Here is a 114,148-nt window from a genome sequence, read left to right as displayed (position 1 = left end):
GCGCTTGAGCACGGTCGCCTGAGGCGTGAAGAGCAACTGAAGGTAGAAGGTCTCCCACTGACTTTGGTGATTGGCCAAGACCACCACCGGCTCGTCCGACGGGATATTCTCAAGCCCGCTGACCTCGATCTCGACACCGTTAAGCCGCCGCAGCAACCACATAGTCGCTTGCGTCCAGCGGTTGACGAAGCGATAACGTTGCTCGAAGGTCTGAAATGGCGCTACAGCGACACTGGCGAGACTGTGAAAAACCCCCATCAGGTTGTAGAGCACGAAAAAGAGGATGCTCCGAAGCCTGATACCGACGCCGATCGGGCGCCCGACACGAACATCCCGGCCGGATGCTTCTGTTCGCTCGGCACTCGGCACCTGCCGCGGTGCAAGATCGGCGTCGGGAAGATCTCTTTCGGTCATGCGCTGTCCCATCACTGGTTGCAGATGGTCTCGGCACGGAACAGGGGAGCGAGCTCAGCCCCGGCCAAGCGGCCGCAGATGCAGAAAACAGCTCGCCTCCGAACAGCCTCGCGTCGAGCGCCGACCGGAGCAACATCCCGGCTCGATCGAGCAACGATCGAGCCGGCAGGATTCCGCTTTGAGAATTCGAGTACCGCGATTAGCATAAGGATACCATGGACATCTCAGACGCCGACCGCATCAAGTCCCGCGAGATCCCCTTCCAGGAGATCCATCCGGATCCGCATCAGGCCGCGACCGCCGCACGGTTCCTGAAGGATGTGGACGGCATCCTCGAAACCGACCCCGTCGCACCGATCCTCCTCAGGGTCACCTACGACGTGCTCGTCACCCGCCTCCAAGAGATCGAAGAGGCACTGACAGAGCTGGGTCTCCACATCGACAACCGCTTGATTTACCGAGTCAGGCGTGCGCTCTACTACTACACCGAAGACACCTTCCGCGCCAACTGCGGGTGTCCGAACGGCGAGAGCAACTGCACCAAGAAGGTCTTCGCCAAGCGCTACGAGCTGATCGAGCACGGATGTCGGGACGATCGGCCGGAGCACTGGCGGAGGTATTTGTAGCCTCCGAATGACCGACGCCGAGCTCCTGCGCTACAGCCGCCAAATCCTGCTGCCCGATTTCGGGATCGAGGGTCAGGAGCGGCTTCGGGCATCCAGCGTCCTGGTGGTCGGACTCGGCGGACTCGGCTCGCCGGTGGCCATGTATCTCGCCGCGGCCGGTGTCGGGCGGCTGGTGCTGGCGGATTTCGACGCGGTGGATCTGTCCAACCTCCAGCGCCAGATCATCCACACGACCGCTCATATCGGACGGCCCAAGGCGGAGTCGGCCCGCATCGCGCTCGCCGCGCTCAATCCGGACGTGGATCTGGTCACCGTCAAGCGCAGCCTCGTCGACGAGACGCTGCCGGACATCGTCGCCGACGTGGACCTGGTGCTCGACTGCTGCGACAACTTCCAGACGCGGTTTGCCGTGAACGCGGCCTGTGTGGCTGCCGGTATCCCGCTGGTCAGCGGCGCGGCGATCCGTCTCGAGGGACAGGTCACGGCCTTCTCCGGCCAGCCCGGCGGCCCCTGTTACCAGTGTCTCTATCCGCGTGACGGCGGCATCGACGAGACCTGCTCGACCAACGGCGTCTTGGCCCCGGTGGTCGGCATCATCGGCAGTATTCAAGCGACCGAGGCAATCAAGATCCTGACCGGACTGGGCGAGCCGTTGTTCGGGCGCCTCTTGCTGCTGGATGCGGCGCTCATGCAGTGGCGGAGCCTGCGCTTGCCTTCCGATCCGCAATGCCCGATCTGTTCGGTCACGCGCGCCTGAAAAGAGGCCGATGATTCGCCATCCACGGCATGAATCAGCACGCAAAGCGAAACAGGGTCTCCGCCGCGATACATTTGCAGCCGCCCAGGCGACTGAACACCGGCGGCACATCCATCTGCATCGGGGCGCATCATCGCGGACAGGCGCACCCGGTCCTTTCAAAACGAGCAGTCGAATAGGGCACCCGTCTCATGCGCTTCGAAATCAGCCCGGATCAAATCAAAAAGGCCAACATCCCACACGAATTATTTCTGACCAACCTGATCGCCAACCACATCCTGCTCGCGGTCGCGATGGGCGGCTTGGCCGGAAGCTTCCCCTGGGTCATGGCCATCATCCCGGCCATCTCCTTCAGCATCCTCGGCTTCACGCTATGGCGTGCCAAGCACGGCATCGGGCGCGACTCCTGGTATGTCATGTGTCACTGGCAGGTCTGCGCGAAACGAAGCCGGATCTTTCTGGTGATGCTCGGTCTGCTTCTGACCGCCGTCGTGCTCGGCTGGGTCGGATACACCTACGGCGGGATGATGAAGGAGGCGGTCTGGGCGCTCGTGATCGGCGTCGGGATACTGCCCGTGATGGCCACGGTCCTCGTCCTGATCATCGTCGAGTCCGATGCCCTCTATCACGCCAATCAGGCCAAGCTACCCGATTGGGTGGTCGCGCGCTTCCCGAACGCGGACGCGAGAGTCATCGAGGACGAGCCTCATCTCACCCATCCCGCACCTTGAGACTCGAATCCGATCTCGGCAGATCACTCGATCCGACCGAGATCAAGCGCCCATAGCGAAAGCATAGTCGAGCACCAACCCGACGAAGATCGCCATCCCGAAGTAGTTGTTGTTCAGGAATGCCTTGAAGCAAGGCGCCGGCGCCCGCTCTCGAATCAACACCTGTTGATAGAGCGCCAACGCCCCGGCGACGGCCAAACCGCCGAAGAAGAAGAACCCGCGCTCGGCCAGCAGCCCGATCCAGACCAACAGGCCCAGCATCAGAAGCTGCAGGAGCCCGATAACCAAACGATCGTGCTCGCCGAAGAGGATCGCGGTCGACTTGACGCCGATCTTCAGATCATCCTCGCGATCAACCATGGCGTACTGGGTATCGTAGATCAGCGCCCAGATCAGGGTCGCGACGAACAAAAGCCAGGCGTACCCCGGAATGCCGCCGGTCACGGCCGTGAAGGCCATCGGAATCGCCCACCCGAAGGCCGCCCCGAGAAACAGCTGAGGCACATGGGTGAAGCGCTTCATGAAGGGGTAGACCAGGGTGAGCAGGGCCGCGACCACCGACAGGGCCACCGTCTGCCAGTTCATGAAGAGCACCAGCCCGAATGCGACGAGAGACAGGATCACGAAGACCGCCACCGCCTCTTGCGGAGAGACCGCGCCGGTCGCCAACGGCCGTTCACGGGTGCGCGCGACATGCCCGTCGAAGTCGCGATCCGCAAAATCGTTGATCGCGCATCCGGCCGAGCGCATCAACACGACCCCGAGCACGAAGACCGTGACCACCTGCCAGGGCGGCTGACCGTCCCCGGCCAGCCATAAGGCCCAAAGCGCCGGCCACATCAGAAGAAAGATGCCGATCGGCCGATGCAGACGCACCAGCAACACATAGGCATGCAGACGTTCGCGCCAGGACAGCGCACGCCGGCTGCCGGTCTTGACCTCGGGAAAGCTCATATCGCCAATCGTCATCCGGGCTGATGTGAAGATCGAAAATTGCGACGGATTATCTCACAGGCACAGACGCAGGAAGACGCGCGGTTTAGAATCCGCAAGCCGTGATGCCGCGCAGTCCGGTTCGCCGGCGGTACACCAACGCGTTTAATCCCCCAACCCGAACACGAGGGATCCATCCCGTGCGCCATTCATTGATCCTGCTCTTGGGCATCGCTGCGCTCTTGCCCGGTGCGAAACTCGCCGCGGAGACCACCGGCGCGGTGCGGATCTTCACCATCCCCGGAGACGCGCAGTTGTTTGTCGACGGCGAGCGCAAAGGCACTTCGCCCAGCACGGCCAAAGAGACCTTCCTGATCCATCTCGCCCCGGGCGAGTACCGCATCGAGGCCCGCCGAGACGGATTCGACCCGGCCGAGCAGGAGGTCTTCGTCGCCGCCGGAACGGAGCAAACCCTGCAGCTCAGCCTCGCCCCGGAAATCGCCATGGTCTCGATTCCCGCCGGCTGCTTCCTGATGGGAAGTCCGCCCGACGAGCCCGAGCGCGACGCCGACGAGGGCCCCCAACGCGAGGTCTGTGTCGCCGCCTTCGAGATCGGTCAGCGCGAGGTCACCTTCGCCGACTGGGATGCCTGCGTACTCGACCAGGGCTGCACCACGAATCCGTCCGACGAGGGCTGGGGTCGCGGCGACTACCCGGTGATCAACGTCTCCTGGGACGACATCCAAGAGTATCTGCGCTGGCTGAATCGCTTCACCGGCAAGGGCTACCGACTGCCCACCGAGGCGGAATGGGAGTACGCAGCGCGCGCTGGCACCACGACGCCCTTCAGCACCGGTGCCTGTATCAGCACCGATCAGGCGAACTACGACGGAACCTTCGAATACGCCGGCTGCGGTCGCCCGACCGACGTCAATCTCGGCCGCACGGCACCCACCGGCAGCTACCCACCCAATCCTTGGGGTCTGCTCGACATGCACGGCAATGTCAACGAGTTGACCGCGGATTGCTGGAACGCCGGTTTCGAAGGTGCGCCCGCCGACGGCAGCGCCTGGCTTGAAGGGGATTGCGCAAAACGGGTCATGCGCAGCGGCTCATGGTACGGCTATGCCGGCTACATGCGCTCGGCCTACCGCTGCCGCGTCGGACCCGGATTCAACCATCGCAGCATCGGGTTTCGCATCGCGCGCTCGCCGGGGTCCTGAGGCTGATCCGGAACTCGTGAAACCTTCAGTCGCTCGTGATACCCGCTCCGCGGTGTCACGCATGCCTCTGGCGCTCTGCGCCACGTGCCACGATGGCCGGTGCAAGCAAGCCGATTGTGATTGCGACTCGGACAACGACAACGAGAACCGTGGCAAAGATATCCTCTCGTTGAGTTGGGTGACTTAGGCGAATTCCGGGAACTGAACACCTCGATGAACCGGTAGGATGGGTAGAGCGTCAGCGAAACCCATCCTCCAGACCGCCGCGTTGCCGGGTTTCGCTCCGATGCGCTTGGCGCGGGCTGGATGGGTTTCGCTTCGCTCTACCCATCCTACGTGTTTCGGTTGTTTTTGAATCGCTCTTAACGCCCGTTCAGTGGCCGCTTAGAACGTCGAAATACCCCTTCAGCACCAGCCCCGCCAAGATCAGGCCAATGATGATCATCCAGCCGGTGACCTTGCGCCCGGCGTGACGCGCCCGCTCGGTCGGCGGCTTGATCAGATACTTCTCGAGCTCGCCGCTCGCCTCGAGTCGCTCGTACTCGAGCGCATGCTCGTGCTTGAACTCGTCCAGAGGCACAGCGCCGGTTGCCATCACGATGTCCATCGGCCACTTCTCGGGCCGGAAATGGACGTTGAAATAATGCACCGTGAAGAGGAAGACCGCGGCCAGGATCGCCTCCTCGGCATGCACGATGGTCGCGATGTTGAAGACCCAACCGGGCAGAAAGGACGCCGTCACGGTAGGGAACCAGAGCATCAGACCGCTCAGACCGATGATCATCATGCCCCAGAAGGGTGCCCAATAATCGAACTTCTCCCAATAGGACCAGCGGTCGAACTTCGGCCGTGGGGCCATTCCGAAGAACCACTTGAACATGGCCCCGATGTCGCGGATGTCCTGCCAATTGGGCACCATCGATGTCGGACCGAACCAACGGAAGCCCTTGCCTGCCCGCGCGATATTGACGACCACGACAATCAGGTGCCCGAAGAAGACGGCCGCGAAGGTAACGGCGGCCACCCGGTGGATCACGGCGGCCACCTTGGGACCGCCGAGCAGATTCATGACGTACTGGGCCCACGCCTGCTCGGCGAAGAGCACGGCCGTGCCGGTCAGGACCAAGGTCATGACGGCGATGGCCAACACGCCGTGCGCCAGCCGCCAGCCGCCGCTGAAGCGTCTGAAATAGACCTGCGGCGGATTGTCGGGATCGACGCGATAGCCCTTGCCCTCCTTGCGCTCCCGCCATTCGCGATAGATCCACAGGAGCATGTGGGTCCAGAAGAAGAGGAAGACTGCGATGATCAGGACTTCCATGAAGCGGGCGGCAATCCACATCTCCGGGTAGTTCTCGAAGTCGTTGGCGTCGCCGTGGGCGTGAAAGCCGAGGAATCCCTCGGGCGCGCCCTCGTGGCACTGGCGGCAGGTCTCCAGCCGATTGTTCGGGTGCACCTTCGACGCCGGGTCGTCCACATCCATGATCCCGTGGCTGCCGTGACAGTCGTAGCACTTGGCGGTGTGCGTATAGCCCAGACGCACCACCTGGCCGTGATAGGACTTTTCGTAGGTCTCGACCTGCTTCTGGTGGCAGCTCCCGCAATTCTCGGTGATGGTGAGCTTGACCTTGGTCCGGTCGGGCGAGTCGATGTTGTGCGGGGTGTGACAGTCCGAGCAGATGGCGGAGCCGGCGTTCTGTTTCTCGATGACGGCGGTTCCGTGGACGGATTTCGCGTAGTGGTCCTTCTGCTCTTCGTGACAGCGACCGCAGACCTCGTGAATCCGGCTGCGATGCTCGGCGCGCGCCGCGCTGCCGACGGTTCCGATGTTGTGGCCGTCGTGACAGTCGTAGCAGGTGGCGTTGGTCTTGGACTGGTCCAGCAGATTGGGCCGGGCGTGCACCGAGGCCATGTAGCCGTCGATCTGAGACAGCACCACGTCCAGCCGCCGGTATTCCGGGTCCGTACTGCCGTATTGAAGCTCGGCCGTCTTGAGATGGCAGGCCACGCAGCCGATGCTCTTGGGCAGCGGGATCTCGTGGATCGCCTTCTTCACCGTGTTGTGGCAGCCGACACAGGGTTGCTTGCCGTGCACGCTGTGCTCGAAACGCTCGCGATCCACATAGATGTTGATCACGGTCCCGTCTTCGCGCTCGGAGGTCTTCTCGTCCTCGTCGTTGTGGCACTTGAGGCAGCGTGCGTTCGGGATCGAGGGTAGATCCAACGCCTCGGCGAGGGTCGGCGGCTTTTCGGCCGGAGGCATAGCCGCGCCGCCCGCGTCGTCGCTCGCCGCCCGGGCGAGCCCCGCGGCGAGCAGCAGACCACATGCGAGCAACGCCGGAAACCAAGGGTGGCGGAAGCGCAATCTAGGGGACATCGATGTCCTCGCCCAAACAGGTTGAGACCAAGTAACCGCGGCACGCGAATACGCTGCGGGGCTCCTGCTGCGGGGCGCGATGCTGCATTGGCCCGGTCGATACCGCCCGGATGGGGAATCGACAGGCGCGTTTATACCATCGCCTACGCCGCTCCGACAGGGGCGGACGCCATCGGACGTCTCGTGCCCGATCGGCAACCGCCATCGATTCCGAAGGAAGCCGTCGACCGCATCGCATTCCCGGCATGATTCGGCGTCGACCAGTCCCCCGCCCGAGATGCTCCGCTGTACAATCCGGGCCATCGCGACTTGCACCATTCGGCCGTCCGACAGCGCCCCCGGAGCACCATGACCGACCCTACACCCGTCACGTTGCCGAAGCCCCGACAGGTTGGAACCTGCATCGCTCGGAGCTCGGACATGGCCGGCCTGCCCCGCAGCCAGCTTACTTCCACGCCGAATCCCCGCCGCCCCGCATCCCGGACGAGGATGTCGGCGCCTACCCCCGTGCCCCAAGGAGAGGCATCGCCAATGACGACGACGCATTCAAGAACACCCGGCCGACGCACCGGCTCGTGGCTCGACTCGGCGCGGCCGCCGCTGACCGCCGCGCTGCTGACCCTGACGGTCGGGTCGCCGGTCCACGCAGCGGACAAACCGGCTGCGGGTGCGGACGAGACCCCGCCCCCGCCCGCCGTCGTGGTCGCCGCCGTGGAAACCCAACTGGTAGACCACCACGGCCGCTTCATCGGGACCATCCAGGCGATCCAACAGGTCAGCGTCCAGGCGCGGGTCGAGGGGTTCTTGGACGAGGTCGCCTTCGACCAGGGTTCGCTGATCAAGACCGGACAGCTCCTCTACCAGATCGAGCAGGCCCCGTTCCAGGCCCAGCTCGACGCGGCCAACGCCGAGCTGGCCTCGGCCGTCGCCGAAGTCGCCAAGTCGGAAGCGGACCTGCTGGACGCGCAGGCCCAGTTCGATCGCTTCTCGGCGCTGGTGAAGAAGGGCGACACATCCCAGTCCGAGTTCGATCGGTCGCGGGCTCAGCGCGACATGGCCAAGGCGAACGTGGACAAGGCCAAGGCCGCCGTGCTTCAGGCCCAAGCCGACATCAAGACCGCCCAGATCAACCTCGGTTACACGACCATCGCAAGCCCCATCGACGGGCGCATCGGCGCGACCAACTACACCATCGGCAATCTCGTCGGGCCGAACAGCAAGGTTCTCTCCACCGTGGTGCAGCTCGACCCGATCCGCGCCGTCTTCTCGATCCCGAGTGCCGACTTCGTGCGCGTTACGGAGGCGGCCGGCACCCCGGGCGAGAACTTTCAAAACTACGTACCCGAGCTGATCCTCCCGACCGGCGCGACCTATGCGCAACCAGGCAAGATCGCCTTCGTCGACAACCAGATCAACGCCAGCACCGGCTCGATCGCCATCTATGCGGACTTCCCCAACCCGGAAGGCGTGCTGCTGCCGGGCCAGTTCATCACGGCGCTCATCCACACCGCCGAGCAGAAGCGCCAGCCCGTGATTCCGGCCGGGGCGGTCATCCAGACCAAGGACGGCAAACAGGTCTATGTCGTGGGTCCGGACAATCGGGTGGCCTTGCGTTCCATCAAGACGGGCAGTCAGATGGGGACCGATTTCGTCGTCGACTCCGGATTGAAGGAAGGCGAGATCGTCGTCGTCTCGGGAATTCAGAAAATCAAGCCCGGGATGGTGGTGACGCCGACCCAAGCGGCTGCGCCCGAAGAGGCGGAGGACACCAAAGCCGACGGCACAAGCGACGCCCCGTCCGAGAAGACACCCCCGGCGCCCGCGAGCGAGACCGGCGCGGCCAAGTCCGAGACGACAGGGCCTGCGACGACAGATCCCGAGACGACAGAAAAAGACACAGCGGATCAGACCACACCCCAAACTGCGCCGAAGCCGGGGAGCTGACCATGATCTCCAAGGTCTTCGTCGATCGGCCACGCCTCGCCGCAGTGGTCTCGACCATCATCGTGGTGGCCGGACTCCTGTCGATCTCCAACATCCCGGTTTCTCAGTATCCGAACATCGTCCCGCCGGTGGTGCAGGTCACGGCCAGCTACCCGGGTGCGGACGCCCAGACCATCGCCGACACGGTCGGCAGCCCGATCGAGCAGCAGGTCAACGGCGTCGAAGGCATGATCTACATGTCCTCGACCGCTTCCTCCGCGGGCACCTACAACCTGACGGTGACCTTCGAGGTGGGCACCGACCCGAACATCGCTCAGGTCAACACCCAAAACCGGGTCTCTCAGGCCCTCGCCCAGTTGCCCCAAGAGGTGCAGGCGCTGGGCATCACGGTCCAGGCCGAGTCCACCAACCTGCTGCTCTTCATCAACGTCTATTCACCGGACGGCAGCAAGGACCCGATCTTCCTGTCCAACTTCACCACCATCAATATCCAGAACGAGGTCGCGCGCATCCCCGGCGTCGGCGAGGCCAGTCTCTTCGGCCCGCTCAACTATTCCATGCGCATCTGGCTCGAGCCAGAGCTGATGTCCGCGCTCGGGATCGCCCCGAGCGACGTCATCGACGCCATTCAGGCTCAGAACCTTCAGGCTGCACTCGGACAGATCGGCGGCCCACCCATCGCCAACGATCAGGTGCTCCAATACGCCATCGTGACCGAAGGCCAGTTGGTCCAGCCGAGCGAGTTCGAGCAGATCGTCGTGCGTACGGGAGAGGACGGGGCCATCGTGCGCATCAAGGACATCGCCCGAGTCGAGCTGGGCGCTGAATCCTACAACCAGATCTCCTTCCTGAACGGCAAGCCGGCTGCGGCCATCGGCATCTATCAATCGCCGCAGGCCAACGCGCTGGATGTCGCCGAGGCGGTCCGCGCCGAGCTCGAAACACTCAAGACCCGTTTCCCCGCCGGTGTCGAGGCCGAGGTCATCTACGACTCGACCCTCTTCGTGAAGGCGTCGATTCAGGAGATCGTCTTCACCTTGGGCATTACCTCGGTAATCGTGCTCCTGGTCGTCTTCATTTTTCTGCAGGACCTGCGCGCGACCATCGTCCCGGCGCTGACCATCCCGGTATCCCTGATCGGTGTCTTCGTCGTCCTGCTCGCGGCCGGGTTCTCGGCCAACACCATCAGTCTCTTCGCGGTGGTCCTGGCGATCGGTCTGGTCGTGGACGACGCCATCGTGGTGGTGGAGAACGTCCAACGCATCATGCTCGAGGAGGGGCTGGATCGGCGGGCCGCCAGCCTCAAGGCAATGGAGCAGGTGACCGGACCCATCATCTCCACGACCCTGGTGCTCTTTGCGATCTTCGCTCCGGTCGCCTTCCTGCCCGGCATCTCGGGGGAGATGTTCCGCCAGTTTGCGCTGACGATCTCGGCGGCGGTGGCCATCTCCGCACTGAACGCGCTGACGCTCTCCCCGGTCCTCTGCTCGCTCTTTCTGCGCAAACCAAAGGAGGCCAAACGTGGCCCCTTCGCCTGGTTCAACGCGGGCTTCGACAAGACCCGCAACGGCTACGTGAGCATCGTCCGCATCTTCGCCCGACGCGCGGCGATCGCGGGCCTGCTGATCGTCGTCATCGGGATCGCGGCGGTGCTGCTCCTCGGCCGCTTGCCGACCGGGTTCATCCCCAACGAAGACCAGGGCGTGCTCTTCGTCGATGTGAGCCTGCCCAGCGGCTCCGCCTTGCCGCGCACCACGGATGTGCTCACCCAAGTCCAGGAGATCGCCTCGCGTACGCCCGGTGTTGCCAACGTCATGACGGTCTCGGGCTTCAGCATGCTCACCAGCGCGCCCTCGTCCAACAGCGGCATGGGCGTCATCGTCCTCGACCCCTGGGACCAACGCACCACCCCCGAGCTGCGGATAAAAGGTCTCCTTGAAAACCTCCAGGGGCAGATGAGCGCCATCCCCGAGGCCACGGTGTTCCTCTTCCCGCCGCCGCCCATCCCCGGGCTCGGCCAGGCCAGCGGCTTCACCATGCAGCTCGAGGCCCTCGGCGGTCAGTCACCGACAGAGCTGACCCAAACGTTGCAGGGTCTGATCGCCACGGCCCAGCAGGATCCGCGCATCGGCAGGGCCTATTCGTCATTCAGCGCCGACGTCCCGCAGCTCTACCTGGAGCTCGACCGCACCAAGGCGCAGTACCTGGACGTGCCGGTCTCCGATGTCTTCAACACACTGCAGGCCACCTTCGGCAGCACGTACGTCAACAACTTCACCTATCTGGGACAGACCTACCAGGTCAACGTCCAGGCCGACCAAGACGCCCGCATGACGGTGGACGATCTCGCGGGCGCCTATGTCCGCTCGGCCAGCGGGGCCATGGTCCCCGTCGGCACCCTGGCGACCATCCGCGAGGAGCTGGGGACGGATCTGGTCTTCCGCTACAACGAGTTCCTCACGGCGATGATCAGCGGCAGCCCGGCCCCCGGACACTCGGCGGGCGACGCCATGGCCGCCATGCAGGAGGCCGCCAAAAAGGCCCTTCCCGACGGCTACGGCTTCGAATGGACCGCCCTGTCCCTGCAGGAGTCACAACAGAGCGCCGGCGGAGAGATCGCCGTCTTCGGCTTGGCCGTCCTCTTCGGGTATCTGTTCCTGGTCGCCCTCTACGAGAGCTGGTCCATCCCCTTCGCCGTCTTGACCTCGGTGACCGTCGCCATCCTGGGTGCCGCTGTCACCCTTTGGCTCGCCGGACTCGACAACGACCTCTACACCCAGATCGGGTTGGTCCTCTTGATCGGCCTCGCCGGCAAGAACGCCATCCTCATCGTGGAGTTCGCCAAGGAGCAGCGCGAGGGCGGCAAGAGCCTGCTGGACGCGGCCCTCATCGCCGCGCACATGCGTTTCCGTGCCGTGCTCATGACCGCGCTCGCCTTCATCATCGGCCTCATGCCGCTGGTGCTCGCGACCGGCGCCGGCGCCAACGCCCGCATCCATCTGGGCTCCACCGTGCTCGGCGGCATGCTCTTCGCCGTGATCTTCGGCATCCTGCTGATCCCGGCGCTCTACGTCATGTTCCAGTGGCTCGGCGAGAAAGGGGGGGCCTGGCTACAGTCGAAACCCGAGGATGCGGACGAAGACGCCGGCGTGCAGACGACGGCCGAGGCCAAGGCCACCGAGGCGGGCGGATAGGCGGTCGCCCCGTCGCCGACTGATCCATCGTCGGCGACGGGCTCAAGGCGGGCGTGTCGCGATTGTCGGGAGGATTCCGGATCGAAGGACGTGAACTGCCGGATCTCTTGCAGCACAGCAGAGATGTCGAGAACGTTCGTTGTCGTTGTCGTAATCGACCATCGATACGATTACGACAACGAAAATAATCTCGGACCGTCTCGGAATCGCTGCACCGCTCCACTAGGATGGTACACTTGATCAAGTTTTTGAACAGGTCTGATGCCATGAAAGTCGTCACCTACTCCCATGCGCGCAACGCCCTAAAATCCGTGCTGGATGATGTCGTTCGGGATGCGGACGTGACCATTATCAGCCGTCGAGATGCCGAGGGCGATGCCGTAGTGATGTCCCTCGACCACTACAACAGCCTGGTGGAGACCCTGCATCTTCTCTCGACACCCGCCAACGCCGAGGCCCTGGCCCGCGCGATTCGGCAGGATCAGGCGGGCGAGGCCCAGCCGCGAACCTTACTCGACGCGCACTGCGGTTGATCGTGCGCGGGATCCGCTTCGTCCCCGACGCTTGGGATGCTTACCTCTATTGGCAGCATCAAGACCGAAAAACGCTGAAACGGATCAATGCCCTGATTACGGACGCCGCTCGCGAGCCGTTCGCCGGGATCGGCAAGCCCGAGCCCCTGCGCGGCAATCTGTCGGGCTACTATTGGTCGCGTCGCATCGACGACACCCATCGCCTGGCCTACCGCGCGACCGACACCGAGCTGGTCATTATCGCCTGTCGTTTTCATTACGACGGCTGATCCAAACCGGCATCGGACCTTAAGCCCGCCCCCCATCACGCTGCCGTAGCTCCAACACAAGCTGCCGCCCCGACCGCGTCAGCCGATACCCCTGCTTGCGGCTCGTCGGTGTCTCCGGACGCGTCAGCTCAAGCCATCTACCGACAACCGCAGGGTGCAGATAGTCGTAAAGAAAGGTCGGCCGATGCGACAACCTAATGAGCGCCATCAGCGACTTGGCCGAGTAATCGCCCTCGCCCATCCGCGCCACCAGGTTCAGAACTTGTTCGCCAGCTTGTTCGGTGCCTTGTTCGGTAGCTTGTTCGGTCGAGGACATCAATGCCTCCCGAATCACCCCCAGCACGAACTCGACGAAGAGGGTCGACGCACCCTCGGCGTTGCTCTCGGCCAGCGCTCGGTAGTAGTCCTGCTGATGCGCATGAATGATGCTCTCCACCGGCAGATCGGCGAACAACGGATTCCACCGGCTCAAGATCAGGGTCCGCCACAAGCGGCGTATCCCTTTGTGTCAAGTTGCCTCCAAAGCCGCGGCGCATTGGCCTTCTCTGCGGTATCGTGCGAAAAATGCCTACGACGTTTTGCCAGGCTGGAATTCAATCGAGTGTTGCAACATCGCCGTGGCCTCGCTGCGAGTGGAAATGCCCGATGGTATGCGCCCGCCGGTGGCTCGAAAATCGCCGACGGCGTCACGACGTTCATCACCTTTCCGTTTATTCGGGAGGCAGCTCGCGGCGCTTTCCTGTTTATACCAAAAAAAACCTCACGAAGCTCGGGAGGTTCCAAATTACGATACTCAAGAACCCATAGACGACGCAAACTATCCACATCGCAACTAACAACGTGATCCTACGCTTCTGCAGGAGTCGGAGAAAGCTCTCTCTTCTCTCCTTTCTTGAAGTATAGTTCTGCAAGACCTCTAGCCAACTTTCGCTTTCGGCGTAAGAAAGCTTCGCATCCCGCCAATTCGCGACTATCTGAAGCGCGCATGACAAGACCAAATATCCCGCAAGGAATTTAAGCAGAAGCGAGAGTTCTTCGCTGCCTAACAGGGTCATTAGATTCTTTTGATCAAACTTCCCGATAAACGAAAAACCAATAAAGAACAATACACCCAAGATGTCACGCGTAAGCGACGCCACTAGGTCGCGAACTTTCGCCGCGTATAAATCCGCTTGCGACTTCATATCCTTCATTAGTTCCCGCATCTCTTTATAGTATGCGTCTTTGCGCTCAAGAATAACAAAGGCGTAACTATCGCGAGCTTGCCGCAGCGCTTCCGTAAGGTTGTTTGCCAAACTTGCAAGAAATGTATCGCCTGGATCGCTGTCAATGGAAAGCCGATCCATTATTAGGCGCAGCCGTGTCTCCGGTCGCTCTTCATAGACCCAGATAACAGCTTCAACAAGTGATTTTAGCGTTATACATGTAACATTCTCCATAGGCTGCGCTAATGAAAGCGAAATATGTTTTGCTCCGCGCAATGCAATTTTGTACTCGCCGCCCACAAACCTAAGTTCTTGCACAAGACATGCGGAAAGAACTAGCGCACTTATCCTCATAAGAGGAACTAAGACAGCGCAATCACGAACGCCCCAGGTAAGAGCGAAACCGTCAGGGCAGATCCGCAAAGAACTATCTGTTGTGCTTAAATGAATTAATCTCTGAACGTCTAAAGAACTCGGAATACTGTACAGGGAGAGGGCGGGCGCAATGGCTTCGAGGGGCAGCACCCAAAGGTATGGCCCTCCAATTCCTTCTGTTAGGCCATGTACCCTTATTGTAGTTGGGCGACAGAAATCTGGCTCGGCCCCTGAAGGGTGTGCGAACGGATCGAGCGTAGCCCACCATTCGTGGAAACCCTCGAGAGAAAAAAACAGTACGGTATCTTCATCATTTCTGGCACGGAGCTTGGCGGCAAGAGGGGTCTTCGCGAGCACGATTCTCCATGTTCCGCCGTCCTCCAAAGCGTCAGTCAAATCGTCGCGGACAACCGAGACCTCGTCAATCAATACGACAGGACCATCTACACCGAGAGCTACGGCGGCGTCGATAACACGAGTGATACGTAACCCAATTTCTGGAACTCGCGAATGACCCTCCAAAGTGATGCGACGGGCTTCCTCAATAACTGCTGATGCAAAAACTGCTAGGTCATTAACAGATTCCAGCAGGTCCTTAAGGGTTTTCATCGAAACTAGCCCTTTATCTCAAGCCGATTGGTCTCAATCTGGATAAGCCTACGACTTCCGGAGAGCTCTTTCACGGTAATACCAGCAACTTCCGGGGAGCCCTCATAGGCTATAGTAACCCCTTCCGCAGTAACGTATACCTGCTTCCTCTCTTTACTCTTTAGGGATCCTGGTTGTGGTCTAAATAATTGCCCTGAAACCCCTGCCTCAGAAAGCCACTCGCGGAGACACGCAACAAGCAGCGCCTTCCTTTCATCATTGGTATCGCGTATAACAGCGTCAAGATAGGAGTCAGTATCAAAAGCGTCGTGATCGCTTAAATAATTAAGAGATCGGCCTGCGATCGTATTTGCGTCTTCCCCAGGCGCCAATTGCTCGAACGAAAGCGCCTTGGCCCACTTACGAACAGTAGCGTGCGCCTTTCTTGTTAGCGTAGAGTCCTCTTGGCGCTCCCTGATTCCAAGAAAATTTCGGAAGTAGTCACTCAGACCAGTCCTCGTGACTCGGTCAAATGCCAGCACGTCCCAAACAAACTGATCAGCCACGTCGATGAGCGCACTTTTCTGAATCGCAGACTTAGTCTCGTTCAGGGAGTTCTCGATTTCTTCTACCACCGCGACACGCCGCCCCTGCTGCTCCGTATAGCTATATGAGAAAGACGGCCGCTTATCCATTTTTACCAAAAATACCAGCCTTCTCCAATCGTTCGGCGCAACAAGATACTTGACGACAGAAACGACAAAGACGCCAGCAGCCATTTGCCCTTGGTGGCGTTCGGAGAAATCGGCCGCGATATGACGCGATAACTCGACGAATTGCGCGGACGAACCAACAATCTGCTCACACTTCTCTTTTAGGTGAACAGAATCAGGCTTAAATACATATTGGGTCCCCTCGGCTATATCACGCAATCGATCTAAAAAGAAGGATTTCTGCTTGGATTGCAACTGGACTTCATCCAAGAAGATCACTGAACTAGCGTCCGTTGCATTAGGCTCAATGATATGAAAAATAAACTCCTCAATCTCAAGACCTTCTCGCTGCGAATGATTCAACACTCCCTCAATAGGTGACGTCATATTTATTTTTCCGCATGCGCAATTTCATATAGACCGTTGCGTTAAATGGAAACTAAGGCAAGGACAGCATGATCATCACCGCAATCACGACTGCAACCACCCGTGAGCGCTTTGATTATTATCCAAGCATACCCCCACTCAAACCGTCTAAGCATCTGGTACAAGCCCGCCTGAAATTTCCCGCCTTCCTCATGCCACCAGCTTCATGACGACGCCGCTGAGTAGATTTCGGTGCCGTGGTCGGGGTTACCGCAATCGACCCCGAAACCCACGTCGGTGAGTTCATGCACGAGCGCTCGGCGCAGATCCTCGCGGGCATATTCCGCCCTGGACGCTGCGACGGATAAATGCGCGGGCGCGTGATCCAAGCCGACCACGTAGAGCCAGGTGATGGTAGTGTGAGGTCCGGGGATCGCGGTCCGAGGTGCACTCCCGAGAAGCGGTCATGATCGGGGAGGCGACGCAGCCGAACGGTTTGAGCCCGTTGTCCCGGCCTTCGTTACCGTTGCCTGGGGCACGATGAAGGGCCGGGTTCGGATTGAGTGGCCGCAGTGGTGTCGTTGTTGGGTCCATTGCAGCTCCATCCACTCTTGAACAGGCGCCTGCTCGGCTTGGATCCTTCGGCATTGTGCCAAACTTCGTCGTCGGGTGCAGTCAATTGGCGCGGTCCGGAACGCCGGTTGGATCATGGGGTGCGGCATGCACATTGCGTCTAGCCGCGCTCAGTTCCCGTGAGGCGATCGGCGGGCGGCGCCGACCTGACGGACGCCGAGTCGACTGCAAGTCGCCGATCCCGGGGTTGGGAGGCGAACTGCGTTCGGACACGATTTGTAAACACGGGTTCGGCGCCTTACACTCGCCCCATGCGCCACCCCATCGATCCCAAAGTCGACTGCGTCTTCAAGGCCCTGCTCGGCTCGGAGGACAACCGCGCCCTGTTGATCCACTTTCTCAACGCTGTGCTGGTCGACGATCTGCCCGATCCGATCACAGAGGTGGAGATCCTCAATCCCTACAACGAGCGCGAGACCTTTTCCGACAAGCTCACCATCGTCGACGTCAAGGCCCGCGACGCGACGCGGCGACTGTTCCAGATCGAGATCCAGTTGCTGGTCTTCGCGGATCTCGCCTCGCGCATCCTCTACGGCTGGGCCGATCTTTACAGCCAACAGCTGCAGAGCGGACAGGACCATCGCGAGCTCAAACCCACGTATGCGATCTGGATTCTCGACCAATCGCTGCGTCGGGATGATTCCGCCTATGCGCGCCGCTACCGCATGCGCGACGATCGGGGCTACGATCTGATCGACCACGGCGGCATCTGGGTCTTGGAGCTGAACAAATTTGCGGCTGCACAGGTCGAAACCGAGCGTGAACGTTGGCTAAAATTCTTCAAGGAAGCCGAGCGCTTCGATGAGGCCACGCTGCCCGACTGGATGCACACCGCTGAGATGAGGCAAGCCATGAGTACCTTGAACGCCTTCTCCGAGAAAGAGCGCGAGTATCACGCCTATCAGGCGCGTCAGGAGTTCCTGCGTCAGCAGCGCGGGATCCAACGTGAGCTCCACGAGGCACGGGCCGCCGAGGAAGCGGAACGACAGGCTAAAGAAGCCGAGCGACGGGCCAAGGAAGCCGCACTCCAAGCCAAGGAAGCCGCCCTCGCCGAGGTCGAACGCCTTAGGGCTCTGCTGAAACAAAAGGGTGCCTAGCATTCAACCTCGACGTCAGGCCTTCGTTCCGCGCCGTAGACGAGGGCGAACCCGATGCCGACGGTTTCCGCCACCGCTCTTCCATTATGCACCGCGGTTTCTGGAAGCAGGATGCACATCACGTTACCAGGTCGTCACACCCGGAATAGCAGGAGAGTTTCAGCGGCAGCACGGCGATTCCGGATGGCGTGCTTGGCGCTCTCCCAGTCTGTGAACTGGTCGTTTCCTTGCGTGACCGCGGATTCACTCAGCGCCAGGCGGTCTGCGCGCACGCGATGTCGCCGCGAGTGTCGCCGCCGATCATGTCGGATGCGGCGCCCTCGCACCTCTGGGGTCGGCCGAACATGCGTTCAGTGATTCGGCGCCTCGGTGCCGCGGCGAGAGCCGGCGATCGGATATGATCGCGACGGCACCGGCGGCATCCGGGTCTTGGAGCTGAACGAACCAGGCCTCTCATGGGTCGAAATTCGGCGCCAACCTTAGCCAACCATCCGGCGAACCTCGGCCGCCAACCGGCGTCTCGCCTGTCCCCCGGAGGAGCATACGATGTCCGATCAACCCGTCGCCGTTGTGACCGGCGCCAATCGCGGCCTGGGCCTGGAGACCAGCCGTCGGCTGGCGGCTTTGGGCTACACCGTCATCCTGACCGCCCGGCGTGAGCCGGAAGGTCGCGCCTCCGCGCAGGTCCTGGCGGATGCCGGTCACGCTGTCCGCTTCCAGCCTCTGGACGTGACCGACGAGGCGTCGATTCAGGCCCTTGCCGAGACCGTTCGCGGCATCGGCCGGCTGGACGTCTTGGTCAACAACGCCGGAATCGTCCCCGACCCCAAGCCCGGAACAGAGGAGGCCAGCGTCTTTCGGGCGGACCTGGAGACGGTGCGCCGCGGCATGGAGACCAACGCACTGGGGCCGCTGCGACTCTGCCAGGTCTTGATCCCCTTGATGAATGGCCGAGGTCGCGTGGTCAATGTCTCCTCCGGCATGGGCCAGCTCGACGAGATGAACGGCTGCTGCCCGGGCTATCGGCTCTCCAAGGTTTCGCTCAACGCGCTCACCCGAATCTTCGCCGATGAGTTGCGCGAAACTGGAGTCAAGGTCAACTCTGTCTGCCCGGGCTGGGTCCGTACGAATCTGGGCGGCGAACGGGCGCCATTGTCGGTGGAGGAAGGCGCGGAGGGCATCGTCTGGGCAGCGACGCTCCCGGATGATGGGCCGAGCGGCGGCTTTTTCCGACACGGAGAGCCGATCCCCTGGTAGCCCGGGTTCGGCGAACTGGGTGGTCGGCGACCCGAGCAATCCAGAAGAGGCCGCCATCGCCGCACTGGTCAAGCTCCTCTGAGGCCCTGCGAAAGACGCGTCCCCTAATGCGCAGCACAGGGCGGCACCTCGCCCTGCTCCAGACCGAGGGCGATGGCGAGATACCGGAGCTGACGGTCCAAGCCGCCCTGTTCGTTTTGCAGGGTGTTGTCCATGCCCTCGCGGACCTCTTGTGACAGCGACCAGCCGAGAGGCGGCTCCACATATCGGCTTTCCATTGCCGCGATGGTCTCGGCATCGGCGGCTCCCAGAGCGGCAAGCCGTGCCCGCAGCACGGAGGCGAGCGGGACCTCGATGACCGTCCCGCCGATGCTCTCGACCAGATTCGCGGCGGTAACTTCGGCCAGGTTTCCACGCGCTGCGCGCGTCTGAAGAAGCGCTTGGGCGGGCGCCGTGACCTCGCTGACGGTTGAGTTGAAGCGCTCTCCGCTCGGGAGCTGGTCGACACTGCCGTCGCGTCGGCAGAGATTCGGTGCGGTCGTGTCGTTGTCGATGATGATCAGAATCGGCTTCAGAGCGACGCCGTTCTTCACCAACAGGGTGATGAGATCGGTCATCGACGCAGCGCCCGAGTTCTCGAAGTAGCCGCCATCGACGAGACGCAGGGCTTCGCCGTCCTCGACATGGACCGTGCCGGCGGGGCTGACGTAGGTAAAGCGGGCGCTGGCGCCCGCGGCGGCACTGGTGCGAATGTCGACGAGACCGTAGCGCGGCTCCAGCAGATCGATCACCTGTGGAAGTCCGTCGACGCGCAGGTTCGAGAAGACACCACGTTGGCCGGTCTCGACGATGGTCGTATTCAGCAGCAGGCTCGGCAGAGCTGCTGCCTCGGGTCCGGAGTAAAGGCCCTGGAACGGGCCCTTGAAGAGCGCCCTCGCCTCGCCGTCGAAGGCCGACTCCCAGGAGCGTTCGAGAAAACGTTGGCGATCCGCAAGCCCGATCGGCACGGGCAGAAACCGCTGCACCAGGTCCGGAAACAGCATCCCGGCGACGACCGGCGACAGAAAGTCGTGGCCGAGCACCTCGCGCACCTGATCGAGCAGAGCATCCGCCTGCCCGTTTTCCAGCCCGGCCCGCTTCAGAGCGACATAGGTCGCCGCACCGAGGCTGCCGCCGGAGACCCCGCTGACCGCAAAGAGCCGTTCCCTGAAGGGCGCGGCGAATTTCTGCTCGAGATAGGCCAGCGTCGAGGCAGTCCAATAGGCCGCACTGATGCCGCCGCCCGAGGTCGCGACCAGCACGACCGACTCAGGTGCGACGGCATTCCCGGCGCGGCCCTGTTGCCAGGCCGCGAGCTGCTCGACGGGCGTGGGCCGCTGGGCCGCGATGTCCGCGCCGTCGCCGACGCGCACCGCGTGATTGTCGTTCCAGATGCCGGACACCAGGGCCAACAGCAGCACCGCGAGTGTGAGCGGCGGCGCACCGTTGGACATCGGCAGATAGGTCAAAACACCGGTGCCGAACAGGCTGATCCCGACCACGCCGAGCACGGCGATCGCGGGTGCTCCCAGCAGTTGAGGCAGCAGAACCGGCGCGATCACGAAGAGCGGAACCAGCGTAAAAGCGGCGATCAGCAAGGCGCGCCCGCGGCGCCGATGCTCCGTCGGGACGGCGTTGCGCAGGTCCAGGATCATGTCGTCCCGTTCCACGCCGAAGATCGGCCTGCGCGCCACGTAGAAAAGCAACAACGCAAAACCCATCCCGAGGTAGAGCCAGCCGAGCAGGGTCTCGCTGCTCGGCGCCGCGGAGCCGATCTGCAGAAAGGTCCAGCCGATCGCGAGCGGCACCAGACTGCCGACGACGCGCGGCCACCAGCGTCGCCCGAAGGCCGCGGACTTGGGGTCCAGCGGATAGGCGGGATACTCGACACCCAGCGTGAGCCGGGATGTGTACCAGAGCGACAGGGAGCCGATCAGCGTGCCGATCAGAAACACGAGGTTCCAAAGAAAGTCGAGATCGGCGAGCGCGAAACCGCGCTCGGCCGAGATGCGCAGCAGATCCCGCCCCTGGGAGGTGAATGCGAACAAGATCACCAAAACCGCGCTCCCGGCGATGTTGTAGGCGATCAACCAAGGCACCCGCAGCAGCGAGTCCCAGATGAATTTGCGCACCGGCGAGTCCCAGTAGAACCTGATCCGCCGTACCAGCCTGCCGTCGTTCGCTCCCGGATCGCTCATGGCTGTCCTCCCGCGCATCGGGGTCAGTAGACACTCCGAGTATAGTGCGCGCGGGAGGAGGAGCCAGGCCCTCGTGCCCTACTGAAACCGATCATCCGACCGATGGTCGGAGACGGCCGAGGCGACCTTCTCGAACCAGCCGGCGCGCACGTCGCTCGGCGTATCGAACGCCGGCACATACGGCTTGATGTCCAGGAGCGGGGTTCCGTCGAGAATATCCACGTTCGTGATGTACAGCAGACCGTCCTCGATCTTGTCCAGTCGCACGACGGACAAGCCGATCGAATTCGGGCGTTTGGGTGCTCGGGTCGCGAACAGCCCGCGCGGCTCTCGATCCAGGAACGGCACGGGTTGCAGATCGAACCCGCGGCTGTGGTGGAAGTGATAGAGCAGGATCAGGTGCGAGAAGCCGTCGAGATCCTTCAGGCCCTCTCGGAATGCCTCGAGCACCTCGATCGTGCCCTGGACGCCGAGCGCACCGGTCGGTTGAATCGGCATGTCGGTGGGCTGCCCGAACGGGGAGTGGATGGTGCCGATCGGGCTGTATTCGATGTTCATCGGTCCTCGGTGACGATGGCGTCGCGGCAGATCAACTCACCGCCGGGGTCTGGTGGATGAAGGCCGAGTCGGTCAGCTGCCGCAACAGGAAATCAGCCACGTCGGCACGGCTGATGCGCCCGCCCTTGATCGACCGGTCGCGCCCGAAGCGGTAGGCGCCGGTGCGGGGACCATCGGTCAATCCGCCCGGACGCACGATGGTCCAGTCCAGCCCGCTCGCCTTGATGAGCCGTTCCTGTTCCTCTTTGGCCATCATGATGGGTTTCAGCGTCAGATCCATGATGACGCGGAACGCCCAATTGATCTGCTCGCGACTGTCTCCGACGCCCAGCGAGGTCACCGCAACGAGCCGGCGCACCCCGGTTTCGCGCATCGCATCCAAGATCACGCCCGTACCGAGCGCCTCGATCGGGTCCCGGCTCCCGTGCGAGCCGAGAACGCAGATCACGGCGTCGGCACCTTGGATGCAGCGGGTTGCCGCAGTCTGATCCAAGACATCCCCGACGACCAAGGTCAACCCTGTTTGCTCCGCAAGCTTCGAGGGATCCCGCACCAGCGCCGAGACGGTGTAACCCTGCGCGAGTGCCTGATCCAAAACGTGGCGCCCGGTTCCCCCGGTCGCGCCGAAAAGGGCGATATGCATTGGGTGCTCCTCATAAAGACCGGCAGTCGATCGGCCGTCAGGTTACACCCCACAGCCAGGCCGCACCACGCACGCCGGATGAATCGCCATGCCGCGCCGGCAGTAGCCGGGTGGCGACCTGATCGGAGAAGATGTACGCCGTCCAGAGATCCGGGACGTGTCGATAGAGCCGATCGAGCTTCGAGAGTCCGCCGCCCAGCACGATCACATCCGGGTCGAGAAGATTGACGACGACCGCGAGCGCTCGGGCCAGACGCGCCTCGTAGCGTCGGAGGCTGGCCTCGCACGCGGGGTCACCTGCGAGGGCACGTGCGGCGATCATCGCTGCATCCGCTGTCCCGCCGTGACGTCGCGCATGATCGGCCGCAAGCCCCGGACCCGAGAGATAGGTTTCGACGCAACCGGCGCGGCCGCAGTAACAGGGCGGCAGGGGTCGGTCGTCCGCATCCGGCAGAGGTAGCGGCGAATGACCCCACTCTCCCGCGATCGCGTTGGCGCCGACGAGCAGTCGGCCGTGCACCACGACACCGCCGCCGACCCCGGTCCCGAGGATCACACCGAAGACGGTCTCCGCACCGGCCCCCGCGCCGTCGACCGCCTCCGACATGGCGAAACAGTTGGCGTCGTTGGCCAAACGCACCGGCCGGTCGAGCGCGGCCTCGAGGTCGTTCTGCAAGGGCTTGCCGTTCAGGCAGGTCGAGTTGGCGTTGCGCAGACATCCGGTGAGGCGCGACATCGAGCCCGGGGTGCCGACGCCCACGCTGGCGCGCCTGCCGATGGTCCCTTCAGCATCATGCACCAGGGCTGCAACCGTGCGAACCGTCGCGGCATAGTCGCCCTGCGGCGTCGCCACCCGCCGTCGCAGCAGCTCGCGCCCGTCGGCATCCAGCGCGACGATCTCGATCTTGGTCCCGCCGAGGTCGATGCCGATCCGAGTCATAACGTCTGGAAGACCTGGAAGACGCGCGCAAGGCGATGAATGAACCCACCATTCCATGGGAAACGATCAAGGCCGAACTGGGCTTGTGATGACCTATCGGATCGAGGTCAAACGCAGCGCGCCAAGGCCCTGCTGGCGCTGCCCCAAGCTTACCGAGCGCGCATCGGCGCAGCGATCGATGCCCTGGCCAGCGACCCACGCATGCCGGGAACCCGCAAGCCGGAGGGAGGCAACCGCCTGTATCGGCTGCGCATTGGCGACTATCGCGTGTGGCGCAAAAACGAACGGCCTAGACGCGAAACGCCTAAGCCGTTGTTTATTATGGTGCGCCCTGCGCGACTCGAACGCGCGACCACCTGATTAAAAGTCAGATGCTCTACCAACTGAGCTAAGGGCGCGAAAGCAGAGCAGTATAATGCGGCGCGCGGTCTTTTTGAAGGGTTACGTCGCGCGCCCGTGGAAGCGAGTGTCGTCGCAGCCGTGCGCCTCCCCGATGTGGCTCGGTGTCGCTCAGCGCAACTCTTGTCCGATCCGCTCCAGACGGCTTTTGGCGAGGCGCGCCTCCGTGCTGTTGGGGTAGCGTTTGACGACGTCCTCGAGCACGGCGCGCGCTTGGTCGAGCTGCTTCTGCTCGTATTGGATGTAGCCGATCTTCAGCATTGCACCGGGCACCTTCGGGCTGTCGGGGCTCAGTTGGACCAGGCGATCGAGCTCGGCCAAGGCGGCCGGGTAGTTGCGCTGGACATAGTAGGTCTCGCCGAGCCAGTAGCGGGCGTTGTCGGTGAACTGGCCCTGCGGATAACGCCGGAGCAGGTCGTTGAAGCCGGCTTGGGCCTCGTCGTACTTGCGTTCTTTGAGCAGCTCGAAGGCGGCGGCATAGGCGTCCCGCTCGCTGCCGCCGGTCGTCTCGGGCGAGGGCAAAGAGGGAATGCCGGCGGCACCAGTCGACGAGGGAATGGGCGCACCGATGGAGGGCGGCGGCTCGGGCGTCCCCGCGGGGGCGTCGAGATCGCTTCCGCCGACGTCGATGGAGCCGGTGCCGAGGCCACCGTTCAGATCGCCAGGCGCGGCAGGACCCAAGGGATCGCCGCGATCGGCGCCGAGCCGAGAGTCGATATCGAGAAATTGATCGCGTTGCTGGCGCTGCAGCTTTTGGATCTCGAACTGCTGCATCTCGACCAACCCGCGCAGCTCCTGCATCTCCATCTGCAGCTGCTGCATCTGAAGCAGCATATCGGAGCCGGCCTGATTCTCGAGGATGCGCTCCATGCGGGCAAGCCGCGCCTCGAGGGCGGGGTCTGCAAAGGTCGTCGCCGGGATGGCCGCAGCGATCAGAGCCGCAGCAAGAATCAGGACAATCGGTCGGATACCCATCGAGTGCACTCCTAAACCCTGCTCCGGCGACAACCGAAACCTTCGCGCTCGACAGTCAACCACCGACCCAAAGCGCCAAGAAAAGCAGATTAAATGAAATTCTTAGAAGACTTGAATCGCGTCAACGCCAACACCCGCAGACACGCGCCGAAATCCGATCCCACCGAAAAAGCCCGCAGGTCGCACCGGACGCGATTCAACCCGATTCAATACTGGATCACAACACGCCGGTTCAACCGCCACGCCTGCTCGCTATGACCCGGATTGGCCGCGCGTTCTTCGCCGTAGCTCAGCGTGGACAACTGGTTCGGCGACACCCCGTCGGCGATCATGAGGCGTCGCACCGACTCGGCACGTTGATCGCCCAGCGCGAGGTTGTACTCGCGCGTCCCGCGCTCGTCGGTGTTGCCTTCGAGTTTGGCCTTGACCCCTGCGTTGGTGCCCAGATAACGCGCGTGGGTACGCAGCACCGGGAGATATTCGGGCTTGATCTCGGCGGTGTCATAGTCGAAATAGATGGTTCGCTGATACAGAGGGTTACCGGGATCTTCCCAAGGCCCGGCATAGACCGGGCGGGTGCTTTCCAGCGGAGCCGTGGTCGTCGGCGGAGCAGAGAGGACCGGCGATGTGACCGGCTCGGTCTGCTGCTTCGGCGCACTGGAGCACCCTGCGACAAAGACAGCCGAGAGGAGTATCAGGGTTCGAGGGGCACGGAACCGACCGGCGACGCGAGAGGTCTTCGCACTGCCGGGCCGGGATGCGCCCTTCGTCGAGGATCGGATGATGGTTTCCACGCTGGGCTCCTGGCGTTAATTCAAGAAGGGAGACCAGGCGGGCTCGCGGACCTCGCCGGAATCCTGCGACAGGCGCTGGTTGCCGCCGCCGTCGATCGAGGCCGCGGCCAGCACGCCGCGGCCGCCGTGGATGGTCGCGTAAATTACCATGCTGCCGTTCGGTGCGAAACTCGGTGACTCGTCCAGGCTGCCGTTGCTCAGCAGACGCATAAAGCCGCGATCCAGGTCGACCAGCCCGATGCGGAACATGCCGTTGACCCGCGTTACCAGGACGATGGAGCGCCCGTCCGGCGCGTAGGAGGCGCGCGCATTGTAGTCGCCCTCGGAGCTGATCCGCTGGGCAGGCCCGCCGCCCGAGCCCATCCGGTAGATCTGCGGACTGCCGCCCCGATCGGAGGTAAAGATGATCTGTTGACCGTCCGGCGACCAGGAGGGCTCGGTGTCGATGGCGAAATGCTCGGTGAGACGCACCAGCTCGCGACTCGTGAGATCCAGCACATAGATGTCGGGATTGCCGTCCTTGGAGAGCGTCATCGCGAGCTTGCGCCCGTCGGGCGAGAAGGCCGGCGAGCCGTTGATGCCGGGATGGCTCGCGACCAGCTCGCGGCGCCCGCTGGCCAGTTCCTGGACATAAATAGCCGCGCGCTTGTTCTCGAAGGACACATAGGCGACGCGGCGTCCGTCGGGTGACCAGGCCGGCGACATGATGGGCTCGCCGGAGGAGACGATGGTCTGGGGGTTGTAGCCGTCGGCGTCCGCGACGCGCAAGGTCACGGCCTGGCCCTCGCCCTGGCCGGTAGCGGTGACATAAGCAATCCGGGTCGCCGCCACGCCGCGCTGGCCGGTGAGCTTCTGATAGATGATGTCGGAGATGCGGTGCGCCGTGTTGCGCATGCCTGCCTTGGTGGAGACGAGTGTGGTGCTGGCGAGCTGGTCGCCGCGGAAGGCGTCGTAGAGGATGAAGCTGACCCGGTAACCGCTGCCGTCGGGCTCGACGCGGCCGATGACCAGGTTGTTCATGCCGAGCAGGGTCCAGTCGCGCAGATCCACGTCCTCGTGTCGGGCCGGCATGTCGAGCATGTCGCGTGTCGGCATCGCACGAAACCGACCGGTGCGCGCGAGATCCGCGCTGATGACCGCGGCGATGTCCACCGGCGGGATCAACCCGTCGCTCACGCCGAAGGGGACGACGGCGATCGGTTGGGCTGCCTCGACACCGCCGGTGACCTCGATGTTCAGACGCGCCTGCGCCGGCTCGGCCCCGAATCCGAGCCCGAATCCGAAAAGGACGACTGCAAAGGCCATGAGGATCGAGGGTCGGCGCTGGTGTCGGGGCATAGGGGTCTGTCCTGGCTAGGGCCTGAAGGTAAAGTTGAACTCGCGAAAGCGCTCGAACACGGGCCCGGACGGCACGGGCAGTGGCGATGCCTGATTGATCGCAGCGACCACGGACTGATCGAAGGCGGTATTGCCGCTGCTCTGGACCACGCGCACGCTGTTCGGCACCACATCGCCGCCCGGGATGAGCCGCACCGAGACGACCGTTGCGAGATCACGACCGGTCGCCGGCGGCCGGACCCAAAACTGACGGACCCGATCTCGGATGACGGGGACGTAGCGATCGGCCTCGCGCGCGAGTTGCTCCGAAGCCAAGGAGGACAGCATGTCGTCCTCACGCGCGCGCTGGGCCTCTTCCGCGGCGAGCCTGCGCTGGGCATCCTCCTCGGCCATCCGCCTGGCCTCCTGCTCGATGCTCTCCTGAGCAAGCTCCTCGACGAGACGCCGCTCCTCGATCTCGGCCATCAGGCGGGCCTCCTCTTCGAGCTGCCGCTGGCGCTCGAGGGCGGCCTGTGAGTCGGCTTGGCGCTGCGCCTCCGCGCGACGCTCGATCTCGGCACGACGCTCGGCCTCGGCCCTCGCGCGGCGTTCGTCTTCGGCGCGGACCGCCTCGGATCGGCGTTGCGCCTCGGCCCGGGCCGCAGCCTCCGCGGCCAGACGCTTCTCTTCGGCCAGACGCTCCGCCTCGGCCTTGGCGGCTGCGGCCTCGGCGGCCAGACGCTCGGCCTCGGCGCGTCGTGCAGCCTCTGCACGTCGTTCGGCTTCCGCGCGTTGCTCGGCCTCGGCCCTCGCAGCGGCCTCCTCGGCCTCTCGTTCGGCCTGCGCTCGGCGCTGGGCCTCGGCCATGCGCGCGATCTCCAGCTGACGGCGCGCTTCGGCCTCGACTGCAGCCGCTTCGGCCTCCGCTGCCAGGCGCTCGGCTTCGGCGGCAGCGCGAGCGGCCTCCGCAAGACGTTGCTCCTCCTCGCGTTCGGCGTCGGCCTTACGCTCCGCCTCGGCCGCTTCGGCCACTTCGGCCTCGAGACGCTCGGTTTCGAGCCGAGCGGCCTCGGCCGCGCTCAGGTCTTCAAGCGTCGCCGCATCCGGCGGCTCCTGCGCTTCCGGGCTGATCTGCGTGCCGACCTCGGGACTGACCTCCGGACCGGCCGGGCGCCGCGCCTGCTCGGCCTGAAACTCCGCGACCATCGCCTCGAGCGCGGCATCGCTCACGATGGTCGCCTGCACCACGCGCGGCTTGCTCCCGGCCTCCGTGATCGGCCGCTCGAGCTTGACGCCCACAAAGAAGAGCAGGGCGAAAAAGACATGCAGAGCCAACGACCAATAAAAGGCCCTCGGGTTCTGCCTCAGGATCTGCCACATGTCGGAGCTCGTGCCGCCGCGTCAGCGCTCGCGGCGCTCCGGCGGCACCGTCACCAGACCGACTTCGGGCGCTCCTGCGGCTTGAGCCACGACCATCGCACGAACGACACGCCCGTAGTCGACCCGATGGTCAGCACGCACCAGGATTGGCGTTTCGGGCGTGTATTCGAGCACGACACGGATGCGGTCGAACAGGATCTGCTCGCTGGCCGGGGCGTTCTTCTCATCTCCGATATCGATGTAATAGTCACCGAACTCATCGACCGTGATGATCAGCGACTCGGTCGTCGGACTCGGGATCCCGCCCGCCTTCTCCTGCGGCAACGCCACCTTCACACCCTGCGTAATCAGGGGCGCCGTCACCATGAAGATGACGAGCAGCACCAGCATGACGTCGATGTAGGGCACGACATTGATCTCGGCCATCGGCCGGCGGCGCTGTCTGGAACGGGTGCGCTTGAGCATCTGCGGGAGTCCTCGAACGCTCAGCTGCGGCCTTGGCGTTGCAGGAGGGTCGAGAATTCTTCCATGAACTCCTCGTAGCGGCTGTTGAGGCGCTCGACCTGATAGGAATAGCGGTTGTAGGCGATGACGGCGGGGATGGCCGCGAAGAGACCGATGGCGGTAGCGACCAGGGCCTCCGAGATGCCCGGCGCGACGAGCGCGAGGGTAGCCTGCTCGACATTTCCGAGTGCATGGAAGGCATGCATGATGCCCCAGACGGTGCCGAAGAGCCCGATGTAGGGGCTGGTCGAGCCGACCGTCGCCAGGAAGGTGAGGCTGGTCTCCAGACGGTCCATCTCGCGGCTGAGTGCGACGCGCATCGAGCGCTCGCTGCCCTGCAACACCGCCATCAGGTCATTGCCCTCGATCTTGCGCAAGCGTACGTATTCCTTGAAGCCAGCGCGGAAGATGGACGGCAGACCATGCTCGCCCTTGCGGTTCTCGCTCAGATCCTTGTAAAGCGCGCTGAGATCGCCGCCCGACCAGAAGCGCTCCTCGAAGGCGTTCGCACTCTTGCGCGCGCTCGAGAGCACGCGCCCGCGGTCCAGGATCATCGTCCAGGAGGTCACGGAGGCGATCACCAGCACCAGCAGAACCAACTGGACCACCAAGCTGGCCTGCAGGATCAGGTTGAACAAGGACAGATCGGACGTCATGACAGGGGCTCCGCTGGACCGCTCGCGAACGGCAACAACTCGGACAAGAGATCGCCGGGCAGACGCGCCGGGCGCAGGGTGTCGGCATGCAGGCAGGCGATCTTCACGGCGCCTCGGCAGCAGCAGGAAGCGTCGCTGTCGCGCATCACCTGCTGGTCGAACTCCAGACTCGCACCGCCCGCCCGCACCAATCTGGAGGTGACGCTCAAGCAGTCATCCAGCCGTGCGGGCGCCAGATAATCGATGGTCACGCGGCGCACGGCAAAGAGGATCCCGCGACGCTCGCGCAAGACATCCTGCTCGTAGCCGACGGCACGCAGCCATTCGGTGCGCGCCCGTTCCATGAACTTGAGATAGTTGGCGTAGAAGACCACACCGCCCGCGTCCGTATCTTCGTAATAGACACGCACCGGCCAGGTGAAGGTCGACAACCGGGGATCGCTCGCTGTCGGCACGGTGCGGACCGCATGTTTGGGATTGACTCAAACCGCGGGAGTGTACCGGAAAGCACCTGCTCGGGCACCCTACGTCGAAGATGGGCGTCGAAGGGTAGGCGTCGAACGGCGCCTTGCAGGCAACCGAACATTCCGCATCGACGCAAGGTTGGTTGTGCCCCGGGTGTTCAGCACAACCTCCCGGATGTCAGACAATGCCGGTTTTCGCGACCCGACAGACGGTCGCCGGCGCTCAACCTCCGACAAGGACATCGACATGACCCGTTTCTCGTTCCTGAAGGGCCACCGCGGCGAATATCTCGTCGTGCTGCAATTCGTGCTTTTCTTTGTCTTTATCTTCACCCCTGCCTGGAATCCGCTCGCGACCCCGGCGCTGATTGATACCCTCGCGCCCTTACGCTGGCCGGCGTTGATCGCTTTTTGGGCGGTCGCCCTCGTCCTCGGCGGATTCGGCTCGGTCCATATCCGGAAGTATCTGACGCCCCTGCCCTATCCGGTGGATCACAGCCAGTTAGTCAAGCACGGCGTCTACGCTTGGGTTCGCCATCCGCTCTACAGCAGCCAGCTCTTCGCGGCCGCAGGCTGGGTGCTCTTCACGCTCAGCATCCCGCACCTTGCGCTCCTGGCCGTCGGCTTCTTCTTCTTCGACTACAAGGCCAGCAAGGAAGAAAGCTGGCTGACGGAACGCCATCCGGAGTATGTGGAGTATGCGAGGGGGGTGAAGAAGCTCATTCCCTGGCTCTACTAAGACTAAACCGCGCCCGAGCTTTTCTGCGTGCTCGTCGGCCGGGGTCGGTCTTGGATGGATCCAAGACCGTTTGAGTCGACGCGGCTTAGGAAATTAAGAGATTTTTTGTTTTTCATTTCTTTAAACCGCGCCAGGTATGAGCCCGTTCGTCGTCGTGAGGGTGGTCCGCCGGCAAGATCTTGCATGTCACAAAAGGCGCTGTTTAAAGTGGTTTAAATCGGTTTCTGGGCTGTGGAGAGCACATAGTCCAGACCTCCGTAAACGCTCTCGGCGCTCATGGCGAGTGCGAGTCGAGCGGGGAGTCGGGTTGCGGGGTGGAGTCGGTCGAGCGTTTCGGGATGTCTCGACAGATAGTCGTGCAGGGGGGTGTAGACGAGATCGCGGATGGAGGCGACCTCGACATCGCCGAAACCGCAGGCTTCGAGCTTCTCCACGTAGATGTCGCGCGTGTAGACATTTTCGGCGGGGATCGCGAACTTGCTCGCGACCAGCCTCCAGGACCAGCGCTGTTTGAGGCGGGTACGCCAGTCGTCGGACAACGGCATGGGGATGATGTCGGCCGTGACCAATCGGCCGCCGGGGCGCAGGACGCGAAAGGCCTCCTCGAAGAAGCGTTCGCGGGTCTTGAAGTGGAATGCACACTCGAGGGCGACGACGGTGTCGACCGAATTCGACGGCAGGGGCATCTCCGTCGCCGAGCCTTCGCGCAGGTCGATGCGCTCTTCGAGACCGAGATCCGCAATCCGCCCGCGTGCGACGGCCACCTGTGAGGCGGTGATGTTCAGTCCCTGGATGTGATCGGGTCGGTAGGTCTGAAGCCAATAGAGATCCTGGTCGCCGAAGCCGAAGCCGACGTCCAGCACCCGGTCGCCGGGCCTCATCGCCGCGCGCTCTGCAACCAAGGCGGCCAGTGCCTGGCAGGCCTCGTCCAGCGTCTGCTCGCCGGCCCAGTAGCCCAGGTTGAGATAGAGACCCTTCTCGGTGGCCACGTCGGTCGACAAGAGGTCGTAGACACGGGTAACGTCCCACGACCTGAAGGGGTTGTAGAGCCAGTCGAGATAGGCGAGATGCCTTCGAAACGGCCGGGCTGTCGACATGGAGGATGACCTGCTGGTGGGTGGGGTTCGCCGGGCGGCGGTGCTTGTACCGAGCGCGAGCGAGGCGCAAGGTTCGGCACTCGGCGTGGCTGCCGGCGTTGTGCTTCCTATCGTCAGCACAACCTACGGACTCAAGACATCGGCAAGGGATTCGGTCGGCGGCTCGCACTGTGTGCCGCGGCAGCGGTAGATGCGCGGGCGCTCGCCGGGCACCATGGCGGCGAGCGTTCCGGGGAGATGGCTCTCCTCGGCGGGAATGCCCAGCACAAAACGACGCGGTCGGTAGCCGCGCTGGGCCTCTCGGCGCCAGGCGTCGAGACGTTCGTCGCCGGCGCGGATGACCAGGGTCTCGGGCGGGTCGAGCCACTCGTCGAGCGCGAACAAGAGCGTCGCGTGGGCATAGGGCATGCGGCCGATCGACTCGGCCGCCAGCTTCAGGGTCCGTTCGGCCGCGGCGAGATAGCGCGGCTCGCCGACGAGATGGCCGAGGCGCTGGAGCTCCATGGCAGCGATGCCGTTGCCCGACGGGACGGCCTCGTCGCCGAGCGGTTTGGTGCGGTGGATCAGGGTCTCGTGATCGCGGCCGGTGAACCAGAAGCCGCCGTCGATCGGGTCCTCGAACTGGTCCAGGAGCACCTCGGCCAGCGCGAGTGCAAAGTCGAGATCCGCCCGCGACCAGCGCGTCTGCAAGAGCTCAAGCAGGGCATCGAGCAGGTCGGCATAGTCGTCGAGATAGGCGTTGAGGTGGGCGGTGCCGTCCTTGTAGGTCGCGAGCAGTCGACCCTCGCGCCAGAGTGTGCCGCGGATGAAGGCGAGGGCCTGCTCGGCGGACTCCAGATAATCGGGCCGATCGAAGGTGCGCGCGGCACGCGCCATGCCCTTGATCATGAGCGCGTTCCAAGCGGTCAGGACCTTCTCGTCCCGGCCGGGGCGAACGCGGCGCTCGCGCGTCACATAGAGGGTTGCGCGGGCGGCTGCGAGCAGGGCCTGCACCCGCGCCGGCTCCAGGCCGAGGTCGCCGGCGACGGCCTCCGGGGTACGGTAACCGTGCAGATGCCAGCGCCCTTCGAAGTTGGCCGGGCGGTCCAGACCGTAAACGGCGGCGAAGGGGGCAAATTCGGCGGGGGCGAGCAGGGCCTGGATCTCGTCGCGATTCCAGACATAGAAGCTGCCTTCCTCCCCCTCGCTGTCGGCGTCCAGGCTGGACCAATAGCCGCCCTCCGGCGACTGCATCTCGCGCAACACCCAGTCCGCGGTCATGACGGCCGCATCCCGAAACAGCGGATCCTCAGTCACGGAGAAGGCATCGCAGCAGAGTGCGAGGAGCGGACCGTTGTCGTAGAGCATCTTCTCGAAGTGCGGGATCATCCAGCGCGTATCGACCGAATAGCGATAGAAGCCCCCGCCGAGCTGGTCCGTCAGTCCGCCGCGCACCATGCGCTCCAGCGTCCAAACGGCCTTCTCGAGTGCCGACCGATCGGGAGCGCCGGCCTGGGAAGCGTCGGTCGCGTGACGGAGCAGAAGCTCCAGATTGGTCGGATGCGGAAACTTGGGCGCATCGCCGAATCCGCCGTGCTCGGGATCGAAGCTCTCGTCGAGCTGTTGCAGGGCCGCATCGATCACCGAGCGTTCAGGCAGCGCATCCGAGGCGCGCGGCTCCAGCTCGGCAAGGGCCGCCATCAGGCTTTCGTTTTGCGACTCGATCGCCGTCTTTTGCTCGCGGTAGGCCCGCTCGATGCCCTGCATGAGCTGCTTGAATGCCGGAAGGCCGTGACGCGGCTCGCGCGGGAAATAGGTCCCGGCGAAGAAGGGTCTCTGATCGGCCGGCATCAGAAACACCGTGAGCGGCCAACCGCCGGGGCGTCGCGCGAGCAGCTGGTGTGCGGTCTGATAGATCTTGTCGAGGTCGGGTCGCTCTTCCCGGTCGACCTTGATGTTGACGAAGAGCCGGTTCATCAGCTCCGCTGTACCGGGGTCCTCGAAAGATTCGTGGGCCATCACGTGGCACCAGTGGCACGCCGAATAGCCGATCGAGAGCAGGATCGGCCGATCCGTCTCGCGCGCCAGGGCAAGCGCCTCCTCGCACCAAGGCCACCAGTCCACGGGGTTGTGTGCGTGCTGACGGAGATAGGGGCTGGTGGTCGCGGCCAGACGGTTGGCATGGCCGGTCGGGGACGGATGGACGTTCGACATGGCTGATCCTCCGGGCGTGGGGCGCGACTGATGGCCGGACTCCGTTCGCTTTTGGCTTTTGGCTTTTGGCTGTTGGCTGTCAGCTGGCTCGAAATCAGCGCCGTTGGTTGTACCGAGCCGTGCGAGGCAAAACCGCAACCAACCGTCGGCGCAACTTGTGTCTCCTATCGTCAGCACAGACGACGGCTGATAGCTGATAGCTGGCGGCTCCTAAGAACTTGCGTCCACCCGAATCCCTTTCCATCCCCGACCGAACTTGCCCGGTTCTGATAGTCTGTCACCGCGCAAGACGACGAGCGCCCAGACACCACAGGACACCCGATCATGAAGACCCAACCCCTCATCCTGAGCAAAGACCAGGAACGCCGCCTCATCGCCGGACACTGCTGGATCTACAGCAACGAGGTCGATACCAAGGCCACGCCGCTGAAGGATTTCCAGCCCGGTCAGCCGGTCGCGATCCGCAGCGATCACGATCGCTGGATCGGCCACGGCTATGCCAATCCGCATTCGTTGATTTGCGCGCGCGTGGTGAGCCGCGATCCGACACAGCCGCTGAGCCCGACCCTGTGGCTCAAACGCATCCACGACGCCCTGGCGCTGCGCGAGCGGCTTTACACGCGGCCTTTCTATCGGCTGATCTTCGGGGAAAGCGACGGGATGCCGGGGCTGGTCGTCGACCGCTACGGCGATCTGCTCGCCGTGCAGATCACCACCGCCGGGATGGAACGGGTGCAGGGCGAGATCCTGGCGGCACTCGAGCAGGTGCTGCGCCCCAAGGCGATCGTGCTGCGCAACGACACCTCGGTGCGCGAGATGGAGGGCCTGACTCAGGGTGTCGAGGTCATCCTGGGCTCGCCCGAGGACACCCTGCCCCTGATCGAGAACGATCTGGAGTTTCTCGTCTCGCCCTTGACCGGCCAGAAGACCGGCTGGTTCTTCGATCAAGCTGAGAATCGCACCCGACTGGCACGCTACGGTGTCGGCCGGCGCGTCCTGGATGTCTGCAGCTATATCGGTGCCTGGGGTCTGCGCGCCGCGGCATTGGGCGCCGAGCAGGTCGTCTGCGTCGATAGCTCGCTGCCGGCGCTCGAGCGGGTCGCCGAAAATGCGGCGCGCAACCGGCTGGCGGAACGCGTCCAAGGCCGACACGGCGACGCCTTCGAGGTGCTGCGCGCCCTGCGCGAGGAGGACGCCCGTTTCGACACCGTGCTCCTCGACCCACCCGCCTTCATCAAGCGACGCAAGGACGAAAAGGACGGGATGCAGGCGTATCTGCGGCTCAATCGACTCGGGATGGAGCTCTTGGAGCCGGGCGGCCTGCTGGTGACCTCCTCGTGCTCCTTCCACATGGGTCGCGACGTCTTCGTGCGGACCGTCCAGCAGGCGGCACGCCGCGCCGGTCGCACCCTGCAGCTCTTGGAGACCGGACAGCAGGGGCCGGACCATCCGGTGCATCCCGCGATCCCGGAGACCGCCTATCTCAAGACGCTCTTTTTCCGCGTCCTTCCCGAGTTCTGATCGGCGACCCCGGGGCTCGGCTCGGGATTTTCAGATCGAAAAATCGCCAAACAAGATGGCGTTTTGTCATGCGGTTACCTACACTTTCGCGTGTTGCTGATGAGCACGGCCGACGCCGTGGCGCCCTTCCAGAAACCGGATCCGACCCATGCACACCGACGCGAAAGACCCCATGACCGCCATTGCCGGACACCCTACCCGCCGACCCGAGCACCGCGGCCGTGCCGGGCAATACCTGCTGGCGACACTGGCAGTTGCAGGGTTACTCGGGCTCGCAGGCTGCGGCAGCCCACCGAAGACGACGGCGGTTGCGCCGAGTCACGCCGACAAGGTCGTCGTCAAAAAATCGCAACGCAAGCTGGAGCTGCACAACAATGGACGGGTGATCCGCGAGTACCGGATCGCGCTCGGCGGATCACCGGACGGTCACAAGTTTCGCGAGGGCGACGAGCGCACCCCGATCGGCGACTATCTGCTCAACTGGCGCAACCCGAACAGCAACTACTATAAATCGATCCACATCTCCTATCCGAACGAGCGCGACAAGCTCGTCAGTCGCTCGCTCGGTTATTCCAACCCCGGCGGGATGATCATGATTCACGGTCTTCCGAACTATATCCAGTCCGAGGCGCTGCGCCGGCAATACGCCAATCGCGATTGGACACAGGGCTGCATCGCGGTACAGAACCACGAGATCGACGAGATCTGGTCGATGGTGCGCGACGGCACGCCGATCAAGATCCTGCCTTAAACCGCGCCCGGCGCGGTATGGGATGTTTTTGGATCGGATCGGCCCCGGCAGACTCGACGACTGTTGGAGCTGGCGCGGTTTAAAGTTCTAAAAAATATAAACTTTTAAACCGCGCCTCCACCACGGGCGGTGACGTCCCAAGGCCGAATACAACACGAAAACGACGCATGTCGCTCTGGACGCGGTTTAATTCAGGAACGATTCGAAAAACCGAAAGACGTAGTAGAGCGCCAGCGAAACCCATCCAGCCCGCGCCAAGGGCATCGGACCGAAACCCGGCATCCCGGCGACGCGGCGGTTTGGAGGATGGGTTTCGCTGGCGCTCCGGGGGTGCCGGGACCGGGGTGTTGGAGCTTTTCGGATGGGTTTCGCTGGCGCTCTACCCATCCTACCCCCGCCGCACTCAGATGCGTCCCTGCACCGTATCCGGCAAGACGATATTCAACTCCAAGACCTCGTGACTGTCCTCCTGCTCGTATTTGACGGAGACGGCATTCATGTCGACCTCCACGTACTTGCGGATGACCTCGAGGATCTCCTGCTGCAGCTTGGGGAGATAAGAGGGACGGCCACGCTGCGTGCGATCGTGGGCCACCAGGATCTGCAGCCGCTCCTTGGCTACACTTGCGGAGCCCTTCGGACGCGAGGAGCGGAAGTAGTCGAGTAAGCCCATAGGTCAGCCTCTGAAAAAGCGCTTCAGGAAGCCCTTCTTCTCCACTTGGAGAAAACGGTGCGGCACCTCGTCGCCCAGATAGCGAGCAACCGTATCGGAATACGCCTTGCCGGCATCGCTCTCCCGATCGAGGACCACGGGGACTCCTGAGTTGGATGCAGTCAGGACGGATTTCGACTCCGGAATGACGCCGATCAAGGTCAGCGACAGGATCTCCTGCACGTCGTCCACACTCAACATCTCGCCCTTCTCGACCCGCGCCGGATCGTAGCGGGTGAGCAGCAGAAACTCGCGGATCGGCTCCTCGTTGGACTCGGCCCGGCGCGACTTGCTCGACAGGATCCCCAGCATGCGGTCGGAGTCCCGCACCGAGGAGACCTCGGGATTGGTCACCACGATGGCATCGTCGGCATAGTACATGGCCATGGTGGCACCGTGCTCGATGCCGGCCGGCGAGTCGCAGACAATGAAGTCGTAGCCGTGGGCCAGCTCCTCGAGCACGCGCCCGACACCCTCCTTGGTCAGCGCATCCTTGTCGCGGGTCTGAGAGGCCGGCAGCACATAGAGGTTGTCGCAACGCTTGTCGCGGATCAGGGCCTGGTTGAGGTTGGCCTCCTGATTGATGACATTGACGAAATCGTAGACGACACGGCGCTCGCAACCCATGATGAGATCAAGGTTGCGCAGGCCCACATCGAAGTCGATGACAACCGTGCGATGACCGCGTTGCGCCAGTCCCATAGCCAACGCGGCGGACGTGGTCGTTTTGCCGACCCCGCCCTTGCCCGAGGTGATCACAATAATTCTCGCCAAAGTAGCCGCCTCCAAAATGGGATGGTCCGTCGCCCAACCCTGCGTCGGGTCAAAGTTTTTCGATTCTCAGGATCTTCTGGTCCAAATAGATCTGGACCGGCACGCCGCGCAGCTCGATCGGGATGTTCTCGCTCACCCGGTAATGCCCGGCCACCGAGACCAGCTCGGCTTGGAGATCTTGGCAAAAGATCCGCGCGTCCGTGTTGCCCTTCATGCCGGCCAGCGCACGACCGCGCAATGGACCGTAGACATGGATGTTGCCGTCGGCCATCAGCTCCGCGCCCGAGCTCACCGCGGCGATGATGGACAGATCCCCGCCGGCGGCGTAGACGCGTTGCCCCGAGCGCACCGGGCGTGTGACCAAGGTGAAGGCCGCACCGGCTCCTGCACGAGGGTTTGCCGCGTGCTCGCCCTGCTGAACCGACGGCGCGGCCCCGGCGGGGGCACTCGGCGCGGGCTCCTCCGGCGCGGCGCTGCGCTCGGTGCGGGACGCACGGGTCTCGTGCTCGCCGAGGATCGCCAGCTCCATCGCCTCCGCGGCCTCGTTCTGGGCCTTGTTGCCGCCGCGCACGCCGAAGGGAATCATGCCGTAGCCGCGCAGCAGACCGACCAAGAGCGGAAACTCGACCTTGGCGCCGCCCTCGGGAAAGGCGCTCAGATCGATGACCACCGGCGTATTGCGAAAAAACTCCGGCGCCTGCTCGACCCGGGCACCCAGCTCGGCGGCAACCGCCTCGATATCGGCCTCGAGCAGACGAATGATCGGCAGGGTGAAACCGGCCGCCTTAAGCTCGAAGACGGCGGGGCGATCCCCGACAGACGTGCGTTGATACCCTGCCATGTTGCTGCTTTCGGGGCAAACGCCCGTCGATCTCCGCTGGAAATGAATCAAAAGGTTGCCGTTCGTCGACGACGTTCGGGTCCGGGTCCTAGTGCAGCTCGGCCGATGTATCGAGACCGTTCGTTGTCGTCATCGACTATCGATACGACTACGATCACGACAACGATCTCGGACGTTCTCGGAATCTCTGCTCTGCCCCGGTAGCCGTGACGCAAGGTGCCCTGCAACCACCCTCAGCCGGGCGGCCACTGCATGGGGCGCCCGCCCAGGATGTGCAGGTGCAGGTGGTACACCGTCTGCCCGGCCGCCGCGTTGCAGTTGATCAAGGTCCGGTAGCCGCCGGCGGCGATCCCCTCCTGCTCGGCAATCTTGGCCGCGGCCAGGAAGAGCTTGCCGATCAGCTCGGCATCCTCGGGCTGCACCGCGTTCAGGGTCGGAATCGGCTTGCGCGGGATCACCAGGATATGGGTCGGCGCTTGCGGGTGAAGGTCTCGGAAGGCGACCAGGTCCTCGTCTTCATAGACGATGTCGGCCGAGACTTCGCCGGCGGCGATCTTGCCGAAAATGGTATCAGACATCGTTGCGCTCCGCTCCGTTAAGAGGCCATTGGTGTCAGAGTCGGCGCCGACCGTTGAAGGCCAACGCCAGCGTTCCGCCGTCCAGATATTCAAGCTCTCCGCCCAGCGGGACACCGTGGGCGATGCGGGTCGCGCTCACCCCGTGCCGATCGGCGGACTCGGCAATAAAATGTGCCGTCGCACTCCCCTCGACGGTCGGACTGATGGCGAGGATGACCTCGCGCACCTCCCCGCCCGAAAGACGCGCGTCGAGCAGGTCCAGGCCCAGCTCCTCCGGGCCGATCCCGTCGAGCGGCGAGAGCCGCCCGCCGAGCACGAAATAGAGTCCGCGAAAGTCCGTCGCCTGCTCGATCGCCAGGATCTCGGACGGCTGCTCGACCACGCACAAGAGCCCGCCGTCGCGATGCGGGTTGGTGCAGAGCGCACACAGGTCCTGCTCGGTCAGGGTCCGGCAGCGGCAACAGCGACGGATCCGCGTCATGGCATCGGCCATGATCCGCGCCAGACGCGCCCCGCCCTCGCGATCGCGCTCGAGCAGATGGAAGGCGATGCGCTGCGCCGACTTGGGCCCGACGCCGGGCAGGCACCGCAAGGCATCGATCAACTGACCGAGAAGCGGGCGCTCGGACACGGCGACGAACCGCGCCTAGAAGGGCAGCTTCATCCCGGGCGGCAAGGGCAACCCGGCGGTCAGCTCGGCCATGTTCTCCTTCGCCTTCTCGGCCACGCGCTGGCTTGCACCGTTCACCGCCGCGGTAATCAGATCTTCGAGCATCTCCTTGTCGTCGCCCATCACACCGGGGTCGATTTCTACCCGACTGACCTGATAGCGGCCGTTCATGGTCACCTTGACCATGCCGCCGCCGGACTCGCCGACGACCTCTTCCAAGGCGAGCCGCTCTTGAGCCAGCTTCATGTCTTCCTGCATCTTCTGCGCTTGTTTGAGCAGGTTGCCGATTCCACCTTTCATCATACATTGTCGCGGGAAACCCCGGCCGGAGGGCCGAGGCGGGATAGCGCACGGCGCCGAACGCCGTCCATCTCCCGCATCCTCTCTTCTCGGTTGGCTATCTCTTTGGAAGAATCAGTCGCAGTGCGACCCCAGTCCATCCGAATCTCAGAACGGAGACTCGGGACAACGGAAACGCCCGGCGAGCCGGTTCCGAACCCGCCCGCCGGTCTTCAATCGGCCGGCTCGATACTCCCGGCGATCCAGCTCGCGTCGAGCTCGTCCTGCATCGCGCGCGCGATCGGGTCCTCCTCCATCGCGGAAACCGCCGCCTGGCGACGCTCGCCGGTCTCGCGCTCGCGTCGCTGAGCCAGGGTCTCGCGCTGCGGCCGGGCGACCTGGATGTCGAGCTTCACCTCCGTCCCCATGGTCTTTTCCAGGGCGGCTTGCAGACGCGACTCCGCACCCGCGGAGCGCAGATGCTCTGCGGCCGGGTCCAAGCCGAGCGAGAGTCGCCCGTCGGACCAGCCCTTGAGATCGCAATGATGGGCGATCTGGCTCGCGATCCCGCCCAAATCCAAACGATCGACAAGTTGGAGCCATTCCGCGTGCGAGGTGAGCACGACCGTACCCGCGGCACCCGCCATCTCGGCCGGCGCGCGCGTCGCGGATCCGGGATGATGCGCCGGCGCAGGCTCGGCGACGCGCGGCTCGGCAACCGGCCTGAGCACCGAGACCGGCGAGGACGCTGGCGAGGACACCGGCGAGCCGACCGCACCGCCGTCGGACTCGGCTGGGCGCGTCGCACCGCCGGTCGCGGCCTCGCGAAGGGTCAGGGGGCGCGGCGGTGCACGCGGCGGCTCGTCGCGATTCGAGCCCGGTCGAAACGCCAGGGCACGCAGCAGAACCATCTCGAAGCCGGCACGCGGATCGGGGGCGAGCGGCAGGTCGCCTTGCCCGGTCAAAGCCACTTGATAATAAAGCTGAAGATCCTCGGCCGGGAGCCGATCCGCCAACGCCTTCAGGCGCACGGCATCCGGATCGTCCGGGGCCAGCGTCTCGGGTACCTGCTGAAGCAGTGCCAAACGATGCAGCAGCGCGATCAGCTCGCGCAGCAGCTCTTCGAAATCCGGCGTCAGCGAGGCCACGCGCTCGACCTCGGCCAAGACACGCGCCCCGTCGCCCGCCGCCAACGCATCCAAAAGGTCGAGGATCACATCGCCCGGCTGGGTCCCGAGCATGGTGCGCACACCCGACTCCTCGACCCGTCCGCCGCCGAAGGCGATCGCCTGATCGAGCAGACTCAAGCCGTCGCGCATGCTGCCGTCGGCCCCGCGGGCCAGCAAGGGCAGCGCAGAGGCTTGAAACGCGAGACCCTCGGCCTCCAGGACATGCTGGAGCCGGGCGCGGATCTCCTCGGGCAAGAGACGTCGCAGATTCAACTGCAGACAGCGCGAGAGCACGGTCACCGGGACCTTCTGCGGGTCGGTGGTCGCGAGCAGGAACTTCACATGCGGCGGCGGCTCCTCCAAGGTCTTCAACAGGGCGTTGAAGCTGTGGTTGGAGAACATGTGCACCTCGTCGATCAAATAGACCTTGTAACGTGCACGGGCCGGGGCATAGGGGACATTGTCCAGAAGCTCGCGGGTCTGATCGACCTTGGTCCGCGAGGCGGCATCCACCTCGATGAGATCCACGAAACGACCGCCGTCGATCTCGCGACAGGACGAGCAGACCCCGCAGGGGCGCGAGTTCACGCCCTCCTCGCAGTTCAGCGCCTTGGCGAGGATGCGTGCGAGCGTGGTCTTACCGACACCGCGGGTGCCGGTAAAGAGATAGGCATGATGAAGCTGGTCGCGATCGAGCGCATTGGAGAGCGCGCGGACCACATGCGATTGTCCGACCAGATCATCAAAGCTCTTGGGGCGCCATTTGCGGGCGAGCACCTGGTAGGACATGCGTGATTCGAGCGGACGGTTTCCGTGTGGGGGGCAGATGCCGACGTGAATGGGGACGGGCATCCGGTGCCCGGGCTTGCCCGCGGCCACCGCGTCGTCCGTCCGGCCTTGGATCGCGCGACCTCGACCGCCCGTCTTCATCGGGGGCGGCGGCCGACGCCAGCCACACCCCGGCACACGCTTCAACCGCTGCGGCTGCTCCCTTCCGGGCCTGACCGGGTTCACGGTTTCGCGTTGCGAGGGGACCGGCGCAAGCCACCATGACATCCGATCCGAGAGCAAGCCCCGGATCGACGCGCAAGGTTAACAAAGCCCGAGATCGAAAACAAACGCCCGATGCCCGACTCGGGCAGCTCGAAGCAGGTTGCTTCATCGTGGATCCAGGCGTTCTCCGGACATCCGATCCACACCGGACGTCGGGCCGCCCTGGCGCCGCGCAACCCACTGCTGCTTCCAGAAGCGATATTTTTCCGGATACCAGCCGGGCGTCATCAGCCGCCGCGGCAGATTGGGTAGACGTCGGGCTTGGCGCAGCGCATCCCAACGCAAGGAGAACAGCCGATCCAGGCGCGGGGAGTCGAGCCGCCGCCAGAAGCGCATCTCCGCGCGGGAAGCCGCCGCCGTCGGCTTTACGCCCGCCGGCAGCGGCTGACCGAACAGCTCCCGCGCGGCAAGCAGATGGGCACCCATCGCATCCGCCAATCCCCGGCGCTTGAGCTCCGCCATGAGTCCGGGCCAATCGACATCGGCCGCCGCCGGCAAGGCGCGTAAGCGCGCGAACTCAAGCAGTTGACGCAGGGAGCGTCGGTCGGTCCAGAAGGCCTGATCCTGGACCTGATGATGAAGCGCATTGTGCAGCAGCCGGTCGGCCGGGGTCGGAATCCGGATCCGCAAGCCATCCCAGTCATGGGTTTCGGCCCGGGCGAGCACAGCGCACAAGGGCAGCGCCTCCTTCTGAGGCTTGCCGCTGAACAGATCGTAGTGCAGTTCGACGTAGCCGTCCCCGGACGGATGGATGAGCGGCGGCAGATGATGCCCGGTCGTGACGGACCAGCACACGGACTCGACATTGGGCGCCAGATAATGATGGTAGCCCGCGGACCGGAGCGCCGCGCTCCCGCGGTCGACCTGATCGGCCGGCACGCCCAGATCCAGATCGCTCAGAACCCGCGCAAAAGCCAGCGGGTACTGATCCGGCAGCAGGGCGATGGCGCCCTTGAGCAGGACAGGGACGATGTCGGCCTGATTCAGGATCGACAGGGTCTCGCGCAACACGTGAAGCAGCCGGCGGTTGCGGTCGTCATTACGCTCATGAAGGTAGGCGAGTGCGTCGCGGACGTCCTCCGGCATCGGCTCGAGCGCATCCCGGAGCAGTTGTCCGGCATACAGGCTCGGGGCGACCAGCTGGACCGTAGCCAAACCATAGAGCGCCCGCCAATCGTCGATCGGGCCGGCGACCGGCCGATCCGGGCCCGCGACATCGGGGGCAAGCAGGGCTGCCAGCGTCCGCCAGCGGCGGCCGGGCGCAGAGCTCACGGCCGCGCACCCGCCGTTGTCCGCAGGCACGCGGCAACCTGCTGCAGCCCGATGGCCAGGTTCGGATAGGTCAGGGCGAAGGCCGGCAGGGTCTCGATCCAACGGGCCAAGGCATCCACTTTCTCCTGCGTGAGGTCGCGGATCACGGCTTCGGCATTGATGATCCCTTCCAGCGCCTGGACCGGGGACAGCGGCGCCACCCGGGCGGCCTCCTCCGGGGCATACCGCGGAAAGAGCAGACGAACCGGGCGCACGGGCCGGGTGACGACGGGGCCACGGGGAGGCACGAAACGCACCCGTTGGCCGAAACGCTCCAGCACCGGCGCCTGCTCCAGGTCCGGCCGGCAGGTCGCGAGCACCGGCCAGCTGCCGGGCTTCAGACAGAGCGGCAGCCCCAGACCCAGCAGGTCACCGCTGCGGATCACCGGCACCACGTCGTCGTTCAATAGACCAAAGCCTTCGGCATTCAGCGCCGCCGCAAGCGTGGTCTTGCCCGACCCGCCGGGCGCGATCAGCAGCAGCCCCCGCCCGTCCGGCGCGACCAGACCGGCGCCGTGCAGCACGATCAGACGCTCGGCGGTCCGGCAGCCCAGAGTGGCCAGGGCGGTGACAGTCGCGACGAGTGCCGCGTCGAGCCCCTGACCGCACTCGACGGTGTCGCCGTCGCGCGCGAGCAGCCAGTCATCGACCGTGCCATGCAGAGACAGATCATGATCCACCCGCACGGGCTCTCCCTGCTCCGGCTCCGGCTCCGACGCTGGCTCCGGCTCCGGCGACAGCATCCGGGCGAGGCGCCGGCGGATCGCCGCCGCCTCGCACCTCAGCCCGATCCGGCGATCGGCCAGCCAGAGCGCCCGGGCGCCTTGCTCAAGCGGGCGCGGCCGGGGCGCGGGCCAGACCGGCTCGGCCGGTGTGCCGAAACGCCAGTCCGCGGGGGTGTCGGCGCCGACGTCGAGCAGTCCGGCGCGCCGCCAGTCGGCCACCAGGGCCGCGACCTGATCGCGCGCCAGCTCCGGCGACAGCGCGAAGCGCTCCACGAGCAATCCGGCCAGCCGCGTCGGCGCCACGCCGGCGGCATGCAGATCCCAAAGCGCGCTCGCGGATGCGTCGAGCAGACACAGCCGCCGATCGCCGGGCCGGGCGAGCAGGCGGCTGTGCCCGAGGGCGGTGGAGAGGATCGTCATTTTGAGCTTGTCGTTTGCGACGCTGCCGTCGCCGCCGCAGTCAGCATGATCGGCGCGGTCCAGGCGACTAGGGAGTTGTCGAGATGGGCGGCGCTGCCCGTGCCGTGGCAACCAGCGTCAGCATGGCCGGCGCGGTCCAGGCGGCCAGGGCGCCGAGGCGGGCGAGCGCGGCGCGGCGCTCGGGGTCGGCCATGTCCGGGGCTTGATCGTCGGTCGCGGTTTGGGGAGAGGTCGGATCGTCGTTTGGGTGCATCGTCGGGCTCTCGTCGGGGTGATATGCATCGCACGTCTGCATGTGGGATAGTTGATCCGCAGACGGCCTCGCGGGCTTTCAATGTGCTCCCTGACTGTATGAACGATCAAATGGCGCCTTCTACCATCCGACGACTGATTTATACCCCTGCCGCATACCGATGATCCGAGATCGCCTGACATCGCGTGCTCCAAGGCGATGAGTCGCCCGACTCTTCCCGCCCTCGATGTCCGCTGGCTCACCGATACGACGACCACCGGGGAGCGCGTCACTGTTCCGGGAAGCGGCGACCTGCAACGGGTGGACTACCCCATTCCGCCCGAGATCGGTCACGGTTGGTGCGATCGCCTGCCCTTGGCGCACGGCATCTCGTTGTTTCAGGGCGTGCATCGGTTTCGGCCCGAGGTGACCGGGCAACGGGTTCCTCTGGGCGAATTTCGCTTCACCTTCCCCGAGCCCACGCTGGTCATCCAAACGATCCAAGGCGGGACCATTTGCCACCAAGAGTCTTATCCCCACGCTGAATTCATCTATCAACCCGGCCACGACTTCTTCCGCCGCGCGGACGCGTTGCAAGTGATTCCGCTGATCGAGGCTTCTGCCGACAGTGCAATGACCGCCCTCATCCTGGCCGAAGACGTTCTGGCTCAACTGATCGGCGAGGAACTGGCGGCGACGCTGATCGCCCGGCTCGGCTTGGAGACGCGGCCGGTCGTCAAGGTGCGTCCCATACCGATTCGCGTCTCCGCCCCGCTGCGGGCGGCGCTCTCGCTGCAGTTGCAGGGAACCTTGCAGCGATTGTTCGCCCAATCCAAGGTTCTGGAGTACCTGTGTCTGCTATCGGCGCAGGTGATCACGCCTGACCTCGCGCCGCCCCGACTCCAGTGCCGGCAGGATCGGATCCGAGAGCTCCACGACTATCTGACGCACTTGGAGGGGCGGTTGCCCAGCCTGGATGACTTGGCGGTGCAATTCAGGATGCCCGCACGGCGACTCAACACGGCCTTCGCCGAGCAATACGGCTTACCGATCTACGCCTTCATCGCCGACTGGCGCCTGAACGAGGCCTATGTGGCGATCCGCGACAGCGAGGTTGCGCTCAAGGTTCTGGCGGACCGATTGGGTTACTCCCATGTCAACCACTTCAGTCGGTCCTTCAAGCGCAAGTTCGGCTATCCGCCGGGCAGTCTGCGGCGCGGACGGCGGGTCGCGAACGACGAGACGGGATCTGAGCCAGACGAGGTGTGACGGGCGACACTGCGATGCCTCCCGGGATCCTCGGCCTGCGAGGTAAACCATGCGCTTCTTCGCGACGCAAGGCCCGGTGTTGCAGAGCAGCTCGCCGGCGCCGCCCTCGAGGCCTTTCTTGCCCGATGGTGCGCCCGCGCGCCTCGGCCCCCGGTGCTGCTGTATGACCCGAATCGACCCGACCGCTCGGGCGTGGCAGACTTGTCGGGTCCGACCCGTGGCCGGGTCCGAGCACCCGACACGGCCGATCCCGATGGCTCGGGATCCGCGCACATCGACCCGCCGAGGCATCCTGATCTCCATGCGTGCTATCGCTCCGCTCATCCTTGTTCTCGGGACGCTCGCCGTCGGCGGCGCCGGCGATCTCGCCGCCGAGACCGACCTCCCTGCGGCCGTACCCTCCGAAGCCGAACCGGATGTCTGGAACCGAACCCTCGAGACGGCCACCGGATGGTGGCAACGCTCGCGCGACTTTGCCGACCGGGCGCTCGCCGATGCCAAAGGACTCTTCGCCGAAGATCGGGATTTCGCCCGCGTCTGGGAGAACGTCGTCCCCACCCTGGATTCGGCGTTGGTACTGGAAGAGCGCCACGGCGAGCTGCCCGAGAGGACCTGGTTCGGGACCGACCAGCGCTCCAATCGCGAGGAGATCAACGCACTGCTCGACACGGCGGTAGAGATCCTCTCGACCTCGCCGATCCAAAACTACCGCGAGCGGATCCGGATCCTCCAAGCCGAGATCGAGAAGGCCCGGGCGGGAATCGCGGACGCCCGTCAGAAACGGATCTCCGCACCTGCAGAGTCCACCCTCAAGAAGACGGTCGCGGATTACGATCGCTCCATCGCGTCGCTGGAGGACGACATCGATCGTCTGAACGGCGAGCTGGCCGCGGTCAAACGGGAGTTCGCGGGCGAGCTGCGCCAAATGGGCATCGACCTGGGCGACGATCAGATCGAGCTGCTGCTCTCGACCGTGGTCGGCGACAACATGGTCGACCTCGGCATCCTGTTCGACAACGTCAAGGCCATCACCGCTCAGCTCGAGGTGCTGGTCGCCCAGAGCGGCGAGGATCTGCAGAGCGCGCGACGCTATTACGGCCTCTATGTCGTCCTGCTGCAGGCGCTCAACCGCATGCACCTGCAGATCGAGGAGGCGATCGGCGAACAGTATGTCCCGCAGATCGACGCCATCATCGCGCGTGCTCAAGAACTCTCCGGCGAGACACGAGCGCTGCAGCGCGAGTCGCCGGGCCGACAGGAGGTGCTCGCGGCCAACCTGGAGGCACAACAGCTGACCGTACAGGCCGCCGAGATCTATCGCCAATATCTCAGGGACCAGGCGGCCCAGGTGAAGCAGGCCAGACGCGAGCTGGAGAAGGATATCGCCGCCGCCTGGAACACCTACGAGACGGTGCGGGTGTCCGGCGAGCTGGTGAGCCTGGTCCGATCGAGCCAGCAGCTTCTCGAAGGACTCATGAATCGCCAGGTCCCGGCACTGCGCCCTTTCGAAAACCTGGAGATGCAACGCGAATTCCAGAAACTCACCGAGCAGCTGCGGAACCGCAGCGCCGGCTGAATCCCGTATCCATCCGCTATCGACGAGACCCCGAACATGAAGATCGCCCGCTTCCTCGATACCCACGGCACCATCCACCTCGGCACACCGATCGACGCCGGGCACGCCCGCCGGCTCGGCGGGCACCTCTACGAGGGCCTGACCGAGACCACCGACGAGATCGCGGTGGCACGCTGGCTGGCGCCGATCGCACCCGTCAACGTCTACGGCATCGGCCTGAACTATCGCGCCCACGCCGAGGAGACCGGGGCCGCCATCCCGGCCAACCCGGTCGTCTTCATGAAGCCCACGACGGCGATCACGGATCCGGGCGAGCCCATCATCCTCCCGAACGCCTGCGAGCACGGCCCGGAGGTCGACTACGAGGCCGAGCTCGCCGTGGTCATCGGTCGCACGGCGCGCGACGTCCCGGTTGCGTCCGCGCTCGATTACGTGTTGGGTTACACCTGCGCCAACGACATCTCCGCACGGCGCTGGCAGAAGGAAGGCGGCGCCGGCCAATGGATTCGCGGCAAGAGCTTCGACGGCTTCTGCCCCTTGGGCCCCGTCCTGGTCACCGCCGACGAGATCCCCGACCCGCAGTCACTGAGCGTCACCTGCACACTCAACGGCGAGCGCGTCCAGACCGGACACACCAGCGACATGATCTTCACCATCGCCGAGCTGATCGCCTTCCTCAGCCGCGACACCACACTTCTGCCCGGCACCCTCATCATCACGGGCACCCCGCCCGGTGTGGGCTTCGCGCGCACCCCGCCGCTGTTCCTGAGCGCGGGCGATCGGGTCAAGGTCGAGATCGAGCGGATCGGGGCGCTGGAGAACCCCGTGGTGCAGGCGATGAAGGGGACGATGTAGGGGCGACTTTAGTCGCCCAGTCCACGCTTACATGGAACCAGGGGGCGACTAAAGTCGCCCCTACAGCGCGTCGTTACGACCACGATCCAGGCCGCCGAGGGGCAGATGACCGAAGACGATATCGCCCTCGGTCCCGTCATCGAGGGCGATCTTGCCGATGCCGTTGCGGCCGTCGCTCGCGCGGATGACGTCGGCCCAACCGTTGCGCCCGTCGTCGCAATAGACGTCGAAGACGGCGTCGGCCGAGCCGGTGAAGGCGTTGTAGCCGCCACGGCAGCCGTTCCGGCCGTTGGAGACACGGAAATCGGCTTTGAAGGGGTTGGAACGGTAGTCGCCGATGTAGACCTCGCCGTCCATGATGACAGCGAAGGGGCCGGAGGTGGAATAGCCAGGGGGCAGCCGACTCGGTTGGCCGCGGTCGATCTCGTCCAGCACCTGGCTCACGCAGGAGGAATAGGACTCCGGATCCAGGTGCGCGCAGAGCCGCCGGCCGTAATCCATCGGCGAAACGCTCGCACCGATCCCGCCAAGATGATTCGGCGGCACGAGTCCGCAGGCCCCGAGCAGGAGCGGCAACAGGGCGACGAGATGGCGTCGGGTCATTAGCGTTCTCCGCGCAAGACGACCGGTAAACATCGCGGGCCGGACGGTCGTGTCGGGACGGCTGTCGCTGCCGGTCGAGCCCGCGTCGATGCCGATCCTTGCCCGATGAGCACCCGGTCAGTTTAGGCCCAATCGCCCCGGCCGGGGAGCGATTTCAAGCCGTCTTCCGGATCCCGGGGAACGGTTCAGTAATAAGTATCACAACCCGACGAGAGGATACCTTTACGACGATTGTCGTTGTCGTTGTCGTTGTCGTAATCGGATTCCGGACGACTACGACAACGATTCGGTGCTCGACTTATTTCTGACACGTTACTGGGTCCGGCGGTCCAGCGATTCGGCAGACGCCGGGCGCGGCGCACGAAACGCGTGCGTCGCACCCTGCACAGCGGAGCGCTTTCGGACTACAGTGGCCGCAACGGCGCGCCCCGGATGCGGCCGCCCCCGATCTCGAATCAACCCGACACGGAGCGACTCAGGGATGCAGACCAGGCCATTCATCCACGGATTCAAGCGCGGCGAGGGGCGGCCCGAGGCGACTCGCGTCGGCGCGCGGCCAAGCGCGCGTCTCCTCGCCCTTGGCCTCTCGAGCCTGCTCCTCGCCGCCCTGCCCTTCGGCTGTGCCCAGTCGCCGAGCTTGCCCGAACAACTCGCCGAGCTCAGCTGTATCGGCGGCTGCCAAGGCGCCAGAGACAAGTGCAACGCCGATGCGCGCTACGACTATCGCCAATGCCAGGCAGGCTACAGCGAGGCGTTCGTCGACTATCGCCGGTGTCTGGCCTCCGCATTCGAGCGCTCCGAGTGCGGTTATCCCTGGTGGTCCTGTGCGGAGAATCTCTACGGCTATTGCGCCAATCGCGCCGCCGAGTGCGAACAAGCTTGCCGCGCACGCAGCGCACCCTAACACCACCCGAATCCAAGCAAAAAACCTAGGATCTGTAGGGGCGACTTAAGTCGCCCCGTTCGGCCGGAGGGCGACTGAAGTCGCCCCTACCCTCTTGCGATGCTTACTCCCGAAAATCGCCTTAAACGCAATCCGGATCCAAGATCACGCCCCGCGGCGCCAGGCCGTTCCGCTCGGCCCATCTTCGAGACCAATGCCCGCCTCGGTCAGCAGCTTGCGCAGCCGATCGGCCTCCGCCCAATCCTTAGCGGCGCGGGCGGCGATACGCGCCTGGATTAAGGTCTCGATCTCCGCGTCCGACAAGCCGCCGTCGTCGGCCCTGCCGCGCAGGTAAAGCTCCGGATCCCCCTGCAGGATGCCGAGAATGCCGCCGAGTCGGCGCAGCACCGCCGCCGGGCCGGCAGCGGCGACTGGATCATCCGCTCGGATGCGATTGACCTCGCGCACCAGATCGAACAGGACCGCAAGCGCCTCGGGCGTATTGAAGTCGTCGTCCATCGCGGCATGAAAGCGCTCGACGAAGGGTGCGGCAACGACGGCATCCACCGCGTCGGACGCGAGGTCCGGCACACCGCGCAAGGCCGTGTAGAGTCGGGTGAGTGCCGCTCGGGCCTGCTCGAGATGCTCGTCGTCGTAGTTCAGCGGGCTTCGGTACTGGCTGGTGAGGATGAAATAGCGCACCTCCTCCGGACGGAAGCGCTGCAGGATCTCGCGTACGGTGAAGAAGTTGCCGAGCGACTTGGACATCTTCTCTTCGTTCACGCGCACGAACCCGTTGTGCATCCAGACGTTCACGAAGGGCTCGCCGGTCGCACCCTCGGACTGAGCGATCTCGTTCTCGTGATGGGGGAACTGCAGATCTGCCCCGCCGCCGTGGATGTCGAAATGATTGCCCAAGGCGCAGGTGCTCATGGCCGAGCACTCGATGTGCCAGCCGGGCCGGCCGAGTCCCCAGGGCGACTCCCAGACCGGCTCGCCCGGCTTGGCGGACTTCCAGAGCGCGAAGTCCAGCGGATCGCGCTTGGCCTCGTCGACCTCCACCCGGGCGCCCGCGCGCAGGTCCTGCGGATCTTTGCCCGAGAGCTTGCCGTAGCCGGGAAAGCGCGCTACCGCGTAGTAGACATCGCCGTTCTCGGCGACATAGGCGAGCCCCTTCTCGATCAGGGTGCCGATCATGGCGAGGATCTCGTCCATGTGCGCCGTTGCGCGCGGCTCGTCGGTCGGCGGCAGGATCCCCAGCGCATCGGAATCCTCGTGCATCGCCCGGATGAAACGCTCGGTCAGCGCCTGCATCGGCTCGCCGGCCTCGGCGGCACGGCGGATGATCTTGTCGTCGATGTCCGTGATGTTGCGGATATAGGTCACCTCGTAGCCCAGCGCACGCAGATAGCGGTAGACCACGTCGAAGACCACCATGACGCGCGCATGGCCGAGATGGCAGTAGTCGTAGACGGTCATCCCGCAGACATACATGCGCACCTTGCCGGGCTCGATCGGCTGAAAGGGGTCTTTCCGGCGGGTGAGGCTATTGTGGATCTGCAACATGGAATGCACTCGCGAGTGGGTAGGTCCGGGCCGCAGCGGCCCTTGGAGCCGAGGTTCCGGCAAGGGCGGCATGGTAGCAAAGCCGGGGATGCGCGCGTGAACCCGCCTTTCCCGGAGCCCGCAAAGCCCGTACCATTATTAAACCGCGCCCAGTGCGGTAAGCGATGTTTTTGGATGGGATCGGCCCCGGCCGACTTGATGACCGATAACGTCGTCGCGGCTTAAGATATTAACAAATATATTATTTTAGACCGCGCCCCCGAAAAAGCTCTGTCTCGCTTGCTCCCGCAATCGCCGTGGCAGACACAGCGCCGATCGAATCCGATCCAAACCCGAGTGCGCCGCCGGCGCGCCAGCAACAGCCAGCGGAGATCCCCGATGATCAAGCTCACCACCACCCTCGGCGACATCCTCGTCGAACTGGATGCCGAGAAGGCGCCCAAGACCTGCGCAAACTTCGAGCAGTATGTCCGCGACGGTCACTACGACGGGACGTTGTTTCACCGCGTCATCGACGGCTTCATGATCCAGGGCGGCGGCATGACGCCGGACTTTGCGCCAAAGCCGACACGCGCTCCGGTCGAGAACGAGGCGAAGAACGGACTGAAGAACCTCAACGGCACCCTCGCCATGGCACGCACCATGGATCCGCACTCGGCGACGTCGCAGTTCTTCATCAATGTCGCCGACAACGGCTTTCTGGATTATCCGGGGCAGGACGGCTGGGGCTACTGTGTCTTCGGACGCGTCGTCGATGGCATGGATGTCGTCAACGCCATCCGCGGCGTGCAGACCGGCACCCGTCACGGGCACCAGGATGTCCCGGTTCAGGATGTCGTCCTCGAGCAGGCCGTCGTCGTCGAGTAACGCCCCGAGCCGGTAGCGTAGGGAAAACCGAATTGAACACCCGAGGCGTCAGCGTCTTCGTCTCCGACCTGCATCTGTCGGCGGATCGACCTGCGACGGTAGACCTTTTCCTCGCCTTCCTGGCCGGGCGCGCCCGCGAGGCGGATCAACTCTACCTCCTCGGCGACATCTTCGACGCCTGGATCGGCGACGACGACAACGGCACGCCCAACGCCGAGGTCAAGGCCGCGCTCGCCGCGGTGACGGCCTCCGGGGTCCGCTGCCATCTGATGCACGGCAACCGCGACTTCCTGATCGGTCGGACCTTCTGCCGCGAGACCGGGTGCCGACTCCTGCGCGACCCGACCCTCGCCCGGTTCGCAGACGAACCCACGCTCCTGATGCACGGCGACCTGCTCTGCACCGACGACGTCGCCTATCAGCGATTTCGCCGCCGCATCCGCAACCCGCTCGTCCAGCGCATCTTCCTCTGGCGATCGCTCGCGGCACGTCGCAAGGTCGCCGCCGACTACCGCAGCAAGAGCGGAGCCGCGACCGCCGAGAAGACCGCGGAGATCATGGACGTCAACCAAGAGACGGTCGCACGCTACCTACGCCGCTACGGCGCCGCGCGCCTGATCCACGGTCACACCCATCGGCCGGGCGATCATCGCGTGCGGCTTGACGGCCGAGAGGCCGTGCGCTCGGTTCTGGCCGAATGGCACCCGGACCACGGCGAGGCGCTGGTCCACGGACCCTCCGGCTGGCACCGAGAGGCCGTGCTGCCTCCAATCGACCGACGCGTAGGGGTCGGGGCGACTGGGGCGACTTTAGTCGCACACACTTAGGCGGTTTCCGGGAAAGGATCTACCGAGTTGTGTTTGGGCGACTGAAGTCGCCCCTACATGCAAGCTCAGAGGGGGTCGGTCAAGGGATCAAGCCCGATCCCGTCGGTCACGCCCTCGTCGACGGCGGCGAAGGAGTAGCCACATTGCTGCGGCGTCAGCTGCTCGGACGCCACCCGTGGGTACTTCCTGCAGCTCGGCGGGCGAATCGCGTAGACCGCGCAGCTGCTCAAACCCTCGTCGTCGAAGCGCAGAAAGGGGCAGGGATAGGGCAGTTTGCAGCAGGCACCGCAGCGGTTGCACGCGCCCGTTCGATCGGGGTCGACCGGCAAGAGCGAAGTAAACAAGCGCTTGGTTTTATTCAGCATCCGAAAGGTTTTCCGAAAAAGTCATCAGTCCGCCGGCCGCATCTGATCCGGTCTGAGGCGCGGTGTGAAATAGCGATCCGCATCGTCCAGGTCGACCGACTCCCCTGCCGCGTCGACCAGCGGCTGCTCGTAGTCCTTCCAGCCGCGCAAGCCCGTCTGCAGCGAAGACACGTCTCCGTAGCCGAGCAGGTTCATCGCGTGGGCGGCCATGATGCTGCGGTATCCGGAGCGGCAGACCACGACGACCTCCCGGTCGCGCGCACGCACCAGATCCGGGACCGTCTCCTCGTAGTCCCATTCACAGGCGGACTCGAGGATACCGCGCGGGACGTTCAGCGACCCGTCGATATGCATGGCCGCGAACTCATCGGGCTCGCGGACATCGACCAACAGCAGATCCGGATTCGCCGCAAGCCGCTCCTCCAAATCCCAGGGCATGATCTCCCTGACATCGCTCAAACAGTCTTTGATGAGCTCTAAAAAGTTCTTCATCGCTTATTCCGCATGATAAACCATCGCTGTTCGCTCCGGACCAGGTGCAGACTCATCCGAGATCGCGGCTCGACCTGCGCTCGCACAGACCGCGCTCGACCGCAATGACGGCCGCCTCCACGCGCGAGTGGACATCGAGCTTGCGCAGGATCGCCTTCACATGGAGCTTGACCGTCCCGTCCGAGATGTTCAGACGTCGGGCGATCGCCTTGTTGCTCTGACCCTCGGCGAGATGGCAGAGGATCTCGTGCTCGCGCGGCGTCAGATCGGCGATCCGACCCTCGGCGGCCGTGCCCGCGGCCTCGCCCTGGACGGCCTTAGCCAAGACGATGGCCAGCTCGGGCGCAACCACCGTGCGGCCTTGGACGATCTCGCTCAGGGCCGCAATCAAGGCATCCGGTTCCATGTCCTTGAGCAGATAACCCTGCGCTCCGCTCTGCAGCGACTCGATCACGTCGCGCTCCTCGGCGCTCGTCGTGAGCATCGCGATCGGCATCGCCGGGTGTGCCGCACGCAACCGGCGGAGCATCTCCAGGCCGTCGAGCTGCGGCATGCGCATGTCCAGCAAGACCACGTCGGGCAGGGTCTCGGCCACCCGCCTCAGACCCATCGAGGTATCGCCCACGGCCGCGACCACCTGAATCCCCCGGCGCTCCAACAACTCCTGGAGCCCGAAACGGAACAGGGCATGATCGTCGATCAGCAGCACGCGCATCAGGCAGCCACCCGTCCTTGGCGCGGGGTGCGCCGATTGCCGTCGAAGATCACCTCCACCCGCGTGCCCTCCCCGGCCTCGCTCTCGATGCGCAGCTCCGCGCCGATCCGCCGCGCACGCTCCTCCATGATGGTCAGGCCGATGTGCTCGCCCGGGTTGGATCCCGCCGCCGGGGTGCTGAACCCGACCCCGTCGTCCTCGATCAACAGCACATGTTGGCCGTTGGACTCCCGAGCCAGCATCACCCTCACGGTGTGCGCGTTCGAATGCTTGCGGATATTGGCCAACGATTCCTGGACAATCCGCAAGATCTGAAGCTCTTCGCTCGCCGAGAGATCGAAGGGACGACAGTCGTTCTGAAAGAGCACGTGTGCGCCCGTCTCCTGACCGAAGCGATGGGTCAGCTTCTCGAGTGCCGGCACCAGACCGCGTCGATCCAAGGGGGCACGGAAGCTCGCCAACAGCTCGCGCAGCTCGGTATGGGCCTCGTCGAGCCCGTTGCGGATGCGGCTCAGATCGTTGCGCGCCTCGAGCGAGATTGCACTCCCGCGCAGCGAATCTGTCAGCATGCGACACTGAAAGCGCAGGCTCGCCAGGGTCTGGGCGAGCGAGTCGTGCAGCTCGTGGGCCAAGGAGTTGCGCTCCTCGACGATTGAAAGCCGCCGGGCCTCCATGTCCGAGCGCTGCTTGGCGATGGCGACACCCAAGTGATGCCCGACCGTCGCGAGCAGGTCGAGAATATCCTCGCGGGCCTTCAAGCCGGGCCGGTCGACGAAGACCGTGTAGACGCCGAGCAGCTCGTCGCGATGCTCCAACGGCACGGTGACCACCTCCATCTCGCTGCTGGCGAACATCCGCCGCCCGTAAACCTTGGAGCAATAGCGAGCGTCGTTCCCGCAGAGGATCTCGCCCGGCGTGAGGACACTCCCGCACAGACACAGATCCACCGGGCCGATATCCTGCTCGCGCACCAGATCGTCGTCCAAACCGATCGCGCCGACCAGGCGCCGCGAGCCGTCGGACATGACCAGACGCACGGTGGCGGCCCGGCCGTTGATCATTTCCTTCAACACACGCAGGAAGCGCAGCAACAGCTCGTCGACACTCTCCGCCTGATGAATCCCGGCGGCCACGTCGTAGAGGATCTTCAGCGAGGCGGTCTTCTGCGCCAGCCGCATGGTCTGGCGCGCGACCCGGTTGTCCATCTCCTCGTAGAGGTCGGTCAGCTCCTCGTTGAGGCTGCGGATGTCGCGCGCCACCCGAGCCAAGACCCCGGCATCGTCCAAGGCATCGCTCGCGCCCGGCTCGCCCTGACAGACGCGCGAAAGCGAGTGCTCCAGGCGCACAAGAGGCAGCAGCAGTTGGCTGCGCAACCGGCTCCAGAAGAGCGCGGCGGCAAGCGAGGCGGCGACGAGCGCCGCCATCGCGAGGGGCGCTGCCCAGCCGAGATGCGGCCGCGCACCCTGCAGGGTCAGCAGAGCAAGCGCCGCGGCGAGCGTCGCCCCGAGCGCGACCAAGGGCACGGCGAGACCGGCCGCGCGCAGGACATCGCGGACCCGCGACGCCTCGACCTCCTCGCCGCGCGCCGCGACGATTCGCGCTTGACTCACGCTCACGGCGACGCCTCCGGGGCCGGCGGCGTCCCGGCGCCCGCGTCCGTCGCGGCGACCGGGTTCGGGACGGGCACCGGTGCATCCGGACCCTCGCGCTGCTGCAGCTCCCACATGGCGGCATAGTGCCCGCCCGTCTCCAAGAGTGCGCGATGCGTGCCCTGCTCGCGGATGCGGCCCTGCTCCAAGACGAGGATGTGATCCGCGTCCACCACCGTGGAGAGACGATGTGCGATCACCAGCGTGGTATGGTTCTCCGCGACCTCTGCGAGCGTCTGCTGAATCGCCTGCTCCGTATGGCTGTCGAGCGAGGAGGTGGCCTCGTCGAAGACCAGGATCCGCGGTTGCTTCAAGATCGCCCGCGCGATCGCGACACGCTGCTTCTCCCCGCCCGAGAGTTTCAGGCCGCGCTCGCCCACCATGGTCTCCCAACCGTCCGGCAGGCTCTCGATAAAGGTCCGGATGTGGGCCATCTCGGCACAGCGCTCGACCTCGGCGCGGGTCGCACCGGGCCGTCCGTAGGCCAGGTTGTAGTAGATGGTGTCGTTGAACAGGACGGTGTCCTGGGGAACGATGCCGATGGCCGCACGCAGGCTCTCCTGCGTGACCTCGCGCAGATCCTGCCCGTCGATCAGGATCCGCCCGGCGGTCACGTCGTAGAAGCGAAACAGCAGGCGCGCCAGGGTCGACTTGCCGGCGCCGCTATGACCGACGACGGCGAGGGTCTGGCCGGGCGCGATCCGAAAATCGACGTCCTGCAGGATCGCCCGTTCGTGCTGGTAGTGAAAGTCGACGTGCTCAAAGCGGATTTCGCCGTCGCGCAGGCGCAACGCCTTGGTGTCCGGGGCGTCCTGGATCTCGGGGCGCCGCTCGAGCAGCTTGAAGACCAGATCCATGTCCGCGAGCGCATACTTGATCTGCCGGTAGACAATCCCGAGAAAGCCCAGCGGGATGAACAGCTGGAGCATGAGCGCGTTGACCAGGACCAGGTCGCCGACGCTCATCTCGCCCTGCACGACACCGTTGGCCGCAAAGGCCATGATCAGGGTGACGCCGATCGCGATGATCGCGCCCTGACCGAAATTCAGCAGCGACATGGAGGTCTGACTCTTGACCGCCATCTCCTCCCACTCCGCGAGGGTGCCGTCGTAGCGCTCGAGCTCCATGCGCTCGTTGCCGAAATATTTGACCGTCTCGTAGTTGATGAGGCTGTCGAAGGCCTGATTATTGGCCTCCGAGTCCAAGCGGTTCATCCGATGGCGATAGTCCATGCGCCATTCGGTGATGGCGAAGGTGAAGGTGAAATAGACCGCCACCGTCCCGAAGACGACCAGCGCGAAGGCCGGGCTGTACTGCTTAAAGAGGATCACCGCCACCAGGGTGAACTCCACCAGCACCGGCAGGACGCTGAAGGCGACATAGTTCAAAATGGTCGAGACCGAACGGGTGCCGCGCTCGAGGTCGCGGCTGATGGCGCCGCTCTGTCGCCCCAGGTGGTAGCGTAGGGAGAGTCGATGCAGGTGGTCGAGCACCTTGGTGGAGAGCCGGCGCATCGCGCGATAGCGCACGCGGGCGAAGACCATGTCGCGCAGCTCGTTGAAGAGCGAGGAGCTGAGCTTGAGCGCCCCGTAGGCGACCAAGAGCGAGATCGGCAGCACCAGCACCTGATGCGGCGTGGCCTCGAAGGCATCCACGATGTCGCGCAGCACCAAGGGGACGCCGACATTGGCTACCTTCGCCGCGATCAGACAGGCCAGCGCCAACATCGCACGCCCGCGGAACTCCCACAGATAGGGCAACATTCCACGGAGATTGTGCCAATCTCGACGGTCGGAGTGGATGCGCTCGGTGGCGGCGATTCGGTTCATGCGAGCCTTTTAAACCGCGCCCGGCGCGGCATTTGGTGTTTTTGTTTGGGATCGGCCCCGGCAGACTCGACGATTGTTGGAGCTGGCGCGGTTTAAGTTCTGAAAAAAATAAGATTTTAAACCGCGTCTCCACCAAGGTCAGTGAAATCCACAAGGCCGAATACAAAATGAAAATGACGCATGTCGCTCCGGAGGCGATTTAAAGGTGTCGCCCGGTCGTTATCCGGTCGGCTCGCCACGGCGAGCCGACCGACCAAACCTGTACAAATGAGGACGCATCATGGCAGATCCCACGATGGACAGCACGGGTTGCAGCATGCACGAGCCCTACGCCTTGCAGGTGCTCGGCGACCAGATGGAGCCCGAGTTCCCCGATCGCTGTGTCGTGATCGTCGAGCCGACGGACAACCGCAAAAACAACAGCTTCGTGTTCGCCGAGGTCGAGGGCGTGCGCTGGTTTCGCAAGTATATTCGCGAGGACAACGGCACCGAGCGCCTCGTCGCCGTCAACCGGATCTATCCCGACATCACGCTCGACGGACTGGAGTGGCACGTCCTGGGCGTGATCATCCAACGCAACATCCGGCGCAAGATCAAACACTACGACTACTCGCAAGAGCCCGAGACCTCGCCGCCGTTGGCCATCACGGATCTGACCGGCCGGTGATGACCGGCAACGCCGTACGCAAGCCGCTCCGAGCCATCGGCCCGCGCGGCACAACCGAACCTTTCCGCCCCCGCCGAGCAGGGCCGCGGATGCCGGTCGTGCTTGCCGTCACACTGGCCGCGGCCCTGATCGCCTGCTCCCCCGGGGACGACCCGCCGTCGGGCGCAAGCCGCGAGAGCGGCGCCGCCGATCACCTGGTGGCCGCGGTCGTCGTGGAGCACGCCGCCACGACAAGCAGCCACGAGCGCCCCGGCTCGCTGCGCCATCGCCGCCAAGTGCGTCTCTTCAGTCAGGAGGAAGGCCGGATCACCTTACTGGACGTCTTCGAGGGCGACATGGTCCGGGAAGGCGAGGTCGTGGTCGCTCTCGAAGACGACCTCCTGCAGGCCGAGCTCGACAAGGCGCGCGCGACGTTGGCCCAGACAGAGCTCGACGTGCGCCGACTCGAAGATCTCGTGAGCAAGCGCGCCGCCTCCGACGCCGAGCTCTCGCAGGCGCGTACCGCCGTCGCCGTCGCCCAAGGCGATGTTCGGATCCTGGAAACCCGGCTGGCCTTCACGCGCATTCCGGCCCCGTTCGACGGCGTCGTGATCGAGCGATTGGTCGAGCCGGGTGATTTCGTCTCGAAGAATACCCACCTTCTGACGGTCGCGGATCCGGAGTCGTTGGTCGCGGAGGTCTATGCCTCCGAGCTCATCCTGCCGCGGATGAAGGTCGGCGACCCGGCGCAATTGCGCATCGATGCCCTCGGCGCGGTCGCGTTCCCGGCCCGGATCCTGCGCATTCATCCGAGTCTCGAGCAGACCAGCCGGCAGGGGATCGTGGAGCTGACGCTTGAGGATCCGCCCGCGGGCGTGAAGGCCGGACAGTTCGTGCGGGTCACCCTCGAGACCGCTGCGGTGGAGCGTCTGCTGATCCCCTTTCGGGCCCTGCGACGCGATCGCGACGGCGAGCTCGTCTGGCTGGTCACGGATCAGGGCCAAGCCTCCCGCCGAAAGGTCAGGAGCGGTCTGCAGATGGCCGACAGCATCGAGATCCTCGAGGGTCTCGCGCCCGGCGATCGGATCATCACACGCGGATTCCTCGGCCTGAGCGAGGACAAAACAGTCAAGGTGGTGCCCGAATGAATCTCGAACACCTCTACACGGCCGTCGAGCTGGTGCGCAACGGCTGCTATCGCGACAACCCTCGCGAGGCAACGCGTCTGCGCACCTACCCGGTCATGCTCGCGAGCGCCGCCGCGCCTGCGGCGAGTCCGACGGAGGCCTATCTGCGCGCGGCCTGTCTCGCCTACGCCTGGATGCCCGAGCGGGTGCGCATCGAGCAGAGCCATCTTGCCTCCGCCGTCGCGGCCTTCGAGGCCGCGCGCGCCTCCCCGCAGACCGCCTCGGATGCCGAGCGCGCAGCCCTTCGCGAGCGCGGCATCGACGCCATCGCCGCCAGCCTAAGCTCGGTCGTCGGCGCCTCGATGGTGCTCCACCTCGCCGCGCCCGGCGTCTTCCCGATCTGGGACGAGCGTATCGAGCGCTTTCGCCTGGACGAAGAGCCGTCGCCCTACCACATGGGCCAGGCCCGGCACTATCTGGCCTTCATGGACGAGATTCGCGGGCTCACCGCTCACCCGCTCTTCCTCACCTTTCACAATGAGTTCTGCACCGCCTACCAGGCACGCCTGCAACGCCTGCGGATCTCGCCCTACCCGCTGACGGAGACCAAGGTCGTGGAAGCCGCGATCACTGAGCTCACGGGCGAGTAAGCGTCGTCTTCAAAAACAAAGCGTACGGATGCGCAAAAGCCGCCAGCCGTAGGTTGGGCAAAGCGCAGCGTGCCCAACCCGCGCCGGCATCACATGGACCGCAGCCGAGGTTGTGTCGAGCCTTGCGAGGGACAACCAACTGTCGGCGCATGTTGTGCCTCCTACCGTCAGCACAACCTACGGGCACGGAATCTTCCGGAAATCCTTATGGCCGCAAACATCTCCACCTGGTCGGTCCGCCACCCCGTCGGGGTCGTCGCGCTGACCCTCGCGGTGATGGTGCTCGGCGGGGTCTCCCTCACCCGGCTGAACATCGATCTGCTGCCGAGCATCATCTACCCGGACATCCAGGTCCGCGTGCTGGACCCGGGCGTCCCCGCAGAGGTCATGGAGAACGAAGTGACCCGCGAGCTCGAGGAGCAGCTCGCGATCACCGAGGGGGTCATCGCCATCCAGTCGCGCACCACCGAGGGGCGCAGCGCGATCGACCTCTCCTTCAGCTACGGCGAGGACATCGACCAGGCCTTGCGCGACGCAAGCTCTCGCCTGGACCGCGCCAAACGCTTCCTGCCGGACACCGACGACCCGCCGATCATCTACAAGCGCGACCCCTTCCAGCTCCCCGTCGCCGAGTATGTGGTCAGCTCGGCCCTGCGCGACCCGGTGGAGCTACGCACCTGGACGGACTACACCCTGGGCCGCTCGCTGGTGACGCTCCCGGGTGTGGCTTCGGTCGAGATCGGCGGCGGACTGGAGCGCGAGGTGCAGGTGGTAGCCAATCAGTTCCGGTTGGCCGGACTGGGGATCGACATCCTGGACCTGGAGACGCGCCTGCGCACCGCCAATCAGGATGTCGCGGCCGGGCGGCTGCGCATGCCGGACGGCGAGATCGGGGGTCGCACCGAAGGTCGCTTCAGGAACGTGCAGGAGATCATCGACCTGCCGCTCAAGCCCGAGGCCGGCGACAACCCGATGGCCCAGATGCGCATCGGCGAGATCGCGCAGGTGATCGACGGCTCGAGCGAGGAGCGTCTGCGCATCCGCCTCGACGACCAGCCGGGGATCAAGCTCGCGATCCAAAAGCAGCCGCTCACCAACACCGTGGCGGTCGTCGACACCGTCGATCGGGAGCTCGCACGACTCAAAGAGCAGGGCCAGCTCCCCGAGGACATCCAGATCCAGCTGGTCGACGACCAGGCGCGCTACATCCGCCACTCGCTCGAGAATGCGGTCAACGCCGCGCTCAGCGGCGCCCTGCTCGCGATGGCGGTGGTCTACATCTTCCTCGGGAGTCTGCGGCGGACCCTGATCATCGGCGCGGCCATCCCGATCGCCGTGCTGGTCACCTTCATCCTCATGGCCGCCAACGGTCTGACCTTCAATATCATGACGCTCGGGGGGCTCGCGCTCGGCATCGGCATGCTGGTGGACAGCACCATCGTGATGCTCGAAAACATTTATCGCCACCAGCGGATGGGGCAAACCACGGTCGTCGCGGCGGATGCCGCGAGCCGCGAGGTCACGGGCGCCATCATCGCCTCGACCTCGACCAACCTGGCCGCCGTCCTGCCGTTCCTCTTTATCGGCGGACTCGTCGGGCTGCTCTTTCAGGAGCTGATCTTCACCATCTCCGCGGCCATCCTGGCATCGATGGTGGTCGCCTTGACCCTGGTCCCTGCGCTCGCGGGCCGGGTACCGGCGGGCCGCGAGGGGATGCTGCGCATCCAGGTCAATCGAGTCATGGAGGCGCTGCAGAACGGCTATGCGCGGCTGCTCGATTGGCTGCTGCGGATCCGCTGGCTGGTCATCCTCGCCTTCGTCGCCGGTCTGGTCTGGACCGCACCCTGGCTCATGGAGGCGAAGCAGGAATTTCTTCCCGCCCTCGACGAGGGCGACGTGCGGGTTACCCTGACCGCGGACGCCGGCATCGACCTCGAGGAGATGGATCGCCTGACCCGCCGGATCGAGGCGCTCGTCGCCGAGCAACCGGAGGTCGAGGCGATTTTCACCACGGTCGGCGGCTTCGTGTTCGGGCGCTCGTCCTTCGAGAGCGCCAATCGCGCCAGCCTTCAGGTCCTGCTCGAGCCGGCGGCGGAGCGCGACGTCGGCAGCAAGGAGTGGATTGCACGGGTCAGCGACCTGATCCGCGCGCTCGAGATCCCGGGCCTGCGGGCCTCGCTCGTCACGCGCGGGATCCGCGGCATCCGTTTCAGCCAAGGCGACGACGACGTCAGTCTGCGCATCGCCGGGGAGAACCTCGACACACTCGCGGAGCTCGCCGATCGGGTCGTCGAGCAGCTCGCCGCCGTGGAGGGTCTGGGCAACGTCCAGCACAGCAGTCAGGACATCACCCGCGAGATCTCCATCCGGCTCGACCCGCAGCGCGCCGCGAGCTTCGGTCTAACCATCGAGGACATCGGTACCGTCCTGCGCTTCGCCTTGGAGGGCCGCATCGTCACCGAGCTGATCGACGGCGACCGCTCGGTCGATCTGCTGCTGCGACTGGATCGGATGGACATCGCCGCGCCGGGCGATCTGGACTCCATCGTGCTCTTCAGCAAGACCGAGCCGCGACGCCCCTTGCGACTCGGCGATGTCGCGACCGTCGAGATCCTGGCCCAGCCCTCGACCATCCTGCGCGACCGCCAGCAACGCACCGTCGAGATCACCGCCTCGGTCGGCGAGACGCTGACGCTGCAAGAGGCGATCGAGTCCGCACTGGCCGCGGCGGCACAGGTGCCGCTCCCCGCAGGCTATCGGCTCTACGAGGCCGGCGGTCTGGAGACACTCAAGCAGGGCCAGGACATGAGCCGGATCCTGCTCGGGCTGGCGCTCTTTCTGGTCTTGGTCGCGATGGCGGTCCAATACGAGTCGGTGCGCAATCCGGTCATCATCCTGATCTCCGTGCCCTTCGCCTTGACCGGCGTGGTGCTCGGCCTGCAATGGACGGAGCTGCCGGTCTCCATGCCGGTCTGGCTCGGGCTCATCATGCTGGCCGGGATCGTGGTCAACAACGCGATCGTGCTGGTGGAGTTCATCGAGCTCGAGCGCCGCGCCGGTCTGGATACGCGCACGGCCATCCTCGAGGCGGCCCGTCTGCGTCTGCGCCCCATCCTCATGACCACGCTCACCACCGTCGTGGGCATGCTCCCGCTCGCCCTCGCCCTCGGGGAGGGCTCGGAGATGCTGCAACCGCTCGCCGTCACCATCGTCGCGGGGCTATCCTTCTCGACTCTGGTCTCGCTCGTGCTGGTGCCCCTGGTCTATCGCGTCCTGGCGGCAGGAACCACGGCGGAGACCGCGACGGACTCGGCGGACCTCGGTTTGAAGGCTTCGCGTTGATAAAGAGCTCCGGATCCTCGCCACTTACGCCTCGGAGCACGACGACACCGATGGATACCAACCTCACCCACCTCGCGCATGCCGACCCCCATCATGCGCTCGAGATCGCCCCACGTGTCTGGTGGGTCGGCCATGTCTTGCCGGACGACGTCTTCCAGTGTCACGTCTATCTCCTCGAGCAGGGCGATCAGTCGGTGCTCTTCGACCCGGGCTCGCGACTCACCTTCGCGGGAACCCTGCGCAAGATCGAAGAGGTCATCCCCTTTACCCACATCCGCTATTTCGTCTGCCACCATCAAGACCCGGACATCGCCGCGGCCATGCCGCTCATCGACGAGCTGACCGATCGCCCGGACGCGGTCTTGGTCACGCACTGGCGCACCCGCGCGCTGCTCAAGCACTACGGGCTGAAGATGCCCTTTTGGCTGGTGGAGGAGCACGACTGGCGTCTGCCGCTGCAAGACCGCGAGCTCGAGTTCATCTTCACGCCCTACGCGCACTTTCCGGGAGCCATTGCGACCTTCGACCCGAGCACGGGCGTGGTCTTCTCGAGCGATCTCTTCGGGGGCTTTACCGAACGGCCGACCCTGATCGCGAAGGACGAGTCGCATTTCGAGGCGCTGCGGCCCTTTCATGAACACTACATGCCCAGTCGCGACATCCTCGACTTCGCGCTGAGCCAGATCGAGCGTCATCCGGTGAAGGTCATCGCCCCGCAGCACGGATCCATCATCCCGGAGCGGCTGGTGCCCTTCATGATCGACAAGCTGCGGCATCTGGACTGCGGCATCTATCTCTTCGCGCGCGAGAACACCGACATCCGCCGTCTGTCGCGTCTGAACGAGACGCTGCGCGAGATCACCCAGACCATGCTCCTGTATCGCGACTTCCGCGACATCGCCGAGCGACTCTTCGAGGTGGTCGCGCGCAGCCTTCCCGTGGAACGCATCGATTACTATGCCAGGCTGGACGACGGCTCGATCCTGACCCTCTCGAACCAAACCCGTTACTCGGGCTTCACCGTCGAGCCGCCCGAGGTGATCAGCTCTATCCTGGGCATGACGCGCGCACAGTGGCTGGTCGCCCATCGTAGCGACCCCGCCATGGCCGACCATCTCCTTTACGACGACGCCTTCTGCGCCCACCCGCAGGACAACTCGGGCCTGGTCGTCACCTTGCCGCTGTTCGCCCCGCAGGACGATCGCATGCAGGCCGCGGCCCTCATCCACCTCGGCGGCGACGCACGGATCGGCCCCGAAGAGACCGATGTCATCGAGCAAATCATGATGCCGCTTCAGGTCGCGCTCGAGCGGGAGGTCATCTATCGCTCCATCGATGCGGAGCGACAAAAGGCCTATCAACGCTCCATCCGCGATTCGCTCACCGGCCTCTTCACGCGCCTCTATATGCTCGACGTGATGGCGCGCCACTGCAGCGTCCACGACCGCAACGACTCGACCCCGATCGCCGCGCTCATGGTCGACGTGGATCACTTCAAGCGGATCAACGACAGCCACGGACATGCCGCGGGCGACGAGGTGCTCAAACAGGTCGCACGGGTTCTACAGGAGAGCATCCGCGAGACCGATATCCCGGTGCGGTTCGGGGGCGAGGAGTTCATCCTCTTCCTCGTCGGCGCCTCGGCCTTCGGGATGCGGGATTATGCCGAGCGCATCCGCTCGGCAATCGAGCGGCATTGCTTCGCGATCGACTCGGACCAACAGCTTGCGGTCACCGTCAGCCTCGGCGCCGCCATGCGCCGTCAATTCGAGCCCCTAGACGAGCTCATCCGCCGAGCCGATGCAGCCCTCTACCGCGCCAAGCAGGCCGGGCGCAATCGCGTCGAGCTGTAGGGGCGAGGTAGGGGCGATGTAGGGGCGACTTTAGTCGCCCATACTTCTCGGTTATTGGCCATCGTACGGGCGACTAAAGTCGCCCCTACCCCGACGTCTCGGTGGCTCAATGGGCGACTTAGGTCGCCCCTACCGGGCAGGCGGCACGGAGGGGTACGCGGGCGGCTCGGCCGACGCGGGCGCCTCCAACAACCCCGCCGGCATCGGAGGCATGGGCGGTACGCCCATCGGGTCGCGCACGTAGGCGGGAAAATCCGGATTGGTCCAGCCGGTCTCGGCCAGCTTGCTCTCGGGCGGACGCAGCCGCGAGGTGTAATCGAGCACGGCCGCCTGGTGAAGCGGCGTGAAGCCGTCGATCTGCTTGACCATCTTGGGGTCGGAGTTTTTGCGGCGACCCGTGCGGATCGCATCGAACTGGCGCATCAGATAGAGATAGTGCTGGCCCGCGATCGCGGGGATGTGCTCCGCCTCGTTGCCCTCCCCGTTCTCGCCGTGACACTTGGAACAGTGCTCCGTGTAGACATCCTTGCCCAAAGGCAAATCCACCCCGGGCCCGACCCCGTTCTCGGGGGTCATGGGAAGCTGCGCCACATAGGCCGCCACATCGGCGACGCTCTGAGGGCCTCCGAGGATGCGCGGAACCGAGAAGGGATACATCAGCGGATTGTCGCGATTGCGCGCCCGAATATCCGCAAGCTGTTTGATGATGACGGTGCGCAGCTGTCCGGCGATCTGGGGATAGGCCCCGTCGGGCGCACCCCAGCCTTCCGGACGATGGCAGACCGCACAGGTCAGATAGACCTTACGCCCGTTCTCGAGATCGGGCGTCAGTGTCATGACCTGCTCGTATTCGAGCCGGGCGGTTTCGGCCGGGCTTTCGGAGGCGGGTTCTTGGGCATAGGCCGCTGTCGAGACGAGGCCCGACAGGGCGATTGACAGGCCGATCGCAAATGCGTGTCGAGACATCTTGACCTCCAAACCAAGACCAAGGCCGGGTTCCGACCGTTGGATGCTCGACGGCGGCGCAATACGGACGATCCGCACGCCACGGGGTCGGCAAACCGGCACGAGCCCGGCATCGGCAGTGAGAAAACGGACCGCGCCACCGCGGCCCGGCAAAGCGATACCCGATCGACGCGGACTCAGAGGCCCTTCAAACCGCCTGTCACGTTGGCCTGGAAGATGGCCTTGTGAACGTCGCCGATGCTGAGCATACCGACCAGCCGCCCCTCGTCCGCAACCGGAATGCGCCGGAAGTTATGGCGCACCATCACGGTCGCCGCGCGCAGGACATGCATCTCCGGATCGACCGTCACCGGATTGGGCGTCATCAGCTCCTCGGTCTTCAGCCCCAGAATCTCGGAGTAGCGCGCCATCTCCTTGTCGAGGTCGACCGAATGCATCCCCTCGGCGATGAGCTTGTCGAGCTTCGGAAACAGGCTGTGCAGCAGATCCCGCTCGGCGATAATACCGACCAGCTTTTCATCGCTGTCGACCACGGGCAGGCCATGAAAGCGATAGAGACACATCAAGGACGCCACCTCGACGATCCGGGTATCGGGATTCACCGAGCGGACCGATCGACTCATCACATCTTTGACTTTCATCTAGGCCATCCTCCGATTGTGTTGTGGTCGGCCGCATTCGCGAGACCGAGGTGCAGATCTCGCGACGACCGTCAGCGCATTATAGACGAGCATCCGCGACGTCCGCTCGTCGCGACCCGGCGACACCCGTAAGCCCGCCCTCGATCCGGGGCGAGCGGTCGTCACTCCCTCGCTCCACCCCCAACTCGCTCCCACGCTCCGCGTGGGAGTGTAGCCCCGACGCTCTGCGTCGCGTGGCCTACCAATCCGTCACCACGTCAAGTAATCCATCCAACCCTTCGTAATTCCGCGCGCTCGAGTAGCGCCAACACAAGGGATCGTCGACATAACCCCGTTTCACCGGGTTATTGTGAATGTACTCGAGCTTCTGCCGCATCATGGTTGCGCCCTCGATCTGCTCCGGGTGCGATCCCTCCTGCCACACTTGGTGCTCCCGATCGCTCTTGTGCCGGTCCCGGCACCAGACTAAGAGAGACAGCGCCGGAGAGTTCCGCTCGCGCATCCGATCGACCATCTGCCGAGCGGTGAATGATTTGAAGCTGCTGATCGAACGCGCGAGCCCGGGTCCACCGGCAATCAGGTGACAGTGGTTCTCCATGATGACGTAACCATGGATCAAGAGACCGCGCTCGCGTTGCAGGAACTGCAGGGAGTTAAGCAAGATCAGTGCGTTGGCGGGTTGAGCGAAGAGCGGCAGCCACTTGACCGCCGTGCACGTGAGAAAGTGCGGAGCGTCTGGTTCGAGGAAACGGTAGCGGTCGCGGCCCATAGCCGGAATGTACACGATATGGTGCGCTTCGACATCCGTGGTTTGGAGTTCACGCTCTGCGTCGCGGCGTGTGGGCGGGCGCACCGCCGGCCGGTCGCGTCGACTTGGCGGCAGGGACGCGGAGCGTCCCGAGGAGGCTCCCACGCGGAGCGTGGGAGCCAGTTCGCTGGGGCCCGAGCGGTCGCGCCCGCGACCCATCGCCCAACTCGCTCCCACGCTCCGCGTGGGAGTGTAGCCCCGACGCTCTGCGTCGCGTGGCCTACCAATCCGCCGCTCGTCGCGACCCGGCGAGCCCCTGCCGACACGCGTCAGCCCGCCTCCGAACCCCCGCCGGGCTTGGCGCGACCGCTTTTATCCACAGGCCACTCACAGCCTGATCCACCGCTTATACACAAGATCTTGTGGTTGACGGATTTCCTAAACAACATATATTGTGTCGATCGCGCAGCGCCCGCTCGGCCGCCCAGGCCACGGACCTTCTACTAGACCTACCCCGCCGTCACACCGCACCCCAGGAGGAGCCATGTCCACCGAGAGCCCGTCGTTGGTCGAATCCACGCCCGCCGAAGACGCCGTCGCCCGCCCCGGACAGCCCGCGAAGCCGAGCCCGAGCCCGGCCCGGCACGGCGACTCGGCTCCCGAGATCACCGCTCACACCCCGGGGAAGGTCCAGGTCATCCGGCGCAACGGCAAGGTCACCCACTTCGACGCCGACAAGATCATGGTCGCCATGACCAAGGCGTTCCTCGCCGTGGAAGGCGGCTCGGCGGCGGCCTCCAGCCGCGTCCACGACCGGGTGCGCGAGCTCGCCGAGCAGGTGACCTCTGCCCTGACGCGGCGCCTACCCGGCGGCGGCACCGTGCATATCGAAGACATTCAGGATCAGGTCGAGCTGGCCTTGATGCGGGCCGGCGAGCACAAGGTCGCGCGCGACTACGTCCTCTACCGCGAGGCCCGCGCCCGCGAGCGCGCCGAACGTGCAGCAGCGAGCACCCCGGCCGAGGCCGCGCACCCGCTCTCCGTGACGCTCCCCGACGGCACCACCCGCCCGTTGGATGTCGCGCGCCTGACCCGTCTGCTCGACGAGGCCTGTCGCGACCTCGACGCCGTGGACGCACAAGCCATCCTGGCCGACACACTGCGCAACCTCTTCGACGGCGTGCGCGAGGCCGACGTCGGACAGGCGCTGGTGATGTCCGCCCGCGCCAGGATCGAGAAGGATCCCCAATACAGCCAGGTCGCCGCCCGGCTGCTGCTCGACGTGCTGCGCCGCGAGGCACTGGGCTTCTTGGGGCTGGCCGTCGGTGTGGAGACCCAGGCCGATCTGGCCGAGCGCTACAGCGACTATCTCGCGGCCTATATCAAGCGCGCCGCCGATCTGGAGCACCTCGACCAGCAGCTCGCCCGCTACGATCTGGCCCGCCTCGGCGCCGCACTCAAGCCCGAGCGCGATCTGCAGTTCACCTATCTCGGCCTGCAGACCCTCTACGACCGCTACTTCATCCACACCGCCGACGGCATCCGCTTCGAGCTGCCCCAGGCCTTCTTCATGCGCGTCGCCATGGGGCTTGCCATCAACGAGATCGACCGCGAGACCCGCGCCATCGAGTTCTACGAGCTGCTCTCGAGCTTCGACTTCATGAGCTCGACCCCGACCCTCTTCAACTCCGGTACGCTGCGCCCCCAGCTCAGCTCCTGCTACCTCACCACCGTCCCGGACGACCTGGACGGCATCTACGGCGCCATCAAGGACAATGCCCTTCTGTCGAAATTCGCCGGGGGCCTGGGCAACGACTGGACCCGCGTGCGCGGCATGGGCGCGCACATCAAGGGGACCAACGGCAAAAGTCAGGGTGTGGTGCCGTTCATGAAGGTTGCGAACGATACCGCCGTAGCTGTGAATCAGGGCGGTAAGCGGCGTGGCGCCGTATGTGGTTACCTCGAAACCTGGCACGTCGACATCGAAGAATTCCTCGACCTGCGCAAGAACACCGGCGACGACCGGCGCCGCACCCACGACATGAACACGGCCAACTGGGTGCCGGATCTCTTCATGAAGCGGGTCGCCGAGGACGGACACTGGACGCTCTTCTCGCCCGACGAGACCCCGGACCTGCACGACCTGACCGGACTGGCGTTCGAGCAGGCCTATGTCGGCTACGAGGAACGTGCCGCACGCGGCGAGCTGCGGGTCAGCAAGCGGATCAAGGCTGTGGATCTCTGGCGCAAGATGCTCGCCATGCTCTTCGAGACCGGACACCCCTGGATCGCCTTCAAGGATCCGTGCAACCTGCGCTACACGAATCAGCATGTCGGGACCGTGCACAGCTCTAACCTCTGCACCGAGATTACCTTGCATACCAATGACTTAGAGATCGCCGTCTGCAATCTCGGCAGTGTGAATCTGGCCGCGCACGTGACCGAGAAGGGGCTCGACACCAAGCGTCTGCGCAAGACGGTCAGCACCGCCATGCGGATGCTCGACAACGTCATCGACTACAACTTCTACAACGTCCCGCAGGCGCGCAACTCCAACCTGCGGCACCGTCCGGTCGGGCTCGGCATCATGGGCTTCCAGGACGCCCTCTATCAGCTACGCATCCCCTACGCGAGCATGGAGGCCGTACAGTTCGCCGATCACAGCATGGAGGCCTTCAGCTATTACGCGATCCGAGCCAGCACGGATCTGGCCGAAGAGCGCGGGCGCTATCAAAGCTTCGAAGGCTCACTCTGGAGCCGCGGGATCCTGCCGGTGGACAGCATCGAGCTGCTCGCGCAGGCGCGCGGCAGCTATCTGCAGATGGACACCGGCACCACATTGGATTGGGACGCCCTGCGCGAGCGGGTGCGCACCGTCGGCATGCGCAACTCCAACTGCATGGCCATCGCGCCGACCGCGACCATCAGCAACATCGTCGGTGTGAGCCAGTCGATCGAGCCGACCTACCAGAACCTCTTCGTCAAATCCAACCTCTCGGGCGAGTTCACGGTCGTCAACCCCTACCTGGTGGTCGATCTGAAGGAACGGGGACTTTGGGATTCGGTGATGGTCAACGATCTCAAATACTACGACGGGTCCATCCAGCAGATCGACCGCATCCCGGAAGATCTCAAGGCGCTCTACGCCACCGCCTTCGAGGTCGACGCCCGCTGGCTGGTGGAGGCCGGCAGCCGCCGTCAGAAATGGCTCGACCAGGCCCAGAGCCTCAACCTCTACATGCGCGAGCCCAGCGGCAAGAAGCTCGACAACCTCTACAAGCTGGCGTGGGTGCGGGGTCTGAAGACGACCTACTATCTACGGTCCATGGGTGCCACCCATGTCGAGAAATCCACGATGGACGACGCAGGGAAGGCCAACCGTCTCAGCGCGGTCGGCGGCAACTATCTCTCGCTCGACAAGGCAAAAGGCAACGGAGCCGCAGCACCGGCCGCCTGCTCGATCCTCGACCCGGAGTGCGAAGCCTGCCAGTAGGGGCGACTTCAGTCGCCCCGTGGTCCCGGACCGACGCTTGTTGGTACTCGCTACTCGCTACTCGCTGCTCGCTCCCACGCTCCGCGTGGGAGTGTAGCCCCGACGCTCCGCGTCGCGACCCCGCAGGCGGGGAAACCGGATCCGATCGAGACGCCCGCGCATTCAAGAAGCGTCGGACGCGGAGCGTCCACACCACACTCCCACGCGGAGCGTGGGAGCGAGCTACAGGCGAATGAATTCGCCCCTACATGGATGATGGAGAAGGTATGACCAGCTCAACGACACTGATCGCACACCACGGCGCCGTCGACGGCGTCACCGGCTCCTGCCATGAGCTGATGCTCGGCGACGGCCGCTCGGTCCTGATCGACTGCGGGCTCTTCCAGGGTGCGGAGACCGCCTCGGACGGCTCCCATGCCGACCGCCCGGGCATCGGCTTCGCGGTCGATCGGATCCAGGCGCTGATCCTGACGCATGTGCACATCGACCACGTCGGGCGCCTGCCACATCTCCTGGCCGCCGGCTTTCGTGGACCTATCCTCTGCAGCCAGGCATCGGCGGAGCTTCTCCCTCTGGTCTTGGAGGACGCCCTGAAGGTCGGCGTCACCCGCGATGCCGCCCTCATCCAGGCCGTCCTGCGCGGGCTGCAGGCACGCCTGGTCCCGCTGCCGTACGGGGAGTGGTACCCCTTGATCACGGGCGATCCCGCACTGCGCATCCGTCTGCAGCAAGCCGGTCACATCCTCGGCTCCGCCTATGTCGAATGCGACCTGACCCGCGCCGGAACCACCACGCGCGTGCTCTTCTCGGGAGACCTCGGGGCACCGCACACCCCGCTGCTGCCGGATCCGACCCCGCCGGAATCCGCCGACATCGTCGTGCTCGAAAGCACCTACGGCGACCGCACCCACGAAGACCGCAGCACAAGGCATCAGCGCCTGCGGGCCATGGTCGAGCACGCCTTCGAAGACGGCGGCACCCTCTTGATCCCGGCCTTCAGCATCGGGCGGACGCAGGAGCTGCTCTACGAGCTGGAAACCTTGGTGCACGAGAACCGCGGCACCGAAGGCGCCGGCAGCAAGTGGCGTTGGGAGGATCTCGCGGTGGTGCTGGATTCACCGCTGGCGGCGGACCTGACCGCCGGCTACCGTCGACTGCGCGCACACTGGGACCGCGAGGCCAAGGCCCGGGTCGCGGCCGGACGCCACCCGCTCGCGTTCGATCGGATGCTCACGGTGGACGATCATGCCGCCCATCTGCGCATGGTCGAGTACCTCGCGCGCGAGCATCGTCCCGCCATCGTGATCGCCGCGAGCGGTATGTGCGCCGGAGGACGGATCGTCAATTACCTCAAGGCCATGCTCGGCGATCCGCGCCACGATGTGCTCTTCGTCGGCTATCAAGCCGCCGGCACACCGGGCCGCGACATCCAACGCTACGGACCCCGCGGCGGCTATGTCGAGCTCGACGGCCGCCGCTACGACATCCGCGCCCGCATCCACACCATCGGCGGCTACTCCGCCCACGCCGACCAACACGATCTGCTCGACTTCATCGGCGCCATGTCACCTCCGCCCCGCGAGGTGATCCTCGTCCACGGCGAGCACGGCGCCAAGACCGCCCTCCGCGAGGCCCTGCTGCAGCGCTTCCCCGGGATCAACGTCCGCATTCCCTGAGCCCAAACCGCCAGGAGGGGCGACTGTAGGGGCGTGTAGGGGCGACTTCAGTCGCCCCGAGACCGACACAACCCGCGAATCCGGATTCCGACGCATGCCGCAGGTATGTATGGGCGACTAAAGTCGCCCATACACGTCCCTAAACGCCCCTGCACGCCCCCTCACAACCCGCACATCAAGACCCCGACCGCACCCGGGCAAGGCATGCCGGGGCATCTTGAGTCGCTCCTGCACCTCGGATTGACATCCCACCAAACGCGTCATACCTTGCGTCATACAATCCCGATGGAGGGGCGAGATGCGAGTCAACGCCAGGCTCGACGATGCACACGCCAGAAAACTCGATGAGCTCTGTCGGCGCACCGGCCGCAGTCGCACCGATGTGCTACGAGCCGCCATTGATCGTTACTACGCACAAGAGGCCGTCGAGCCCCGACGTGCAGCCGACATCCTGCGCCGAAACGCCTTCATTGGCTGCGGCGAGGCCGACCCCGAGCTCTCTCGAGACTACAAAAAACATCTGACCGAGTCCTTGGCCAAGAAGACGGATGATCATCGCTGACACCGGTTTCTGGCTCGCTCTGGCAAACCGTCGCGACCGCTGGCACCAAGCGGCAACCGCGTGGCTGACCCAGTCACCCGAAGGACTGATTACCACCTGGCCGGTGGCCACCGAAACCTGCCATCTCTTGCTGAACCGCGTTGGCGAGCAAGCCCAACAGGCATTTATCCATAGCCTGCGCGACGGTGCCGCGGACCTGTTCGCAATCGACTGCAGCCACCTGCCACGCCTCGCGGAGCTCATGCAGCAGTATTCCGATCTGCCGATGGATCTGGCCGATGCATCGCTTATCGTGCTGGCCGAAGCACTCGGGCACGGCCGCATCCTGTCCACCGACGAACGTGACTTTCACACCTATCGTTGGAAGCGTCACGAACCGTTCGACAATCAGTTAGCGACATCCTCGCCCACCTGAGGACGGCGCTGAGCGCTAGCGAATGCCTGTAGGGGGCGACTTCAGTCGCCCCGAAACCGACACAACCCCCGCGTACTCGCTCCCACGCTCCGCGTGGGAGTGTCGCCGGGACGCTCCGCGTCCCTGCCGCCAGGTCGGCGCGCCGGGCCGCGATGCGCCAGGCGCCGGCGTATGACCGCACCGCCCCTCGACGCAGAGCGTCGGCTCTACGCTCCCACGCGGAGCGTGGGAGCGAGTTGGGGGATGGAGCGTGGGAGCGAGTTGGGGGATGGAGCGCGGGAGCGAGTTGGCCGCCGCCCGACCCACCCCCATCACCCCCGTCGAAAAAACTGCGGCACCTTGGACAGGTTTTTCCACGCCAACGCCCCCGCCCCGCCGATCCCGTTCTCCCGCAAGGCCCGATAATCCTCCCGAGACTTACGCAGGATCCGCGACAGCGACCGGTTGCTCTCGCCCCCCACCCGCATCCGCACCAGCACCTGAGGCAGATACACCACCTGCCCCGTCAGCCGGCTCAGCATCCGCAGCATCAGGTCGTAGTCCCCCGCGATGCGATACCGCCGGTCGAACACCCCGTGCCGCTCGTAGAGCGCACGCCGCAGATACAGCGTCGGGTGCGGCGGCATCCAACCCCGCCGCAGACGCGCCGGGTCATAGGCCCCCGAGCGCCAATGACGCACCACCCGCCCGGTATCGGCCTTGCGCACATACACCAGATCCCCGTACACCGCATCCACCGCCGGATCCGCAAAGGCCGCCGCCACCCGCTCCAGCACCTGCGCGTCGGCATAGACATCGTCGGCGTGCAGAAAGCCCACCACCTCGCCGGTCGCCCGCGCAATGCCCTTGTTCAACGCATCGTAGATCCCCTCGTCCGGCTCGCTCACCAGCACCGCCAGCCCGGCGCGATGCGCGTGCAGCACATCCAGCGTCCCGTCCCGGCTACCGCCGTCGATCAGGAGATGCTCACGCGCGGCATAAGACTGCCCGGACACCGAGGCCAGACAATCACCCACCGTCCCGGCACAGTTCCAGGTTGCCGTAATGACCGAAATCCTCATAAGCGCAGACCAAACTCCGAAGCCCAAAACAAAAAAACCGAGCCTAAGCCCGGTTCAGTCACCTCACACCCCGCGCCGGCAATCATACCGGTTTGATCAAGGCGGGCGTATCGCAAAACAGGATCAACCGCGGTCCTCCAGCACCATCCGGCTGACCGGCGTCCCTTCAGCAGACAACTCGACCGGAGGCGCGAGCTGCGGCTTACCGCCACGCCAGGACAAGGTACCCCCCACGCATTCATCGGGCGCCGGACGCGGAGCGTGTCCACACGGCACTCCCACGCGGAGCGTGGGAGCGAGCTAGATCAGCGCCACAGATGCAGCTGCTCCAAGCGTTGATCCTCAGTCTCTTGGTGCCGGATGTAAGCTCGGATCGTCGCTTCATCCCGGCAGGGGAACTGACTCCGCAGACTCGCTCCCACGCTCCGCGTGGGAGTGTAGCCCCGACGCTCCGCGTCGGACCTCTCAGGCAGGAAATCCGTTTCCGGTCGAGACGCCCACGCATTCATCCGGGCGTCGGACGCGGAGCGTTCACACGGCACTCCCACGCGGAGCGTGGGAGCGAGCTAAAGTCACGCGCAGCACGCGAACGACTTGGCGGAGATTGCCCGAGAGCGCTTGATGTGAGCTCCTGATCCGTTGACCTGATAACTAGAGTTGACACCCCGAGGGTTGCCAACTACAGTTGACAAATGATCGAGTTGATCAAAACGGATGTCTTCGATCGATGGTTGCGGGACCTGCGTGACACACGGGCTCGTGCCAAAGTTGCCGCCCGCATCAAGCGCCTGAGCCTGGGTAGTCCTGGAGACGTCAAGCCCGTAGGCGAAGGCTTATCTGAGATGCGCATTCCATACGGCCCCGGGTATCGCGTCTACTACATCACCAGAGGGCCTATTGTCGTAGTGCTCCTTTGCGGCGGCGACAAGAGCACCCAGTCAAACGACATCGAACAAGCCAAGGCCATTGCCGCGCAATGGAAGGAGCGAACTCATGACCGCCCATAAGGTGACTTTTAGCCACTACGATACCGCCGACTACCTTCAGACAGAGGACGATATTGCCGCTTACCTGGAGGCCGTCATGGAAGAGAATGACCCATCGCTACTGGCCGCCGCGTTGGGCGATATCGCCCGGGCGCGCAATATGAGCCAACTGGCGAAAGAGGTCGGCATGAGCCGCGAGGGCCTCTACAAAGCGCTCTCCGGTGAAGGCAACCCGGCATTTTCCACCATCAGCAAGGTCGTCACCGCGCTGGGACTGCGCCTGACCGTCGAACCACTCGCACGCCCTCACGCCGGCGGCTGACGCAGTCGGCCGCGGCCGGTTGCTCAACAGCGCCTTTATGGGTCAGCTCCTCCCCCGTTAGGAACGAGCCTCATAACTCGCTCCCACTCTCCGCCCACCATCTCGCTCCCACGCTCCGCGTGGGAGTGTAGCCCCGACGCTCCGCGTCGGACCTCTCAGGCAGAGAATCCGGTTCCGATCGAGACGCCCACGCATTCATCGGGCGTCTGACGCGGAACGTCAGCTTCCGCTGGTTCGCTCTCTCAGGACACGGGCTCCATGCGCCAAAGATTCACCTTAGATTTCGGCCGGCTCGGTTCTGCCGGCTTTCAGGTTCAGCAAAATCCGAGCTTCGCGGATCTAACCGGTTGTACTCTGTATATTGATGCGTATCATCACGCGATGCGCTTCACTTGGGACGAGACCAAACGGCTCCATGCGCAAGGCAACCAGCGATGAAACAGACCTCTTCTTCCAAAACGCAGGCTACTTCTGACGACGAGGCTCCGGCACTCAGCCAGGCTGATTTCGATCGAGCACAGCTGCGCGTTGCCGGCAAGGACGTCAGCCGCGCCGAGTGGCAGGCTGCGGTCCGCGCACGTGTGACAAAGCAGCGCATCGACATCATGCTCGACACCCCCATCATCGAGCACTTCAAATCGCTGGCGGGAGAGCGCGGCTATCGAACACTCATCAACGACACCCTGCGCCGCGTGATCGAGACCGGACACCTGGAAGCCGACCTGCGTCAGATCATCCGTGAAGAACTGCGCTCGGCGACTCACGATTAGAGCCGCGCCGAGATCGGGCTGAACCCCAACCCACGGCACTGCCGCGTGCCGTAACCCGACATGCGGCGCCGGCGTCGGGCTACGCTGCGCTAACCCGACTACGGCAAATACCTGCACAGTCTCGGAGCGTGGAAGCGAGCTAAGGGCCTGTAGGGGCGACTTCAGTCGCCCAGTCACCCTGCCTAATCGTTGTCGTTGCCGCTTGCGTTCTGTAACTCGCTCCCACGCTCCGCGTGGGAGTGTAGCCCCGACGCTCCGCGTCGGACCTCTCAGGCAGAGAATCCGGTTCTCTGATCGAGACGCCCACGTATTCATCAAGCGTCGGACGCGGAGCGTCCACACCACACTCCCACGCGGAGCGTGGGAGCGAGCGAGATAGCAGTCAGCCGCGGAGCGCGGGAGCGAGCCAGCAGAGCCCAAAACGATGGATCTATGGATTAAGCGCCATTCTGACGTGGTCTCGCTGGCAGTGATAGACCCCTGTATCGGGATACGGCGGCGTACCGTCCAACAGTCGTGAGGCCGAAGCAAGGTCTCGCTCAGCCTTTGCGATCCAAGCATCAACCACGACGGCTGCGGCGTCAGCCATACAAGACGATCCCACGGGACAGCACGTCGCGATCGAACGACGACGCCACACCGGCCTGACGGTCCGATTCCGTGCGGGTACGCACAACCACATCCACGGGGACATTCACGCCATGCAAGGCATGGTAAGCCCGCCGCGCCAAGCGATAGGACGGCTCCGACTGGTCAGGCACAATCACATACAAGTCCAGGTCGCTGTCGCTGTCGGGTTCTCCCCAGACATAGGAACCAAATAACACGACCCGGACCGGGGCGAGCGCCGTGACGATCCGATCAGTGACTTCCCGGATCTTCCTGTCGTCAATGAGTTGCATCACGAAACCGTCAGAACATACGCCCAGAGCCAAGTCTGCAAACCGATCGACCGAGTGTCAACCACCGGCACAAGCGAGTCCACCTCGCTTTACGCTGAGGCAGGCACTTGAGTGAGCTGAACGCTACCATCTTCGGCCGAAATTCCGGCTTACCGGCCTGTAGTGGCTGTAGGGGCGACTGCAGTCGCCCAGTCACCCATCCGCCTAAGATCCGATCAACAACGGGCAATCGAATGCTGCGCCCACCGGCCTCAACGGCTGCTTTGCCTGACGCTCCGTCTGCGCCTCCAACAGACGCCTAGTCACGTCCTTCGCAATCTCCAATGTCTCCTGAACGGTCCGACCCTGCGCAACCAGACCCTGAATCTCGATTTCAATCGTAGCCAAAGACCTCCATGCCTGGATCGCATCGCGCCGATGACCGGGCCGGAGCGGCGTTCGGTGGATGCGGCGCGGCCGACATCATCGACCAATCGCCAACCGCCAACCGCCGAGTGGCGCCGGCTGACAACCGGGGTAAACCGAGGATCACGTTCAGGCGAAGACATCTCCGGGATTACGCCGTTTGTCCCGCATGGAAGCGCGGCGACCCTAGCGAATCCCGACGAGGAATGCGGCCGGCAGGAGTATGGGAATCCCATGCCAGGGATGCAGATGTGTCAGGTGTGGATCGCTGGAAACGATCAGGTCCACCTCGGCTGTCTCGGCCAGTGCCAGAAACATGTTGTCCTTGGGGTCGACACAATCCGAGACCGTCGTCGTCACCTCCACGACAACGGCCCGAGCGTGAAACCCCGCCGCGAAATCTTCCCGTTGCCGTGACGGCGCGTAGCGATCGAACTTCGGCCGACTCAGCACGGCCACAAGCTCGGCGAGGGTCTCCCGGCTGACGCACACGTCGAAATTGAGCAGGGCCTTCTCCAAGGCCAAGGCCGGGACGGAATCCGGGCGAATCGCGGCGCTCACCAGAACACCCGTGTCCAGGACGATCCGCCTAGCGAAGCTCATGGACGAGTCGATCGATGTCCTCGTCGGTCAGGGCCGCTGCCTCCGGTGAGGCGGCGGTAGCTCGCCGATAGCTTGCATACCATCGCACCGCGTCTTCCCTGCGCCTGCGTACGTCGCCCAGCTCTCTGAGGTCGTGTTCCGAAACCACGTAGGCGACCGGCCGCCCGCGTCGCGTAATCTCGATCGGCTCCCGCTGCGCCCGATCGATCAACTCTCCGAAACGGCTCTGGGCTTCGACCGAAGTCACGACAATCATGCTGCCCCCTAAATGGGTGATATGGCTAGAACGACTACTTTAGTGAGGATTGTCCTTGGCCACAACACCCGGGAGCCGAGACTCAAGCAACCCCCCTCAACAACCCATCAAAATACTCAATCGTCGGCTTCAACCCATCCCGCAACGCCACCCGCGGCTCCCAGCCGAGCTGCGCACGGGCCAAGGCGATGTCCGGTTGCCGCTGCTTGGGGTCATCCTGCGGCAGCGCCTCATGCACCAGTGCCGAGCGCGAGCCGGTCAGCTCGAGGACGGTCTCGGCCAACTCGATCATGGTGAACTCGCCCGGATTGCCGAGGTTGACCGGCCCGGTCAGGTCGTCGGGGCTGTCCATCAGACGAATGAAGCCCTCGATCAGATCGTCGACATAGCAGAAGGAGCGCGTCTGCGTGCCCTCGCCGTAGATGGTGATCGGCTCGTTCCGCAGCGCCTGGACAATAAAGTTCGAGACCACCCGCCCGTCGTTGGGGTGCATCCGCGGCCCGTAGGTGTTGAAGATGCGGGCGACCTTGATGCGCATGCCGTGCTGGCGGCGATAGTCGAAGAAGAGCGTCTCGGCGCAGCGTTTGCCCTCGTCGTAGCAGGAGCGCGGACCGATCGGGTTGACGTGGCCCCAGTAGTGCTCGGGCTGCGGGTGGATGTTCGGGTCGCCGTAGACCTCGCTGGTGGAGGCTTGGAAGATCTTGGCCTTCACGCGCTTGGCCAGGCCGAGCATGTTGATGGCGCCGTGCACGCTGGTCTTGGTGGTCTGCACCGGGTCGAACTGATAGTGGATCGGGGATGCCGGGCAGGCCAGGTTGTAGATCTCGTCGACCTCCACATAGAGCGGGAAGGTGACGTCGTGGCGCATCAGCTCGAAGTACGGGCTTTCGAGCAGATGGGCGATGTTGTCCTTGGTCCCGGTGAAGAAGTTGTCGAGACAGATGACGTCGTGGCCTTCGGCGAGCAGACGCTCGCAGAGGTGGCTGCCGAGGAAGCCGGCACCGCCGGTGACCAGGACGCGTTTGCGCAGTGCGTAGTTCATCGTACCTTCCTTCACCTCAATTGATTGCACGTTGATCAAAGAACCCGGGCGTCATGGCCCCGCCAAACGATGAGCCCATTCCGGCGACCACACGACGCAGAGCATCGGCTTTACGCTCCCTCTCGCGGATGCCGAAAACATCCGAATCGTGTAGCTTCTGACCATGAGCCGCGACCGCTACCGTTTTCTAGAGCCAGACGCTCCGCACTTCCTCACGTGCACGGCGGTCAAATGCTTGCCGCTCTTCGCCAAACCCGCCAACGCACTCATCTTGCTCGACTCCCTGCGGGTTCTTCAACGCGAGCGCGATCTCTTGATCCAAGGCTACGTCATCATGGAAAACCACTGCCACCTGATCGCCGGCGGACCTGGGCTCGCATGTACGATCAGCAGCTTCAAATCCTTACACCGCGCGGCAGATGGTCGACCGGATGCGCGCGCAGAACTCTCCAGCGCTGTCCCTCTTGGTCTGGCATCGGGCCCCGCACAAGCGCGATCTGGAACACCAAGTGTGGCAGGAGGGATCGCACACGGAGCAGATCGCGGACACAACCATGATGCGGCAGAAGCTCGAGTACATCCACAATAACCCGGTGAAACGAGGTTATGTCGATGATCCCTTGTGTTGGCGATACTCCAGCGCACGGAACTACGAGGGGTCGAGGGATTGCTTGACGCGGTGACGGATTGGTAGCCACACGACAGGAGCGCCGAGACGACGCACCTAGCCGGCGGCGATGCAGCGTACCCATACTCGTTCCCTCCGCAACCGGCACTCGTGTCAACTCACTCCCACGCTCCGCGTCGCGACCTCGCAGGCGGAAAACCCGGACCCGGTCGATACGGCGACGCGCGCATCGAGCGTCGGACGCGGAGCGTACACAAGACATTCCCACGCAGAGCGCGGGAGCGAGTTGGATTCCTCGAATTCGACATTGCCCCGACAGGCGACGGGAAAGAACGGCATATCCGATCTAAGGGCGCTGCAGGATCTCCCGCAGCGCTTGCTCGGCGCGTTCGATGGGAACGGCGAATCCGATGCCGACATTGCCTGCGTCGGGGCCGACGAGTGCGGTGGTGATGCCGATCACCTCGCCCGCCATGTTGATCAGCGGACCGCCGGAGTTACCCGGATTGATCGAGGCGTCCGTCTGGATCAAGGGCCCCAACCCGGCCGCCTCGCGGTGGACACGGCCGACCGCGCTGACGATTCCGGATGTCACGCTTTGACCGATCCCGAAGGGGTTGCCGGCGACCATCACGAAGTCTCCGACCTCGAGCCGTTCGGACGTTCCGAGACGCAGCCGCGGCGCCTCGACCGGGACGATCCGCAGCACGGCGATGTCGGCGTCCGCGGCCAGCCCCACCACCTCGGCCGCATGCGCTTGACCGTCCTGCAGGGTCACCAGGATCCGGTCCGTACCGCGCACCAAATGGGCGTTGGTCAGCACCAGGCCACGCGGTCCATCCCAGATTAAGCCGGATCCGGCCCGCTGCCGACGCAGTGTCCGCGAACCGTCGGGCACGGCAACTCCGGAGCGATCCAAAAAGCGGCGCAGATCCGGATCGTCCAGAACGGCATGCCGCGCATCGGCGATGTCCGACACGGAGGTGATCGTCACGACCGCCGGCGTCACCTTGCGCAGCACCGGGGCCATCGAGGGATAAGCAGCCACTTGTCCCGGATGCATCCCCGCCCCCTGACTCGGGGCCATCGACTGACTACAGCCCGCCGCCAACAAGAGGCCGGCCGGCACCGAGATCCAGCGGATCAGGGCGCATCTATCGCGACGCGCCATGGAAGAACCGCTTCAGCAGACCCGACACGCGACCCCCGACACCTATCGAGCCCCCACTCACTTCCTCGTCGGCCAAGGCAGGTGGCGGAACAACCGAGAGCGGATCCGCATTCGAGAGCACCGCGCACGGCCGATCGAGCACCATCCGCTCCGCCTCGGCCGCCCCGACCCAGTGCTCGGCGATCCGCCGTCCGGCACTCAGCACCGGCGGACGATGTCGATCGTCGTGCCCGTCGCTCGCCAGGAGATGCACCAGACCATCCGCCAGAAAGCGCTCGGACCAGCGCCTCGCAACCTTGCCGAAACGCCCGGTCAAGGCATCCGCCGTGAGCTGGATCCACGCGCCTTCGAAGGCGGCATCGGCGAACCAGCCGTAGTGCGCCTCGTCGAGCCAGGTCAGGCGCTCCGGATGGGTGATGATGGGGACATAGCCGGCCGCAAGGACATCCTCCAACAACTGCGCAAACCGCGCGGGCACGACGAAATGCGGCGGCTCGAACAAGAAATAGCGCGAATCGTTGATGCTCGCCATCCGGCCGCCGCGCAGCCCTTGAACCAGCTCGGGCACGATCTGAATATCCGCTCCGTGCGTGATCCGAAGCGACATCCCCGCCTCGCTCAAGTGACGCGACAGCTCGCCGACGCGACGGCAGATGTCCCCTCGCTCGTTCGGAAAAACACCGGGATAAATATGCGGCGTACAGACCGTGTCGGTGATGCCGTCCTCGAGGGCGATACGCGCCATCTCGAGCGACATCCGAAGGGAGCTCGATCCGTCGTCGATCCCGGGAAGCAGGTGGCAATGTACATCGATCATGATCGGTATCGGTTGGGTCCCGCTCGTGTCTGGTCTCGGACAAGATGCTGCCGATCATTCGACCCGCCAAGCCCGACACGGATTCGACAGCGGATCAATCCATGAACGGATTGCGAGGTCGGGGCACGGCCTGCTCTGGATCCCCGAGCTCGACCCGGGGTTCACTCCCCTCCGGTCGGCGCGATGCCAGATTGGCCTCGGCCAAGGTCACCGTCCGACGCGGGCGCTTGCGCAAACGATCGGCCAGCTTGGGCAGCCCCGGAGGGCTGAAGAAAAGCGCCGCCAACATGGCGAAGTAGGCCATATTCGCGGGATTGCGCAGATTGTTGTCCGTCACACTGTGCGCCAGCAGCAGCAACATGGCAATCCCGGCACCGATCTGCAACGAACGATAGCGCGACCACTGCTCCGAGGTCACCAAACGCGCCCATTGCGCGAGATAGAGCACCAGGAAGATCGCCACCAGCGCGAGTCCGAGCAACCCCATCTCGAACAGCGTCTGAAGATAGTCGTTGTGGGCATAATTGATGAACCAGCGCCCCAGCTCGACCGGCTGATAGAGCACGAAGACGTCCGGAAAGGTGCCGGGACCACTGCCGAACGGGAGCAAACGCCCGGCCGCATCGAAGGTCGAAACCGCGATCGGCCAGCGCGCATCGCCCTCCAACTCGGCGACCGAGAAGCGATCCAACACCGGCGCCAGTCCGAGAAAGATCGCCACGCCGACGCCGATCGTGATGAACTGCCCCATCAGGCCGAAGGTTCCAGTCCCGCCGACGCGCCGCGAAAAGAGGATGGTCGTCAGCAAGATGCCCAGCATCGCCATCATGATCCCGGTCCGCGAGCGCGTCACGATGATCCCGATCGCAAACAACACCGCCAGCAAGAGGAAGATCAGACTGGGACGATTCGTTGAATTCAGCACCGCGATCGAGCGCTCGCGCAGCCCGCCGCCGCGGCGACTCTTCTGATAGCGCCCGCCGAAATCGTACAGGAACAGCGCCAACGCGAGCGGCAGCGCCATCTCGATCATGCCTGAGAGATGGTTTCGGTTCACATAGGTCCCCGACGCCCCCGCCCGTGCCAGCAGGTCGACGATCGCGTAGCTCATGCCGCCCGACGTCGCAAACTGAAAGAGCGCGATCAGGACTTGCGCCAGCACGACGGCAAAAAAGAAATAGACCAAACGCGTCTGCATTTGCTCGGAGAGCGCGCGGGTCGCCACATAGACCGCAATCGGCACGATCAGGATCAGCCAGCTCGACTCACTGGCCAGCGGAGAGACCGACAACCGCTGCACCGCCTGCGCCTCGCCCCCGAGCAGGGACTCGGCCTGCAGATAGAGCTCTCGACCGGGCAGCCACTGCGCCACGTCCGCCGGCAGGGGCAGGAGATACAGAAGGGGGACGCCGAACAAAAGGCACAGGAAGACAATCTCCATCCCACGCAGATGAAGGGGCCTGGACCGCCAAGCCGCGACAATCAACAAACCCAGCCCGAGCCACTGCAACACCAGGGTCGCCGTGGGCGCGTAACCCCCGCGCAGCAGGGGCGCGAATGCCACCAAGAGCACCAACCCCAGGAAGAGAAGGCTCGAACCGGTATCCTCCCCGGCCGCCGGATGGGATCCCCGACCGACCGAGTGCACATGCCCACTTGCCCGATGCCGTCGCCGACCCTCCGGTTGTCCATCCTGCTCGATGTCCGATGCTCTCTGCCGTGATGTCCCCATGACCCCATGTTCCGCAATGCCACAAGCCGTAACACACGCGCGCGTATCGGAGGGACCACAGCCACGACCCGAACCACGCCCCTTAAACCACCGTCGACCGCAAGGTCGGCCGATCCGATCTCGGACACCGCGACGTCCCTGCCGGGAGACGCGCTCCGCACCGAATCCTAGCATGACCTCGCCGCCTTCGACCGCGCGCCATGCACGAAACGACGGCACCGTTCAGAGCCCCTCCCCCAGCCCCAGCAAGACCCACGGCCAGTACCAGCTCGCTCCCACGCGGAGCGTGGGAGCCAGTTTCCAACGTGGGAGGCAACTCGGGGATTACTTAGACGCACTACCGCCCCCGTCCAGGGGATGGCCGCGGAGGATGTAAACGCTGCCGCAAGCGCACCCCACCGACCAACGGCTCAATGGGTCAACTCCTGGATCAGTGTCCGTCCGCCATCACGTTTGAACAACGCCCTGATCTGGCCCGTTTGGCTGCGCGCACGTCCGTTGGTGTCGTGATACCCGACATCAAATCGCACCCGGATGCGACACAGATCCTTCCCGACCGACTGAGTGGAGGCCCTCGCGAAGCTTATGGTGCGTCCGCTGGTGCTCGCAAACCAATCGGCGTAGAGCCGCCGGATCGAGGCTCGCCCGGTGGTGCCCCGCTCCCGTGCATCGAGGGTAAAGAGATTGGCCAAACGATCCGCAGAACCGGTCTGATAAGCCTGCCGAAACCGTCCGAGCACGTCGGAAACCCCGGCACACGCATCGGTGTCGACTAAAGCGGGGACCTGAACAGTCTTCGGAGCCGGTGTCGCCTTGGCGATTGTCGGGACGGCCCGCGATTCCGCGGCAGGCACTCGATTCGGTGGCGTCTCGGCAACCGGCAGGTGCCTTAAGGGCTCGTACACAGGCACAGGCTCGGACGGAGGCTGTCGCTCTTGCGCAGGCTTGGGCGAAGTCTCGGACGCGAGAAGAACCTCGAGAGGAAAGAGCGATGCGGGCGGGACCACCACCTCGGGCGCCGGCTCCGGCTCGGCCGCGAGAAGCACCTCGAGGGGAAAGAGCGCCGCGGGCGGGGCGACCATCTCGGGCGCCGGCTCCGCGAAGGGATAAGGCGATTTCAGCGGGCCCGGAGACGGCCCGATCGGCAAGGGCGACGGCGACGGCTCGAGGGCCTGCGCAACCGGCGCCGCGATCGGCTGTGCGACGACCGGAGGGCGAGTCCCGTGCGCCTCGTCGGGCGGATCCTTATCCAGCAGCAGGATCGCCAGAAGGGCCGCACAACCGAGAACCATCGCCTGGATCAAGCGCCGCTGAATCAGCGATGCATCGCGCCGGGCCGGTACGCCCCAAAGCAATTGCGCATGCAAACCACGAGGGGGACGTCCATCCAAATCCTCCACGGGAGACGTCCATGCCGGCGGAACAGGAGACGCCCTGACCGACGGTCGAGACGAGCGAGAACGTGCCCCGCCGCCGGTCCACTCCGCGTCGACACCCGCGTGTCGCTGCATCAACAGCCGATAGGCCCGATTGATGCGCTCGGTGCGCTGGTTCAGATCGGCCGAGCGCGCGGGATGACGGTCCGGATGATAAACCGAGATCAAACGCCGATAGCGTTGCTTGATCACCCCGGGGTCTGTCTCCCCCATGAGCCCCAGAGTCTCCTCCGGGGCCTCCAGTTGCACGCCCAGCAAGCGCTCGTCCAACAGCCTGTAGGCCCGCTCGATCGCCTGCTCACGTGCCAAGCCAGCCGCCAAAAGGGCGTCGTCGAGCGGGCGCGAGGACGGCCTCTCGGGCTGGATCATCCAAGCCAGCACGGCGTCCAGATGCGCCATGACCGGCGCCGCGCAGCCCTCTTCGCAAAGACACGCGGCGATCGCCCGGGCAGCATCCTCGTTCAGCGGCATTGATGTCGAGACGGAATCGGTTCGAGACACAAGCCAGTCCAGCGACCCGATGACGGTGGCCCCTGCATTGGTGGTCGAAGCCACCTCTCAGCAAGACCGTCTTGGTGGTCGAGTTGTCGATGATGTGGTTGAATCGCGACCCATGAGCATCGTCAACGCGCAAACGACACCCCAAGCAGAGGCGTCCCTGAGAGCGCTGCATTCACGGATCACGCGCTTGCTCTTCGCACCGACGCGCGATAACCGGGATGTGTCCGCCGAGACCCTGAGCGACTTCGCCCGGCAGATCTCGGCCTGGATCGCAGACGCCCGCCACGCCTTGACGGTCACCGAGCCGGCGCGCACGGCCGATGCCGATTCAGAATCCGGCCGGAGCGCACAGGCCGATGCCGCCGATCTGCCGGAGAAATCGGCGGCGCCCGCCTTGGCGAAAGACCTGGCCCGCTGCGCCGAAGAATTGACCGATGCCGTCGATCGACTGATTCAAGACCCGTGCGCCCCGGATGCAGCCGGCGCGCTCAAGCACGCCATGGCGCAGGCGCGGATGCGGCTGTCGGACGCACGCACGGAGCCTGCACCATCGGGCGCGGGGACGCCCGAGCAGAGTCGGCGGTTGGATGAGTTCCGGCCGAAGCGCCCGATCACGCCTTGGATCGTCGGCCCGCATGGCGCGGACGACCGACGAGCCGGTCGCACGCCCAACGACACCCGGGGGCAGTTCCCCGCGACGGCAGCCCCGGATATCCCCGCCGGCCCTAAACCCCGCGTCGAGGTGCACCGTCTGGATGCGCACGAACGGGCCTGGTGGGAAAGCCAATTCTCACGCCTGCAACGGCGCGCCGATGCCGCCTGGATGCTCGGGTTGGCGATTCTAGCCGGGCTTGCCGGCCTGGCCTTCTGGGACGCCACCACGGATCGACCGCGTCCCGCTGCGGCCGATCCGCTCGGCATGGTACCCGCTGCCGACATGGCGCCGCCAGCGCCGAACGTCGCGGAAACCGCGCAGACGACGAGCAAGGCGGCTCACCTCGAGCGACGCATGGCCGAAATGGAAGTGGAGATCGTGCGACTTCGCGCCGAGTTGGAAGTGGCACTCGGAGCGCGCTTGGACAGGGCCGCAACGGCGACCGCAGAGGACACGCGGGGGATGGAGGAAGCGGGCGCCGGACAGAGCAGCGGCGCCGTTTCGCCAACCGAGGCCGACCGGGCCGCCGAGGTGTTGCCGACTCGGGACGACGGTCCTGCCGCGGGGGATCGGGGGGAGGATGCAACGTCGCTGAAGCGGCCCGAATCGTCAGACACACGCCTCGGGCCGGCAGAAGACGCGACCCAGGAGACCGGGGCCACGGCCAGCGCGATGATCACGCCGCGCCCGCTCGATCCTTCGGTCGACGTCGGCGTACTTGCAGATGCCGCGCTTGCCCGGAGACACTCGGACGCAACAGCGAGACATGGACTCCGGCCGGTCGTCCTGGAAGAGCCGGCTTACGCCGTCCAACTGGCGTCGCTGCGGGATCCCGCAGCACTCCGGCGTTTTCTCGAGACATCGCCTCTGGCACCGTCACGACTCTTCGTGGAGTCGACAGGGAGCTTCGACGTCGTCCTGCTCGGCTTCTTCAGAGACGCCGCGTCCGCCGGACAAGCGCTCGAAGCCCTACCCGATTCACTCCGCCGGGCGCGCCCCAGGGTGCGACGCCTCGAAGCGAATCAGATCTTCTATCCAGGGTTCACGGAGTAAGTCCTGCACCGATCATTGGATCTCACTGATCGGCGTCGGGCCGTCGCCGGCTCCGCCGTCGTCCCTGGCGTTGGCGATTGCAACAATACCTCCAATCACCGCCGCGGCGCCCAAAACCAGACCCGTTGTCGTCAACCCGGTCGCCGCTGCAGCCCCAGGCAACGACGCACCGGCAGTCGCGCCGCCGGCAGTCGCGCCGCCGGGCGTCGATCCGGATCCAGATCCGGATCCCAGCAAAGCGCCCTCATCATCGTCGCTGGCTGCATCGACACCGACCTGCGCCAACCGGAAACGCACCGCCTCGGTCGCCGCTCCCGTCGTTTCGACAGCCGCCATCTCGGCGATCTCCGGCCGCAGTTGACCGCCGCGTCCGGTCGCGCAGGGGCTGCTTTCGGTGATGTCCAGAACCTCGTCGTCGAGCAGGAAATACTCACAGGTATCGCCGTACCAGATCGCAGCGCGGCCTCCTTCGAGCATCATGACCCGATCACCAAGCTGAATCGTCCGACCCTCGCTGCCCGTCACATAACGGCCGCCCTGCGACACCATCGCCGTTCCGTCGATCGAGACGATGCGCCCCGTCGGCTCCGTCGCCACCACAACCCCGGCAGACAGGATCAGGACAGCTGCCGCAGTCGCTTGCTTCATGAAATGCTCATGTGCCATGTCAATCTCCGTAAGCGCCCGACTCAGAAAAATTCAGAATTCACGCCGCCAGTGAAAACCCAAGAAACTGTAGGATGGGTAGAGCGCCAGCGAAACCCATCCAACCCGCGCCAAAGGCATCAGACCGAAACCCGGCAACGCAGCGGTTTGGAGCCCGCGCCAAGGGCGTGAGAACAAAACCCGGCAACTCGGCAGTTTGGAGGATGGGTTTCGCTGACGCTCTACCCATCCTACGCGCTACGCGCTCATCACGGTGTTCACCTGGTTTCTGAATCATCACGAGGTCAGGTAAGCGCAGCACAACCGCCGCGGACGCGACATGTGTCCCATGTATATCTGAACCGCTCCGCGGATCGCTCGAAACCCCTTACACCCCATGTGCCCCATATAGTAGACACTCGATGAACCCGAGTACAGGCATCCCTATAAATGTAGGTTATGCCGAGACCCGCGAGGCACAACCAAACGCCGCCGGACGTTGTGCTTCCGACCGTCAGCACAGCCGGGAATCACCTGGAGCACCAGACCTGCCCCGCGCACCCGACCCCGAATCAATCCGTCTCCCTCGCATTCCCAGCCTCATCCGACAACACACGCGCTGCCGAACGCGCACGTTCCAGAGGCGAGATGGCATCGATCCGGACGATGACCAAGTCATCGAACCAAAGCGTCCCGTCGATCGCCTCGTCGAGCCGAAGAATGTCGGCGCTGGCCAAACGCACCTCTTGATGTCGACAGGTCTCCGGGATCTCCACCTCGAAGCTGAAGTTCGTCCACTCCTCGTTTCCCAGGATCCGCGTACTCTCGCCAAGCGCACCGGTCTCGGGCGAGCGGCAATTGACGACCCAACGCAGACCGGACTCCGAATAGAGCTTGTCGCTGCGATAACGCCCGGACATCCGATAGGCCCCGGGGGCCAGATACAAGGGCTGATAAAAATGATCGAACCGCGTCCGCGAGAAGCGGAACAGGATCCGCAGCGCCTGCCCCCGCGACCCTTCGACCGGCGCCCGCGAGATGCTCGCGCGGTCGTGCTTGACCACATGCCAGTCGAAACCGAAGCCGGTGAACGGCAGCTCGAAACCACCGTTGAACAGGAGCCCCAACTCCTGTCGCTGAGCGGCAAACAAACTGTTGACCCAGGCCAGATAAGCCGCCTCGAACTCCTCCTCGCGCAGCAATCGCGCAACGTAGCTCGTGCGCTCCTCCGCCGACAGCGGCACGACCCCCGGAGCCCGCCGCATCGCATAGAGCTGCCGGACCAGACCAAGCTCCGACTTACCTTGCGCGGTCTCGACGAAGAACTGCTCCCACCACCCCGGCGGTTGACGAACGAAGTCGTGAAAGGCGGCCATGCCCTCCGGCGTGCTCAGCAACCGGCGAAAGGTCTCGAAGATGCTCCGCGTGCGCGGCGAGCCGGCCTCGATCGCGCGCGACCAGTGCGACAGGGCCAAGTCCAACCGGCCCCGGCTGGCCCAATAGGCCGCGACGTCCTCCTGCACCCGGGCGCTCACCGGCGCCAAGGCGGACGCGGCCGCGACCAACCCCTCCGCGCGCGCCTGATCCTCCTCGGCCACCGCCAATCCACCCAGCGCAAGCAACGGCTGCGCCCGGCTCGGATTCAGCCGATAGGCCTCCGTCAGCAAGGCCCGAGCCGTCTCCGGATCACGTCCCAACAGCGAGAAACCCAGCCGGTAGAGCGCCTCGGGCTGCTCCCGATGCCAATCGAGCACCTGGCGTGCCGCGTCGGCGCCGTTCTCGTCGAGTCCGGCCTCGTAGAGTCGCGCCACCCCGAGCGATCCGACCCGCCAGGCCAGGACCACGCAGATCAGCGTAAACCCGATACGCCAGACCAAACCCCGACCGCGCGACATCGAGCCCCCCGCCTCGGTCGAACCGCTAGACCGGTGGCCGCTCATTGTGATCCTGTCCATAGCCGTAGAGGTACTGGTATTGGTACCGATATCCATAGCCGTATCCATAGCCGTATCCATAGCCACGCCCTCCGGGCTGACCCACCTTTTGCAGCACGACACCGATGATGCGCGCCTGACTGCCGCGCAGACGCTTCAGACTCTCCTTCACCATCGTGCGCGTGTTCTTGGCCGTATTGATCACCAACAGGCTCGCGCCGGCCATGCGCGAGAGCACCAAGGCATCCGCGAGACCGATGACCGGCGGGCCATCGATCAACACATAATCGAAACGCTCGGCCGCCAGCTTGAGCAGATTCATCATCTTGCCGCTGGACAGCAGCTCGACCGGATTCGGCGGCATCGGCCCGCTCGAGATCAAGAAGAGACCATCGACGCTCGTCGCTTGCGCGATCTCCGCAGGGCTGATCTCCGCGGCGAGATAATTGGTCAGACCCACGTCGTTGGGGAGATCGAAGATGCCGTGCAGCGACGGGTTACGCAGATCGCAATCGATGCACAGCACGGTACTGCCGCTCTGGGTGAAGGACGCAGCGACACTGACACAGCTGAAGGACTTGCCCTCGCCCGGAGAGGCGCTGGTAAAGTGCAACACGCGCGGCGCACCCTCCGCGGTCGAGAACATCAGCGAGGTCCGAAGCGAGCGACTGGCCTCGGCCAAGGGTCCCTTCGGGTCATTCGCGACACTCAGGGCGAGGTTGGCCGAGGATTGCACCCCCGTCGAGGTGTCGATAAAGGGTAGGCTTCCGAGCACCGGTCTCCCGGTCTCCTTCTCGACCTCGTCGTTCGACTTGTAGGAGTCGTCGAGATGCTCGAGCAAGAGGATCAACAGCACGCCGAGTACGAGACCCAGGAACGCCGACACCATCAGGTTCTTGTTGAGATCCGGCTTGAAGGGCTTCACCGGTACCGTCGCCAGATCGACGATGCGGATGTTGTCCTGCACGATGCCGGAGACCAGCTCCGCCTCCGTGACCCGCGACAGTAGCCCGTTGTACATCGCTTGAAGCGTGTCGCGCGAGCGGGCCAGTGCGTTGTAATCGACCGTCTCGTCGCGCAGCTTCAAGAGCTCCAACCGAGCCTCTTCGGCGCGATCGGCGAGGAGCTGGCGCTCCTTGAGGCTCGTTTCGTATTCGATGCGGAGACTGCGCGAGATCGAATCGACCTCGGCCGCGATCTGTCCGTCGATGGCCTCGATCTGGCTGCGAAGCTGAACCATTGCCGGATAATCCGGCAGAAACACCTCGAGCTTGCGCTGATATTCATCCAGAAGCTCGCCGCGGCGGGTCTTCAGCGACTGAATGACCTCGCTCCCCAGAAAGTCCGAGCTGCCTTGCGCATCGATCTCGTTCATCGCGCGCATCTTCGCTTCGGCCTGAAAGAGGTTCCGCTCCGCCTCGCCGAGCCGATCGCGCAGTGCCCCGTACTCGCTCTGCGAATATTCGAGCAGGTTGTCCACGTGGACCAGATCCTTGCTGCGCGCATAGGCCGTCAACTGGCGCTCCGCATCCTCGAGCTGAACGCGGGTCCACTCGATCTGCTGCTCGTAAAAGGTCTGGGTCGAGGTGGCGTCATCGCTCCGACGCTCGGTTTGAAAATTGACAAAGGCCTTTGCAACCGCATTCAGCATGGCCGTAATGGCCCGTGGATCACTCCCCTCCATGCTTAATTGAATCAGATTGGTGTCGCGCACCGGGGTGGCCACCAGCGAGCTTCGGATCCGCGCCGCCACGGCGGCCTGATTGGACGCCAAGGGATCGTCCAAAAGACGGTCGCGTTGCTCGTCCAGCGCGGTCGGCTCGACGCGTCCCTGGCGCGCATGCCACCATTGCGTCAACTGTTGTTGCAGCTCGTCGAAGAATGTCGGCTTGGCATCGTCCGTTTTGGTTTCAGGCGCGAGATCCAAGCTCAAGGTCTGCGCGGCACGCTCGGCCAAGACGCTGCTGCGAAGCAGCTCCAGTTGGTCGCCCGTGAAGTTGCGCGCCGATGCAACCGCCGAAAGATCCGTGAAGCCGAACTGATTTCCGGAAGGGGGCGTCGCCTGAACCGTCGCCGTAGCGCGATAGACCGGCGGCTCGCGGACCGTATAGAAGAGCCCGGCGATCAAGGCCAGCAACACGGCGAAGATGAGCAGCCACTTGCGATAGAGCAGGATCGCCAGATAGCGCTTGAGATCCAGACCCTCGCCCTCGTCGCCGAGATCCTGAAACACCGTGCCCCGTGGATAGTCGAGAGCGCCGGGCCCTGGCCCGGCAACCATCGGCCCACCGCCGGGCGGCGGCAATCGCGGATAGGTCGAATTCGAAAAATCGTTCATAAGTCGAGCCGAATCAGCATCACAAATAAGAGCCATCAATGGCCTAAGGCGCTCATCCTCAGAAGGTCACGGTCTTCTGGACATCCACCGGCGAGTATGTCCTCAACACACCCAGCCACGGATCGAAAAAGAGCGCGAGGGCGGACGGCGGCACATAGATCCGATCATTGCCCACCAACAGAGGATCCCTGAGCTTGCCCTCCAAGATCGCCTGATAATCCACGACATAAGCATGCAACTGGGGATTCGGCGTTTGCCGCGTCTCGTCCGTCGCCCGAAAGATCACGACCTGCCGCTTCTTGCCCACAGGCGGAACACCGCCGGAGGAGGCCAGCACCTGCCCCAGCGTCGTCCTTCCGCTGATCTGCAGCGACCCGTTCATCTTACCGGAGAGTGTAATGTTCATGTTCGCCGTCTCCTCGACGTGAACGGAGACACTCGGATTACGCAGATAACGGCTGCCCAGAAGCCGCTCGATCTCGGACTCGGCCTCGTCCGTCGTCAAGCCGTTGACAGAGATGGACCCGACCAACGGCATCGTATAGTAGCCCTGAAAATTCACCCGGCCGGCCGACGACATCTCCTCGACGCCGAAGACATCGACCCGCAACAGATCATAGGGACCGATGCGATAGACCAGATCGTCCAGACTGGGGTCCGGCGGAGGCCCGATCGTCACCGGAACCGTCTCCACATCACCCGGTGCCGTCGGATACTGCTTCGCCGCGTCTCCACTCAACGGATTGCCGCCTGTTGTCCCGGTTTCAGTGACATCGGAGCCAACGCCCCGCGGAACCGGCCCCCCACATCCGCCCAGCAACAAGGTGAGCAGAAAAACGGCCGTCAAGGCCATCGCAATTGCGGCGTTCGTCAGCCCAACGCGGGTGTGATCATCACCAAACCCTCGATGACTTCCGGCATCGAGCGCTCCACGACCCCATCCGCGAAGCCCGAACCGAGACACCTCGGCGGATCCAGCGAAATCGAGCGCCCGCCCATCCCGGGAGCAACGCATCAAGACATGTCGGAAAAACGCAAAGATTCTCAAACAAGACATGTAATCCATCCCCAAACGTGCTCGTCATGCCGTGGCGCGGAAAAAACGACCGGACCCAACGGCCCAAGGTCTTCATGGAAGACGAGAAGGTGGCACAGCATCGACGTCACCCCGAACCCCGTTAGGCTCTTCGACCTCTCGCAGCAATAAACTGGGGCAACTTAGATAGGTTCTTCCAAGCCAAGGAACCGAAGCCGCCAACCGCGTTGGCACGAAGGATACGATAGTCTTCCCGAGATTTTTGCATCAGGTGCTTGAGCGACCGGTTGCTGACCCCCCCGACCCGCATCCGAACCAGCACCTCCGGCACATAGACCACCCGACCGGACAACTGCATCAGCATGCGGAGCATGAGGTCGTAATCCCCGGCAATGCCATAACGAAGGTCGAAGCCACCGAAACGCTCGTACAGCGAGCGGCGCAGATAGAGCGTGGGATGCGGAGGCGCCCAGCCCCAACGCAACCGGCTTCGCCGATACGCCCCGGAGCGCCAGTAACGAACGACACGGAGAGTATCCCCACGAGCGACATACACCAAGTCCCCGTAAACCGCATCCACCCCCGGGTCTAAAAAAGCCGCGGCGACGCGCGTCAAGACATCCGGGTCAGCAAACACATCGTCCGCGTGCAGGAAACCCACCACCTCACCGCTCGCTCGGTCGATCCCCTTGTTCAAACCGTCATAAATGCCCCGATCAGCCTCGCTGACCAACACGGCAAGCCGATGACGATGCGCCTGCAGGATATCCAGGGTCCCGTCCCTGCTTGCCGCATCGATCACGATATGCTCTCGATCCGGATAGGACTGGCTCGCGACCGAGGCCAAACAGTCGCCGACGGTCGCCGCGCAACACCATGTGGTCGTCACGACCGAGATCTTCATTGCACCGATGCCATCCGTGTCGCAGCCAACTCACTATCGTTGATGATTCTCGCACCCTCCAGCCCTGCCCGAACGGCCGATACTCATCTCCCCCGCCGCCAACTCACGCATCTTCAGCACGATCATGTACTCGTAGATCGCCAACAGCCGGCAATAGGTCAGACCAGCGTGTCCGTCCAGAAAACCACGACGCAGGATGTACATATAGAGAAACCGCAACAACGGGCGAAACGGCAGACGGGTCGATAGCACCTTGAGCGCCCGCCGCCGGCGCGTCGGATCCCGCGCAGTGAGCCCGCTCCAGTCAAAGCCACCGCCGTTCTCCGACAATCGCGCTGCCTCCCGTGCCTCGGCACTCGCGTAGCGATTGTGCTTGTCGAACCAATCGGTCAGACCTTTCGAGAAGGAATAGTGCAGATAAGGCTCCCTCAGGGTGCCGATCCGCTCCGGAGCCAGATCCTCCCGCTGCCCATGGCCCACCTGCTTGAAGCGAAACCGATCTCGATGCCCCAACCGCACCTGATAGCTCGGATAGAGCCCGGAGTAACGCAGCCAGCGACCCATGAACATCATCCTCGACGGCACGCGCCAGGCGTCGAACCGCCCGTCCGCAACAGCCGCCTGCAGCTCCGCCTGCAGGGCCGGCGTCACGATCTCGTCCGCATCCAGGTGAAGCACCCACTCATGCTTGAAGGGGATCTGGTCCAGGGCGTAATTGCGCTGCCCGGCGAAATCGTCAAAGGCGCGCCGATAGACGCGGGCTCCCAGCCGTTCCGCCACCGCCACGGTGTCGTCCTGGCTGAAGGAATCGACCACCACGACGTCGTCCGACCAAGCAACGGCCGCAAGGCAAACAGGCAGATTGGCTTGCTCGTTGAGCGTCAGAATGAGGATCGAGATACCCATGTTGTGCGGTCGCCTAAGGATCTTCAGCACCACCCCAATCATCGCCTTCGCCAGTGCCCGCAACCACCCCACCGGCTGGAAGCGCTGACTGCCGGCGGCGAGCAGCAGGCTCGGCACTTTTACCAGCACTCTCCAGCCAGGCCAGAGCGGTCGCAATCACCTTTTCCTGTTGGTCCTCCAGCCCAAGCCACAGCGGCAAGCGCACCAATCGATCTGCAAGGTCGTCCGTTACCGGTAGAGCGCCCCGGGTTCGCCCCACTACCTGGCCTTGGGGTGCGCTGTGCAACGGCACATAGTGGAAGACGCAATTGATGTCTTGCGCCTTCATCGCCTGGATGAACGCAGTGCGGTCGTCCAGGTCGCGCAGCAGCAGGTAGTACATGTGTGCGTTGTGGCCGCAGCCGTCCGGAATCACCGGGCGGCGCACGCGGCCGGCGCGCTCCAGCGGCTCGAAGGCCGCATGATAGCGCTCCCAGATCGCCAGCCGGCGGGCGGTGATGGAATCGGCCTCTTCCATCTGCGCCCAGAGGAAGGCCGCGATAATCTCGCCGGGGAGGTAGGAGGAGCCGATGTCCACCCAGGTGTACTTGTCGACCTGACCGCGGAAGAACTGGCTACGGTTGGTGCCCTTCTCGCGGATGATCTCGGCGCGCTCGGTCAGGGCCGGATCGTTGATCAGCAGCGCCCCGCCCTCGCCGGAGATGATGTTCTTGGTCTCGTGAAAACTCATGGTGCCAAGGTGGCCGATTGAACCGAGAGGCCGGCCTAGATGGCTTGCCATCACGCCCTGCGCCGCGTCCTCGATGACCAGTAGACTGTAACGCTCGGCGAGGTCCATAATCACATCCATCGCGCACCCCACCCCGCCATAATGCACCGGCACGATAACGCGGGTCCGCGGTGTAATAGCCGACTCAATCAGGCGCTCGTCGAGATTCAGCGTATCCGGACGGATATCGACGAACACCGGCACAGCCCCCCGCAGCACAAAGGCATTGGCGGTCGAGACGAAGGTGTAGGACGGCATAATGACTTCGTCGCCCGGCTGGATGTCCGCGAGGATGGCGGCCATCTCGAGCGCAGCGGTGCAGGAGTTGGTCAGTAAGGCTCTGCGGCAACCGGTGCGTTTCTCGAGCCAGCCTTCGCAGCGCTTGGTAAAAGCCCCGTCACCGGCGAGCATGCTGTGAAAATGTGCCTCGGCGATATACCCAAGTTCTTTACCGACCATATAGGGCCTATTAAAGCCGATATAATCACTTTTTTGCATTGGTTCCATGCCGTTAACTTCCTATCTCACCCGCGCGTGAACCTGTGTGCCGGTCGTCGGGAAAACGACGTACCTCAGCAAAAAGAAAAGCACCCCGGCAACGACAAAGATCGCGACGGCTTGAACAAGTTGGTGGGGAAACCCCAATCGATCAAAAAAGACATAAAGTAACGCTATATTTGTTCCATAGCCGATTGCGTGAGCGCCTATGTAGCGAGCCAACGCACTGGAATGATTTCCAGTATATGAAAAAGAGACGCTTGCGTGGCCAAAGTACGCAATCAATGCTCCAATGGGATAGAGCAAGGACACGGTCACTTTCGGATCGACGCCAAGCCAGACGATCCCGAGGTATATCCCATAACCCAACAAATTGCTGAAAATACCGACCAAACCGTAACGGACTAGCCGTGGTACTTCAGGCTGCACTCGCGCCCATGCCCCCCTAATCATCGAGTAATCCGAGTAAATGCAACCGGTCCACTTTGCCGTTTGGATTCTTCGGCAAATTTCGCATGACGAAGAGTTTATTGGGAATCATGTAGGCTGGCAAAAGGTCTCCGACATTTCCGAGGACTGTAGATTCATCTAAAACCTCATGACTGGCAACAAACGCGACCAACTTACCGTACGCAGAGCTGACGCGCTGATACACCACCGCCGCCTGATCAACCAGAGGAACTTTCATGAGCGCATGCTCGATTTCCTCAAGCTCGATGCGATAACCCATATGTTTGATCTGATTGTCCTTCCGCCCCATGAAGTAAAGCTGCCCGGCCTCCTCATGCACCAGATCGCCCGTACGGTACATTCGCTTACCAAAGCGAGCAGGTTCCGAAAGCGTAGAAAAAACCGCTGACGTTCGCTCCGAATCGTTGAAATACCCCGCGGCAACGTTCGGTCCGATAAGAAAGAGCTCGCCAGTCACGGCATCCCTGCCGTCCCTGTCAAGGAGCCGGTAGTCGAAATTCGGGTTCAACATCCCCAGCGTCGGCAGGCCATGAAGATCTTCAAAATCCCGGTCCGTCAGCGTATAGGCGCTGCAGATGCACGTACATTCGGTCGGACCATACACGTTGACAAGTTCCGCCTGACCGGAAAAAAGGCGGTACAGCTTCTGAAGCTCCACCTTCGGATACCCCTCACCGCCGAACACGATGGTCCGAAGATCCAGCAGGCTCTCCGAGGTAAGGGCCTTCATCGTCATCAGGTAAATCAGGAGGGAAGGGACCGAAAACCAAATAGTGCACTTCAGCCGTCCAACATAGGCTGTGAGCGCGTAAGGATCCGACAGGAGCTCGCGACTGATCGGGGTCAGTGCCGCTCCGCAGAACAACCCCACGTAGAAATCGAATACCGAATTATCGAAATACATTGGGCTCAGGTTGGCGAAATTGTCGCGAGCTGTAATGCCAAACCGCGACTGGCCCCAAGCGATGAAATGCAAAACGTTCTGATGAGTGACTGCGACGCCCTTCGGAACGCCCGTCGAGCCGGAGGTGTACATGATGTAAGCAATACAGGACCCGTCGACCTTACGGGCGAGATCCATCTGTACCACCAGATCTGCAGCGTCGACAACCGGCAGCTGCTGTTCGTCAAGAAACGCCAATCGGCAGCCTTGCGTTGAGGCAAGCTCGGTCATGGCAACCGCATAGGCGGGATCATCGAAAAACAAGACCGACGGGCTGCTCACGTCGAGAATACGCGCAGAGCGGGTAAGCGGCGATGCGACATCGATGTTGGCATACGGTATTCCCAACCGAAGCGCGGCAAGCATCAGGGCGTAGGAGAGAACCCGTTTCTCGTGCCCGATAGCAATGACGTCCCCCCGCGACAAACCCATAGCCAAGAGCAATCCCGCTAGGCGCTCAACTAAGCCGCTGACCTCACTAAAGCTGAAATCTCGACCCGCGTAACGCAGCGCCACCTGATCAGCGAAACTCGACGCAACCTCGGAAAACAATAAACCAACATTGTAATGGTGTGTAGTCATGCCGCTAGGAGCCGCGAACCAACCGAGAGAACTTGACCATCAGGGGCCTCAATATCTGAAAACCTTAGAACATCTCCATCTTTCCGGAAAACAATTCCGTTCTCATAAGACAAGCCGACTACGCACTCTGGAAAAAGCTCCATGAAACGACGCATGTAGGGATTATGGAAACGATGTGCCGAGAAGACCCGATAGGAAACACCCTCGACGTCGAATCGGCAGCCCTGGGATCGATTGTTGAAAGCCTTGATCTTTTGCAGCATCAGATCATTACTCTCCCGGAAGGAGATAACTTGATCAGCTGATTTCCTGCTATAGTAGATTGCATCTGAGCCAATCGCCTGCTCACATAAAGGCAAAAACCTCCTCGCAAGTGCGTCGACGAACACCTGCTTCTCTGCAACGAAACTCAGCTGATAAAGCGTCGTCACGTCCAAGTCGTCCGTAAAAGGTATCCTGACCTGGGAAATAATTGGGCCGGTGTCGACCCCACTATCCATAACGTGACAGGTAGCACCAGCATCGCGGCTATACAGAATTGCGCCGATTACAGGATCAACTCCCCTTAAATCCGGAAGAAAAGAAGGATGGATATTGACATACCGCGCAGGGGGGAGATCCGCCACCGGCAAAATATACGGACAACCGTTCGAAATCAAAACATCGAAACAATAATTCCGCAGCAAAGATAGGAGTTCACTCTTATTGTGCACCACCAAATAGTTGTCAATGCCGCGAATCGATTGACGGCGGAAGTCCCGCTCTAAATGGCTGCCCTCAATCACAATAACTAGAGACAACGTGACTTGACTCTCGATCAATTGCTCGAGCACGAAACGCCTGTTCCCAACAAATGCGAAATGATCGGTGATCAAATGACTAACCCCCCATTCACATCGAGAATTACCCCATTGATGAACTCGTTCTCGATCACCGTAGCCACGGCCTGAGCGACTTCTTGAGCCTTGCCGAGTCGCCCGAGCGGAGTGTTCTGCAGAATGTGCTTGATGCTATCAACACTCAAAGCCTGATGTGTGGATTCGGTGCCGATAAAACCCGGTGCTACTGCATTACATCGAATCCCGCAACGACCGAGCTCTTTCGACCAGGTCACGGTCATCGCATTAACACCCGCCTTCGCAGCCGCATAGGCTGTTTGGCCTTCGTTGCCGCAAGCGCTGATTGAGCTGATGTTGACAATCACCCCTTTGGTCCTGAGTAAGACCATCTGTTCAACGACAGCGCACGTCATGATGAACACGGAATCGAGGTTAACCGTCACCGCTTCCCGGAAGCGTCCGTAGTCGTGCATGATTCCTTCCGGCTTCATGATATTCACCAGCGGTTCGTTGTAGATCACGCCGGCATTATTGACCAGCACGTCGATCCGGCCATGCTCCTTGACGACGCTAGCGACAACTGTCCGGGCCTCCTCGGGTTGAGTTACATCCAGGCATTTTCCGAACACGGAAGTCGGCAACGCGTCCAACGCGTCACGGTCCCGGTCAACAACCACGACCGTGGCCCCGTTCGAAAGGAGGTGTTCGGCAATCACCAGGCCCAAACCTTTACCACCCCCGGTCACCAGCGCGACCAAGCCTTCAATCCTCAAGCGCCACCCCCTTCTCCCTCAGCACATCGACGATCCCGGCAACTGACACCATTCGCAAGATATCTGGAATCGTCAACAAGATGTTGTACTCCCTCTCCAGCGTCAATACGAGATCCATCTGCTTTAGGGAGTCCCAACTGCCGACGTCCGCTTTTGTCAGGGCAATGTTGATCTCCTTTTCCTTCAAACGAAACACTTCCGACAGAATGAGTGCAAGACGCTTGTCCATTTCAGACCCCAAAAAACTTCACATAGTCGTCAGCCGAGTAGCGCAACTCCTCCGCCGACCTCGCGAGGTGCACGGTATTCGCCTTGGTATCCTTGGTGATCAATGCGCCACCGCCCACAACATTGAAATCGCCGACGGAGACCTTGTTGACCACCGTCGCGTTAACGCCCAAGAACGTGTTGGCGCCGATGACCGCCTGACCCGAAATAACGGCACCGGAAGCGATCCATGCATTATCGCCGACCTTACAGTGGTGGGCGAGCGTGGCATTGCACCAAACCATGGTATTGGCACCGACCTGAGCATGAGGCTCCACGACTGCGCCGGGCAAGATGATGCTGCCCTCTCCTATCGGATTAACTGAGTAGACACGCGCGTCAGGATGAATGTAGCTCTCCAACGCGTAGCCTTTTGCGCGAAGCCGTTCGAACAGAGAAGCGCGGTCGCGATTCAGATCGTTGTAGCCCATCGCCATAATGATCAAGACCTCACCGGGCGCGAATTCCGATGCCAGTCGGGACAACGGGATGGAAGGCACCTCATCAATATTACCTGCCGCTTCGAACCCGTCGTCTACCGTTGCTGCAACGATCTGATAGCGACTATCTTGTCGCAGATAAAAGAGGAGTATATCCGCAGTTATAGCGTTGCCTGCAAGAATAATCTTTTTCACACGCCCCCCTCCATTACTGCCAAACCGAAACCGGTCTTCCCATAACCATTGCCATTGTATAGCATGTACAAGCTATCTCTGTGGCGAAAAACCCGGGGATAACAAATCATTTCGGAATCCCAGCCGGTATCGGATACATCAATACCTACCTCAGAATCAAGCCGCTTCCACATCAATCCATCATCGGATTCCGCATACCCCATACGATAGGTCTCGACGTTAGATTGCCCCCTAAAAGAATACCACATCCGGAACCCTCCATTATTATTCCGGATGACTGATGGCCGCGATATAGCGTACTCATACTCGTTCAGATAGTCTATACACGTGACCGCTTTTGGGTCCCAGTAAATTCCGTCAGCGGATTGCCTATGCTTAATATTGTAATAATGACGAAAACCCTCTCCGTGCGGCTTCCAGTGGCTGCATGAGACGTACCACATACGCCAAGATGATCCGTCATAAAGCACGGTCGGTGAGGCAGCAAAACAAGGGTCATCGACACCTCGATCCAGTACCGGGCCCGGCAATTTCAAAAACGACTTCCCGTGATCGCTTGAGATTGCTAAACCCGTCGCAGCATCGAAAATAAGCTTATTTTTAACGCTGAATCCTATGGTATAAAGAAATATCTTGCCATCTATATTTACTACATCAGAAGGAATCACACCATTGTCGTCGAAAAATCCGGTGGAACCGATATCAATGATTGGTTTAGTGACGAGACGGCGAATACTTGTTGGGCAGACAAGATCGATTTCCAAAGAAAATATACGCCCCCTTCCTGAATCATCATAAGAACCAAAATAGACCCTATACACATCATCATGTAAATGCAAAGGCACCGGAGTTCTTCCGCCAGTAACCATTATCTCGTTTTGCCCTGTTCCGCAGAATATGTGCCCCAACTTGCACCATTTCATTAGAAATACCTTCCGGATTCCGGCATCAGTAATTAGGGTAGAGATCCTGTAGTTGCAGAAGATCAGCTGTTCTGACAAACAACCCAGAATACGCGTTCCGAGATCCCGTAGTAATCGTTATCGGCAGAACCGAAAGAGAAATTCCGAAACCACCGTGAGAAATACCGACGAACGTCATCTTGATTCGCAAAAGCGTGCAGCCGGTACCCTTCACGGCTTCCGTAGGGGTCATTGTGGATTCGATACGAGCCATCCTCCAGTTCGACCGCATCATTAAAAATATACGACCCACTGTTTGCGACCGATGCGACGAGCCAACCACCCGGTTTTAGCACCCGAGAATACTCTGCCAGGTTGTCGGCAAAAGTCTCGCCATCGTCGCAGTAATAGCAGCAGTGACATGCGAGGATATAATCGAAATAGCCATCATCGAAAGGGATAGCGGTGTTTCGACCAACTCGTAAGTCTGCCGTATAACCAAGTCTCTTGAGCCGATTACCAGTTTGCTCGACAATCCCTTCCGTGATTTCAATTCCCGCGACCCCGAAATCCTGTTCACACAGGAAAACGCTGTTCCTGCCATCTCCGAAGCCGACATCAAGTACCCGGTCACCTGCTCTCGGCTTCTGAAATGATAGGCCCGGATAAGTAGCCAGAAAAGTGCGGACTACGAACTCAGTTGGATAGACCCTGGTTCCGGTGCGCTGTGCATAGAACTGCTCGTACTTGCTATCGATCCCGTGAGCCTGATCGGCCATGAACTTCCCTCACAATGGTAAAAGGACGCTGCTTGGTCTCCGAAAAGACCTTCGAGAGATAGATGCCGATGATGCCCACGAAGGAGATGACCATCCCTCCAAGCACCCAGATGGATACCATGACGGACGTCCACCCATCGACCGGATGCGACAGGAACACTCGAGTGAACGCCAGATGTCCGCTGTAGGCAAGAGAACAGACAAGTATTAAAGCACCGATATAAAAGATGAACCGAAGCGGCACTTCGCTGAAGGAAGTAATGGAGTTCGTAAAATGGGCTAGCTTTTTTGTCAAGCTGTATGTTGTCTTGCTCGTGCCATGCTTATCCACAGTATAGGCGCATTGCTTGAAACCCGTGATAATCCAGAGGAACGAGATGACTACTTCATTCTCACGATGTCTCAATAAAGCATTCACATAACGTCGGGACATCAGGCGTGCAGTGGTAATATTGCGTGGATGTTTGACACTACTCAACAATTCGAGCAAGGTGTAGTAAATCTCTCCACTCCAACGTTCCGTGATACTGCCTTTCCGCGTTCTCTGGACACCATATACGACGTCCGCACGTTCTGCAGCCATGACCTGGTAAAAGTCCGGCAACCACTCCGGTTCTTCCTCCAAGTCGCTGTCGATGAGAAAAATCAAATCACCTTCGGCGAACTCAAGACCGGTCATCATCGCCTTATGATGACCAAAATTCCGTGAAAGATCGACGACCACAACATGTTGGTCTACTTCCGTCAGCTTCCTGGCCCGCTCTAGGCTGTCATCTGGAGAGCCGTCGTTTACCAGTACGATTTCATAGTCGTCACCGGCGAACGCTCTTGCAGCAGCAGTAGCCCGACGATGAAAATCCTCGACGTAAACAGCCGACCGATACAATGTCGCAACTAGGGAGAGCTTCATATGCGACAATTCCTCATGTAACGCGGTGCGGCGCGGCCGCAGTTGAAAAGCAAATCGAGGATGGTAACACCGTGGCTGAACTCCCCCCATAGCTGCCGGTATTCAGGGTAGCCGGCATAGTCGAACCACGTCAGCTTAATCCCCTCGTGTGCGAACACCTGCTCATCGAGATAGTTCTTTGCGGCAGGACCTGAAATATATTCGGTACCGCCGGCCTTTGCGCAGAGGTGGGCCAGTCGCTCGGATTTCCCTTCGATTAGGGTGTAATCCCAGGAATTCGAAATGACCGTTGTGACATGCAAATAAGTACAGATGGCTTCGATGAAGCCCCGATTGAGGTCCGAGAGGTGACTATAGGATCCGGTAAGGTAAAGCGGCTCCAGCCATGATGCAATCTCCGAGAAATGCGGGGCACGACGGTAATTCTGGACAATCGTCCGCCAATGCAAACCGGCCCAACCGGCCCCGTCCAGCTCGGTCTCTCGGATTGTCTGGTGGTATCGCCCTTTGACTTTAACTGGGACAGTCAGCCAACGTAGCCCTTCGGGTGTCTTGATCTGATTCCGGTTGCGCCAATCGCGCCGAGTGTATTGCATATCGTCGTAGAGGATGAACTCGTCCACTGCTGCGATCAGGTCAAAGTATCCCTTCCAGGGGATGTAATTAGACTGGACAATGGCAACTTTCTTCATGGCTTGCGAAACACACCCAGAATCGAGGTCCCGAAAGGGAAACGAATCCAATGCCCGACCGGCGTTTCCGACGCGAACACAAAAGTGAGCCCGGCATTGATCGGTGGACTCGGAATACGATGGCTCTTGATGATCAGTGCCCGCTTCTGGTCCTCGCTCAACCGCATGATGCCGGGTCTTCGCCGAGCGAGGTAGTAAAGCGGACTCAAGAAAAACATAAAATAACGCGCGTCGCAGAGCGCGAGGCCCGCCTGCTCGCCGAGGCGCGCGAAGTCGGCGCGGGTGTAGCGGCGCAGGTGGTGTGCCAGGTCATCGTTGTAGCTCCAGAATTGCCGTAAGGCCGGCGTGGTGACGAACAGCAGTCCTCCAGGCCTGAGCGCATCCCGCGCCTGGCACAGGGCCTCTAGGTCGTCGGGCAGGTGCTCGATCACGTCGAGGAGGAAAGCGACGTCCCAGTGATCGCGCCAGCCGAGATTCATCAGGTCGATCTGATAACGCTCCACCCCCTCGGGCAGTACACTGCCGGCCATGCGCAGCGCGGTGCGCGAGGAGTCGGCCAGCGCGAGCGGCCGATACTGTCCCGGACGCCGGTCGGCGAGGAAGCGCACCCATCCGCCTACCCCCCCCCCGAGGTCCACGGCCGACAACGGGCCGGCACTCACCGGATGATGCCGGTCGAGGGCACGCAGCAGGAAGCGGTGTCGTCCGCGATACCAGAAATGGCGCTCCTGCATGGCCCAGAGGGTGGCGAAGCCGTCTTCGGGGTATTCGTCGTCGCGGTGTTGGACGGGGGTGCTTGGCTCGAGGATACCGTCTTCCGCGCGATGATAGCGAACTGTGTCCTTGACAGGTCTGTCCAACATGTTTGCGATCCGTGACTCAAATCAAAAAAGCGCATCGGCGCCACAGGTGGCTTGCGTTGATGCATTGGACAATGTGACATCGGCCCGGCGCAGGTCGATTGTACTGCCGCCGAACGCGCTCCGCCTGATCTAGTCGACGCTGAAATACCGCCGGCGGATTTTGCGGGCCTCGAGGGCCGTCATCGACGGACGCGCTGCGTCGGAGGCGTCCTTCCTGTATGCACCACGCCGCTGCTTGACCAATGCTTCCGTGGGTTCTTGGCCCGCTGCGCTGATGAGCGCTTCGACCAGTCGACCTTCCTGCGCGTGATAGGCCTCGACTTGCCGGGCGAGTCGGATCACGACGCCGCGGTGCGCAAAGATCAACGCAGCGCCCCCGGTCGCGATGATGGCCGCAAGCACGGTTGCTGCGGCTCCGATGAGTGCCACCTGGATTTCGATTGTCATCGCATTTCATCGCCGTCGGTACGGCGCTCCTTATTTCTCGTCCTCAAACAAAAGATCCCACGCCATCGCGGTGCCGGCTTTGACGGCCTTGCTCACGCGTTTGCCGAGCAGGATGTCGTGATACTTCGGCGGCAAGCCGTGGCCCGGTCGGATGCTGCGCAAGTTACGCGGGGTCAGGGTGTCGCCGGGCTGCATGTCTTCGGCGATGTAGAGCGAACGCCGGAAGCGCCGCGAGGGCAGCTCCGCCTCGGTCGGACCGCATTGGACGGCACCTAGCGCCTGCCAGGCGCGTTCGGTCTCGACGACCAGGGCGGCCATCTCGTGCGGCTCCATGGATCAGGCGCTGTCCACACCGCCGTCGGCGCGGCTGAGGGTGAAGTGCTTTTCGATGACGGTTGCGCCGAAGGCCACGGCGGTGCGGAAACCGGGGACGGACCCTGAGGTATCCCCCTATGCGAGCAGAAAGCGATGCCGGCCGCGATAACAGAAGTGCCGCTCCTGCATCGCCGAGAGGGTCTCGAATCCGCTTTGCTCGTACTCCTCGTCGCGGTACAGGATTGGGATCAAGGGACGGAAGATGTCGTCTTCATCAGCGCTATACTCGATTGTCACTTGATCGGGCCTCTCCGCTATCTCGTATCGACAATGATCATTTCAATTAGACGAGGTTTTTATCTACTTGCGGCATCTCGGTTTGTCGCTATGCACCGAGCAACAAAAGGCCATAGCCCCGCCAACCCAAACAGGGCTACAGCCAGCACGAACGGCCAAGCGACCAATGCATAGCGGTATTCGACATAGCCGACGATCCCTCCAAAATAGAAGGTTCTCAAAAACACAAATGCAGTCCCAATCCAGAGCAAACTTACGTCCCAGCGCGCTGTTGCTGCCGCGTACCCGAGTCTCGCCAACCGCACGATACCGACGACGAACAACATCAATAGCACCAGCTTTAGCACTAAGAATCCACCGGTCAGAGCCTTGCTCAAGGTTCTTGGCAACAGAGCGAAGGCGTTCAGGTAATGCGAGGCATTGTTGAGATTCACCCAAAAGTTAGCGGAACTGTAGAGGCGGTTCCAGAGATAGTAGCTCCACGGATCGCGCTCGATTCGTTCTTTCGCAATGGCACCGAATAAGCGGTCCTCCTCAGGCATCATTAAGCGTCGCGCTTCCACCGCACGCACAACCGACAAGAGCTTTTCGCGTTCGGCGTCATCTGCAAATGCAGCGGCGGGCAGCCTGGCAAACTCGTCCGGGCCGATCATCAAGGGTCCCCAGATGATCTTCTCCTTGGCTGACTGGGGGGCGATCCAGGTCAGGCTCCAAAGCGTCAGACCAGGTGTTGCGTGCTCGAATTCACCGAAGATCCTGACCTCCTGAGCAACCTGCCAGCGGTAAGAGACATTTGCACCAACAATAGCCAGGAAAGGCATCGCTGCCAGAAGACCGTAGAGCACAAAGCTCCGCCAGTTTAGGGCCGGCAAGGCCATCGCCAGACCGATCAGGAGCAGCGCAAAGGCGAAAAGGATCATCTCCGGCCGGGCCAGAAAGGTCAGACTCAGCAAGAGACTCGCCCCGACTAGAGCCAATGGCTTGACCCGGTGCGCTCGCGCGGTGACAAACAGCGCCAGGAGAGCAACACCGGCGAGTAAGAGGCTGGCCGTTAAGGTATCCGGATTCACGCTAACGATAAACGCCGATGTCCAAGGCTGAACACCAAGCAGGAGGGCGGCGACCCAACGGTAACCGCCAGAATGATGGAAGCGCCAAACCACCATGAGAAGCAGTGCAGTGGTAGCGAGATCGAGCCCAAACTGAGCAAGCCGCACCGATAGGGTGATCTCGGGCACCGATTGGCCAAAGCCCAGCAGCGAGGCAACGAACAGAGGATAACCGGGAGGACGGAAGTCGGAGTAGGCAAGATCCGGACGATCCGTCGGGTCCGCCCGTATTGCCGGAAACTGCCCGTGATCGTAGAAGTAAAGGGCCTTACGGGCATAGTCGCCGGCATCGCCGTTCCAGGCTTCCGGTAAGGGAAACAGGAGTAAGAGGAACAACTTGAATGCCATGATGACGAAGAAGACCGTCAGTATCGCTAATGTGTCGCCTCTTATCCGCACCCTGCTTCTCCGGTGAATCTGTCATGGCTGAGCAACCCCGCAGTGAACTTCCCATTTGCGAAAGACACTGCCGATCTACTCGAAGCTACCCTGCGCCGAGTCTGGTAAACGGCAAAGGCTCAAACTCCGAAAGCCCTGGTGGTGTGCTAGCTGGGACTTCGCTGGTAAAGCCTGGCTGCCAAGATTTCTAAAGGTCAATTGGCTACCTGAACATTTGCCGTGAGCGAATGACGCGCGCCGGATTCCCGGCAACGATCGTCCAAGGCGGGACATCCTTCACGACAACCGCTGCCGCTCCGACGATGGCCCCCTCTCCGATCCGTCGCCCCGGCCCCACGAAGGCATCCGCGCAGATCCATGCTTGGGGTCCGACCTCGATCGGCAGCCGCAGCAAGGGCAGCGCGGGATCACGATAATCATGACTTCCCGCGCACAAATGGGCGCGATGAGAGATCGTGGCTCGATCGCCGATACTGACCGACCCCAGATTGTAAATCAGCGCCCATTCGCCGATGCTCGCCTCTGCCCCCATCGTCAGATTCCAAGGTAAATAGATCCGAGCACTGGGATAGACATGCGCACGAGGCCCGATCCGAGCGCCAAACAGGCGCAGTAGAAGCGCGCGCCAACCAAACAGCGGTCGAGGACTGAGACGAAAGAACGGTTGTGCCAAGGACCAGAGCACACGGCCCAGATATTCGCGCCGGCTGTATGGCCGCTGCCTGCGGCAAACATCGATGGAGAGCGTCATGAGCTCGAGCGCATCGATGGAATGCGTTCGAAGCGATTCGACACTCCGGGATAACTCACAATCCGGTTCAGACCATCTCGACCCGTCACCGGCACTCGAGCCAGTGACAACACGAGCCCGACCGAAAGCCCGAGCAAGGTCGCCGCGAATGGATCCGCGAGGATCTGGCCCGAGACGATCAACCCGCTTACGTTGGCGATGAAGAAAGCGAGTAGACCGAGCGCATAGACAGCCACCGGGGATCGCACGCGCAGGTGGGAGCGGGTCACCTGCCACGCGGAGCGCAAAATCATTGCGAGCAGAAATGTCAGTGCGAGCAAACCAGGTGCTCCAAGCTCGACCATCACCCGGCTTGGTCCACTTTCCTGCCACACCCGAGGTCGCGCCACCTGAAGGTGGTGCGAGCCGGGCGTGGCTACCCCCATCCCGCTCCCGAAGAATCCTGCTTGGAGATACGTCTCGATCACCGAGTCAAAACCATGTCTCTGGAACTGCGTCCGGACGTCATCCGGGTTGTCTGTGTAATAGCGGATCTGCTCGCTCTCTTCGCCCATCCAGCCCTGCACGATCCAAAGACTTGCCAGAGGGACCGCAATAAGACCGAATCGTGACAGGATCTTTCGATGCCCTCCCGCCATCAACTGGAGCGCAGTCACGGCAACCAAAAAGGCCGGGATCATGTAGACCATCTTGCGTCGTCCACACAGCAATAACGGGAACACAGCAGCGGCGGCCAGCAGTAACCAGAACCAGCGGGTCGGGCCGCGCGTGGTCATCGCCAGGACAAGTGACAGCATCATCACGGCCGCGGCATGCCAACCCATGACATCCGGGCTGCGATAGAAGCCTGCGATCATCTGGACGATGTATCCGGAACCATGACGAACCCACTCCATATCCAGCGCTTCGGTACCGAGCAGAGGTGAATTCGGCCATAATCCCAGGTACTGAATGGGGCCGCCAATCAACATCACCGAGGTCACGACACAATAGAATCCGAGCAATTGACGTATGGAATCGGTATTCCTGGGAAAATGGTAACCGATCACGATCAACATCAGGATGGTGCCGTAGGAAAAGATGCCCAGAAGAGTGAGCATCCAACTGCCCGGACCATAGGTCGCCGAGATCAAAATAGGCGGAATGCACGCCAGCATGAAAAAGGTCATCGCCTTATCGATGGCAGGGAAACTCCTTGCCACATCCCGCCACCAAGAACGCCGACTTGCGATGAGTGAGACAATCGTCAATACAAGCACCGGGGCCGTGGCCAAAACCAGATAACCGGGGGCGCCAGAAACCAGCTTGCGTACCGGATCCTGAAACGCCGCAAGCGCAACAACAACAAAGAGTCCATAACGCCAGCGGCTCAAGGTGAGCAAGGAGCCGGCGGCCATGACAAAGATCAGGGCATAAAGAGCCATATCGACTAAAGCTCCAAGGCCGAATCGGGCCGTGACCAGAGTACCCGACCGACCGCGCGGCCGACCCACTCCTTGATCACGAAGGCCGCGTTATTGAGCGCACCGGCGCTCGGGATCCACGCGCCCGGCCCCGCTGGCGCCATCGCATGGTCAGCAGCAGCCGGAAGCGCCTGAAGCCCTTGGGCCTCGAAGGCGTCCATCGCACGTCGCATATGAAAGGCCGACGTCACCAGAAGCACGCGCTCGATGCCCTCCTCACGCAGCAAGACCGCGGAGAACTCGGCATTCTGCAGCGTCGTGCGGCTGCGCTCTTCCAGAAGCATCACATCGGGCGGTACACCCATGTCCGACAGGAAAACCTGCATCGCCTGCGCCTCGGAGGTTAGGGCTACTGCGGTGTCGCTACCGCCGCTCAGGACCAGCATCGGCGCTCTGCCGGCCCGGTACAGACGCGCGGCTTGCCATAGACGGTCGGACGAATCGGTGAGGGTCGGAAACGGACGCCGGGCATCCGGGGTACCGATGGCCCCGCCCAGCACCACGATCGCATCCGCGTGCGGCAGCCGTTCAATCGGTATCGCCGGAAACTCGGCTTCCAGGCCAACGCGCGCAGACCCGCTGACGATCGGGAGTGACCAGAAAGTCAACCAGATCCAGCCGATCAGACCCGCCACCAGCGCCGCGCGCTGGCGCCCGAGTGCGAGCAACAACAAGGCCAGCGCCCAGAGTGCCAAGACATGCAGCAAGGGAGACAACCAGACCAGCGTCACGAAAGCCCATCCGTGAGCGAGACGGGTGACGCCTGCACGGAAACGGCGACATCGCTTCGCGCGCCTAGCGCGCCCGCATACCTTGAAGCCGCCGTCATCATGTGTGGTCCTCCTTGCAGAACCGCCGGTCGGCCTCGCAGCGACGATCGGTCGCGAGGTCACGGTCAGACTCATGTTTAAACTGTGTCCAGAGCGAGATGCTCATTGTCGAATGAGTTCGGCGATTGGTGCATCCAGAGCCCTTAGCGGGGGCGCAGTTTAGACTGATATAGTTTTTCACATCTTATACCGCGCCTGTCCCAGCGCTCGGTCGTCACGTGCGACGGGGGATCCCATCGAAAAACATCTCATACCGCTTTGGGCGCGGTTTAAACGGGCACAGGATCCAAGAACTCGATCAACGGCGCCGAGACCCTATCCCAGCGGAAGCGCTCGGCATTTGCCAACGCGCGCTCGGAGTTGATCCGCCAGGTCGGCTCGTCAGTCAGAAGCCCAACCAGCCGCTCCGCCGTCTCATCCAGCGCATCCGGTGGGAGTGCAAAACCGCCGGGGCCAGCCACCTCGGGCGGCGCGCACACATCCGCCACCACCGACGGCGTCCCGAAACACTGTGCCTCGACCGCCGGGATCCCGAAAGACTCGCAACGGCTGAGCAGACAGAAGACGCGAGCCCGACCATAGTGCGCATGCAACTGCTCGGTGGTGACCTTGCCCGTGATCGTCACATGCGCCACAAGTTCCAATCGCGCGATCAGCGCCTCGATCCGAAGTCGATAGCCATCATCGCTCCAGGGCCCCACCAGCGTCAGCGTGGCAGGAACCCCGGCCGCACGTACCCGCGCAAACACCTGCACCACATCCTCGATTGCCTTGTGCGGTGTCATGACCGAGACGGTCAGGATCTCGATCGGGCGCTCGGCAAAATCCTGACGCTCACGGGCGGCGAGAAAAGTTGCATCATCAATGCCGACATAGAGCACACGCCCGTGCGCAGACCGACAACCCGCATCCTCCCGATAGCGCCGCTCCACATAGCCGGAAAGATAAAAGACACCGAGCGCGCGGCGCTGTGCCGCACGATAACCCAACCGCTGCAAGGCCGCCTTGAGCCGGTCGGCTGGCCCCGTGTGAAACTCCGGAAAATAGCACCAGGGATTCTGCGCCAGCACGACCTGCGGCAAACGCACGCCGGGGATCAAGGCGCCGGAGGTCGAAATCACGAGATCCGCACCCAGGCGCGTCAGAAGGCCCTGCATCCGTGTCGCCTGCCAAAGCAACCGGCTGACCCAGCCCGTCCCGATCCCCGCGCATTCCTGCCATGCCACCCCCTCGCCGAGGTCACGTCGCAGGTCCCGATTGCCACGATGATGAAGCACGACAAAGCGATGACGCCCGCCGAGGGCCGCCGCCAGATTCGCCAGATGTCCGAGCAGGACATGCCGGCCCGAGAGATTGGTGATCGGTAGGGCATCGACTGCGATCAACATCTGAAAAGCTCCATCCCTATCAAGTCTTGCCTACTGCAAGCCGCTGGTACAAGGTCACCAAGGCGTGTGCCATTTGACCGGAGCCGAAGCGTTCGAGATTATCCCGCCCCTGCTTCACCAGGCGCGACGCCAGGGCCGGATCATCCAGAATTCGCAAACCAGCCGCCGCGAGCCCTGCGATATCGTCAGGCGGGCAGCGCAGTGCCGCCTCCCCCGTGACCTCGGGCAGCGAACCGGCATCGGAGCACACCACCGGACACCCGAAATGCATCGCCTCAAGGGGCGGCCAACCGAAGCCTTCGTATACGCTAGGGAACAGAAAAAGCACTGCCCGACGATAC

At 63.4% G+C, this 114,148-nt stretch carries 108 protein-coding genes, 1 tRNA gene, 1 other RNA gene and 1 pseudogene (2 of these 111 running past the window's edge); 32 read left to right on the top strand and 79 right to left on the bottom strand.

The features are described from left to right. A protein-coding gene (locus tag BLV04_RS01590) for a lysophospholipid acyltransferase family protein (protein WP_245731654.1) crosses the window boundary here: on the bottom strand, positions 1 to 414 show its 5' portion. 405 nt of this gene lie to the left of the window's left edge; the window shows 414 of its 819 coding nt (coding positions 1-414); its start codon is at positions 412 to 414; its stop codon lies off the left edge, out of view. Between the two features lie 215 nt (positions 415 to 629). On the opposite strand from BLV04_RS01590, the gene BLV04_RS01585 reads away from it, so the two are divergent. From BLV04_RS01585 to BLV04_RS01575, 3 genes are all read left to right on the top strand, one after another. Further along, the gene (locus BLV04_RS01585) at positions 630 to 1,040 is read left to right on the top strand and encodes a hypothetical protein (RefSeq protein ID WP_093027434.1); all 411 of its coding nucleotides are present in this window, start codon (positions 630 to 632) and stop codon (positions 1,038 to 1,040) included. A gap of 7 nt (positions 1,041 to 1,047) precedes the next feature. Continuing rightward, positions 1,048 to 1,797 (top strand): HesA/MoeB/ThiF family protein, encoded by a 750-nt coding sequence (locus tag BLV04_RS01580; RefSeq protein WP_093027432.1) that lies wholly within the window; start codon positions 1,048 to 1,050, stop codon positions 1,795 to 1,797. Between the two features lie 191 nt (positions 1,798 to 1,988). Continuing rightward, positions 1,989 to 2,528: a hypothetical protein gene (locus BLV04_RS01575; protein WP_093027430.1), complete on the top strand. Its 540-nt coding sequence runs from the start codon at positions 1,989 to 1,991 to the stop codon at positions 2,526 to 2,528. A 42-nt stretch (positions 2,529 to 2,570) separates the two neighbouring features. Here the strand turns inward: BLV04_RS01575 and ubiA are convergent, their stop codons facing one another. Beyond that, positions 2,571 to 3,482 (bottom strand): 4-hydroxybenzoate octaprenyltransferase, encoded by a 912-nt coding sequence (gene ubiA / locus BLV04_RS01570; protein WP_093027428.1) that lies wholly within the window; start codon positions 3,480 to 3,482, stop codon positions 2,571 to 2,573. A 179-nt stretch (positions 3,483 to 3,661) separates the two neighbouring features. Here ubiA and BLV04_RS01565 point away from each other — a divergent pair, with 179 nt between their 5' ends. Then, a complete protein-coding gene (locus BLV04_RS01565) occupies positions 3,662 to 4,684 on the top strand; it encodes an SUMF1/EgtB/PvdO family nonheme iron enzyme (RefSeq protein ID WP_093027426.1) in 1,023 nt (340 codons plus the stop codon). Between the two features lie 373 nt (positions 4,685 to 5,057). Here the strand turns inward: BLV04_RS01565 and BLV04_RS01560 are convergent, their stop codons facing one another. Beyond that, a complete protein-coding gene (locus BLV04_RS01560; RefSeq protein WP_093027424.1) occupies positions 5,058 to 7,061 on the bottom strand; it encodes a multiheme c-type cytochrome in 2,004 nt (667 codons plus the stop codon). Positions 7,062 to 7,592: 531 nt separating this feature from the next. Between BLV04_RS01560 and BLV04_RS01555 the strand changes: the two genes are divergently transcribed. The 4 genes from BLV04_RS01555 to BLV04_RS01540 all read left to right on the top strand — a co-directional run bounded on the left by BLV04_RS01555 (position 7,593) and on the right by BLV04_RS01540 (position 13,001). Continuing rightward, positions 7,593 to 9,005 (top strand): efflux RND transporter periplasmic adaptor subunit, encoded by a 1,413-nt coding sequence (locus BLV04_RS01555; RefSeq protein WP_175534445.1) that lies wholly within the window; start codon positions 7,593 to 7,595, stop codon positions 9,003 to 9,005. Positions 9,006 to 9,007: 2 nt separating this feature from the next. Further along, positions 9,008 to 12,199 carry an efflux RND transporter permease subunit gene (locus tag BLV04_RS01550; protein ID WP_093027420.1) on the top strand — a complete coding sequence of 1,064 codons (3,192 nt, stop codon included), beginning with the start codon at positions 9,008 to 9,010 and terminating at the stop codon, positions 12,197 to 12,199. A gap of 266 nt (positions 12,200 to 12,465) precedes the next feature. Continuing rightward, positions 12,466 to 12,732, top strand: a complete 267-nt coding sequence (locus tag BLV04_RS01545; RefSeq protein ID WP_093027859.1) for a type II toxin-antitoxin system Phd/YefM family antitoxin — start codon at positions 12,466 to 12,468, stop codon at positions 12,730 to 12,732. Next, positions 12,729 to 13,001, top strand: coding sequence for a Txe/YoeB family addiction module toxin (locus BLV04_RS01540; RefSeq protein ID WP_443080475.1), 273 nt, complete (start codon positions 12,729 to 12,731; stop codon positions 12,999 to 13,001). The genes BLV04_RS01545 and BLV04_RS01540 overlap by 4 nt, the downstream gene beginning before the upstream one ends. A gap of 19 nt (positions 13,002 to 13,020) precedes the next feature. Here BLV04_RS01540 and BLV04_RS01535 read toward each other — a convergent pair whose 3' ends face one another. The 3 genes from BLV04_RS01535 to BLV04_RS01520 form a co-directional block, all read right to left on the bottom strand. Continuing rightward, the gene (locus tag BLV04_RS01535) at positions 13,021 to 13,473 is read right to left on the bottom strand and encodes a Fic family protein (protein WP_175534444.1); all 453 of its coding nucleotides are present in this window, start codon (positions 13,471 to 13,473) and stop codon (positions 13,021 to 13,023) included. Between the two features lie 271 nt (positions 13,474 to 13,744). Next, entirely contained in the window at positions 13,745 to 15,190 is a 1,446-nt protein-coding gene (locus BLV04_RS24260) for a hypothetical protein (RefSeq protein WP_139191843.1), read from the bottom strand. Positions 15,191 to 15,195: 5 nt separating this feature from the next. Beyond that, the gene (locus BLV04_RS01520) at positions 15,196 to 16,269 is read right to left on the bottom strand and encodes a nucleoid-associated protein (protein WP_093027414.1); all 1,074 of its coding nucleotides are present in this window, start codon (positions 16,267 to 16,269) and stop codon (positions 15,196 to 15,198) included. A gap of 863 nt (positions 16,270 to 17,132) precedes the next feature. On the opposite strand from BLV04_RS01520, the gene BLV04_RS01515 reads away from it, so the two are divergent. Both BLV04_RS01515 and BLV04_RS01510 read left to right on the top strand, forming a co-directional pair. Continuing rightward, positions 17,133 to 17,978 (top strand): Rpn family recombination-promoting nuclease/putative transposase, encoded by an 846-nt coding sequence (locus BLV04_RS01515; protein WP_093027412.1) that lies wholly within the window; start codon positions 17,133 to 17,135, stop codon positions 17,976 to 17,978. Between the two features lie 546 nt (positions 17,979 to 18,524). Then, positions 18,525 to 19,235, top strand: a complete 711-nt coding sequence (locus tag BLV04_RS01510; RefSeq protein ID WP_093027410.1) for an SDR family oxidoreductase — start codon at positions 18,525 to 18,527, stop codon at positions 19,233 to 19,235. 104 nt (positions 19,236 to 19,339) lie between these two features. Here the strand turns inward: BLV04_RS01510 and BLV04_RS01505 are convergent, their stop codons facing one another. The 12 genes from BLV04_RS01505 to ybgC all read right to left on the bottom strand — a co-directional run bounded on the left by BLV04_RS01505 (position 19,340) and on the right by ybgC (position 30,069). Then, on the bottom strand, positions 19,340 to 21,472 hold the full coding sequence (locus BLV04_RS01505) for a hypothetical protein (RefSeq protein ID WP_093027408.1): 2,133 nt from the start codon (positions 21,470 to 21,472) through the stop codon (positions 19,340 to 19,342). Between the two features lie 78 nt (positions 21,473 to 21,550). After that, on the bottom strand, positions 21,551 to 22,030 hold the full coding sequence (gene tsaA / locus BLV04_RS01500; RefSeq protein ID WP_093027406.1) for a tRNA (N6-threonylcarbamoyladenosine(37)-N6)-methyltransferase TrmO: 480 nt from the start codon (positions 22,028 to 22,030) through the stop codon (positions 21,551 to 21,553). A 31-nt stretch (positions 22,031 to 22,061) separates the two neighbouring features. Further along, positions 22,062 to 22,673: an NAD(P)-dependent oxidoreductase gene (locus BLV04_RS01495; protein ID WP_093027404.1), complete on the bottom strand. Its 612-nt coding sequence runs from the start codon at positions 22,671 to 22,673 to the stop codon at positions 22,062 to 22,064. Positions 22,674 to 22,710: 37 nt separating this feature from the next. After that, entirely contained in the window at positions 22,711 to 23,613 is a 903-nt protein-coding gene (locus BLV04_RS01490; RefSeq protein ID WP_093027402.1) for an ROK family protein, read from the bottom strand. A 322-nt stretch (positions 23,614 to 23,935) separates the two neighbouring features. After that, positions 23,936 to 24,011, bottom strand: a tRNA-Lys gene (locus tag BLV04_RS01480). Positions 24,012 to 24,123: 112 nt separating this feature from the next. Continuing rightward, positions 24,124 to 24,987, bottom strand: a complete 864-nt coding sequence (gene ybgF, locus BLV04_RS01475) for a tol-pal system protein YbgF (RefSeq protein ID WP_093027400.1) — start codon at positions 24,985 to 24,987, stop codon at positions 24,124 to 24,126. Positions 24,988 to 25,193: 206 nt separating this feature from the next. Further along, the gene (gene pal, locus BLV04_RS01470) at positions 25,194 to 25,781 is read right to left on the bottom strand and encodes a peptidoglycan-associated lipoprotein Pal (protein ID WP_245731651.1); all 588 of its coding nucleotides are present in this window, start codon (positions 25,779 to 25,781) and stop codon (positions 25,194 to 25,196) included. Between the two features lie 15 nt (positions 25,782 to 25,796). Beyond that, complete coding sequence (gene tolB, locus BLV04_RS01465) at positions 25,797 to 27,119, bottom strand: Tol-Pal system beta propeller repeat protein TolB (RefSeq protein ID WP_093027398.1); 1,323 nt, start codon at positions 27,117 to 27,119, stop codon at positions 25,797 to 25,799. 15 nt (positions 27,120 to 27,134) lie between these two features. Next, a complete protein-coding gene (tolA, locus tag BLV04_RS01460) occupies positions 27,135 to 28,478 on the bottom strand; it encodes a cell envelope integrity protein TolA (RefSeq protein ID WP_093027396.1) in 1,344 nt (447 codons plus the stop codon). A 21-nt stretch (positions 28,479 to 28,499) separates the two neighbouring features. Continuing rightward, entirely contained in the window at positions 28,500 to 28,943 is a 444-nt protein-coding gene (gene tolR / locus BLV04_RS01455) for a protein TolR (protein ID WP_093027393.1), read from the bottom strand. Positions 28,944 to 28,963: 20 nt separating this feature from the next. Further along, the gene (gene tolQ / locus BLV04_RS01450; RefSeq protein WP_093027390.1) at positions 28,964 to 29,638 is read right to left on the bottom strand and encodes a protein TolQ; all 675 of its coding nucleotides are present in this window, start codon (positions 29,636 to 29,638) and stop codon (positions 28,964 to 28,966) included. Continuing rightward, a complete protein-coding gene (ybgC, locus tag BLV04_RS01445) occupies positions 29,635 to 30,069 on the bottom strand; it encodes a tol-pal system-associated acyl-CoA thioesterase (RefSeq protein ID WP_093027388.1) in 435 nt (144 codons plus the stop codon). The genes tolQ and ybgC overlap by 4 nt, the downstream gene beginning before the upstream one ends. A gap of 280 nt (positions 30,070 to 30,349) precedes the next feature. Between ybgC and BLV04_RS01440 the strand changes: the two genes are divergently transcribed. Beyond that, the gene (locus tag BLV04_RS01440) at positions 30,350 to 30,841 is read left to right on the top strand and encodes a methyltransferase family protein (RefSeq protein WP_093027851.1); all 492 of its coding nucleotides are present in this window, start codon (positions 30,350 to 30,352) and stop codon (positions 30,839 to 30,841) included. Positions 30,842 to 31,053: 212 nt separating this feature from the next. Here BLV04_RS01440 and BLV04_RS01435 read toward each other — a convergent pair whose 3' ends face one another. Continuing rightward, on the bottom strand, positions 31,054 to 31,938 hold the full coding sequence (locus BLV04_RS01435; protein ID WP_093027386.1) for a class I SAM-dependent methyltransferase: 885 nt from the start codon (positions 31,936 to 31,938) through the stop codon (positions 31,054 to 31,056). Positions 31,939 to 32,061: 123 nt separating this feature from the next. Continuing rightward, positions 32,062 to 34,131: a thioredoxin domain-containing protein gene (locus BLV04_RS01430; RefSeq protein WP_093027384.1), complete on the bottom strand. Its 2,070-nt coding sequence runs from the start codon at positions 34,129 to 34,131 to the stop codon at positions 32,062 to 32,064. A 324-nt stretch (positions 34,132 to 34,455) separates the two neighbouring features. Between BLV04_RS01430 and BLV04_RS01425 the strand changes: the two genes are divergently transcribed. Both BLV04_RS01425 and BLV04_RS01420 read left to right on the top strand, forming a co-directional pair. Then, a complete protein-coding gene (locus tag BLV04_RS01425; RefSeq protein WP_093027382.1) occupies positions 34,456 to 35,652 on the top strand; it encodes a class I SAM-dependent rRNA methyltransferase in 1,197 nt (398 codons plus the stop codon). Between the two features lie 148 nt (positions 35,653 to 35,800). Next, positions 35,801 to 36,403 carry a L,D-transpeptidase family protein gene (locus BLV04_RS01420; RefSeq protein ID WP_093027380.1) on the top strand — a complete coding sequence of 201 codons (603 nt, stop codon included), beginning with the start codon at positions 35,801 to 35,803 and terminating at the stop codon, positions 36,401 to 36,403. Positions 36,404 to 36,806: 403 nt separating this feature from the next. Here BLV04_RS01420 and minE read toward each other — a convergent pair whose 3' ends face one another. From minE to BLV04_RS01370, 11 genes are all read right to left on the bottom strand, one after another. Further along, the gene (minE, locus tag BLV04_RS01415) at positions 36,807 to 37,076 is read right to left on the bottom strand and encodes a cell division topological specificity factor MinE (protein WP_093027378.1); all 270 of its coding nucleotides are present in this window, start codon (positions 37,074 to 37,076) and stop codon (positions 36,807 to 36,809) included. A 3-nt stretch (positions 37,077 to 37,079) separates the two neighbouring features. Then, positions 37,080 to 37,889: a septum site-determining protein MinD gene (minD, locus tag BLV04_RS01410; protein WP_093027376.1), complete on the bottom strand. Its 810-nt coding sequence runs from the start codon at positions 37,887 to 37,889 to the stop codon at positions 37,080 to 37,082. A gap of 49 nt (positions 37,890 to 37,938) precedes the next feature. Beyond that, positions 37,939 to 38,730 (bottom strand): septum site-determining protein MinC, encoded by a 792-nt coding sequence (gene minC / locus BLV04_RS01405; RefSeq protein WP_093027374.1) that lies wholly within the window; start codon positions 38,728 to 38,730, stop codon positions 37,939 to 37,941. 233 nt (positions 38,731 to 38,963) lie between these two features. Beyond that, positions 38,964 to 39,308, bottom strand: coding sequence for a histidine triad nucleotide-binding protein (locus BLV04_RS01400; RefSeq protein ID WP_093027373.1), 345 nt, complete (start codon positions 39,306 to 39,308; stop codon positions 38,964 to 38,966). Between the two features lie 34 nt (positions 39,309 to 39,342). Beyond that, the gene (gene recR / locus BLV04_RS01395; protein ID WP_093027372.1) at positions 39,343 to 39,939 is read right to left on the bottom strand and encodes a recombination mediator RecR; all 597 of its coding nucleotides are present in this window, start codon (positions 39,937 to 39,939) and stop codon (positions 39,343 to 39,345) included. Positions 39,940 to 39,954: 15 nt separating this feature from the next. Then, on the bottom strand, positions 39,955 to 40,278 hold the full coding sequence (locus BLV04_RS01390; protein WP_040731662.1) for a YbaB/EbfC family nucleoid-associated protein: 324 nt from the start codon (positions 40,276 to 40,278) through the stop codon (positions 39,955 to 39,957). A 212-nt stretch (positions 40,279 to 40,490) separates the two neighbouring features. Further along, a complete protein-coding gene (gene dnaX / locus BLV04_RS01385; protein ID WP_093027849.1) occupies positions 40,491 to 42,215 on the bottom strand; it encodes a DNA polymerase III subunit gamma/tau in 1,725 nt (574 codons plus the stop codon). Positions 42,216 to 42,369: 154 nt separating this feature from the next. After that, positions 42,370 to 42,466, bottom strand: an RNA gene (ffs, locus tag BLV04_RS01380) — signal recognition particle sRNA small type. A gap of 118 nt (positions 42,467 to 42,584) precedes the next feature. Next, positions 42,585 to 43,751, bottom strand: a complete 1,167-nt coding sequence (locus BLV04_RS01375; RefSeq protein ID WP_175534443.1) for a nucleotidyltransferase family protein — start codon at positions 43,749 to 43,751, stop codon at positions 42,585 to 42,587. Beyond that, positions 43,748 to 44,935 (bottom strand): PqqD family peptide modification chaperone, encoded by a 1,188-nt coding sequence (locus tag BLV04_RS24745; protein ID WP_175534442.1) that lies wholly within the window; start codon positions 44,933 to 44,935, stop codon positions 43,748 to 43,750. Before BLV04_RS24745 ends, BLV04_RS01375 begins: the two co-directional genes overlap by 4 nt. Positions 44,936 to 45,002: 67 nt before the next feature. Next, a complete protein-coding gene (locus BLV04_RS01370) occupies positions 45,003 to 45,188 on the bottom strand; it encodes a hypothetical protein (protein ID WP_139191842.1) in 186 nt (61 codons plus the stop codon). A 198-nt stretch (positions 45,189 to 45,386) separates the two neighbouring features. Between BLV04_RS01370 and BLV04_RS01365 the strand changes: the two genes are divergently transcribed. The 3 genes from BLV04_RS01365 (at position 45,387) to BLV04_RS01355 (ending at position 48,867) form a co-directional block, all read left to right on the top strand. Then, positions 45,387 to 46,436 carry a helix-turn-helix transcriptional regulator gene (locus BLV04_RS01365; RefSeq protein ID WP_093027366.1) on the top strand — a complete coding sequence of 350 codons (1,050 nt, stop codon included), beginning with the start codon at positions 45,387 to 45,389 and terminating at the stop codon, positions 46,434 to 46,436. 163 nt (positions 46,437 to 46,599) lie between these two features. Then, entirely contained in the window at positions 46,600 to 48,012 is a 1,413-nt protein-coding gene (locus BLV04_RS01360) for a hypothetical protein (RefSeq protein ID WP_342721881.1), read from the top strand. Between the two features lie 36 nt (positions 48,013 to 48,048). Next, entirely contained in the window at positions 48,049 to 48,867 is an 819-nt protein-coding gene (locus BLV04_RS01355) for a fumarylacetoacetate hydrolase family protein (protein WP_093027364.1), read from the top strand. Between the two features lie 60 nt (positions 48,868 to 48,927). On the opposite strand, the gene BLV04_RS01350 is transcribed toward BLV04_RS01355, so the two are convergent. Further along, positions 48,928 to 49,470, bottom strand: coding sequence for a hypothetical protein (locus BLV04_RS01350; protein WP_093027362.1), 543 nt, complete (start codon positions 49,468 to 49,470; stop codon positions 48,928 to 48,930). Between the two features lie 481 nt (positions 49,471 to 49,951). On the opposite strand from BLV04_RS01350, the gene BLV04_RS01345 reads away from it, so the two are divergent. Beyond that, positions 49,952 to 50,374, top strand: a complete 423-nt coding sequence (locus BLV04_RS01345) for a hypothetical protein (protein ID WP_245731649.1) — start codon at positions 49,952 to 49,954, stop codon at positions 50,372 to 50,374. A gap of 144 nt (positions 50,375 to 50,518) precedes the next feature. On the opposite strand, the gene cysS is transcribed toward BLV04_RS01345, so the two are convergent. Continuing rightward, a complete protein-coding gene (gene cysS, locus BLV04_RS01340) occupies positions 50,519 to 51,919 on the bottom strand; it encodes a cysteine--tRNA ligase (RefSeq protein WP_093027360.1) in 1,401 nt (466 codons plus the stop codon). 378 nt (positions 51,920 to 52,297) lie between these two features. On the opposite strand from cysS, the gene BLV04_RS01335 reads away from it, so the two are divergent. Beyond that, positions 52,298 to 52,786: a peptidylprolyl isomerase gene (locus tag BLV04_RS01335; protein WP_093027358.1), complete on the top strand. Its 489-nt coding sequence runs from the start codon at positions 52,298 to 52,300 to the stop codon at positions 52,784 to 52,786. Between the two features lie 32 nt (positions 52,787 to 52,818). Beyond that, on the top strand, positions 52,819 to 53,613 hold the full coding sequence (locus BLV04_RS01330; RefSeq protein WP_093027356.1) for a UDP-2,3-diacylglucosamine diphosphatase: 795 nt from the start codon (positions 52,819 to 52,821) through the stop codon (positions 53,611 to 53,613). A 65-nt stretch (positions 53,614 to 53,678) separates the two neighbouring features. Here the strand turns inward: BLV04_RS01330 and BLV04_RS01325 are convergent, their stop codons facing one another. The 5 genes from BLV04_RS01325 to BLV04_RS01305 are packed head-to-tail and all read right to left on the bottom strand — an operon-like array spanning position 53,679 to position 58,663. Further along, positions 53,679 to 53,978 carry a hypothetical protein gene (locus BLV04_RS01325; protein ID WP_093027354.1) on the bottom strand — a complete coding sequence of 100 codons (300 nt, stop codon included), beginning with the start codon at positions 53,976 to 53,978 and terminating at the stop codon, positions 53,679 to 53,681. 24 nt (positions 53,979 to 54,002) lie between these two features. Continuing rightward, complete coding sequence (locus BLV04_RS01320; RefSeq protein ID WP_093027352.1) at positions 54,003 to 54,470, bottom strand: rhodanese-like domain-containing protein; 468 nt, start codon at positions 54,468 to 54,470, stop codon at positions 54,003 to 54,005. A 52-nt stretch (positions 54,471 to 54,522) separates the two neighbouring features. Next, complete coding sequence (locus BLV04_RS01315) at positions 54,523 to 55,185, bottom strand: response regulator (protein WP_093027350.1); 663 nt, start codon at positions 55,183 to 55,185, stop codon at positions 54,523 to 54,525. Continuing rightward, entirely contained in the window at positions 55,185 to 56,801 is a 1,617-nt protein-coding gene (locus BLV04_RS01310) for a histidine kinase (RefSeq protein WP_093027348.1), read from the bottom strand. Before BLV04_RS01310 ends, BLV04_RS01315 begins: the two co-directional genes overlap by 1 nt. Next, the gene (locus BLV04_RS01305) at positions 56,798 to 58,663 is read right to left on the bottom strand and encodes an ABCB family ABC transporter ATP-binding protein/permease (protein WP_093027346.1); all 1,866 of its coding nucleotides are present in this window, start codon (positions 58,661 to 58,663) and stop codon (positions 56,798 to 56,800) included. The genes BLV04_RS01310 and BLV04_RS01305 overlap by 4 nt, the downstream gene beginning before the upstream one ends. A 280-nt stretch (positions 58,664 to 58,943) precedes the next feature. On the opposite strand from BLV04_RS01305, the gene BLV04_RS01300 reads away from it, so the two are divergent. From BLV04_RS01300 to BLV04_RS01280, 5 genes are all read left to right on the top strand, one after another. After that, positions 58,944 to 59,330, top strand: coding sequence for a S24 family peptidase (locus BLV04_RS01300; RefSeq protein ID WP_093027344.1), 387 nt, complete (start codon positions 58,944 to 58,946; stop codon positions 59,328 to 59,330). Positions 59,331 to 59,419: 89 nt separating this feature from the next. Next, entirely contained in the window at positions 59,420 to 60,457 is a 1,038-nt protein-coding gene (locus tag BLV04_RS01295; RefSeq protein ID WP_245731647.1) for an efflux RND transporter periplasmic adaptor subunit, read from the top strand. Beyond that, complete coding sequence (locus BLV04_RS01290; RefSeq protein ID WP_093027340.1) at positions 60,454 to 61,086, top strand: hypothetical protein; 633 nt, start codon at positions 60,454 to 60,456, stop codon at positions 61,084 to 61,086. Before BLV04_RS01295 ends, BLV04_RS01290 begins: the two co-directional genes overlap by 4 nt. A gap of 207 nt (positions 61,087 to 61,293) precedes the next feature. Further along, complete coding sequence (locus BLV04_RS01285; protein ID WP_093027338.1) at positions 61,294 to 64,428, top strand: efflux RND transporter permease subunit; 3,135 nt, start codon at positions 61,294 to 61,296, stop codon at positions 64,426 to 64,428. Positions 64,429 to 64,478: 50 nt separating this feature from the next. Continuing rightward, entirely contained in the window at positions 64,479 to 66,281 is a 1,803-nt protein-coding gene (locus BLV04_RS01280; protein ID WP_093027336.1) for an oxygen-binding di-iron domain-containing protein, read from the top strand. A gap of 129 nt (positions 66,282 to 66,410) precedes the next feature. On the opposite strand, the gene BLV04_RS01275 is transcribed toward BLV04_RS01280, so the two are convergent. The 3 genes from BLV04_RS01275 to BLV04_RS01265 form a co-directional block, all read right to left on the bottom strand. Beyond that, on the bottom strand, positions 66,411 to 67,247 hold the full coding sequence (locus BLV04_RS01275) for a c-type cytochrome (RefSeq protein ID WP_093027843.1): 837 nt from the start codon (positions 67,245 to 67,247) through the stop codon (positions 66,411 to 66,413). Between the two features lie 176 nt (positions 67,248 to 67,423). Beyond that, positions 67,424 to 67,888, bottom strand: a complete 465-nt coding sequence (locus BLV04_RS01270; protein ID WP_093027334.1) for a CBS domain-containing protein — start codon at positions 67,886 to 67,888, stop codon at positions 67,424 to 67,426. Positions 67,889 to 68,126: 238 nt separating this feature from the next. Further along, positions 68,127 to 68,672, bottom strand: a complete 546-nt coding sequence (locus BLV04_RS01265) for an REP-associated tyrosine transposase (protein WP_245731644.1) — start codon at positions 68,670 to 68,672, stop codon at positions 68,127 to 68,129. Positions 68,673 to 69,300: 628 nt separating this feature from the next. Between BLV04_RS01265 and BLV04_RS01260 the strand changes: the two genes are divergently transcribed. The 4 genes from BLV04_RS01260 to BLV04_RS01245 all read left to right on the top strand — a co-directional run bounded on the left by BLV04_RS01260 (position 69,301) and on the right by BLV04_RS01245 (position 74,782). Then, positions 69,301 to 72,129, top strand: coding sequence for a ribonucleoside-diphosphate reductase subunit alpha (locus BLV04_RS01260; RefSeq protein ID WP_342721885.1), 2,829 nt, complete (start codon positions 69,301 to 69,303; stop codon positions 72,127 to 72,129). Positions 72,130 to 72,395: 266 nt separating this feature from the next. Next, on the top strand, positions 72,396 to 73,805 hold the full coding sequence (locus BLV04_RS01255) for an MBL fold metallo-hydrolase RNA specificity domain-containing protein (protein WP_093027328.1): 1,410 nt from the start codon (positions 72,396 to 72,398) through the stop codon (positions 73,803 to 73,805). 298 nt (positions 73,806 to 74,103) lie between these two features. Continuing rightward, on the top strand, positions 74,104 to 74,367 hold the full coding sequence (locus BLV04_RS01250) for a ribbon-helix-helix domain-containing protein (protein ID WP_093027326.1): 264 nt from the start codon (positions 74,104 to 74,106) through the stop codon (positions 74,365 to 74,367). Then, on the top strand, positions 74,354 to 74,782 hold the full coding sequence (locus BLV04_RS01245) for a type II toxin-antitoxin system VapC family toxin (protein ID WP_093027324.1): 429 nt from the start codon (positions 74,354 to 74,356) through the stop codon (positions 74,780 to 74,782). The genes BLV04_RS01250 and BLV04_RS01245 overlap by 14 nt, the downstream gene beginning before the upstream one ends. Positions 74,783 to 75,093: 311 nt before the next feature. Here the strand turns inward: BLV04_RS01245 and BLV04_RS01240 are convergent, their stop codons facing one another. Continuing rightward, positions 75,094 to 75,843, bottom strand: a complete 750-nt coding sequence (locus BLV04_RS01240; RefSeq protein ID WP_093027322.1) for a glycosyltransferase family 2 protein — start codon at positions 75,841 to 75,843, stop codon at positions 75,094 to 75,096. A gap of 305 nt (positions 75,844 to 76,148) precedes the next feature. Continuing rightward, positions 76,149 to 76,232: pseudogene (locus BLV04_RS01230) on the bottom strand (IS200/IS605 family transposase); the annotation flags it as partial. Between the two features lie 303 nt (positions 76,233 to 76,535). On the opposite strand from BLV04_RS01230, the gene BLV04_RS01225 reads away from it, so the two are divergent. The 3 genes from BLV04_RS01225 (at position 76,536) to BLV04_RS01210 (ending at position 77,921) form a co-directional block, all read left to right on the top strand. Next, entirely contained in the window at positions 76,536 to 76,850 is a 315-nt protein-coding gene (locus tag BLV04_RS01225) for a type II toxin-antitoxin system RelE/ParE family toxin (RefSeq protein WP_093027320.1), read from the top strand. After that, entirely contained in the window at positions 76,837 to 77,151 is a 315-nt protein-coding gene (locus tag BLV04_RS01220) for an addiction module antidote protein (protein WP_093027318.1), read from the top strand. The genes BLV04_RS01225 and BLV04_RS01220 overlap by 14 nt, the downstream gene beginning before the upstream one ends. Before the next feature lie 434 nt (positions 77,152 to 77,585). Then, positions 77,586 to 77,921, top strand: coding sequence for a BrnA antitoxin family protein (locus tag BLV04_RS01210; RefSeq protein ID WP_093027314.1), 336 nt, complete (start codon positions 77,586 to 77,588; stop codon positions 77,919 to 77,921). A 581-nt stretch (positions 77,922 to 78,502) separates the two neighbouring features. Here BLV04_RS01210 and BLV04_RS01205 read toward each other — a convergent pair. The 8 genes from BLV04_RS01205 to BLV04_RS25840 form a co-directional block, all read right to left on the bottom strand. Further along, complete coding sequence (locus BLV04_RS01205; RefSeq protein ID WP_093027841.1) at positions 78,503 to 78,823, bottom strand: nucleotidyltransferase domain-containing protein; 321 nt, start codon at positions 78,821 to 78,823, stop codon at positions 78,503 to 78,505. A 591-nt stretch (positions 78,824 to 79,414) separates the two neighbouring features. Next, the gene (locus tag BLV04_RS01195; protein ID WP_093027310.1) at positions 79,415 to 79,831 is read right to left on the bottom strand and encodes a putative toxin-antitoxin system toxin component, PIN family; all 417 of its coding nucleotides are present in this window, start codon (positions 79,829 to 79,831) and stop codon (positions 79,415 to 79,417) included. Then, complete coding sequence (locus BLV04_RS01190; RefSeq protein ID WP_093027308.1) at positions 79,818 to 80,087, bottom strand: type II toxin-antitoxin system Phd/YefM family antitoxin; 270 nt, start codon at positions 80,085 to 80,087, stop codon at positions 79,818 to 79,820. Before BLV04_RS01190 ends, BLV04_RS01195 begins: the two co-directional genes overlap by 14 nt. An 82-nt stretch (positions 80,088 to 80,169) precedes the next feature. Continuing rightward, entirely contained in the window at positions 80,170 to 81,129 is a 960-nt protein-coding gene (locus BLV04_RS01185; protein WP_093027306.1) for a UDP-glucuronic acid decarboxylase family protein, read from the bottom strand. Positions 81,130 to 82,103: 974 nt separating this feature from the next. Then, positions 82,104 to 82,928, bottom strand: a complete 825-nt coding sequence (locus BLV04_RS01175) for a trypsin-like peptidase domain-containing protein (RefSeq protein WP_093027304.1) — start codon at positions 82,926 to 82,928, stop codon at positions 82,104 to 82,106. Then, positions 82,912 to 83,745: a tyrosine-protein phosphatase gene (locus BLV04_RS01170; protein ID WP_093027303.1), complete on the bottom strand. Its 834-nt coding sequence runs from the start codon at positions 83,743 to 83,745 to the stop codon at positions 82,912 to 82,914. Before BLV04_RS01170 ends, BLV04_RS01175 begins: the two co-directional genes overlap by 17 nt. 94 nt (positions 83,746 to 83,839) lie before the next feature. After that, positions 83,840 to 85,309: an O-antigen ligase family protein gene (locus BLV04_RS01165; RefSeq protein ID WP_175534441.1), complete on the bottom strand. Its 1,470-nt coding sequence runs from the start codon at positions 85,307 to 85,309 to the stop codon at positions 83,840 to 83,842. Positions 85,310 to 85,887: 578 nt separating this feature from the next. Beyond that, a complete protein-coding gene (locus BLV04_RS25840; protein WP_093027299.1) occupies positions 85,888 to 87,384 on the bottom strand; it encodes a DnaJ domain-containing protein in 1,497 nt (498 codons plus the stop codon). A gap of 142 nt (positions 87,385 to 87,526) precedes the next feature. On the opposite strand from BLV04_RS25840, the gene BLV04_RS01155 reads away from it, so the two are divergent. Then, positions 87,527 to 89,122: an SPOR domain-containing protein gene (locus tag BLV04_RS01155; RefSeq protein ID WP_093027297.1), complete on the top strand. Its 1,596-nt coding sequence runs from the start codon at positions 87,527 to 87,529 to the stop codon at positions 89,120 to 89,122. Between the two features lie 12 nt (positions 89,123 to 89,134). Here the strand turns inward: BLV04_RS01155 and BLV04_RS01150 are convergent, their stop codons facing one another. From BLV04_RS01150 to BLV04_RS01025, 28 genes are all read right to left on the bottom strand, one after another. Further along, a complete protein-coding gene (locus BLV04_RS01150) occupies positions 89,135 to 89,788 on the bottom strand; it encodes a hypothetical protein (RefSeq protein WP_093027295.1) in 654 nt (217 codons plus the stop codon). A 551-nt stretch (positions 89,789 to 90,339) separates the two neighbouring features. Continuing rightward, positions 90,340 to 91,662, bottom strand: a complete 1,323-nt coding sequence (locus BLV04_RS01145) for a tetratricopeptide repeat protein (RefSeq protein ID WP_093027293.1) — start codon at positions 91,660 to 91,662, stop codon at positions 90,340 to 90,342. A gap of 25 nt (positions 91,663 to 91,687) precedes the next feature. After that, on the bottom strand, positions 91,688 to 94,039 hold the full coding sequence (locus tag BLV04_RS01140) for a GumC family protein (RefSeq protein WP_175534440.1): 2,352 nt from the start codon (positions 94,037 to 94,039) through the stop codon (positions 91,688 to 91,690). Positions 94,040 to 94,097: 58 nt separating this feature from the next. Beyond that, the gene (locus tag BLV04_RS24740) at positions 94,098 to 94,718 is read right to left on the bottom strand and encodes a polysaccharide biosynthesis/export family protein (protein ID WP_175534439.1); all 621 of its coding nucleotides are present in this window, start codon (positions 94,716 to 94,718) and stop codon (positions 94,098 to 94,100) included. 499 nt (positions 94,719 to 95,217) lie between these two features. After that, positions 95,218 to 95,979: a glycosyltransferase family 2 protein gene (locus BLV04_RS01130; RefSeq protein WP_093027287.1), complete on the bottom strand. Its 762-nt coding sequence runs from the start codon at positions 95,977 to 95,979 to the stop codon at positions 95,218 to 95,220. Positions 95,980 to 96,012: 33 nt separating this feature from the next. Continuing rightward, positions 96,013 to 96,885, bottom strand: coding sequence for a glycosyltransferase family 2 protein (locus BLV04_RS01125; RefSeq protein WP_175534438.1), 873 nt, complete (start codon positions 96,883 to 96,885; stop codon positions 96,013 to 96,015). 13 nt (positions 96,886 to 96,898) lie between these two features. Further along, the gene (gene rffA, locus BLV04_RS01120; RefSeq protein WP_245731641.1) at positions 96,899 to 98,161 is read right to left on the bottom strand and encodes a dTDP-4-amino-4,6-dideoxygalactose transaminase; all 1,263 of its coding nucleotides are present in this window, start codon (positions 98,159 to 98,161) and stop codon (positions 96,899 to 96,901) included. A 12-nt stretch (positions 98,162 to 98,173) separates the two neighbouring features. Further along, entirely contained in the window at positions 98,174 to 98,605 is a 432-nt protein-coding gene (locus BLV04_RS26025; RefSeq protein WP_093027283.1) for a GtrA family protein, read from the bottom strand. Continuing rightward, the gene (locus BLV04_RS01110; RefSeq protein ID WP_093027281.1) at positions 98,598 to 100,148 is read right to left on the bottom strand and encodes an AMP-binding protein; all 1,551 of its coding nucleotides are present in this window, start codon (positions 100,146 to 100,148) and stop codon (positions 98,598 to 98,600) included. The genes BLV04_RS26025 and BLV04_RS01110 overlap by 8 nt, the downstream gene beginning before the upstream one ends. Beyond that, complete coding sequence (locus tag BLV04_RS01105) at positions 100,145 to 100,981, bottom strand: formyltransferase family protein (protein WP_175534437.1); 837 nt, start codon at positions 100,979 to 100,981, stop codon at positions 100,145 to 100,147. Before BLV04_RS01105 ends, BLV04_RS01110 begins: the two co-directional genes overlap by 4 nt. Positions 100,982 to 101,019: 38 nt before the next feature. Continuing rightward, positions 101,020 to 101,745 carry an SDR family NAD(P)-dependent oxidoreductase gene (locus tag BLV04_RS01100; protein WP_175534436.1) on the bottom strand — a complete coding sequence of 242 codons (726 nt, stop codon included), beginning with the start codon at positions 101,743 to 101,745 and terminating at the stop codon, positions 101,020 to 101,022. Positions 101,746 to 101,749: 4 nt separating this feature from the next. Further along, on the bottom strand, positions 101,750 to 101,989 hold the full coding sequence (locus BLV04_RS01095) for an acyl carrier protein (RefSeq protein ID WP_093027275.1): 240 nt from the start codon (positions 101,987 to 101,989) through the stop codon (positions 101,750 to 101,752). 1 nt (position 101,990) lies between these two features. Beyond that, on the bottom strand, positions 101,991 to 102,662 hold the full coding sequence (locus tag BLV04_RS01090; protein ID WP_093027273.1) for an acetyltransferase: 672 nt from the start codon (positions 102,660 to 102,662) through the stop codon (positions 101,991 to 101,993). Next, positions 102,659 to 103,585, bottom strand: a complete 927-nt coding sequence (locus BLV04_RS24250; RefSeq protein WP_139191839.1) for a glycoside hydrolase family protein — start codon at positions 103,583 to 103,585, stop codon at positions 102,659 to 102,661. The genes BLV04_RS01090 and BLV04_RS24250 overlap by 4 nt, the downstream gene beginning before the upstream one ends. Positions 103,586 to 103,647: 62 nt before the next feature. After that, complete coding sequence (locus tag BLV04_RS01080) at positions 103,648 to 104,343, bottom strand: class I SAM-dependent methyltransferase (RefSeq protein WP_093027269.1); 696 nt, start codon at positions 104,341 to 104,343, stop codon at positions 103,648 to 103,650. Continuing rightward, a complete protein-coding gene (locus BLV04_RS01075) occupies positions 104,315 to 105,253 on the bottom strand; it encodes a glycosyltransferase family 2 protein (RefSeq protein ID WP_093027267.1) in 939 nt (312 codons plus the stop codon). The genes BLV04_RS01080 and BLV04_RS01075 overlap by 29 nt, the downstream gene beginning before the upstream one ends. Further along, positions 105,250 to 105,945 (bottom strand): WbqC family protein, encoded by a 696-nt coding sequence (locus BLV04_RS01070; protein WP_093027265.1) that lies wholly within the window; start codon positions 105,943 to 105,945, stop codon positions 105,250 to 105,252. The genes BLV04_RS01075 and BLV04_RS01070 overlap by 4 nt, the downstream gene beginning before the upstream one ends. Beyond that, a complete protein-coding gene (locus BLV04_RS01065) occupies positions 105,942 to 106,808 on the bottom strand; it encodes a class I SAM-dependent methyltransferase (RefSeq protein WP_093027263.1) in 867 nt (288 codons plus the stop codon). Before BLV04_RS01065 ends, BLV04_RS01070 begins: the two co-directional genes overlap by 4 nt. Before the next feature lie 129 nt (positions 106,809 to 106,937). Then, positions 106,938 to 107,255 carry a hypothetical protein gene (locus BLV04_RS01060; RefSeq protein WP_093027261.1) on the bottom strand — a complete coding sequence of 106 codons (318 nt, stop codon included), beginning with the start codon at positions 107,253 to 107,255 and terminating at the stop codon, positions 106,938 to 106,940. 30 nt (positions 107,256 to 107,285) lie between these two features. Next, a complete protein-coding gene (locus tag BLV04_RS01055) occupies positions 107,286 to 107,573 on the bottom strand; it encodes an SAF domain-containing protein (protein ID WP_245731639.1) in 288 nt (95 codons plus the stop codon). Positions 107,574 to 107,591: 18 nt separating this feature from the next. Then, positions 107,592 to 107,666: an N-acetylneuraminate synthase family protein gene (locus tag BLV04_RS25435; protein ID WP_245731684.1), complete on the bottom strand. Its 75-nt coding sequence runs from the start codon at positions 107,664 to 107,666 to the stop codon at positions 107,592 to 107,594. 39 nt (positions 107,667 to 107,705) lie between these two features. Then, positions 107,706 to 107,867 carry a hypothetical protein gene (locus BLV04_RS24735; RefSeq protein ID WP_175534435.1) on the bottom strand — a complete coding sequence of 54 codons (162 nt, stop codon included), beginning with the start codon at positions 107,865 to 107,867 and terminating at the stop codon, positions 107,706 to 107,708. A 59-nt stretch (positions 107,868 to 107,926) separates the two neighbouring features. Continuing rightward, entirely contained in the window at positions 107,927 to 109,324 is a 1,398-nt protein-coding gene (locus BLV04_RS01050) for a hypothetical protein (protein ID WP_139191838.1), read from the bottom strand. Between the two features lie 253 nt (positions 109,325 to 109,577). Further along, entirely contained in the window at positions 109,578 to 110,126 is a 549-nt protein-coding gene (locus BLV04_RS01045) for an LbetaH domain-containing protein (RefSeq protein ID WP_093027255.1), read from the bottom strand. Continuing rightward, the gene (locus BLV04_RS01040) at positions 110,123 to 111,550 is read right to left on the bottom strand and encodes an O-antigen ligase family protein (protein ID WP_093027253.1); all 1,428 of its coding nucleotides are present in this window, start codon (positions 111,548 to 111,550) and stop codon (positions 110,123 to 110,125) included. The genes BLV04_RS01045 and BLV04_RS01040 overlap by 4 nt, the downstream gene beginning before the upstream one ends. Positions 111,551 to 111,555: 5 nt before the next feature. Beyond that, positions 111,556 to 112,320 carry a YdcF family protein gene (locus BLV04_RS01035; RefSeq protein WP_175534434.1) on the bottom strand — a complete coding sequence of 255 codons (765 nt, stop codon included), beginning with the start codon at positions 112,318 to 112,320 and terminating at the stop codon, positions 111,556 to 111,558. A 368-nt stretch (positions 112,321 to 112,688) separates the two neighbouring features. Beyond that, positions 112,689 to 113,807: a glycosyltransferase family 4 protein gene (locus BLV04_RS01030; RefSeq protein ID WP_093027249.1), complete on the bottom strand. Its 1,119-nt coding sequence runs from the start codon at positions 113,805 to 113,807 to the stop codon at positions 112,689 to 112,691. 19 nt (positions 113,808 to 113,826) lie between these two features. Then, positions 113,827 to 114,148, bottom strand: the final stretch of a protein-coding gene (locus tag BLV04_RS01025) for a glycosyltransferase family 4 protein (protein WP_139191837.1). It continues 725 nt past the right edge of the window; the window shows 322 of its 1,047 coding nt (coding positions 726-1,047); the start codon falls outside the window, past its right edge; it ends in the stop codon at positions 113,827 to 113,829.

The sequence above is a fragment of the Thiocapsa roseopersicina genome, from assembly GCF_900106925.1.
GTDB lineage: Bacteria > Pseudomonadota > Gammaproteobacteria > Chromatiales > Chromatiaceae > Thiocapsa > Thiocapsa roseopersicina.
Note: the sequence above shows the minus strand (reverse complement) of the source record. Positions and strands in the feature narration are given on the sequence as shown.

What these genes read in the sequence shown, in the direction of transcription:
- BLV04_RS01555 (WP_175534445.1), top strand. Translation starts at nt 7,593, where the DNA reads ATGACGACGACGCATTCAAGAACACCCGGCCGACGCACCGGCTCGTGG.
- BLV04_RS01275 (WP_093027843.1), bottom strand. Translation starts at nt 67,247, where the DNA reads ATGTCTCGACACGCATTTGCGATCGGCCTGTCAATCGCCCTGTCGGGC.
- BLV04_RS01055 (WP_245731639.1), bottom strand. Translation starts at nt 107,573, where the DNA reads ATGGCCGCCCTGGTCGTCGAGACCGAACGCGCCTGGCAGGCGCTAGGT.
- BLV04_RS01325 (WP_093027354.1), bottom strand. Translation starts at nt 53,978, where the DNA reads ATGCTGAATAAAACCAAGCGCTTGTTTACTTCGCTCTTGCCGGTCGAC.
- tsaA (WP_093027406.1), bottom strand. Translation starts at nt 22,030, where the DNA reads ATGAACATCGAATACAGCCCGATCGGCACCATCCACTCCCCGTTCGGG.
- BLV04_RS01155 (WP_093027297.1), top strand. Translation starts at nt 87,527, where the DNA reads ATGAGCATCGTCAACGCGCAAACGACACCCCAAGCAGAGGCGTCCCTG.
- BLV04_RS01270 (WP_093027334.1), bottom strand. Translation starts at nt 67,888, where the DNA reads ATGAAAGTCAAAGATGTGATGAGTCGATCGGTCCGCTCGGTGAATCCC.
- BLV04_RS01520 (WP_093027414.1), bottom strand. Translation starts at nt 16,269, where the DNA reads ATGACGTCACCTATTGAGGGAGTGTTGAATCATTCGCAGCGAGAAGGT.
- BLV04_RS24745 (WP_175534442.1), bottom strand. Translation starts at nt 44,935, where the DNA reads ATGACGATCCTCTCCACCGCCCTCGGGCACAGCCGCCTGCTCGCCCGG.
- BLV04_RS01440 (WP_093027851.1), top strand. Translation starts at nt 30,350, where the DNA reads ATGACCCGTTTCTCGTTCCTGAAGGGCCACCGCGGCGAATATCTCGTC.
- tolR (WP_093027393.1), bottom strand. Translation starts at nt 28,943, where the DNA reads ATGCTCAAGCGCACCCGTTCCAGACAGCGCCGCCGGCCGATGGCCGAG.
- BLV04_RS01125 (WP_175534438.1), bottom strand. Translation starts at nt 96,885, where the DNA reads ATGGGTATCTCGATCCTCATTCTGACGCTCAACGAGCAAGCCAATCTG.
- BLV04_RS01505 (WP_093027408.1), bottom strand. Translation starts at nt 21,472, where the DNA reads ATGAGCGATCCGGGAGCGAACGACGGCAGGCTGGTACGGCGGATCAGG.
- BLV04_RS01560 (WP_093027424.1), bottom strand. Translation starts at nt 7,061, where the DNA reads ATGTCCCCTAGATTGCGCTTCCGCCACCCTTGGTTTCCGGCGTTGCTC.
- BLV04_RS01315 (WP_093027350.1), bottom strand. Translation starts at nt 55,185, where the DNA reads ATGCGCGTGCTGCTGATCGACGATCATGCCCTGTTCCGTTTCGGGCTC.
- dnaX (WP_093027849.1), bottom strand. Translation starts at nt 42,215, where the DNA reads ATGTCCTACCAGGTGCTCGCCCGCAAATGGCGCCCCAAGAGCTTTGAT.
- BLV04_RS26025 (WP_093027283.1), bottom strand. Translation starts at nt 98,605, where the DNA reads ATGATTAGGGGGGCATGGGCGCGAGTGCAGCCTGAAGTACCACGGCTA.
- BLV04_RS01250 (WP_093027326.1), top strand. Translation starts at nt 74,104, where the DNA reads ATGCGAGTCAACGCCAGGCTCGACGATGCACACGCCAGAAAACTCGAT.
- BLV04_RS01030 (WP_093027249.1), bottom strand. Translation starts at nt 113,807, where the DNA reads ATGTTGATCGCAGTCGATGCCCTACCGATCACCAATCTCTCGGGCCGG.
- BLV04_RS01240 (WP_093027322.1), bottom strand. Translation starts at nt 75,843, where the DNA reads ATGAGGATTTCGGTCATTACGGCAACCTGGAACTGTGCCGGGACGGTG.
- ubiA (WP_093027428.1), bottom strand. Translation starts at nt 3,482, where the DNA reads ATGAGCTTTCCCGAGGTCAAGACCGGCAGCCGGCGTGCGCTGTCCTGG.
- BLV04_RS01220 (WP_093027318.1), top strand. Translation starts at nt 76,837, where the DNA reads ATGACCGCCCATAAGGTGACTTTTAGCCACTACGATACCGCCGACTAC.
- BLV04_RS01145 (WP_093027293.1), bottom strand. Translation starts at nt 91,662, where the DNA reads ATGTCGCGCGGTCGGGGTTTGGTCTGGCGTATCGGGTTTACGCTGATC.
- BLV04_RS01550 (WP_093027420.1), top strand. Translation starts at nt 9,008, where the DNA reads ATGATCTCCAAGGTCTTCGTCGATCGGCCACGCCTCGCCGCAGTGGTC.
- BLV04_RS01210 (WP_093027314.1), top strand. Translation starts at nt 77,586, where the DNA reads ATGAAACAGACCTCTTCTTCCAAAACGCAGGCTACTTCTGACGACGAG.
- BLV04_RS01170 (WP_093027303.1), bottom strand. Translation starts at nt 83,745, where the DNA reads ATGATCGATGTACATTGCCACCTGCTTCCCGGGATCGACGACGGATCG.
- BLV04_RS01355 (WP_093027364.1), top strand. Translation starts at nt 48,049, where the DNA reads ATGAAGATCGCCCGCTTCCTCGATACCCACGGCACCATCCACCTCGGC.
- BLV04_RS01335 (WP_093027358.1), top strand. Translation starts at nt 52,298, where the DNA reads ATGATCAAGCTCACCACCACCCTCGGCGACATCCTCGTCGAACTGGAT.
- tolQ (WP_093027390.1), bottom strand. Translation starts at nt 29,638, where the DNA reads ATGACGTCCGATCTGTCCTTGTTCAACCTGATCCTGCAGGCCAGCTTG.
- BLV04_RS01175 (WP_093027304.1), bottom strand. Translation starts at nt 82,928, where the DNA reads ATGGCGCGTCGCGATAGATGCGCCCTGATCCGCTGGATCTCGGTGCCG.
- BLV04_RS01350 (WP_093027362.1), bottom strand. Translation starts at nt 49,470, where the DNA reads ATGACCCGACGCCATCTCGTCGCCCTGTTGCCGCTCCTGCTCGGGGCC.
- BLV04_RS01195 (WP_093027310.1), bottom strand. Translation starts at nt 79,831, where the DNA reads ATGAGCTTCGCTAGGCGGATCGTCCTGGACACGGGTGTTCTGGTGAGC.
- BLV04_RS01495 (WP_093027404.1), bottom strand. Translation starts at nt 22,673, where the DNA reads ATGCATATCGCCCTTTTCGGCGCGACCGGGGGAACCGGGCGCCACGTT.
- BLV04_RS01285 (WP_093027338.1), top strand. Translation starts at nt 61,294, where the DNA reads ATGGCCGCAAACATCTCCACCTGGTCGGTCCGCCACCCCGTCGGGGTC.
- BLV04_RS01435 (WP_093027386.1), bottom strand. Translation starts at nt 31,938, where the DNA reads ATGTCGACAGCCCGGCCGTTTCGAAGGCATCTCGCCTATCTCGACTGG.
- rffA (WP_245731641.1), bottom strand. Translation starts at nt 98,161, where the DNA reads ATGGAACCAATGCAAAAAAGTGATTATATCGGCTTTAATAGGCCCTAT.
- BLV04_RS01070 (WP_093027265.1), bottom strand. Translation starts at nt 105,945, where the DNA reads ATGAAGAAAGTTGCCATTGTCCAGTCTAATTACATCCCCTGGAAGGGA.
- BLV04_RS01185 (WP_093027306.1), bottom strand. Translation starts at nt 81,129, where the DNA reads ATGAACTACGCACTGCGCAAACGCGTCCTGGTCACCGGCGGTGCCGGC.
- BLV04_RS24260 (WP_139191843.1), bottom strand. Translation starts at nt 15,190, where the DNA reads ATGAAAACCCTTAAGGACCTGCTGGAATCTGTTAATGACCTAGCAGTT.
- BLV04_RS01255 (WP_093027328.1), top strand. Translation starts at nt 72,396, where the DNA reads ATGACCAGCTCAACGACACTGATCGCACACCACGGCGCCGTCGACGGC.
- BLV04_RS01515 (WP_093027412.1), top strand. Translation starts at nt 17,133, where the DNA reads ATGCGCCACCCCATCGATCCCAAAGTCGACTGCGTCTTCAAGGCCCTG.
- BLV04_RS01545 (WP_093027859.1), top strand. Translation starts at nt 12,466, where the DNA reads ATGAAAGTCGTCACCTACTCCCATGCGCGCAACGCCCTAAAATCCGTG.
- BLV04_RS01345 (WP_245731649.1), top strand. Translation starts at nt 49,952, where the DNA reads ATGCAGACCAGGCCATTCATCCACGGATTCAAGCGCGGCGAGGGGCGG.
- minE (WP_093027378.1), bottom strand. Translation starts at nt 37,076, where the DNA reads ATGGGCTTACTCGACTACTTCCGCTCCTCGCGTCCGAAGGGCTCCGCA.
- BLV04_RS01190 (WP_093027308.1), bottom strand. Translation starts at nt 80,087, where the DNA reads ATGATTGTCGTGACTTCGGTCGAAGCCCAGAGCCGTTTCGGAGAGTTG.
- BLV04_RS01205 (WP_093027841.1), bottom strand. Translation starts at nt 78,823, where the DNA reads ATGCAACTCATTGACGACAGGAAGATCCGGGAAGTCACTGATCGGATC.
- BLV04_RS01110 (WP_093027281.1), bottom strand. Translation starts at nt 100,148, where the DNA reads ATGACTACACACCATTACAATGTTGGTTTATTGTTTTCCGAGGTTGCG.
- BLV04_RS01150 (WP_093027295.1), bottom strand. Translation starts at nt 89,788, where the DNA reads ATGGCACATGAGCATTTCATGAAGCAAGCGACTGCGGCAGCTGTCCTG.
- minC (WP_093027374.1), bottom strand. Translation starts at nt 38,730, where the DNA reads ATGGCAGGGTATCAACGCACGTCTGTCGGGGATCGCCCCGCCGTCTTC.
- BLV04_RS01225 (WP_093027320.1), top strand. Translation starts at nt 76,536, where the DNA reads ATGATCGAGTTGATCAAAACGGATGTCTTCGATCGATGGTTGCGGGAC.
- BLV04_RS01060 (WP_093027261.1), bottom strand. Translation starts at nt 107,255, where the DNA reads ATGACAATCGAAATCCAGGTGGCACTCATCGGAGCCGCAGCAACCGTG.
- BLV04_RS01140 (WP_175534440.1), bottom strand. Translation starts at nt 94,039, where the DNA reads ATGAACGATTTTTCGAATTCGACCTATCCGCGATTGCCGCCGCCCGGC.
- tolA (WP_093027396.1), bottom strand. Translation starts at nt 28,478, where the DNA reads ATGTGGCAGATCCTGAGGCAGAACCCGAGGGCCTTTTATTGGTCGTTG.
- BLV04_RS01510 (WP_093027410.1), top strand. Translation starts at nt 18,525, where the DNA reads ATGTCCGATCAACCCGTCGCCGTTGTGACCGGCGCCAATCGCGGCCTG.
- BLV04_RS01095 (WP_093027275.1), bottom strand. Translation starts at nt 101,989, where the DNA reads ATGGACAAGCGTCTTGCACTCATTCTGTCGGAAGTGTTTCGTTTGAAG.
- BLV04_RS01490 (WP_093027402.1), bottom strand. Translation starts at nt 23,613, where the DNA reads ATGACTCGGATCGGCATCGACCTCGGCGGGACCAAGATCGAGATCGTC.
- ybgF (WP_093027400.1), bottom strand. Translation starts at nt 24,987, where the DNA reads ATGGGTATCCGACCGATTGTCCTGATTCTTGCTGCGGCTCTGATCGCT.
- BLV04_RS01390 (WP_040731662.1), bottom strand. Translation starts at nt 40,278, where the DNA reads ATGAAAGGTGGAATCGGCAACCTGCTCAAACAAGCGCAGAAGATGCAG.
- BLV04_RS01425 (WP_093027382.1), top strand. Translation starts at nt 34,456, where the DNA reads ATGAAGACCCAACCCCTCATCCTGAGCAAAGACCAGGAACGCCGCCTC.
- BLV04_RS01575 (WP_093027430.1), top strand. Translation starts at nt 1,989, where the DNA reads ATGCGCTTCGAAATCAGCCCGGATCAAATCAAAAAGGCCAACATCCCA.
- BLV04_RS01130 (WP_093027287.1), bottom strand. Translation starts at nt 95,979, where the DNA reads ATGAAGATCTCGGTCGTGACGACCACATGGTGTTGCGCGGCGACCGTC.
- BLV04_RS01080 (WP_093027269.1), bottom strand. Translation starts at nt 104,343, where the DNA reads ATGGCCGATCAGGCTCACGGGATCGATAGCAAGTACGAGCAGTTCTAT.
- BLV04_RS01290 (WP_093027340.1), top strand. Translation starts at nt 60,454, where the DNA reads ATGAATCTCGAACACCTCTACACGGCCGTCGAGCTGGTGCGCAACGGC.
- BLV04_RS01245 (WP_093027324.1), top strand. Translation starts at nt 74,354, where the DNA reads ATGATCATCGCTGACACCGGTTTCTGGCTCGCTCTGGCAAACCGTCGC.
- BLV04_RS24250 (WP_139191839.1), bottom strand. Translation starts at nt 103,585, where the DNA reads ATGAAATGGTGCAAGTTGGGGCACATATTCTGCGGAACAGGGCAAAAC.
- BLV04_RS01300 (WP_093027344.1), top strand. Translation starts at nt 58,944, where the DNA reads ATGGCAGATCCCACGATGGACAGCACGGGTTGCAGCATGCACGAGCCC.
- BLV04_RS01420 (WP_093027380.1), top strand. Translation starts at nt 35,801, where the DNA reads ATGCACACCGACGCGAAAGACCCCATGACCGCCATTGCCGGACACCCT.
- BLV04_RS01040 (WP_093027253.1), bottom strand. Translation starts at nt 111,550, where the DNA reads ATGGCTCTTTATGCCCTGATCTTTGTCATGGCCGCCGGCTCCTTGCTC.
- BLV04_RS01045 (WP_093027255.1), bottom strand. Translation starts at nt 110,126, where the DNA reads ATGACGCTCTCCATCGATGTTTGCCGCAGGCAGCGGCCATACAGCCGG.
- BLV04_RS01065 (WP_093027263.1), bottom strand. Translation starts at nt 106,808, where the DNA reads ATGTTGGACAGACCTGTCAAGGACACAGTTCGCTATCATCGCGCGGAA.
- BLV04_RS01580 (WP_093027432.1), top strand. Translation starts at nt 1,048, where the DNA reads ATGACCGACGCCGAGCTCCTGCGCTACAGCCGCCAAATCCTGCTGCCC.
- BLV04_RS01360 (WP_342721881.1), top strand. Translation starts at nt 46,600, where the DNA reads ATGACCCGAATCGACCCGACCGCTCGGGCGTGGCAGACTTGTCGGGTC.
- BLV04_RS01295 (WP_245731647.1), top strand. Translation starts at nt 59,420, where the DNA reads ATGCCGGTCGTGCTTGCCGTCACACTGGCCGCGGCCCTGATCGCCTGC.
- BLV04_RS01370 (WP_139191842.1), bottom strand. Translation starts at nt 45,188, where the DNA reads ATGCACCCAAACGACGATCCGACCTCTCCCCAAACCGCGACCGACGAT.
- BLV04_RS01050 (WP_139191838.1), bottom strand. Translation starts at nt 109,324, where the DNA reads ATGGCATTCAAGTTGTTCCTCTTACTCCTGTTTCCCTTACCGGAAGCC.
- BLV04_RS01075 (WP_093027267.1), bottom strand. Translation starts at nt 105,253, where the DNA reads ATGAAGCTCTCCCTAGTTGCGACATTGTATCGGTCGGCTGTTTACGTC.
- tolB (WP_093027398.1), bottom strand. Translation starts at nt 27,119, where the DNA reads ATGCCCCGACACCAGCGCCGACCCTCGATCCTCATGGCCTTTGCAGTC.
- BLV04_RS25840 (WP_093027299.1), bottom strand. Translation starts at nt 87,384, where the DNA reads ATGCCGCTGAACGAGGATGCTGCCCGGGCGATCGCCGCGTGTCTTTGC.
- BLV04_RS01320 (WP_093027352.1), bottom strand. Translation starts at nt 54,470, where the DNA reads ATGAAGAACTTTTTAGAGCTCATCAAAGACTGTTTGAGCGATGTCAGG.
- BLV04_RS01585 (WP_093027434.1), top strand. Translation starts at nt 630, where the DNA reads ATGGACATCTCAGACGCCGACCGCATCAAGTCCCGCGAGATCCCCTTC.
- BLV04_RS01400 (WP_093027373.1), bottom strand. Translation starts at nt 39,308, where the DNA reads ATGTCTGATACCATTTTCGGCAAGATCGCCGCCGGCGAAGTCTCGGCC.
- BLV04_RS01365 (WP_093027366.1), top strand. Translation starts at nt 45,387, where the DNA reads ATGAGTCGCCCGACTCTTCCCGCCCTCGATGTCCGCTGGCTCACCGAT.
- BLV04_RS01280 (WP_093027336.1), top strand. Translation starts at nt 64,479, where the DNA reads ATGGATACCAACCTCACCCACCTCGCGCATGCCGACCCCCATCATGCG.
- cysS (WP_093027360.1), bottom strand. Translation starts at nt 51,919, where the DNA reads ATGTTGCAGATCCACAATAGCCTCACCCGCCGGAAAGACCCCTTTCAG.
- BLV04_RS01305 (WP_093027346.1), bottom strand. Translation starts at nt 58,663, where the DNA reads ATGAACCGAATCGCCGCCACCGAGCGCATCCACTCCGACCGTCGAGAT.
- BLV04_RS01430 (WP_093027384.1), bottom strand. Translation starts at nt 34,131, where the DNA reads ATGTCGAACGTCCATCCGTCCCCGACCGGCCATGCCAACCGTCTGGCC.